This window comes from Enterococcus sp. UD-01, assembly GCF_044909655.1.
Classification (GTDB): Bacteria; Bacillota; Bacilli; order Lactobacillales; family Enterococcaceae; genus Enterococcus_L.
Window position 1 is genome coordinate 1 of sequence record NZ_JBIYEU010000001.1, and the last position, 115,343, is coordinate 115,343.

Here is a 115,343-nt window from a genome sequence, read left to right on the forward strand (position 1 = left end):
ACACCTGTTCCCATGCCGAACACAGAAGTTAAGCTTCTTAGCGCCGATTGTAGTGAAGGGTTTCCCTTTGTGAGAGTAGGACGTCGCCGCGCTAAACATTCCGGCATAGCTCAGTTGGTAGTAGCGCATGACTGTTAATCATGATGTCGTAGGTTCGAGTCCTACTGCCGGAGTTCCTATTTATAGGTTATAGAGTAATTGGTGCTTCTTTTAACTCTGGAGAGTTGTCCGAGAGGCCGAAGGAGCATGATTGGAAATCATGTAGGCGGTAAACACTGTCTCAAGGGTTCGAATCCCTTACTCTCCGTTATTTTAATAATGGCCCGTTGGTCAAGCGGTTAAGACACCGCCCTTTCACGGCGGTAACACGGGTTCGATTCCCGTACGGGTCATAGTATTTTGGAGGTTTAGCTCAGCTGGGAGAGCACCTGCCTTACAAGCAGGGGGTCAGCGGTTCGATCCCGTTAACCTCCATGTTATTTGGTTCCGTAGTTCAGTTGGTTAGAATGCCTGCCTGTCACGCAGGAGGTCGCGGGTTCGAGTCCCGTCGGGACCGCCATTTAATTTTAAATTTTAGTTTTTCGGCGTGGTAGCTCAGTTGGTAGAGCAACGGATTGAAGCTCCGTGTGTCGGCAGTTCGATTCTGTCTCACGCCATTATGGAGGAATAGCGAAGTGGCTAAACGCGACGGACTGTAAATCCGTTCCTTAGGGTTCAGTGGTTCGAATCCACTTTCCTCCATTAGGGGCATAGTTTAAAGGTAGAACAGCGGTCTCCAAAACCGTTAGTGTGGGTTCAATTCCTGCTGCCCCTGCCATTATATTTTGTTACACAAGTTAAGATTACGGCGATCGTGGTGAAGTGGTTAACACACCAGATTGTGGCTCTGGCATTCGTGGGTTCGATTCCCATCGGTCGCCCTTTGTAATTTTAATTGGGGTATCGCCAAGCGGTAAGGCAACAGACTTTGACTCTGTCATGCGTTGGTTCGAATCCAGCTACCCCAGTTCTCTTTTTAGAGTTACTAAATTGTAATATGGCGGTATAGCCAAGTGGTAAGGCAGAGGTCTGCAAAACCTTCATCACCGGTTCAAATCCGGTTACCGCCTTGCAAAATTTAAACATGCCGGCGTGGCGGAATTGGCAGACGCGCTGGACTCAAAATCCAGTGCCCGCGAGGGCGTGCCGGTTCGACCCCGGCCGCCGGTATAGAAAAGACTGTTGAATCGTTGATTTGACAGTCTTTTTTTGCATTCTGGTGCGAAAATGGTGCGAATGTTAAATCTTGAATATTTTTTTAGAACAAAACTTAGTTATTTAATAATTAGTTGAGTGAAGTGAACAGTTATTAAATATGGTCAAGGTACTGAAATTTTTTAGTACCTTTTTTATTGGAATGAATTTGTGAAAGTAACTGATGATAATGTGTACTTAATCAACTTGCTCTGATATAGAGCATGTATCACTAGATAGTTATTGAATAATTTAGTGGAAGGGATTGATTGTAAGCTAGAGTAAGTTCCATGATTAATCAGAATCATTTAATTCAAGTTAAATGTTAAAATGTATAGATTGACTTTACCATCTATGGAGCATACAATTAGAATGGTACTTGTTATAAGTATGGCACATGGGAGGTGTTTTTTTATGGCTACAGCAGACCAAATAAAAAGTTTAATAAAAGCTCATCTAGATGGAAATGATGAAAAATTTAAAACTGTTGTATTACAAATAGCTGCATATGAAGCAAAGAAAAATCATGTGAATCTTGCTCAAGATTTAAAAAAGTTAATCGATAAGCCACGTGTTTCTAGAGCTGGTATTATACCAATAACACAAAGTAATCCCATGTTACAAATGTCTTTGCCAAATCAAAGGTTACATGACTTAATTGTTTCGGATGAGATTCATGATAGAATCTTAAGAATTATATCTGAATATAAAAATAGTAATAAGTTGAAACAATATGGCATGGACAACCGCAGAAAAATATTAATTGAAGGCCCTCCTGGAACAGGAAAGACGTTCACTGCATCTGTTATTGCTTCAGAACTAAATCTTCCGTTGTACTCTGTTCAAATTGATAAACTAGTTACAAAGTTCATGGGTGAAACGAGTACAAAATTGCGTCAGATATTTGAAGAGGTTGAGAACAATGTTGGAGTTTATTTCTTTGATGAGTTCGATGCAATTGGGGCAGACAGAAGTCTTGATAATGAAGTTGGTGAAATGAGGAGAATCTTGAATTCTTTTTTACAATTTATTGAACAAGATTCTTCTGACAGCATTATTATAGCTGCAACCAATAATCATCATTTATTAGATCAAGCCTTATTTAGAAGGTTTGATGATGTTTTACATTATCAAACTCCTTCTGAAAGTGAAATTAGGAAAATATATAAGTATAAATTATCTGTTTTTCAAAAAGGATTTAAACCGTCAGATGAATTGATAAGTAAGTCCCTTTCATTAAGTCAAGCAGAATTAATTCGTGTTTGTGAAGATTCTATTAAAAGTTCTATTTTAAATGATAGCATAATAACTCAATCAGAGTTACTCAATTTAATTAAAGAACGGATGGTTATTTATTCTGACAAGGAGGCGTAGCTTTTGACTGTTGATAAAAGAAATATTTTTTTACGTAATACTGAAACAGCTTTGGATTATTCAGGGCGCTCTATTCCAATAAAATCCAATTATCCAGTAAGAAAAGATGCTAATGCACATGCTAACTTTATCCAAAGTAAATTAAATGATAGCTATGAACGATCAAAAATTCAGAAGCAAGCAGCTGCAATAAGATATAAAAATGGCGTATATTTGGAATTTTCAGGTTCTCTTGGTCATGAATTGTCCGTAAAGAGTCTTGAAGATCGAAGACAGGGTATACGTCTTTTAAACGTGAAAGAAAATTTGGAAACAAAACAGGTGAAAGCAACTGTTTATGTACCAGATGGAAAAGAAGTTCATTTTTTAAAAAAAGTAAAAGCATATGGTACTGAGATATCTAAAAAGAGTGGAAATCCCAAACATAATGATTTAGTAAGTAGTATTGAAGATATTTCTCTAGCAATGCTTGATTCATTTTGGACTGGAAAAATAGATGATATGCCTGATGATGAAGAAAAATGGTGTGAAGTATGGATTAGATACGATGTAAAAAATACGAACTCAGCTCAAAATACACTTAATAAAGATTTAGCTATTAACAGCTTGATTCAATGTTGTGAAGAGCTAGGAATTGAAGTTAATGAGCGAATTCTAATTTTTCCAGAAAGAATCGTTAAACTAATTTTTGCTAAAAAATCACAACTCGTAAATTTAATTAATATTTGCGAATATATAGCGGAATTTCGGAGAGCTCCAGAACAAACAAGTTTTTTTGATGATTTATCAGGGGCAGATCAACAAGAGTGGATTGAAGAATTATTAACACGAACATATTTTACAGATCAAAACATAACAGTTTGCTTACTAGACACAGGTCTAAATTCAGAGCATCCACTTTTATTTCCGGCAATTGTCAGTCCCGCTTCAATTCAATCAGTTAATAGTGCTTGGAACTTTGATGATCACGATGGTCATGGAACAGAAATGGCTGGAGTCGCTCTGTATTATAATCTTAAGGAAAAAATGAGTGATAATCATCAAGTTACAATTAATCATAAAATAGAATCTGTAAAAATTTTACCTCCTAGGGGAGAAAATTCTCCAGAATTATATGGTGCTATTACTGAACAAGCAGTTTTTCTTTCGGAAATCACAAATCCTAAGGCAATCAGAACATTATGTATGGCTGTAACAGCACCCAATTATAATACTGATGATGGTAGTCCTACATCTTGGTCAGCAGCGATTGATAGTATAACATCTGGAGTGAATGGAGATGGAGAGAAACGTCTATTCTTCATTAGTGGTGGAAATGTACACCCGATAGAATTAAACAGCTCTCCTTATCCAGACGTTAACATTATTCATAGCGTAGAAAATCCAGGTCAATCATGGAATGCTATCACTGTAGGTGCATTTTCTAATGATGTTAGGATATCCTCTTCTGATTATAATGGTTGTGAAGCAATTGCAGATGTGGGAGAATTATCCCCGTATAGTTCTACATCTAAATTATGGAATGATAAATGGCCGATTAAACCAGAGATATTATTAGATGGTGGAAATATGGTAACTAATGGAGCTGATTTTTCAGAGTGTGAAGATTTATCACTTTTGACGACTAATAAAGATTTTTTGACTAAACCGTTAACTACTACTTGGGGAACAAGTTCAGCTACTGCACAAGCTTCATGGATGGCAAGTCAAATTTATAATGAGTATCCTGATATTTGGCCAGAAACTGTTCGAGCATTATTAGTACATTCTGCAAATTGGACTAGTAAAATGATTAATCAATTCCGATCTGATGATAAAAAGACAGTTGGAATAAAACAGTTATTACGTACATGTGGATACGGAATTCCTAATTTAGAAAAAGCAATTGAATGCGCTAATAATTCTGTAAATCTTGTCATTCAATCTGAATTACAGCCTTTTAAGTCTGGAAAGATGAATGATATGCATATTCATAAAATCCCTTGGCCTAAAGATGTTCTTCAATCATTGGGCGAAATCGATGCTAAACTTAAAGTGACATTATCATACTTTATCGAACCTGGACCAGGTGAGATTGGCTGGAAAGATAAATATCGTTATCCATCTTGTGGATTAAGATTTGATGTTATTAATAGTGATGAAACATTAGAAGATTTCAAAAAAAGAGTGAATGTTAAAATGCGAGGAGATGATAAAAAAGACAGTGGTGATGGTACTAAGAGAAATTGGTATTTGGGGCCTGGAAATAGAGATGTAGGATCAATTCATTCCGATTTCTGTGAAGATGTGGCGATAAATTTTTGTGATACTAATTATGTGGCTGTATATCCTGTAATTGGTTGGTGGAGAGAACGCGGTTACTTAGGAAAGTCCAATGAAAAAATAAGGTATTCACTAATAGTCTCAATAGAGACACCAAAGGTAGATACTGATCTTTATACATCCATCGTAACACAAATTGAAATTGAGCAATCTATTGAAGTATCTATTGAGACTTAATCTATATAGATACAAAATTATTCTTCAAATAAAAAGTAGGTGTATCTCAGTGAACACCTATTTTTTAATAAATCAAAGGAGAAAATAATGAATAAAAAAACGACAGGCAATCTCGCTAGTGAGTGTACTCACGGTGATGATTGCTTTTTTTATTATCCCAATAATGGCTCTTGCAGCTTCGATGAATTATGAAAAATTGGAGATTATGTTTCATCTTGGCATGTTGCTTCTCTAGGGGGCTTACACTGGACAAACAAAGTGACTATATTCCTTGGAATATATGGATTTGTTTTACTTTTTAGAAATCAAAGCTTAAGAAGGATAATTCGAATAAAGAGAATTATTAAGTGGACAAGGTATTAAAAAACAATAATCAGAGATTTAATCAAAATTGGGAGGTCACGCTATGAATTCATCAATCCTTTGGAACGAACTAAAATCAAGTGATGCATTTCTAGACTTGTCAAAAAAACTAGAAATAAAATATGATGTACCGCAAATTGGCTATTGTGGTTCTTGGCTCATTCGCGATAATTACAACAAGCCTTTTATTGCTGATGGTTTTACGAGTAAAGGCTATGATTTTCGTCAACTCAAAAAATTTGACGAAGCTGAAGTAAAAAAAGACCAGCGCGCGCTTCTCCACTTATACGAAGAGCTAATGGCAGAAGGTACAGCGATTATTGCTCAACTAACCGAACAACATCAAATGTCCACTATCTGGAATAGTGAGTTGTCTCTGGAGGAAAATAATGAACGCTTGGAAAAAACTGGATTTGCTAGCTATGATCGTTCCTTTGTAAGATCCATTCGGGTTCGGAAAAACACTTATTTCAGTGTTTGTTATGGCAATCTAAAAGCCAATCAAAAACCTTATTTTTCAACCTCTGCTTTTCAATTTAACAGACTGCGTACTGATTACGAGATGGCTGGTCAAGCGCAAAATGATCTATTAATGGCAGATAGTACTGCCTTTCATTTCTTTACTAAGTGGGATAAATTCCATACTTGTTGTTTGACCATTTCGGAATATGAAGAGATGCGTCGAGAGTTAAAGGAATTAGAAAGAAGATACGAAACGCTTTCTACTAGTAATTTTGATACACTTGCTAGATTTGAACGTCAAAGACGTTGAAGAATCTTTCAGTCTCCCGCTTTTAACAACTAAAAATAAACTATGCACAGAAAACAACTGCTCTTGTGAAAGAAACAAGTGCTTTTTTTTATGCCTAAAAATAAAGAAAAGAGGAAAACAATGAAGAAGAACCCTGTGTTAACTGCCAAAGTCATTCAAGTCATCCTGTTGCTTACTCTGTTCATGCAAACGATGGTGACACCTGTCACGGTACTCGCCACAACAAGTAATGCAACAGAAAATACCATGCAAGAAACAACCGCATCAGAAGAACAAAGAACATCAGCTAGCGAAACATTGAAAGAAACTACCTCAGTTGAACCTGAACATACGACTACTGAGCATTCAGAGACCGCTAGTTCGACTGAAAATGCCAAAGCCAATGATAGCCCTAATACGGAAACTCACTCTGTAGAAGAGTTGTTAGCTCGTGAGAATCCTTATAGTGCTGCTGGGCTTTCGAATGATGAAATTATTGCCCTTGGACAAGCACTGTTTAGAGAACAAGTCAAAGCTGATCCTAAAATGACGGTCTCCATTCCGAATGACCAAGGAGAAGTGATTCAAATTCCTTTTCTCTCTGCTCGTGCTATCGCAACCTCAGAAAACAAGTATACGGATATTCAATACTCGCATGTCTATCAAGGCTGGACAGTCAATTCTTATATTGTGGAATACAAAGTAGATGGTAAAACTGCTTTTTGCGTCGATCCTACACGAACGATGTATGATGGCGAATACACCCCATCAACGAATTATCCATTTTCAAATGATGTTTTGACAAAAGCCAATTGGATTGGTTCTTTGTATTCAACTGTTGGAACAGATAAATACACCTATGCGACCGCGCAATTGATGATTTGGGAACAATTAGGCGCTCAAAATGTGCAGGTAAATTTTGGTAGCTATGCATCAATTAAAGCAAAAATTAACGCTGCGATTGCTTCGTATCAAAAAGTCCCAAGCTTTGCTGGCAACACCCTAAAATTGACAGTGGGTCAGTCCTTGAAACTAACAGATACAAATGCTGTTATGACACAATTTAGTAAGAATCAAGCCAATACTGCGAATGTACCCTACTCTGTCAATGGAGATGTTCTGACATTAACACCGACTGTATCTAGTAAAAATGGGACTTTGACCTTTGAAAAGATTCAGACTTTGTCTACACCGCTGGTCTACTACAAAGACAATGCGCAAACATTGGCTGTGTTCTCTTTAAAGGACACACTAAACTTCTCACTGAATGTGCAGGTCGAAAAGAATGGAAAAGGTCGTGTCATCAAAAAAAGTGATGAAACAGATCAACCTTTATCGGGTGCCGTTTATCAAGTAACCAATAATAAGGATAGCGCCATTGAAACGCTCACGACCAAAGCAGATGGTCGTATTGAGACAAAAAACTATGAACATGGCACCCTATTAACGATTCGTGAAATCACAGCACCAACTAACCATGTCCTTTCTAGTCAAATACAAACCATTCAAATTGAAGCTGGAAAAACCAAAGAAGTGACGTTCCATAATAAACGACAAGTTGGAAAAGTGACATTAGTAAAAAAGGATACAGAAACTGGTGATATCGCTCAAGGGCAAGCTAGTCTAGAAAATGCTGTATATGGACTCTATCAAGCAGACGGTACAAAAATGAAAGAAGTAACCTTAAAAAATGTGAATGGCACCGTTCAAGCCTCTATTGAGAACCTACAAATTGAAAAAGACTATTATTTCAAAGAAATCACTCCTCCAACTGGCTACAACCTATCAAAAGAAAAAATTCCCTTTCGGATTGCTTATGCTGGGCAAGAATTGGAAGTAGCAGCGATCACTGAAACAGCTACAGATACCGTGATTAAGGGGAATGTAGATTTACTTAAATTTGCCAATTACGATTGGAAAACACAAGCTTGGCAGACACTTTTCGGTAAAACCACCGAGGAAATCAAAAAGGGTTTAGCAAATGTAGAATTTACCATTTATGAAAATTGGGGAACGCATAAAAAAGTCGCAACCATTCAAACCGATGCTCAAGGTTATGCTTACAAACAAGGTCTCCCTTACGGAAAATACTATATGGAAGAAACCAAAACCCCTGTAGGCTATAAGACAGCAAGTCGGATTGACTTTGAAATCAAAGAAGAGAACCAAAGCTTTCATTACAGCATTGAAAATAAAGTGCAGGAAGCAAAAGTAAAAATTGTCAAAGTAGACGCGGACACAGGAAAAGAAATTGTCCGTTCAAATGCTGGTTATACCTTTACCTCTGTTACAACTGGACAAGCGTATTACGAGCTGGACGACAAAGGAAACAAGGTAACGACCTTTTATACTAATGATGAAGGCTATTTAATGATGGCTCATCAATTTGCTTTTGGTGAATACCTTGCGACAGAAGTTCAAGCTCCTACTGGTTATGTCCTAGCAAAAGAACCCATCAAATTCAGGGTAACTGGTGAAGAAAAGGATGGTACAGTTGTCATTCGACATAAGAATACAGAACAATTAGGGGAACTCGTGCTTACTAAAACCGTAGAAACTGGTACTCAAATCGTGGAAAAAGAAAGCGAGTATGGGAACTATCAAGCCATTCAATTTACACAAGAGAAAGCAGCTGGTATCAAATTTAAGGTTCGTGCAACAAAAGACAACGCGACCGCAGACAACACCATACGCATTCACAAAGGTGAATTTGTTCAATATCAAGGAAGTGATTTAGTACTGACAACAGATGAAAATGGACAGGCGAAAAGTCCCGTCATTTTGACCATTGGCGACTATGAATTAGTGGAAATTGAAGCACCAGCAGGGATTGTTTTAGCAGAAGAACCGATACCATTCTCTATTGATTATGCGGGACAATCAAAGACAATCACTTCTACAAGTGTCTTGGCTGAAAATGACCTACAAGAAATCTCCATCTATGGACACAAGCAACAAGAAGTCATTACGGATTGGCAAGATGGCACCGCTACGATTGAATTGGAAGCTGCCAATGATGGTCAAGTATTTGCTTTGAAGCTACGCAATGAATTGAAAACAAATGATGTTTCGCTTAATGGCGGTAGTACATTAGGGTACGCGGTTGTTAAAGAGGGTGTGATTGCTTTTGAACACCTCAAACTGCCAGCGGTTCAAGCAGATTATTATTTAGAAGAAATAGATGCTGGGGCAAACTATCAACTTCCTGAACAGCCAAACAATCAGTACAGTTTCACCTATACCCCAGCAACAAATGACAAGGGTCATGAGATTCATGTTTGGCGTGATAGCTTTGCGGAAAACAAACAAGCCTACACTCGCGTTGTCCGTCAGCCAATTATCAATGAACTGGCACGAGCAAATGTAAAACTACTAAAAGTCGATCAATTGACTCAAAAACCATTAGAAAATGTGGTTTTCAAGCTCATTCGACTAGATGGAGAGAAAAAAACGGTTATTCGAACCGATGCTACGAATAAAAACGGTGAAATCTCTATTTCCAACCTGCCAACAGGTGAGTATCAATTTGTAGAAACGCGTCCCCTTGCACTCTATAACGCCACTACTGAACCCCTTCCATTTAAAGTGAATGCTGAAAATAATGGAACAACAATCGAGCTGGTTGCGACAAATGAAAAACGCCTCCCTCAAATGGGCACAACATTAGCAACGATTGATGGGAAAACAGAGAACATTGATTTTACCAAAGACCAAGTCTTACGTGATGAAGTCAGCCATACAGATTATGAGAAAGGAACCTATGTCCGCGAGACTGAGATTTGGGAAGTCGTTGAGAAAGAGGGCAAAACGAACAAAGTTGGTGAACAACCTATAGCGACAGTTTCGACTACAATCAACATTGATGACAACACTGGCACTACACAAATTGAAGTACCAATTCCAGCCAATACCTTAAAAGAAAATACCACCTATGAATGTATTGAACGCGATTACCAAGCCGATGAACAAGGGAAGAAAAAAGAAGACCAACCTTATGCCTCACATGGGGAAAAACAGTTAGGAAATCACGAACAACAAGTCACAACGATGAAAGCAAACACGGTTAAAAACACCTCTCGTCTGCCTCAAACAGGAGAATACGCTAATGGTTGGCTGCTGATACTAGGCGTGCTGCTTCTTGTGATTGTCATTGTGTGGTTGATCAAAGGCAGAGAAAATCAGGAACAACCAAAGGAACAATAAATAATCCTTTATAGACTTTTATTCTTGATTAGCGGAGGTGAATCATGAGCATTCCCATTCGAAGTCCCACAAAAATCTGCGTGACGTTATCTATCTAAAAATCAAACAGGAAGAAGGCGTGCGGAATCAACTCCAGCACGCTTTTTATTAGAAAGAAGGAAACTATTCATGGCAAACCGTATTAACAGTATCACGTTAAAAGATCATCAGCTTGGAAACAAAATCAAAGCCACCGTCAAAGAAGAACGAGAAGTGTATGTTATGGGCAATCGTGTCCCTTGTCGTATTTTTATTGCGTCTTCTTCCTTGCATCCAGATTTTGAAATTATTGTGCCTAGTTTGCGCAATTCCCCACGCTTTGATGGACGTAAAGAAGTCGAATTACGCAATGTGACACTCGTTCCTAGTGCCAAACGGAATAATATTGGCACCGCTACTCGTTCGTTGGAACTACAAGTATTTGCACAACAGCTTGTTGTATTGGATTAAAGGAGGAAAAACAATATGAGTTTAAAATTTGAAGACAATTTAGTAAAAGATTTTGATGTACAGAAAACATTTGGGAAATTATTCTATTTGAGTAATCAAGCGATCTACGAGACTGATTCTGAGGGCGTACGAACCGAACTAATTCGTGAACAACGCGTGACGGTCTATTCGGAGGCAAAAGAAGACCAAATTGATATTGCTTTACCTCCACAAACAGATTTTTCCCCTTTTGACTATGATGATTTAATTGAACTAACAGGAGAAGTGACTGCCTTAGCTTGGTTGTCTTCCTACAAGGGCTATAATGACAGTGTCCAATCTGAACAAGCCTTTAAGATTCGCGCGGAAGGTATCAAGAAAGTAGCTGTTCCTACTCAACATTCAGCTTCAAAAGAAAAACAGTCACAAGCCACGCAAAAATAGGAGGGTGCTATGCAATCACTGATTCACTATCGCGGCATTCGGATTCGCCCTTATCACCGGAATGTCTATTTACGCTACCTCTTATTCTTATGGACACCCTTTTTAATGGCTGCTGGTGTGTATGGTTACTTTGTTCTCTACCCACTCCTTCAAGTTATGCAAGAAAGACAGGCTTTCGATTATCAGGCTCTTGTCTTCCCAGTTACAGGTCTGTTGCTTATTTTATTCTTTTCTTTACTAGGCTTAATCATTATTCGAAGAAGCTCTTTTCTGAAAGGGGGCTTCTTTTTTCGTGTCTATCAACGGCAAATGCTGGCGCGGATGTTAGAAAGTAATGGGCTTTACGAAAAGAAAGAGCGAAAAAACAACGAACGGACAACCGAGAAAATGTTGTTCCCCAAAGTCTATTATCGCAATACAAAGGAAATACTGTATTTAACCGTTCCTACAGATGGGATGAAATGGCATGATCGCTTTCAAAAAATTGCGAAAACTTTTGAAGAAATGTACCTTGCCGATTTTATTGATGAACAAAAAGAAATGGGATTGACCACCTATGCACTAATGGTCGATGTAAGAAGTAAACGGATTGGGATTGAGGATTGTGTGGTCACCAATGGACAAGTGAAGTTAATGGAGGGGGTTGTTTGGGATTATGCCGAAGTCCCGCATATGTTAATCGTTGGCGGCACCGGAGGCGGAAAAACGTACCTGATTCTAACCTTAATTCAAGCATTGGTAAAAGTTGGCACCGTTGATATTTGTGATCCAAAAGAGGCTGATTTAAAGGATTTAGAAAATATTCCTCTCTTTCATCGACATGTTTTTTATGGGACAAAATGGATTACTCGTTGCTTGAAAAATGCCGTCGATGAAATGAATCGCCGCTATGTCTATATGAAGCTGCTTCCTAACTACACTACAGGGAAAAACTTTGCCTTTTATGATATCCCACCTTACTTCGTGATTGTGGATGAGTGGGCAGCGTTTTTCACTACTTTAAATTACAAAGAACAGGATGAAATTCTAGGCTATGTAAAACAGCTTGTTTTAAAGGCTCGTCAAGCTGGCGTGTTCTTAATTCTTGCCACACAGCGTCCGGATGCAGAGAATTTTGGCGGTGGTGTTCGGGATAATATTCTGTTTCGTATCAGTGTTGGAAAACTTCAAGAACAAGGCTATTATATGTCCTTTGGGGATGAACACAAGGGCAAAGCTTTTATTAATAAACCCATTAAAGGACGCGGCTATGTGGATGACGGTTCCGCCGTTCCAAGAGAATTTTATGCCCCTTTCGTTCCTAAAAATTATGATTTTTTAGAAGTGTTTAAAAAGATGGATGCTATGAAGCTATTGGATACAAGAGAAGTTGATCCTACACAAGAAGAAATTGAAGGTGCACACCATTCTTTTGGCTTAGATGAATTGGAAGAATAGAAGGGAGCTCACCATGATAAAAATTATTGAACAAGTGGCTAAAAAAGCGGAGGGGATTGGATTTGAAGCAGAAATCCTTTCCCCTCACGCCATTAAAGCCTTTCCTAAAAATAAAGAGCAGAAACAAGCCTTTTATCAAGAAGTCCGAAAAATCCGTGAAGAACATCCCAAATATCCCATTGAAATCAGCTACGACTATTCTCAAATGGAGATATTGTCCAACGCGCAACGGAAAGAGGAAATCCGAAAAATTGGCGAATTAGTCAAAAAATTTGGTGGTTTTATTGAAGTTGAACAGAAGCATATTGTCCATTGTTACTTGAAGACAGAAAGTCAAGCCGAAGTCATTCGTAAGAATAAATACAAATGGTATGATATGAGTTTCTGGCTAGATGATGAAGAACGGCAACGATCGCCATTATTTATAAACGTAGCCGTACTTTACAGTGATAATAAGGCGCTCTCCGTCAAGGATCGCCAAAAATTATTTCATCAGCTAGAGAAAATCGTTCAACCTTATCATGCAGATTTGGAATTTGTTTCTCGCTCAGAAATCATCATTTACACCAATACAGACAAGCAAAAAGAAATTCTTCAAGGTATGATGAAAAAGTACAGTCAATTACGAGTTCATACCAATGAAGAACAAATTGAAACGCTGAACATCCAAGTCATTTTAAAGAATGTTGCTCATTAAATAAATGAAACTATCAAGAATCGCAGGGTCAACTCTATCCCTTTTTCGTTACCAAAACAGTTCAAAGTTGAACTATTTAAAGAAATGACTTGATAGTCTTATTCAGACAAATTAATGGTTTGTGAATATTTTGTTCCCCATTCACACAAAGCCTGCAAAACAGGAGAGAGTTTCTGTCCGACTTCTGTTAAAGAGTATTCTACTTTGGTCGGTATCTCTGGGTATATTTTTCTTTGAATAACTTTGTTATCTCCCAGTTCGTAATTACTCGTAAGCGCAAAATGGTTTCCTGAATATCAAAAATAAAGTTCAATATTTAGTCAATTTCTGTTGGCTATTTTCACTAGTTATATTAATAAATGATTGAAAACATAGTGAAAATATTGGCGCGAATGGATATAATATAGGCACGAAGTATCATTACAATAACCTCCTGTGTTCAGTACAATAAATATATCCAAACACAAAGGAGAGAGTTTACATGAAAGTTGTTTTAATCACAGGAGCAAGTAGTGGAATAGGATATTCTACGGCAGAGTTGTTAGCAAAGAATGGGTATAAGGTATACGCAGGTGCTAGACGTGTTGAAAAGATGGAACCCTTAAAAGCATTTGGTGTTATACCAGTATATCTTGATGTAACAGATGAAGGAGCAGCAAAAAGCGTGGTTGAAACAATCATTAAAACAGAAAAACGCATTGATGTACTTTTTAACAATGCTGGGTATGGATCATATGGTCCGATTGAAAATGTTACTCTTGATGAAGCACAAAAACAGTTAGATGTGAATGTACTAAGTGTTGCTAGAATGTCCCAGTTGGTTTTGCCATATATGAGAGCGCAAAATGAAGGTAGAATCATTGTTACTTCGTCCGTAGGTGGAAAAGTGACAAGTTACCTTGGTGGATGGTATCATGTCTCAAAATTTGCGGTAGAAGCTTTAAGTAATTCAATTCGTATGGATGTAGCAGATTTTGGTATTCAGGTGTCCATCATTGAACCTAGTGGCGTACTGACTGAATGGGGGGCAATCGCAGCTGATCATCTAGAAGAATCAGGAAAAGATACAGTTTATCAAAAAGTCACAAAGCAAGTGGCTGATTATTATCGTCAGATGTATAAGAAGAAATCGTCTTTAGTCAATGATCCTAAAAACATTGCGTTAATAGTCAAAAAAGCTATTGAAGCTAAAAAACCAAAAATTCGTTATCAAGATACTTTCCCAGCTAAAATGTCGGTATTGATGTCCAGACTTGCACCAGACAGATTTTTAGACAAAATCATGAAAAATACAGTCGTAAAGTAATGAGGGATTTATATGAAATTAGTCATCTCCAAACAGTTTCAAGCATTTATCCAAGGAATCGGTCTTTCCTTGGATAGTGTTTTACAGCGTGCAGAAATTCCTAATCTCCTTTGGAAAGAAGAACTTGTCCTTTCACCTACTGATTATTTAAATTTCTTATTTGAGTTAGATTGTGAATTAACAGATGAACAGATTTTAGCATTCAGTGATATTGGAAACATCAATACGTTCATGCCTCCTTTTTTTGTCGCACTTTGTGCTGGAAATGCACTTGAAGGATTCCGTAGATTCGCTAAGTACAAAAAGCTTATATGCCCCTTAGTAATTGATGTTGAGGTAGATGAAGTGAAAGAAGAAGTCAATCTTTATTTAGACTTTGATATTCCAAATTCAACTATGCCTCGCTTTACCTTACTTAATGAACAGTTGGTATTAATCAGTTTACTTCGTACTGGAACGGGAGCGCCTATTACACCAATACGTGTAGCTAGTCCGCATCCATATAGCGAAAAGCTCCAGCAATATATCGGTGTGCCAACTGAAATGTCAAAGACCAATGTCGTAACGTTTCGATTGCAGGATACACTTTTGCCTTTTGTGACTCAGAATAATATTATGTGGGATTACCTGAAACCAGAGTTAAAACGTCGTCTTGAAGATCTTTCTGCTGAAAACTCTTTTTTGAATCTTGTAGAAAAAACATTGTTTTCTGCGATTCCTAGCGATTCATTTTCTCGAGAGGAAGTAGCCATTTCACTAGGCGTTAGCGTCCGAACATTGCAACGAAAGTTAAAAAGTCAAAATGTAACTTTTATGCAGTTGGTTCAAAAAGTTCAACAATTGCTTGCTATCAGTTATCTCCAAGTTGAGGAATTATCATTAGAAGAGGTAGCAAGTTTAGTTGGATATAAGGAACAAGCTTCTTTTTCAAGAGCTTTTAAACGATGGACAGGTGAAACCATTACACAGTTCAAATCGAAATAGTCTGTAATCTTGTCTTTTGAACCTTTTAGGATGTTGACCAATGAAATACAATCCTTTGACTCTAGAAGAATGTGTAAAAGTTGAAGCACATCTTGATAAAGGACTATCACAGGCTAAGATAAGCCTGATAATTAGCCAACTATCTCTAGGGAATCCAAACGAGATGTCAAATAACACGTCAATCTCAGTTACTGGCAACGAGTGCGAAGAGTATTGCTTGAAAGCGTAAATGTATCTGTGGCTCGAAAACAGAAGCGATAATTCGCAGTATTAAATTGTCTAAACATGAGCTATCCACCTAAGTAAATTGGAAATATCTGACTTATCAAACGATATCTTTCATAAATGATGATCAAATTTAAGCACTCAATATTCAAATTGCTGCTAATTAAATAAACGCCATCAAAATTTCAGATTCGATTCTATCTCCTACTACTCAATGAAAAAGGGAATAGAAAAAAGTTTTCTATTTGCTTTTTCGTTGCCAAACCGTTCAACTTTTAGAACGGTTATCCATGCCTAGTCAGACGTAACAGTGGAAAAATCAACGAGTTAATGAAAGATGGAAGCTTCCATCCTTTTGACGCTTCGCTCATGAACAAGGTTTCCTTGTGAAAGCTGGGCGTCTGTGCGACCAGCGGTGAAGCGAAAAGAAGCAGGCAGGTATCCTGACTGCGACTGTGCGTGGTCAAAGGAGGGCTTGTCCCTCCTTTGACCGTTACCCCCGATTAATAACATGGGGGTAACTTTATCAAAATAGACACGCTTTATACGCCGAATCCCTTGGTAGATATGGGATACAGCGTTTTTTAAACGTGTGACTATTTTGAACCAATTTTGTGACTATGACTATTAAAATGAGGTGATGAAGTAAAGATGCATTCAACTGAGATTAAACAGTTACGGAAACAGTTAAAACTAACCCAACAAGTGTTTGCGAACCAATTAGGGATTCCAAGAAATTATTTATCCATGATTGAAACTGGCAAACGAACACCTCCAGCTTCCTTGATTACAAAAATCAGGGAAGTTTTTCATTTAGATGGAGGAATTCTACCTATGGAAGCCAAAATTGATTTCTTAAGAGTTCGCTTTAAGATTGATTCACCAGAACGAGTAATTGAAAAAGTGCTCAAGATGGACTTTAACTATTTCGGCTATAAAAGCTATGGCTTCAATCATTACACGGAGACCTATTTCTTTAGTGAAATTTTTGTATTCTTTAACCCTGCTAACCTTGATATGGGGGTGATGATTGAACTTCGTGGTCAAGGCTGCCGCGAATATGAGTTAATCCTAGAAGAGCAACAGGAATCTTGGTCTCAATTCTTTTGGCGATTGTATCAAGATGACCTTTTTGGACATGGGCTGCGGATAGATACAAAAATTACACGTATTGATATTGCCTTAGATGAACTTGAATCCTTACTACTGCCTAATTATGATCTCTATGCGCTAAAAGCAAAATATGAACAAGGATTAGTGGATACCACCTTTCGTAATTTCGATTACAAGGGTGGTTTTTTGTTGAAAAATAAGCAGCTGGTGAATAAAGGCCTGTCTCTTTATTTTGGCTCGAAGCAATCCCCTTTTTATATGAATTTCTATCAAAAGGATTATGAACTGGCTAAAAAAGAAGAAATCTCGGTAGAAATGGCGCGTCAAAAATATGGAATTATCAATCGTTATGAAGTCCGTCTAGCCGATGAAAAAGCCTATCTGTTTGTGGAATATCTTCTCTCTACTGGAGAAACTTTAGAATGGGCGGTTAAAGAATTGATTGATACCTCTGTTAAAGTATTTGATTGCAATGCAGAAGGGGTTCGAACGGGCTATAGTCTTGAATGGCGCTGTGTCATTGAAAGTATGCAAGAATTACGGTTAACCGTAAGAGCGGAAAAACCATCCTATGACAAAGCGCTGCGCTGGTTATCCAACTACCTTGCACCAACCTTAAAGAAAATATGGTTGATTGATCAAGCGCTAGGAAAGAACGAACTTATGGAACGGATTCAACAAGCGGAATTAAAGGAAAAAGATAAAAAGGAAATTCAAGAAATCACCACGACTATTCGCGAATTATTACTTCAAGATACGTTTGAGGAAGATGAAAAGGATGAACGTTTAACAGAACAAATCATCATCAAACAAGAAGAAATTGAACAATTGCTAGCGCATTATTTGTTTGACTAAGAAATGAGGTGAGAAAATGATTGAGCTTTACATTGAAAACCCATTGTTCCATCGAGGTCGCTGGTTTGAATTACCGGTTCGGATGGAAGAAGTCAGAGAAAAATTATCTCTTGATGAATTTGATGACTACCTCGTTACTGATTATATGGCACCATTTCAGTTAACCAACTATGAGGATTTTGATCAGATGAATGCAGTGGCGGCGTTATTAGCAGAAGAAGAACATCATCCAGCAATCCATTATTTAGGAGAACTTGTTTCCTATGGATTCTTTTCCAGCTTATTGGAAGCTGCTGAAAATATAGATGATATTGGTGTCTATTCGGACTGTCATTCCTTTGAAGATTACGCAGAAGAATATATAGAAGAATTAGGCTATTTACAGGGTGTACCTGAACTTATCGCTTGGCATATTGATTATGAAGAGATCGGCAGAGAGTTGAGCATGAATCCTAACTTATACCAAGCAGATGATGGCGTCATTCTTGATGTTCGTTATTAATAGGAGGAACATGGATAATGTCGATTCGACTCAAAGATATTCTTAAAGAATATGGCTTTTTCTGTTTAGAGGGAGCCATCCCTGAAAAACAGGCAGAACGTTTTTTATATGTGAAAAAGCAATTGCAACGTGAGGATTTAATCTTTCAACCATTACGTGAAGTCTGTTTTGAACGAATGCTTTCAGCACATACCAGCTTATATATTGAAGGATTAGAGCACTATGATGAGTCGGGAAAGTATCTCGGCTTTTTTTATGATTATTACAAAGCCACCTATATTTATACCAGTAGCCCAAGCCGTTTAAAAATTTATGGGGAACGATTAACCAGACGAGAACTTCTTCAAAAATTGAAGGGGTTCTCTTTTTTAAAAGAAGAATGAACAGGAGGATTTTCTATGAGGTTTATCAAAGAACGAAAAATAGCTAGACCCGCAAAACCAAAAGAAGAAAAAACAGGTTCTATTCGCTTGTTTCGCCTCTTATTTCTATCACTACTGACTTTTTTAATCATCAGTGGTCCCATTGGTTATCTAAAAGCCAATAAGATGCAAGCCAATATTACAAAAGAACAGGCGATGCTGACAAAGGAGATCCAAAAGACCTTAACAACGAACCAATCGCAAACGAGTACCGTCTCAGAACTGTACAAACATTTTCTAGAGCCTTTTATTTCGCTTTATATCAACATTCCTAGTGAGCAACAAGCCTTTGAAGAACGACAAGCAAATTTACAAACGTCCTATTTTTCCTTTGAAATAGAGGAAGAAACCAATAATGGCAGCGAACGAAAATTAAAGAATAACAGCTTCTACGATGTTATCACAAAAGACGGACAAGCCATTGCTCAATATCGAGTTACCTATGAGGTGGTCTCACCTGTTGTGAAAGAAAAAGAAGTTAAGAAAAAGGAAGGCGCTAAAGAAGTCACGACCAAAGAAAAATATACAGACTATGAAACCAGTGAGCATCAAACCTTGTTGAATATTCCTTTTAAAGAATATCCCGATGGTAGCTTTAAAGTGACCAGCTATCCTTATTTTTCCAATGAACCAACACTGACAACTGGAAAAGTCCTAGAAGAGGGTATGGATAAATCTAGCTATGGACTGATTAAGAACCAACAAAATAAGGACATGCAAGCCTTTGTTCAAGCCTTTCTTGAAAAATACGTATCCGTATCCACAGAAGAAATGGCTTATTTGATGAAAGAACCTGAAACGTTAAATGGTGAATATACGGTTGAAAACATTCAAACGGAAAACTATGCCAAAGAGAAGCAATTGATTTCCTTTGTCTCTTTTGAGGTGTATGACAAAGCAACCAAGACGTTTCATAAAGAAAATATGACACTGCTATTAAAGCAGAGAGACAATACCTATTTTATTGAAAAAATGACGCACTATTTAGGAGGAATCGACTAAATGAAACAAGAATTGAAACAAGTAAAAATGTACCTGCAACAATTGATCCATTCAAAGCTCAGTATTGGCGTAACTCTGTTCTATTTGACTTTTATAAGAGGAACCGTTGTCTTTGCGGATGCCAATGCCAAAGAAGCCAGCAACTATATTTTAAATGATTGGGTTGCGCCTATTTTCGGTGTAGTGGTTGTCTATCTGGTCATTAAAGAGTTTATGGATTCTAAATGGATACAGGGTTTTGCGATCCTATTTTTTGGTGGGATCATTTATGCGTTTATCAAAGATCCCGCTGGCATTTTAAATTCTCTCTCTAATCTGAAAAGTTACTTTGGGTTGTAAGCATATGAAGAATAAACAGATTTTTGATTACCGAGAACCCTTTAATGCACCTTACATGATTCGGGAGCTGGCAAAAAACGTCAAGCTCCCTTTTGTGGTTTACGCGCAAGATTTTACAATTGCGACAATTAGCTTTGCCTTGATGCTGCTTCTGTCCTTTTTAACAATTGGCTTAAACCAAATTGCCTTGATGGTGTCGATTGGTGTTTCTTATGGGATGGTTCAATTATTCAATCGAGTGGAGCCCGATGGCAAGCGCGTTGATTTGTTTTTGAAGGATTATTTCAGTTATTTATGGACGTATGTTTTACCAAGAAAGGTTCTTTATCATGAGCAATTGGAAACTTTTTATCATAAAAAAGTAGTCTATAATTTTTTGTCAGTAAAAGCAACAATAAAAGCTATCTAGCAGTTCACAATCGACTGTTAGGCAGCTTTTATTATGGTGATTTCTTATTTTTGATTAGATGAAGCTTGATTCGCATAAGCAAATAAATTTTCAGTTAAAGTAAATGAAAAAGTTTTTCTATCAATAATGCCCACTACTTTGTCGCTGTCATATAAATCCAACAAAAATTGGGCCATTTCATCACTTGTATGATAGTTATTGAATTTTTTGTCATAGTCATATTCACTGACATCATTTGCTTTTTGTCCAAATTCGGTTTTAGTTGCCGCAGGTGCTAATACTTTTGCTTGAAGTGAAGAACTGCTTTCTCGCAATTCCAAGCTTAGTGCTTCCGTAAAGGAACTAACATAGAATTTACTCGCACAATAAGTCGCTGCGTTGGGAACCATCGTATAGCCCCCAGCTGAAGAGATATTAATTAGTTGTGTACCCGGTTGGTCATGATATTTTCTAACATATAAAACAGATAAAACTGTTAAGGCTTCAACATTCAAATTAAGAAGTTGTAACGTTTTGGTTAGGCTCTGATCTTTAACTTCACTATAATAGCCTAGACCAGCATTATTTATCCATGTTTCAATGAAATACTGATCCAATTCCGAAAATAAATTCTCTAAGCTGTCTATTTTTGTTAAATCAGCAGCTTTGATTAAAACTTCAATTTCAGGTACTTCATTCTCAATCTCATTTTTCAGCTTCAACAAATTATCTTCTCTTCTAGCAATTAAAATTAAATTCTTTTGCCGTTTTGCAAATCCTTTAGCTACAGCGTACCCGATACCAGAACTGGCACCTGTGATGACAACATATTTTTTCATGGAAATTCCTCCTAAAATTTAAGTATGCACCCATCTTAAATGCTGGAGTTAAGACCATGTCAACCCTTTTAACAAAAAAATCCAATATCTTTGATTTAAATTAGTAAGAATAAAAATTAATTACTGTCTCTTTCATTTAGCATTTCCCTATAAGTATCTATTTTCTTTAATAGAAATTGGGTGTATTGATCTATTTCTTCCCGTTGTTCAACAAGGACATCGTATTGCTTATATAACAAATCCATTCGTTTCTCGATGGTTTGATCTCCTAGATACCGAAGTTTTGCATATTGCTTGATATCTTTAATTGGCATGCCCGTCTGTTTTAGCTTTTTTATAAAGTTAATCCAAGTAATATCTGATGTGTCATAAATTCTACGGTTGATTTCGTTCCTTTTGGGTAAAATGAGTTTTTCTTTTTCATAATAACGTAGTGTATCAATCGATAAACCGACTTCCGTTGAAAATGCACCAATTGTGTAATTCACTTATAATTACCTCCTATTTTAAATGGATAAAGCCATTGACATGGAGTTAACTCCATCATCTATAGTACTAGCATACTATAAAAAAGGGAGAGAGAAAAGGATGAATGAAACGATTACGATTCTTACAGAACACCGCTCTAGAAGAAAGTTTGAAGCAAGTTATCAAATCTCTAAAACGGAACTAAACCTAATTTTACAGTCTGCTAAGCAAGCACCTAGTTTTGAAAATGGACAGTTTTACAGTATGATTCGATTGGTTGATCCAACAATCAAAGAAAAACTGGTGAGATTAAATCCAGGAAATTCACAAATAAAAGAATGTTCGGAGGCTATTCTTTTTGTCGCAGATTTAAATCGTACACGAACCGTCAGTGAAAAGAACCAAACCTATTATGATGTGACCAATAATTATGATGCCTTAATTATGGCTACTACGGACGCTTCACTAGCATGTGAAAATGCTGTGATTGCTTCTGAAAGTTTGGGATATGGGACGGTGATTGTTGGAGGAATTAGAAGAAATAGTATGGAAATTATTGAACTCTGTGACCTTCCTGAATTCTGTTTGCCATTGTTTCTTCTTTGTATTGGTAAAGCAACAGATAATCCTGAGAAAAAACCTAGGCTGCCAAAAGAGATTTCAATTTTTGAAGATCGCTATTCAGCTATTGATTATTCAAAAATTTGTGAGTATGATGCTACAATGAAAAAATACAGAGATACCGGCGTTGATAGACCATGGATCCAAAAATTTGTTAATTTTTTTAAAAGCAATAAATTGGAAGTAACAGAAACTGCTTTACGTAAGCAAAAATTTATCAAATAGACATACATCCTTAATCTTTTTCAATCAATCTATATCCAAGTTCTTAAGCAACTAACTTTCTTTAAATTCATTTGCAAACAAAGTCTTATAGAATATCTATTTTTATTAGTATTTATTCGATTTTTGTGAAATGTGTTACAATGAAAAAAATGAAGGGAGAGAAAAGTATGGATCGAATGAAGAAAGTATTGTCCCATTTTGAAGAAGAGGCCGCTGAATTTGACCAAACAATTGTGAAATTGATTCCGAATTATCATAAGATGTGTGAAATTTTATTGGATTTTATCCCCTATAGTCAATTAGATAATTTCTCTGTTGTTGATTTGGGATGTGGAACAGGAACCTTAGCAAAACGAATCGCAGATAAATACCCAAACGCTCAAATTACCTGTGTGGACATTTCCGAAAATATGCTTGAACTAGCTAAACATAAAATACAGAAACCGATCACTTTAATAAAAAATGACTTTTATGAATTAGAATTTACTCAAACCTATGATGTAATGGTCAGCTCTTTAGCTTTACACCATCTTGACACAACCCAAGATAAGTTGATGTTCTATAAAAAAATTTTTCATGCTCTTTCTCAAAAAGGTATTTTTATTAATGTAGATATCATGCTTGGATGCAATTCATTCGTCCAAAAGAAATATTTAGAATATTGGAAATCATTTATGCTTGAAAGTGTATCAGAAGAAAAAGTAGAAAATCAATGGCTTCCAAATTATTACTCCGAAGATCGCCCGGCCTCGTTAGCTACTCATTTTGACCTATTGAAAAAGAGCGGTTTTTCGTTTATCGATTGTGTATATAAGAACTATAATTATGGTGTTTATTTAGCGCAAAAATCATAAAAAAGACGTTCTACTAATTGGATAAAAAGTGATTGACTGAATAGGCACTCAATGGTATTCCATCTATTGCTTCTGACCTGGTTCTAAAAAAACATCACAAAACGAGAACGCACATTCTCATTTTCCGCTAGCATAGCAATTAACAGCAATCTTCATAAAAGTTAGATGGATATTTTCCTCAGTCATTTCTATCCTATCTACAAGTGACAGTTCAACCATGATAGTTCCTGAATTTGGCTCTATTGCATAAAGATAGCTCAAGAATGTTTACTTGGGCGGTTCTCTAGAAATGCGCTTACCATAAAGAGAACAGATGTCACCCAAAATAACTTGCTTCCATTAAGCCCCATTACGAAAAATGTGATGGATAAACAAAACCAAGACCAGTCAATTTTCATTTTATTGATTATTTTCAAGAAAGATCCCTCCTAAAATGATAATAAGTTAATTTTACCAAAAAAGTTATTCATAATCACTATTAGTTTGGAGTATGCTAGCTAGAGAGATTAAAGTGGGAAACTTATTTGGAAAAATTCAGCGCTCCTATACATGAAGTTATCGCTGCAAAAAACTGAGTTGAAAACAGTAGTCTAAAGCACACCGTTTGCTTTCTTAGAAGCTAAATTCATGTTGAGTACAAAATTGATAAAGAAAAGAAAGCTGGCAATCCTAGTGACATAGCCAGAACTAAAAATTAGAAACAGTGCTGAAAGAAAATTTAGTAGCGCAATATAAAGAAAAATATTATTCAATTTTTTCATTTAGCAACAGACCTCCCTTTTTATATTGATTATACTCTTATTGCTAATTTATTTAAATATCGCATTAGTCAGCTAGAGGAAAAACAGACACAAAAAATATCCGTAGGATAAAGATTAATTAAAACGAGCAATTCTTTTTATGAAGAAATGGTTGGAATATCAATTTAACGCTTGAACAGTCACGACGGCTGTTCTTTTTTTGTTTTAATTTGAAAAGAAAGGAAGATTACATGAAACTCAAACAACCTTTTGGAAAGGTGTATAAAAATCTTCTTGTGACATCAAGCAATGAAGTCTGGGCATATTTTACTTGCCCTAGTGAATATGTCATCGGACAAAATCGCGAAACACAAGAAAAACATAAACGGAAATGGAATCAATTCTTACAGAGCTTACGCCGCTTTGAAGATTTTGAATTGTTTTTAAACCCTAACTCCTATAATTTAGAAGAACGATTAGCAGCTTTTGCTCAAGATTTTGATACAAAAGCAAAAGAAATGGGCAACAATGTTGTCAAACGAACATTTGAAACCTTGGAAAGCCAGCTCTCCATCATTACGACTGAGAAGTTCTATATTGGCGTCAAACTCTCTGGTATGTCTGCCGCCGCTTCTATGAAAGGCAAGTTTCAAGAATTACTAGATGGCTGTATTGCGAAACTATTGGCATTAAATCACTATCAATTATCTGTAGATAAAGAGTTTCTCCATCGTTTTCGTCTACTAGAAGCAGAAATTTTTCAATTAGTCGGTGCAGTTAATGCGCGTCGATTAACAGAAACAGAATTACTTCAAGCCTTTCGCTACAACTACACTAGAGGAATGAAAGCTTCTTATACAATGGATTTTGTCGAAAAAGATGGTTATTCCTTAACAGATACGATCCTTAATCCTACCAAAGAACAAGGATTGTTAGAACTACGTAGTTTTGAAGGCACCACCTTTATTGCGATGTTGCCGATTCATAAATTTGCACCAAATCTAGCCTTTAATCATGTCGTAGAATTAATGCAAAGTCTTCCTTTCCCAGTTGAATTTCGGTTAAAAGGACATTTTGAACCACTGAAAGGTGGACGTGGACTAAAAGGCAAATCTTCTCGTGCTGGCAAACGATTGAAAAATAGTGCTCGTGAAACCCTCTCAATGGGCGATACTGAAATGAAATCAAGTCAGTTTAATCGCTATTCACTAACAGATTTAAATAATAAGATTGATTTGAAAGTCCCGATCATCAAATGGTTAGGGGTTTTTTGTGTGTTTGGTCATTCTGCCGAAGAATGTCGCAGTCGTGTTCGAACGATTCTTTCGATGGCACAATCTCGGAATGTAGAAGTAGTCAAAGGATTGGCTGATCAAGTCTTTCTCTTCCATAAGTTTTTATTAGGACATAAAACGGGCAAAGAAAAAAATTGGCTGCACTACACCACTGTGGAAGGCATCAGTGAAATGATGATTGCTGTTGATAATCGGATTGGCGACAATGTAGGGATTCCAATAGGGATGGTTTCAGAACTAAAAAATACTCGAAATTTAACACCCAAGGAAATTGCCCAAACCAGTCGTAAGCCCGTCTTTTTAAATCCTTCGATTGGCAATCAAAGCGACATTGCGGATAAAAAAGCCAATAGTCCTCATATTGCGATTACTGGCCCTACAGGAAATGGAAAATCTTATTTAGCTAAGTTCATTTTCTTTATCTATGTATTGATGAAAGGCAAGGGCTTATATGTTGACCCAAAATCAGAATTTTTTGACTGGATTACGCAAGTCATCCAAGATCCTGACTATCAGAACGATTTCCCAGCAACTTGTTCATTTGTGAAAGAGCACTTCCATCAGGTTCGCCTTGATCCTGAAAAAGAGTCTAATAAGGGCGTCCTTGATCCCTTCTGCTTTATTCAAAATCGGGTGGCGGCGAAAGATATGGCACAGGATTTATTTGAGGAAGTCTATGATTTTACCCATGCCAGAGAAAAGAAATCGCGTCTAGCTATGCTAGATGGGATTGAAGAGGTGCTTAAGGAACGAGACAAAGGAAAACGTGTAGGTTTATTACATGTCGTTGACACCATGCTAAAAAATACGAATGAAGAAGTACAAGATACAGCCAATCTCATTATGAAGTCCGTGCAAGGATCGATTCTTGAGCTGGCTTTTTCTTATGGAGAAAATGATGGCTTAAACCTAGATAAGAAAGTGACGGTCTTAGAAGTATTAGGGTTAGATATGCCCCGTGCTGAAACATTAAGTAGTGATTTTAGTGCTACCCAACGGAAATCAGTGATGTTAATGATGTGTATTGGTAAGTTCTGTGAATTATTCGGATTGAGAGACCGTGTAGAAAGTACCGTTGTTTTATTCGATGAAGCTTGGCTATTTAATATCTCCAAAAATGGACGTGCGATTATCAAGGCGATGCGTCGTGTTGGACGTAGTTTTAACAATACATTGATTATTGTCACCCAATCGGTAAAAGATACGGCTGAGGAAGACGACACTGGGAACTTTGGACGAATTTTTGCTTATGACGATAAGGATGAACGAGAAGATATTTTACGCCATTTAGGACTGGAAGTTTCTGACGAAAATAGGGAGTGGCTAAAAAATTTACCGAAATATCATTGCCTCTATCTTGATCTAAGAGGACGTGTGGGCAAAATGCTAGTTTATTGTCCTTTTGAAGAGCTCCATCAAATGCTACAAACCGTGAAAGCCAATCACTCTGCCACTGTAGAAATGGCTTTCGCTACCTAGGAAGGAGGAATCTTCTATGTTAAAGGATGTATTTCATTTAGACAGTTTACAGTCTTTCTTTGAAAAAGGCGGCTGGTTAGACATTGGCGAGAACTTGCAAAGTGTACTAAATGCGTTAATCAATATTGCCTTTGGCTTAATTAAGTATCTTGTATTGGCGCTTGATTATGTGATTGACAAACTCTTTAATCTCAACCTTTTAAAAGGTGTTTTACCTTCTCTCTTTTCGACTGCAAATTCCATTTATTTAAAGCTCTTTGAGGTCTTAGGGATACTCATTTTTACGTTTGTTTTGGTTTTAATGGTCAAGGATTTTTTTGAAAAAGGCTTTGCTAAAGCACTCACACGTTTGTGTGTTTTTTTATTGATTTATTTTGGCAGCTTGGCTTTTTTTCAAGATGGTGCAACAAAGATTCAAGAAATCAATACGATTTCTCAAAATGTCCAAGGACAACTAGTCGATGTTACCAGTGGCAGCTTGAATGGCACGGCTAGAAGCAATGCCGATAAGTTGTTAGGTGACACGAGTCATTTAGACGGCACCTCAAAGATTCGAAATTTAATTTTTGATGAATTTATTCTCCAGCCTTATGCTTTGCTAAACTATGGGAAAACAAACTTGACCGTGAAAGAGTTTGACCAATATCTTGTTAGGAATAAAGAGACTTACGATGATGCCAAAATAAAAGAGGTCAAAAAGACCATTAAAGACAATGCAGATAAAAACTCTTATCTGACCTCAGACCGTATGACGGAAAAAATCGTGGTATTAATCAATGCTTTTGTGATGCTGATTGTCATTGGCATAGCAGTGCTGATTATTGGGGTTGCCAATGTTTTGATCCAACTCTTAATTTATGGGCTAATCTTTCTTTTTCCTTCTCTTTTGTTTCTTGCTTTGATTCCGAACATGCATCACCTCCTAAAAAATGGCGTGATGCTCTTAGGAACTTTATTTGCAGGGAAAGTTGGCTTGGGCTTTGGATTTGGCTTACTTTTTGCGATTATTAATCTTCTAGACTCTTTCTTTGTGGTCACGAATATTGTAACCATGCTTGTGGGTCTGTTTGTCAAGGTGTTCTTAGGACTGTTTGTTTGGAAGAATAAAGGACAAATTATCCGATCATTGACGAAAGGACAAGCAGAATTACGAGATTTTCAGTTTCATCCAAAAAAAGATTGGCACAATCACAAGCAACGTAAAGCAGATCAGCAGAACCAAGCCAATAAACAAATGGAGCAAGTGTACAAGACAAATACCGCAGAAAATGACTATCTTCGTTCAGGTATTGAATTAGAACGCACCTATCGCATGAATGAACTGGAAGACCAACTACTGGTTCAAGCTGGACAAGAAACAGTTTCACCCAATGTACCTGAATCGACTGAGAATGAAGATATGGCAGATGCCGTCCAAAATACAACGACTCAAGAAGTAGCCACTGAACAAGAGGATACAGAATCAACTACTCTAGCAAATGAAAATGACATGGATACTCTTTATACAACTGGTGCATCACTCAACGGCGAACTAGCAAATTCTATTCATCAAGATCAGCTAAATAACCTGGATGAAGTAAATCACCCAAATGATTCTTTCTCTGATCCTGAAAATTTGCGGATAGCACCTGAGGAGGTTGATGAATTTTTAATGGAACAGTCTGATGTACAAGAAATGGAACAACCAATTGAGACTTCGCAAGAGATGATGGACAATCATTTAGAGATGGCTTCTCAAGAAGAGGTGCCAGCATTATACGAAACCAAAAGAACCATACAAGATCAGTCAATAGAAAATTCAACAACTACGAATCCACTATCTTCACAGGACAATCAATTGGACGAAGCCTCCTCCGATTATCAGCTCAATGCTCTTACTCAAGCTGAAAGTCAGGAGCTTGCAGACGAGCTAAAAAATCTTCGTAATCAGAGAGATAAGGAGGACGTAAATGAAATCCTTTAAACTATTCATTGTTTTAGGCGCTTCATTCTTCTTGATTTTTTTTATTTTGATTGTTGGTGGAGATAATGACTCTTCTAATAATTTTGCGGAAAATACCTCTAGTCTTCCAGAAGCGGTTTTACGTTGGAAAGAGAAAGTCACAACAGAAGCGACTAAAAACAATATTTCAGAAGCGGTTCCCTATCTTTTAGGCATTATTATGGTTGAGACAGGTGGAAATGCAGAAAAATATCCCGACATTATGCAGTGCAGCGAAAGTCAGGGTAAAGCGCCAAACAGTATCCAAGATCCAAACGAATCTATTGAGGTCGGAGTAAAGTACTTTGCGGATATGTGGAAGAGTCACCGAGAGTACGATGTGTTAAACGTCGTTCAGAGCTATAATTTTGGTGGTGGCTTTCTTGGTTATTGCGAGAAATTTTATTCTCTAGAAACATCCATAGCTTTTTCTAAAGAAAAAGCAGGTGGAAAGACAATAACCTATACTAATCCAGTAGCTGTAAGTTTGGGCTATGATTATCGATACGCCTATGGCAATATGTTCTACAGTGCGAGGCGTTCCTAGCTGAAAAGGTTAGGCACTTAATAATGAACGTCAATTTTCTTATTAAGGAGAACTGATATCCTGAGCAGTGGAATGACGGAGTAACGTCCTGAAACGCTCCTCTAAAACTCCGATTGGCACAAATTTTATAGTAAATTTATATGTCAAAAGCTCGGTGAAGTCGGCTGAGAGCTACCGAAATTGTTTAACAAAACGAAACCTGTCCAGCGGTGGATGGCGTAGCCTATAGGCCGGGAGTCTATAAAATATTCATGGTGAGTATGTACATGAGTACTGACGAACCTGCGAAATAAAGAATCTAAAACATGACGGTATAGAAATGTATCGGGTTCTAGCTTAATATTATTGAGTGAATGAACGCATATAGTGGTTGAGTAAGATATGTAGATATGAAAAACCATTCGTTATTAAAGGTAACGATTTTATGCAGGTTTAGAGCAGGCGCCTAAAAATATATGAACAGATAAGGATATCGGAACGTCGAAAGCTGGCAACATCTAGGGAGCTATATTCCAGTGAGATGGTTGGTTCAAAGGAAATAAGACCATTTATGTCAGTGAGAGTAGTGGAATGACCGATGAAAATTTCGTAATGAAATGGGAGGAATAGCCACAAGTCAATTATTTAGATAGATTGCTTATACATTTCATAGAGTCGAGTAAGACCAAATAAACATTATCCGAAGAAGGGGTGATGCTATGAATAAAAAGCAAATGAACAAAACACTACGATATAGTGAATACTATGGAATGATACCTCAGCTAGACAAACTCTATGATTTGAGTCGGAAAAACCATGTATTATCTGAGTCCAAAAGAATTGAAAAACATCTGAAATTATTACAACTTACAACAAGCCAAATTGAGAAAATAAATGTTCTGCGACTAAAAGCAGGATATAGTGTTTTAACCATTTGATTGGATAAATGTATAACTTTCTAATCTGTGATTGATGGAACGCCGTGTGCGGTGAAAGTCGCATGCACGGTGTGGAACGGGGGAAAATCTAGAGATTACTTCAAAAGATTACCTATCGTTATGTCAGCTGGTCAAGCAATACCTTGGCACTAATTCTACTAACAGCGGAAATAGTTCGATTGTAAAAGTAGCACTATCAGAATTATCTGAGGGTATTCATGAAGGCGGTGAAGAATACTGGCGTTGGTATGGCTTTAGTGGTCGTGTTGAATGGTGCGCCATTTTTGTTTCGTACTGTGCAAGTCAAGCAAATGTTCAAATGGAAAAATTTGCCTATTGTCCAGCAGGGATTCAGACTTTTAAGACAAAGGGTCAATGGCAGGATAAAGGAGAACCGCAAAGTGGCTATATTATTTTCTTTGATTGGGATGGTGATTTTGTTAGCGATCACGTAGGAATTGTGGAGAAAGTAGAAAATGAAGTTGTTTACACAATTGAGGGAAATTCTGGAGATAGGATCGCCAGACGAATGTATAAAAAAGATAGTCCCTATATCATGGGGTATATCCCAATATAAAAATAAACAGAAGAAATTTATTTTTTTGATACTCTATATCCTTGCAATATTGTGAGGGAAATCTTGAAATATACTGTTAATGAGGTTATAATTAAGGTGTTTGACAGAAAAATAATAGATAAAATTATGATTAAGGGATAAAAACACATTATGGTTGGTAGTCCATAAACATAACTTAAGTGTCAGTAACCTTCCCTCCTCGGGTTGTCCTTTTCCTTATTAGTTTATTTAGGGGAGGAATTTTAATGAAATTAACAGTTTATTTTGATGGAACTTATTGGTGTGGTTTGGTTGAATATGAAGGTTTATGTGGTGATTATAGAGCGACTAAGTACGTTTTTGGAACAGAGCCTAAGAACAGTGAAATAGAGGAATTTGTTCATTTAAAACTTCAAGATGTTGTGGATAAGAATGACCAAAATTTGCTTCATAAAAATTCTACAGCAAACATTGAATATAAAGAAAAAAGGGTTAATCCAAAGAAAATGCAACGTAAAATAAATAAAGAGAAGAATAAACCTGTGCTATCGACGAAAGCTCAATTATCTATGCAAGAATCGCGAGAACAATCCAAAATAATTAGAAAAAAGCAAGCCAGACAAGATAAAGAACTTCAAAAAAAGAAAAAATTTGATTTGAAACAAGAAAAGAAAAAGGAAAAGAAAAAGGGTCACTAAACCTATATTATATAATAATTGTTTTAATAGTTGTATAATTTTTAGATGTGGGTGAAAATAGTTTTCAATAAATTAAAAAACGATAACTATCGGTAACTATGTTATTTATGGTTAGAAAGTTCCGGACTGTGGACAAATTATTGATTAATTTCGATAATTTGTCTTTTTGTCTTGGTAAAATAGTTTTAAAATATATAATAACTAATAGAGACAGATATCATGAATATAAAAGTACTCCTATTGACTGTGGAAGTTGCTCCTTAATTGCCAAGTGCAGTGAATCAAAAGAGAAAAAAGCTAATTCAGCGACATTTGCGGGAAGATGATAGGGAATGCTGTGATTATATACGTCATTCCCTTGGAATAAAAGCAATCAATATATAATAATCGTAAACAAACAGTTGAACAATTATTTGAAACGGCTAAAGAATTTCATGGGTGACATTACACTAATTTAAATTGGTAAAGAAAAAATGCACATAAAAATTTGGTTTACTTTTACGTTCCTTAACATTAAAAAATTAGTTGAAAAACAAATCAACTATCCTCTAAGACTTTCTAAAAGATTAGAAAGTTCTTTTGCTTTTTTATGGAATCCTAAAAAATAAAAATAATTAATAATATTGTATGATGATTTATATGATTCATTGTCATCAAAATTACTCTCCATTAGGGTAATACAATTTTTGAGAAATACAGAAAATGATTTTTCATAAAGTTGATGTGTGTCTATATGTAAAGTATTTTCCATTTTTTCGAAAAAATACTTTGCGATTTTTAAATCATTTTTGTCAATAAATAAAATAATTATATTAAAGAAAAAAGAAAATGCTGATCTTTCATATATCCTTATTTCTGAAAAATCTATAAGATGGGAAATAACTTTTTCAGAATTTACAAATATATATGGCATTGGAAAAATCCACAAACAGTTTGTAAATATAGCAAGTTCAAAATTTCCCCATCTTTCGACTATATCCAAATGATTCATGAGTTTATTAATGTTATTCTTCTCATCTTTCAAAAATTCTTGATCATCTAAATTTTGCACTTTGATTAAACTTGATTTTATTTGTAGATAGCTCGCTAAATAAAAAAAATCAGAAGTTTCGTCATATAGTCTTAATAGCCATGTTAGGTCTTTTTGTTTAATATATTGATTGCTATAAAAGTCTTTAATCATATGTTCACTTATGAAACGTTTTTGATCGTTAGTCTGTTTTAGTTGCAAGGTAAATTCTTCAATTGTTACATTCAATTTATCTATTATTTTTAAAAGTTTGGTAAAGGGGATATCTACAGTCAAATTTTCATAAGAGGCTAGCGTTTGTCGTGTACAAATTCCGGATGACAGTTTTTCTTGAGTAAGTTTTCTTTCCTTTCTAATCTTATTCACTAACTCACCTGCAAGCATAAAATCCACTCCTTTTGTTTAAATATTTAACATTTAGACAATTATTTTTCTGATTTAAGTTATCTTTTAAATAATTGAAGTAATGATTTTTTTAATATTCTGAATATTCAGGATGCGAAGCAACTTAAGTCTATGCATTATTTATAATATTACGGAAGGAGGAAAAAGCATATGGTTCTATATTTATTTTTAATTCCTTGGGAACTAATCCCTTGGGATTAGTTATTTAAAGTAAATTTTTTGAAAGCGTGATAATTATTATTAATAGTAATCTAGTTAAAAAAATACCAAAAAGATTATGCGAAGAAAATATACTGATTGCAGATTATTTTATCACTCGGATTCCCAATTCAAATATCTATATTTCAAAAATTGTTGGTAGAATATATGTACTTAATTATATCAAAGAAGGGAAATTTTATCCATCACGTACTCCACTGTGCCAAATTAATTTATTGGGAATAGTTTATATTTTAATGATGGAAGAAGACGGTATTTTATTAAAAAAATATGTAAAGCAAGGGCAAATTATAGATTATAACTATCCACTGTTTCTAATACTAAAAACAAACCAACGAGGAGAGACATAATTAAGAGAGGTTATGTAAAATGAACGAAGTCGTTATTACAGGCATTGGTGTAATTAGTCCAGGAGGAAAAGATAAAAAAGAATTCTGGAGTAATACAGAAAAAGGCATTTCTTTTGTGGAGTTTGATGAAGAAATGGAAAAAATGAAGATATCTTCAAGCGTCAATTCAAAAATTCATGAAAATGTGGATACATTAATTGAAGGCTTTAAAGAAGTAAGAAATGAATCAAGATTCACAAAATTAGCTGTTTATGCAGCTGAACAAGCATTAAAGGACTCAAAAATTAATGATGGTAATACAGAGAGGAAAGATATAGGAATTATTAGTTGTTCAGCAATAGGAGGAACCCCAACTATACAAAAAATATATGAAGTATTAACTAATAAGGGAACAGAAAATTTGTCATACAAACCTGTAGGGAAAGAATTTTATAATGCAGGTATGTTCAATTTTCCAGGGGCTTACATGGCTCATAAATATAAAATGAAGAATATTTGCTATGCACTTTCTACGGGGTGTACGGCAGGCTTAGATGTTATAGGAGAAAGTTATAATCTCATAAAATCGGGTGTAGCTAAAGTAATTTTAACAGGTGGGGCTGAAGCACCTTTAACATCATTAACATACTCCACTTTAGATGTTATAAATGCGCTTTCTAAATGGAAAAATGACCCTTCAAAAGCTTCGCGCCCATTTGATATGAAGAGAGCAGGTTTTGTCATAGGAGAAAGCAGCGTATTTTTTGTTTTAGAAGAATTAAATCATGCAGTAAATAGAGGAGCGCATATTTATTGTAAGGTAGATTCATTTGCAAGTTATAATAATGCATACCACATGACTGATTTAAAAGAGTCTCTATATTTAGAAAAAGCAATGAGTCAAGCAATTAAACAATCAAAAAAAAATATTTCAGAATTTGGTTATATAAATGCTCATGGTAGTTCCACTAAACAAAATGATAAGTGCGAAACAGATGCTATTAAGTCAGCTTTTGGCAAGTATGCAAAAACAATACCTATTAGTTCCAGTAAATCTATGGTAGGACATCCTTTGTCTGTAGCTGGATTGGTTGGCACTTTAGCGAGTATAGGTGTGTTTGAATCTGGAATTTTGCCTCCTAACATTAACTACGAATACCCTGATCCTGAATGTGATTTATTTTATTTGCAAAAATGTAGAAAAGAAAATGTAAATACCGTCTTAACATCTGCTAGTGGTTTTGGTGGAATACATTCTGCATGTGTCTTAAGTAAATATAAAGGAGATTATTATGAGTAAAAAAATAGTAGTTACAGGCTTAGGAATAATCAACCCTTTAGGTAATACGATAGAAGAGTTTGAGTTTGGTATTTTAAAAGAAAAGTCTGCAATTTCAAAAATTACAAACTTTGATACTAGTAATTTCCCTTTTGAATTTGCTGGAGAAGTGAGAAATTTTAATGCAACAAACTATATTAATCGGCGATTCATAAAAAAAACAGATAAGTTTACGCAATTTGCATTAGCTGCAACATCTTGTGCAATTGAAGATTCGCATTTAAATCTTCAATTTTTAGAAACAGATAGAATTGGTATATATTTTGGAAATAATTCTGGAGGATGGAATATTTCAGAACGAGGTTTTGAAGAATTATATAAATTTGGACCTACTTTTGTAAATCCGTGGCAAGCAACGGCTTGGTTTCCAGCTGCTGCTCAGGGGTATATTTCAATAGCTAATTCAATTCATGGCACAAGTAAAAGTTACGTGGCTGACAAAGCCACTGGCGGTGTAGCTATGTTTTCAGCAATAAATTCAATTAAGAGAGGTGATAATGATATAGTAATTTGTGGAGGCACAGAAGCTCCGCTAACTCTTCTATCAGGTATTTGTCACTACGAAGCAGGGGAACTTTTAGATAAAAATGACGAAAAAGAAGGAATTCTTCCATTCTGTAGTAAATCTGACGGAACAATATTAGGAGAAGGAAGCTCAGTCTTAATACTTGAAGAATATGAACATGCACTTGATAGGAATGCTCCAATATATGCTGAAATAAAAAATATATCTACAAACTTTGGTGATGATTCTCTTGAATTAAATATGGAAAATTGCTTAGTACAATCAAAATTGGAGTATAAAGATATAGACCTATTATTACCCGAAGCAAATGGAATTGTTAAAAATGATAATGTTGAAAATCAAGCTATTTCAAATTTGAACTTAAAATACAATCATCAACCTAATTTAAAATTCCCTAAAAAATATTATGGACATCTATATGGAGCTCAAGCATCAACAGATGTTATTGCTGCAATATTATACTTAAAGAATGCAGATAAAAATAGCATAAAGACGAGAGCTTTAATTAATAATAGATCTAAAGAGGGAATTAACGTAAGCATTGCTATTGAGAAAATAGATTAGAAAGGAAGTTAAATAATGAATAAGGAAGAAATTATTGAATTTATCACGGATGAACTTTTAGATTTTGGTATTGAACCAGAAGAATTAAAAAAGGATGCTGATTTAATTAATGACTTAGGGTTGGATTCCACTGAAACAGTAGATTTATCTTTATCAATCAAAAAAAAGTACAATGTTTTGATCGAGTTTGGAGGAAGAGATAGTTTTAATTTATATGATCTTGTTACTGAGATTTATTCTAATGTGAAATAAATCTAAAAAGGCACTATGGAATCTGAAAAATTATTTTTCAGAAAATACAAAAATTAGGAGAATAGAAAATCATGAATGAACGTATAAAAAAATATTATGATAGTGCTTACAAGGAGAAGAAACCATCTCAACACGAATGGGTATCGGGAACAGCAAATCCTGAATTGGTAAGTCTTGTTTTTAATGAAAAGATTCCTAATTCTTCAAAAATTTTAGAAATTGGATGTGGAATTGGTTCAGAATCAACTTTTTTAGCAGTGAGAGGTATGAATGTTACAGCAATGGATATTTCAGAATCAGCTATTCAAACAGCAACAAAAATAGCTGATTTATATGGAGTAAAAGTACATTGGAAAGTTGGAAATATTTTAACAGTTGACCTTTTAGAAAATCATTATGATGTTATCACTGATCAAGGATGTTTTCATCATTTATCAAATGATGAAAGAGAAATATATGTAAAACAAGTAAATAAGGCTTTAAAACCGGGAGGAATGTTGCTAATTAGGGGTTTTTCAGACAAAATGAAATATACTGCACCGCAGCCTCGATTGTTAACAAGTGACGATTTGATAAATACTTTCCATGATAAATTTGTATTAGAGAAATTAGAACGAGTTTTGTCTTTCTCTACTGAAACAAGACATAAACCTTTAGGTTGGTTTTCAATTTGGTATAAAAGAGAGTGATTGTAATGAATAATATAAAGGATTACATTTTTCAAAACGAAAAAGATAAAAATACCGATTCTAAAATAGCAATTATACAAGATCATCAAAGTATAACTTATAGTGAATTAGAGAACTTGATTGATAAATTTTCTCTAAAACTTATTTTGGATGGTGTTGAGAAAGGTAGTTTTATAGCATTATATATGACCGATTCAATTGATTTAATATCTTCTTTTTGGGGAGCAATACAGATTGGTGTGATTCCGGTACTAATAAATATTAAAACCTCGTTACCTATTTTAGAATATATATACAAAAATAGTAACTGTACTGCAATGTATCTAAATAAGACTATGAAAGATAAAGAAAGTGAGATTAACTTTACAAATAATATTTATTACTGGAGCGATTTTGAACAAAAACAAATATGTTGGCGAAAAGTAAAATTAATTGAAAATACAGAAACTCAACCCATATTTGTTCTCTATACTTCAGGAAGTACGGGTAAACCAAAAGGTGTGATCCATTCGCAAAAATCTATAAAAGCTATATGTGAAAATTACCAATACACAAATTGTAGATTTCAAAAAGAAGATACGATATTTTCAATGTCAAAAATACCGTTTGCTCTAGGGGTAGGAACAAGTTGTATTCTCTCACAGTATTGTAAAGCAACGCTCATTATATCTGAATTTGAGATTATTTCAAATATACAAAAATTGGCAAACAAAAATTCGCCTACTGTTTTAGTGGGCGTTCCGAGCATATACTCTTCCTTACTAGATTTATTTTCAAAAAATAACCTTTTGTTTGAATCACTTAGACTGTGTATTTGTTGTGGAGAACCGTTACCTCCAATAGTTTCTGAAAAATGGAAAGATAGATATGATGTACCTTTGTTTGAAGGAATGGGAACAAGCGAATTTTTATATATTTTTTTCCTTAACACCGATAAAACGGGGAAAAAGGTGGGGAGTGTGGGGATTCCTATATCAGGATATCAAACTTCTGTATTGGATGAACAGGAAAATCCTATTATTAATAGAATTGGAAATTTGTATATTGAGGGCTCATCCATAATGAAAGGATATATAGGTCAAACTCCTATTCAGGACAAAGGAATGTACACTGGAGATAAGTTTAAAATTGATTTAGATGGTTACTACTGGTATAAGGGAAGAACAAATGATTTATTTAAAATTAATGGTGAGTGGTGTAAAGCTTCTGATATTGAATTCTTGATTTTGAATTATGAAGAGATTATTGAAGCAGCTGTTGATTTGCAATCAAACAACTCTTTGAACTATTTAGTTTATTACCTAGTGGTAAGTAATCCATTATCTTTTAATGTTACAAATTTCAAGAGATTTTTGCGAAAAAAATTGAATGCTAGATTAAGACCACAAGAAATTGTTCTTGTAAATGAAATTCCTAAAGGAATAACTGGGAAGATCAATCGCTTAGAATTGAAGAAATTAGAACCAATTAAGACATTTACAAGTATATAGATTTATTAATAAAATAAGAAAGAGGAGGAGAAATCATGGAAAATAGACGTACGAAAAAAGATTATGGAGAGCTAGAGGTTCTTATTAGTCCGTCATTTCTTGAAAAATCAGAAGTTTTTGTTACTTTGTGTACAATTAATCCTAAAACTAAAGCTCCAGTGCATGTTCATGATTATAGCCAAGAACATATCTATATTATTGAAGGTGAAGGAGACTTGGTAATCGAAAATGAAATTCAAACTTTAACTAAAGGTGACATTGCAGCAGTGCCTATGGGAGTACCTCATACAATCTATAATGAGGGAGAAAAGCCTCTAAAAGCTCTTTTGGTTATGGCTCCTGTAGCACCGGAAGGACATCTAGGGCATAGAAATATTTAGAGGAGAAGGCATTAATGAAGATAATCGATTTGAGTTTGTTAGTAAACAATAATCCTTCGGAACCGTTAAAACTAAAAAAAAGTAGAGTGACACATCAAAATGGTGCGAAACGAATTGCTAGTCGCACAGGATTACCACTTGATGTTTTTCCCAATCAAGAATATTTGTCTTTAGATACATTCGAGTTGTCTACGCATACTGGAACTCATATAGATGCTCCATTTCATTACGGAAGCAGATTTGATAAACAACTACAAAAAAAAATTCATGAATTGCCTTTAGAATGGTTTTTTGGATGCGGGAAAGTGATTGATCTTTCGTTTATTTCTAAAGGAGAATTAATTGAAAAAGCTATAATTGAAAAGGCTGTTATATCTCAACAAATCGAAATAAACCCTATGGATATAGTTCTTATCTATACAGGAATGGATAAATATTGGGGAACAGAAGAATATTTTTCTAACTCTATTGGATTATCCAAAGAAGCGATACACTTTCTATTAGATTTTAATATAAAGGTAATAGGTATTGATTCCTATGGATTTGATAGATCTATTTCAAAAATGGTCAATGATTATAATGAAACAAAAAAATTAGATGTTTTATGGCCTTCTCATTTTTATGGTAGAGAAAAAGAATACATTCAAATAGAACGACTCTGCAATTTAAGAGTTTTGTTAAATTTAAATCAGAATTTTAAGATTAGTTGTTTTCCAATAAATTTAGATGATGCAGATGCTTCTTGGGTTAGAGCTGTAGCTATTGTGGGATAATAAATGACTAAAATTGAGTTTGAGAGGGGGTTAGTATCGTGAAAGGGTATGTAGAAAATCAAATTACAATTTTGGGAGATTGTGAAAAAATATTTGAATATACTAATGATGTGTTAAACTGGTCGGAGTTATTTGATGAATATGAAACAGTAAAAGTTTTATTAAAAACTGAGAATGAAGTAACTTTTACTTTACGACACAAAAATGGAAATGAGTGGACTTCTAAACGAATAACAAATAGAAGTAAGATGAAAGTTAGAGGAAAACGAATGACTAGTATGTTCCCTTTTTCCAAAATGGATATTTATTGGTTTTATGAAAAACTACCTAGTGAAATAGGATGTACAATGTGTTGGATTCAAATTTTCAATCTGGATGAGTCTTTTGCTGAACATGAAGTTTATCGAATGGAAAGCTTTTTAAACAAAAATACTAGAAAAGAAATGAAACGAATAAAGAACATCTTAGAGGACAAGTGGAAAAATGATATTATCAGAAAGTGATTTAGATGTAGTTCTAATTGATAGTGTGTCACCAGTGTACATTTTTTTACATGGGCTAAACAATAACAAAGACTCTTGGAGTAATTGGAGAAAATACTTCAAAATTAAGCGAAAAAACTTTATCATATTTAATCGACCTGGGTATCAAAATTATGAAAAAGATAATTCAATGAAGTTTGATTTATCTTTTTATGTTTCGCTAATAGATTATTTAGTGAAGACTTATATAAAAAAAGATCAAAAAATTGTTCTTATAGGCCATTCTTTAGGAGGATTTATAGCAATCAACCAAGTCTTGAACAGTAGATATACTATCAGTGGTCTAATTCTTTTAAATTCTTTTTATAGATTTAGAACAGATAAAATAAATATTGATAGTAATCATGAACATTGGAGTATTGAATCTGATCTTAAATTAGTGAAGGACAATGATTTTACATCTTATTTAGGATTGATAAATACAAAGGTAATTATTATTCAAGGTAAAAATGATACTGTAGTTTCTATTAGGGTTGGAAAAAAGATGCATGATAGTATAAATGGATCTAAATTGATAACTGTAGAAAATGCGAACCATAATTCTTTACTTGAATGCAGAAAAATGATTGTTGAACAAGCAAACTTAATTTTTAATACTATAAAATAAGTGGGGAATCTAAATATGAAGGTTAATTTTACATCAGAAGGAAATTTACCTATTTTGGGAATCTCAAAGATGAACTATTCGTATTTTGATAATAATATTGAAAGGTACTTGCGTTTTTTTTCAGTTGAAGAAAAAGAAGAAATAAACAAGATAAAAAGAAAAAAGAAACGTATACAAACAATAATTTCGCATCTAATGATTAAAAAGTATATTAGTCAAGAAGTTACAGATTTTTCTAGTTGGAATGAAGTTGTAATTTTAAAGAAAGAATCAGGCCAACCATATATTCTTGGAACTTCTTTATCAATTAGTATATCTCATTGTGACACTTATTGTTTTTGGGGAATAACAAAAAATAATATAGTGATTGGTGTTGATTGTGAAAATATAATTTCTGATAGATTTATAAATCTTACTTCTGGTTTCATATTAAGTTGGAGTGTTAAAGAAGCGTTTTTAAAAATGCTAGGAGTTGGGTTTAAATTTGGTATTGATTCTATAGAAATCGATTTTTCAAAGAAAAAGATTATATTGAATGAAAATTATAGACCATTATTTCACTATCAAAAAGTGTTTTTAGACACATTCATTGTAGACAATACTCTATTTAATATTTGCAGAGCATTAAAATAGAAAAACGAAATGGAGCTTTTATCATCCTCATTATTGTTTGAAATAGAAAAATTTTTGACCAAACACTTTCAATATCTATAAAAAAGATTTTGAGACTTATCTCAACGTTAAACTGTAGGCAAACTACTTTTCAGTGAATTTAGACTGAAAAATAGTTTGTCTTTTATTGTTTATAAAAAAAAAAGGTTGATATGGAAGGGAAAATCTACACTTTGGAGTAAGCGCTTATGTTCTAGCTATCTTTAATTCTAAATTTTTTTGTATTTCTGTGTCCTTTTTAATCCCAATTTTATTGTTAAAGAATGAAGGAGGAGAAACAATGGACCAATTTGATGAAAAGAGTGCAATCTATGAGCAGATGACCCTACTAATCGAAGAAAGGAGGAAAATCACTCAGTCCTATTTTGATCTAAAAGAGCGTTTAGAGAAATTGGATAGTCAGCCAAAGGAAATAAAATCATCGTTGATAATTCAAGACAACACCAAAAAGCTAAGTTCCGAAATAGAATATCAAAAATATATGGCTGAAAGAGGCCAAATGAAGAATGGAAGCATTTCTTATTCTGATATCAGTTTAAAAATAGCGTCTATATTAAAAGAAGCAGGACGTCCACTTTCTGGTAAAGAAATATTTACTTTGTTGAATGAAAAGCAGACATCTAATCTTTCTTATGAAAATTTGACACATAATATTTTGCGGAGAATGAATGATGATTCCAAAGTAAATGTAGAGCGAGCGTATAGAGGTTATTGGCAATATAGATTACATTCATAAAATTATCTATTGGTATCTCTTCTTAAAAATTTTGGAAGAAGTGATAATAATGAATACTACAGATGATCGGATTAATGCTCAATTGACAAAATATTTTCAAACTGTCATCACTAATGCAGCAGCACAGTATTATAAAAAGAAATTCACGTTAATCGAAAAGGAACTATCTGAAGAATCTCTTAATTTAGAAAATTCTTTGTTTGTAAACGATCTTACTATTGCTGATATCACTATCTTTGGAATCCCATTAATCATTGAAAATAATGCCCTTTTACAAGCTATGGAAACACTTTCTAAGTCAGAACAATACTTTTTGGTTGAAAAGTTTATATTTGATAAAACTGATCGAGAAATTGGCGAAGTCTTAGGAATTTCCAGACAAGGTGTTACAAATTTAAAACATCGTTTATACAAAAGGCTTTACAGCCAATTATAAATTAAAAAATGGTTGTATTCACCTAATTCGTTCCCCTCCATCCTTTCTAACTGTAGTAGATTGAGAGGTTAGAAGGGAGAAACAAAATGGAAAACCTAAAGGAAATATTTTTACTAGCCAAGTTAAATAACCAACAAGCAACCGAAACACTAATAACCCGTTTTAGCCCATTGATGCACAAAATGGCATGGAAAACAGGAAATTATGATGAAGATTGTTTTCAAGAATGTGCTGTTGCATTTCTTATTTCAATCTCTAAATTTGAAATAAGAAAATAGTGATTAAGAGAGAGAAGTTACAAAAGCTTCTCTTTTTTTATTTTTTTGAGAAAATGTGTGTCTTTTTTCACGGGTTATTTATTGTTAATAGTGTAAGCAAATAAACGCTCTTTGAAAACTGAATATCCCATTTTTGAATTACGTTCCCTGTCATTCGAGCTAAGTGTAAATACGCCATAATCTAAAAAGTAGCGATACATGTTTAACACTAAACTTGAAATAGGAATTCAAGTCGCCATGACAATGACAGTAAATAATGATACTTCCGTAAGGCTCGCCGTAAACTGGGGAGAGGTGAAATTCCTATGTGCTTTACCTAAAGCAATTCAAAAGTGGTTAGAAAATGAAATAGTTACTGAGTAAAGTAAGTATGGATAGGTTAAAAACTAGAGGTGATAAATTTGGAACAGATCATTGAGTATCAGGCACGTATCATATTGCCCGAAAATTTTGTTCTAATTCAAAAAGATGAATATAAAGCTTTAAAAGGATTAGGATTTAAAGGAAACTGTGTTTCTGTAGAGGATTTTAGAAAGAAGCACACTTGCCTTAGTAGACCCATGTTTAATGAGCTAATTCTTTTAAATCCAAAATTCAAAAAGACATTAGATATTAAAGAGAACCCTAATGGATGTGTCGCATATCCTAAAGGGGGTAGCTCAGGAAAATATTATATACTAGAAAGCAAATTATTAACTTTTATTGAAGATAATTTTCCAGAAATTTTTGCTTACTTTGAAAAAAATGAGGTATAATAATATTGACCATATATATAGCTGTTTAAACACTCATCTGGAAAGAGATGGTGTTTGAATGAGTGTTAGCAAGCGTGGTACAAAATGGCGTGCCTTTATAAGTGTAAAAAGAGAAACTGGAGGATATGAAAATAAAGCATTAGGCAGCTTTTCAACTAAGTTTGAAGCCGTGAAAGCTGTAGAGTATGCACAATCAATTGCTTCAAAAGATAGACAAATGGCTTTTGCAGTCCCCTTTTATGAATACTTTGAATGGTTTTTTCAGAAATATAAAAAGGAATCTAGCTCAAGAAAGACTCAAGGACATTATCAAGATAGCAAGAGATACATTAAAAACTATCTTGGAGAACTCTCACTGTCTGATTTAACTAATGATAGGTATGTGGACTTATTAAATAGGTTCTCAAAAGATTATGCACCAGCTACACTTGAAAAATTCCATACTCATATGAGAGCATGTGTAAAACAAGCTTTTGCCCTAGGGCATATCTCTATTGAGTTTACTTCTGGAAGCTCTTTAAGAGGATTAGGGGATAAGACAAAGGAGAAACCTGTTTATCAAAAATATATTGATGATGCTCAGTACAAAAAAGTTGTTCAGTATGTGGTTCAACACAGAGATAAAGAATCCTCTATCTACTACGCAATAATTTTTGCTTTATTAACAGGATGCCGATTTTCCGAGATCGTTGGATTGACTATCAATGATCTGAATTTTGAGCAAGGTTTTATAGATATCAACAAGACCTATGACTACATTGAGCCTCCCTCAAATTCGACTGATTGGCTTCCTTGTAAAAATGCCAATAGTTATCGAAAAGTAGAAATGTCACAGAATTTAGCTGAGCTAGTTAGAGAATTATGGCAGTATCAATCAAAAAGATGCCAAGCTAGGAATATTCTCAATCCTCGTAAACAAGTTTTCTTTGATTGGCAAGAGGGAATATGTAATAATCGAAAAGCCAATATTGAGATTAAAAAAATTCTCGTTGAGTGTGGCATAACAGATAAGCCCAAATTTTCTATGCACTGCTGCCGCCATACATTTGTTTCTTTCTTAATTTACCAAGGTTATTCTGTAGAAGAAGTGGCTTTAATTGTTGGAGATATGCCAGAAGAAATTAGGAAAACATACTATCATGTTTTTCAAGAATACGATGCAAGAACTAGATCTAAAACTCGTGGCTTGATGAACTCTCTTTTTTAAACCGTTATTTAACCATGAAAAAAGTGGGTGCGAAAATGGTGCGAGAAATTGAAATGTATTTAAAGGTATTTTATGGAAACCGCTAAATAAAAGAGATTTGAAAACTATTTAATGGTATTTTTTATCATGTGGCTCTGGCCGCCGGTATACGTAACACCAACGATTGATTAGAATCGTTGGTGTTTTTTTGTGCTACAAATTTGAATTGTGAATACCTTTTGACTATCCATTTTTCATAAAGTTGGCAAATTGATTGAGCATCTGCTTATTTTTATTTTCGGTAACATGCATATAATAAACTATAAACGTTTGTTGTAATGTTAATGCCCGAATGTCCCAATCTCTCTTGAGCATCTTTAAGCGATATCTCTGCGTTAAATAAGAGAAGGGCATCAGTAGAGAAAAAGTGGATGATGCTGAAGATCTCGATAGAAATTTTTTAACTTATCTAACGTGATTCTTGATGCGAAAATATCAATTAAAATGGTATTTGACATTGATGCTAAGCTTGCCAGGGGCGATTTGTACTAGAGAATATTTTGTTTTTTGATACTTCAAAATAGCTTTTATATTATGTACTATTTCTTTCGTATTGCTGTCAGGCTTTCTGTTTTTCTCTATATGCTGTTTCTCCAAAACTCTCAGAAGACTGGTGCTCGATACAGGCCTATATGGTTATACATGCACTGAACAACCGGAGGAACTATATGCTGTTGTTTGGAAGAGTCTTTCCGCTATTACCGAAGTCTTAACTATATAATAATCTGCTTATACTTAATAGATATATTGATAATTCTCTCTTCTCATTTGGAAAAAGACCTTAACATAAGATTGGGGTTGTTACATTTTATCCTGACATGGAGATCAAAAGTGCAAAGCAGAATAAAATTAATTACTAAACATAGGCTAAACTTCTGAATAGATAGATTATTTAGGAGTTTTTTTATTTTGTTGAAACCTATGTGTCCTTTTCAAAGAATTGACTATGGTTGATTGTCAGAAGTAGTCTTTATTGATCATGCCTATAACTGTTTTTCAAAAACTGGTAAAACATAAATTGAAACAATGTGTCTTTAAAACTTGTTATGCTAAAAATCAAAGTTAAATAATGAATGTCGCTGAAAGAGAAGAGTGGGCGAAACAAAACTAAAAAACAGTTTTGTCTCGCCCACTACTTACGAATAATCAGGTTCTTCGGCAATTTCTCCAATTGCTCGAACCTAAACGACTTTTGGCTCAACCTCTCTACCCGTGAATAAATACTTTTGTTCCAAATTTTTTTGGCAACAATAGGCAAATTCATCACTTGACTTGCGAAAGAATGAGATATTTATTCCGCCCATCAATTGGCAGGAAGGAACGGACAGCTGATTCAACAGCATTTTTAGCATTTACTTCTAATTCAATAGGTTGATCAGTAACTTCGATAGTAAGCTCATTACTTTTTTCCCAATCAATTTTACATTGAACCGTATGAGTTCCCTCTGAAACATCAAATTCCAACGTTTGATTTCTCTTTATTTTACCAACTAAATCACCATCAATAAAGATAGTATAAAATCGAAGCTTATTTGCTCCCTTAGAACCACGAGTTAATTTAACATTCCCCATAAGAGCCCTCCTTTTTTCCAATTATAACATAGGAAAGGAGCAATATATATTTGACTTTTATGGGATTTACATTGATTTTTTGCTTATGAAATATCTGGATTTTAAGAATATTTTTAATAATTTGATCCAAATTAGCAAAAATGTATAGACAATTTCTTATTTTAACTTATAATTATTATTATAAAAAAGTTATTTTTTAAATAAAATTGATAAAAAGGAGATAAAATGAAAAAAGTCAGTACGTTTTTACTTATTTTAGGAATTGTAAGTTCCATTTTCTCTTGGTCAATAGTGGGTACAGCAGAAGAGCCTGCTATCCAATCAGCAAATTCAACTTATTCGCTTAATCAAAGCAGAGCAGTCGTGCCAACAGGGAAATTAGTCTTTAATATAAAAGATTCTGTAACAGATGCTGGTATCGAAGGAGCTTATTTTACTGTTACTTCAAAAAGTAACCCCCAAGATGTAACTTTAATGAAAACAGATGAAACTGGTCAAGCTAGCTTTGATTTTCCAATAGACGAATATTTAATTAAGCAGGTTGGTACAACAGATAAGAAAGAAAACTACACATTTACCACAATTGGGTTCGGTCAGCTTATTGAGGCAGGTAAAACAGTCAATTTGGTTGGCCGTGAGCGTAAACTTCCTGGAGCCTATGCTTTTGGTAATAGCCCGGACGTGGTTCATGTTCCTTTAAACAGTACATTTGATTCTTCTGTAAAGACACAAGGAATTCAAGCCTATCGTCTAAACTCAGACGGAACATTAGGCACACCGATTTCTAGCGGACAGACTTATGCCTATTATAATAATGTAGATACGAGTAAACCAGGCGAATATGTTTCTATTTATATGGCTCGGCAAACATTGTTTAATGAGAATACCACGCATGTTTTAAAAGTCATTGTTGATCCTGCGGCGCCAGTAGCTGGCGCTGATCTGACTATTCGTTATCTTGATCAAGAAGGTAACCAGATTCATGATCCGATAACTCTTCAGGGAATAATAGGCGATGCTTACAATACAGCAGCAGATGGACGTCGCTTGGCAATAGACGGCTACACTTTAGACGAAACAAAGCTGCCGACAAATGAACAAGGAATTTTTACCGATCAGGAACAGACCATTACGTACGTTTATACAAAGGATCCCGTCTCGGTAGAAAATGTTAAGGTTCAGTATCTGGATCAGACGGGAAAAGTCCTTCATGAGCCGCAACTCTTAAAGGGAATAATTGGTGCTGCCTATGATACAGCAACAGATGAGTACCGCTTGGCAATAGACGGCTACACTTTAGATGAAACAAAGCTACCGGCAAATGAGCAAGGAATTTTTACTGATCAGGAGCAACTAATTACGTATGTTTATACGAAAAATAAAATCAACGGGCAAAATGTGATTATTTATTATGTAGATCAAACAGGAAAAAAAATCCATGAGCCACAGGTTTTACAAGGAGCGCTAGGAAGTTCTTATAATACAGCAAACGATCAGTACCGCTTAAACATAGCAGGCTATAGCTTGGATAAAGCAAAACTGCCTGCAAATGAACAAGGCGTTTTCACGGAGCAAGAGCAGATCGTGATATATGTTTATAGCCCAATTTTACCGGAAGTGGCTACAAGTGATTCATCTAATAACCTTAATGCTGTTAAGCCATTAGTCAATGGTTCTGTCATTGAAAAGAAGCTGCCTCAAACAGGAGAGAGAAGTGCAGTTTTACCATTTATCATTGGTGCTGTTTTTTTAACCGCCGGCACATTTTTCCTTTTAAGAAAAAATAAAGTAAGATAACATGAAAAAACCAAGAGCAACGACTCACAAGTCTCTCTTGGTTTTTTGTTTTAGTAGTATCAAGCTGACAAAAGTAAGTTTTTACAGCTTTATAGATAAAGTAGCAGTAAAAATTTGATTTATTCGTTCAATTGAGAAATCCACACCCGTGTAATTGTCACAAATTTTAGTAATAATATATAGACCGCGACCCGCATTTGTTTTTTTACTGGTATAGCCTTTAACTAGCAGACTATTCAAAGCGACAGTAGAATGGTCTGCATTTTTGATTATTAAAAGAATAGAATCGGTCGTTTTTTCCAGATTCATGTAAACAATCGGTTCATCTTGCTCGCTAACTGCTTCAAAGGCATTCGATAGCAGGATCGATAAGCAGCGAATGAAGTCAATCAGCTCCATTTCAAGTTCAGTGATTTTATTTTTTATAACAATTTGAAATTGTATCTCCTGTTCGATTGCTTGTTCTCCAAATGAAGCTAACACGGATTGAACGGGCGGAATTGGGACCTTATCTAATTCAGTATAATAGTCAGGAACTAATACCGAGGCAGAATAATCGACAAGAGAAGTAACATAATTTTTTGCTCCTTCGAGATCTTCAGCTTGTAAGTATCCGTTAATACTTAATAAAAGACCATTATAATCGTGACGGAAATCACTGATCTGTTCATATTTAGCTTTAATTTTTTTGAAATTTAAAACTAATAACTGATATTCATCCATTTTTTGTTGAGAAACGGTAAGGATATAGAAAAATATAATAAACAAAAGGGCGCTAATCATTAAAGTAAGAATACTAAATATGAAGAAGCTAAGACTATAAGTGCTAAAGATGAATAAGTGACTAATAAAAATAACAGAATAAAGTAAACTAATCGTAATGCCTTCTTTTTTGTGTCTTTTTTTATTGTTAGTTAACAAGGTAATGACATTGTATTTTTTGACGATGCAATCGGTAAACAAACAAATAAAGATCAAAAGAATCAATTGCAGACAAAAAAGCAATAGTACTTCTTTCAATGAAGAACCAAAGCTAACATTAAAAAATGAGCCGGGTAAAAAAAACGTGAATAACCACAAAGAGGCAATTAGCATGGTTTTCCATAAAAAAGAAATCAGTGGAATTCCCCAATTTTGAAAGCGATGTAATAATACGCAAAAACGAACAACAAGAAAAACTAAAAGCATTAGAATATTGATGTTATAGCTAAAAAAGAAACTGAGAAATAAAATGGCAAATAAATATAAACTTAGCAGTAATGTCGTTTTTTTAGGAAGCAAAAATCTGGAATCCATGCCCCAAAATAATATAAAGCTATTCATAATTAAGACGGTTTGATAGTTCATTCCATAAAGCAATTAGACAGAGCTCCTTTTCACATACGATAAAAAGGCATGACTGAATTTTTGAATCATCTTTGCTCCTAGCAGCAGTTCAGTTTGATCGGAAAAAGTCAGCGTTTGTTCTTTTTGGTTATATGATTGTATGTGGTCAAAATTGATTATTAACGAATTTAACTCTGTGTAAAAATAAGGCGCATTTAACTTGCGTTTTAGTTCCGAAATTTTCCCTTTGCAGATGATTTGCTGCTGTTGTGTTTTTATTTCAACTTTGTTTTTTTGTGATTTGACAGAAGCAATATAATAAATTTCTGAGAAATGAAACAACCGTTTGGTACTTCCAGAGTAGACGGTTAAACTGTTGGCTTCGTTTGTTGTTATATTTTGTTCTATCTTTTTTAATAAAGAATAAATTTCTTCCTGGAAAAATAAATTAGAGGTCGATTGTTTTACAATATAGCTTAAAGGATAAATTCGATTGTTAATGATTTCAATTCCTTTAGAAGCATCACCGGTAATAAAAATGATTGTAGCTTTAGTATTTAAGGCTCGTATTTTTTGAGCTACCTGAATTCCTGTAAAAGTGGAATGGAGATGTATATCTATGATAAACACATCCGTATTTAAAAAAGAAAACGTATTTAAATTTTCATAAAAATATAGATAATCTTTTATTAAATGAACATCAAATTCAATTAATAAACTATTCTTTGAAAATATAAGCATACTCTCTTTGATAATTTCCGCATGAGGTTGCTCATCTTCGATAATAAAGGCATTAATCAGATTTTTCATAAATGTCTTTCCTCCAATTTTATACTACTATATTATAAATAAAAAAAATATAAATTAAAGTGTAACGATAAAAAAATATGAAATATTGTTCTTTTTTTAACAAAAACAAAAACTACTGAAGTCTTCTTAAAAATGATTCAGTAGTTTTTGTTTTTGAACATTAAAAATTAAAGCCTTGCTTTTTAAGAAACTCCGCTGTTTCAGGACGCTTTGGCTCACTAAAATAGCTGAGAATCTTTGATTGCCAGTCAGCTGTCTGCTGATTGGTTGTTCGAGCAGTATAATAGTCAGTCATCGTTTGGTCATAACTTTTTAGTAGCTCTTTATTTGGAAGCTGGTAAGTATTTTGGGAAAGAATTTCCGCTTGCGGCAGACGAGGTTTTACTTCATTTTTAATTTTAGGATAACCGACGGATAGACCAAATAAAGGATAAGTAAGCGTAGGTAGCTGCAAAAGCTCTGTGATGGTAAAAAGATCATTCCGAATACCGCCAATATAACAAATACCTAAATCCATTGCTTCAGCACTGATGGCAAGATTTTGCGCGGCAATTGTAGTATCTACTACGGAAACAACAAAGGATTCTATTGTCGTTAAATGTTCGTCCGATTGACCGGCTTGATTCAGAAGCGTCTGATGTCGATATAAATCCGCAACGAATACGTAAAAAGCTCCAGTTTCTTCAATATACCCTTTACAATTTGAAATTTCTTCAATGCGCTTTAAGCTCTGCTGATCGGTTACTTCGATAATCGAGTAGGCTTGTAAAAAATTAGAGCTTGAACCACTTTGGGCAGCTTTAATTAATTGATTTTTTATCTCCTCAGGCAGCTTTTTGTTTTCAAAAGCTCGCACTGAGACGTGGTTTGTAATTAAATCGTTCCATTCCATCTGAAAGACTCCTTCATATAAAAACTCTAAGAATAGCATATCATAAATAAAATAGATATTTCTATAATTAGACTCAAAAAAGTACCTAGGGAATGAAACAATTGATAGAGCAATAGTTTTATTCCCTAGGTTAGTATGATACAAAAGAGTGATTTAACGTTTGATATAGCTAAAGAGCGGCTTTGGCGAAGGTTTAAAAAATGAATAGGCGGCAAGTGTTAGTGCGGAGAGGGTTGCTCCTGTAACAACGATTTTTTTCATACTGCATCATCCTTTCAGTTTTATAATAAAGTGCAAAGTTTGCACGGACGTGGACGGTAGGATTCGAACCTACACCTCATTCGATCGAGAATAAACATCCGTTAGTCCTCAAAGAGTTTTAACACCACGTTCATCCACAGGTTGTTTGTTTACTATGATTAAACTATAACTTTAATAAATTAAACCAAACATAAAAAAGCGTGAAGTTTATGTGAAAGGGTTTGAAATTGTTGTGAAGAAGCTTAAGAAAGTATCAGGGCAAAATAACTACTTAGGTAGCTGCTTCTTCAGCAGGATATGCTATAATAAACAGCAGTTATTAATAGAAAAGAGAGTGAAAAAATCATGTGGAAATCCGATCAAGAAAAAGAAGCGGCTTATCAATTGCTATTGAAACAACAAGCAGGTCTTCTAGAAATAGAACAAGATAAAATTGCAACTTTAGCGAATACCTCCGCGTTATTGGCGGATGCTTTGCCGGAAACGGTCTTTGCTGGTTTTTATTTATATGATGGCAATGAATTAATCTTAGGTCCTTTTCAAGGGAAGGTATCCTGTACGCGTATTACGATGGGAAAAGGCGTTTGTGGAGAAGCAGCCGAAAAAGCTGAAACGTTGATCGTCGCTGATGTAAAAACACATAAGAACTATATTTCCTGTGATTCAGCAGCACGTTCAGAAATTGTCGTGCCGATGCTACAAAACGGAAGCTTAGTAGGCGTGCTGGATTTAGATTGTGGCGTTGTCGAGGGTTATGATGAAATTGACCGAAAATATTTGGAAGAGCTCGTTGCTGACTTATTAGCCGTTGTTGCATTTGCGTCAGTTTAAACATTTTGAAAAAGAATAGAATAAAGCAGAAATCAAAAACATCGTGTTTCGATTTGTGCTTTTTATTTTAGAAACGTCTTACAGTGTCACTCTTTTAAAACAAGCTGGAATATGTTATACTGTTAAACGTAAGCTTATACTTTTAAATCCTAACGGGGACGTTACGGATTCGACAGGCATAGTTGAGCTTGAATTGCGCTTCGAAGGTTACGTCTACGTAAAAACGTTACAGTTAAATATAACTGCTAAAAACGAAAACAATACTTTCGCTCTAGCTGCGTAAAAACAGCGGGTGAAGATCCTCTCGGCATCGCCCATGTGCTCGAGTAAGGGTCTCAAATGAAGTGGGATACGCTAAATTTTTCCGTCTGTAAAATTTAGAAGAGATCATCAGACTAGCGAAAGTTCGGGCCTGTCATGCGGCATGAACTTGAGCGAACCTCTAAAATAGTATGACTATGAGCGTAGAAGTTTAAGTGGCAATATGTTTGGACGCGGGTTCGACTCCCGCCGTCTCCATTGTGAGATAAGGAAAGGCGTTACGAATGTTGTTTTATCAACGTTTGTGACGCCTTTTGGTTTTTCTGGTTTAGAGATTGATGTAGATTCAGTTTAGTTACTCATAAAATTGGCAAAACGCGCGGCAGTTTCGTCTTTTTTTCGTTGAGAAACATGAGCATAGATGTTCATTGTTGTTTGAATATCAGTATGGCCAAGACGATCTTGAACTTCTTTAATAGATGCGCCAGCTTCAAAAAGTAAACTGCAGTGAGTATGTCTGAAACCATGAGTAGTGATTGGTTTCAACTTATGTTTATCACAAACTTGTTTCATGTATTTTCTTGTAACAGTAGGTTGTAGAAACTCATTTTTAAGATTACTAAAAACTAACTGATTTTTATTAATCGTATTTATACCTATTAAAAAATAGCTTTTCTTTTGCGTATTATGCCACTTTTTCAATATACTTAGTGTTTCATCATCCACACTAACAACACGCTTAGAATTGCCTGTTTTTGGCGTTTGAATGATAAGTTTGGACTCTTCCCCACGAGTTAAAGTTTTATTGATTGTAATTGTCTGATCTTCAAAGTTTATGTCATTCCATGTAAGGGCTAAGGCTTCACCTTTACGCATACCAGTGTAAGCTAATACTCTAAACAACGAATAGATTTTTGGTTCATTTTCCTTTTCTAAAGCATTAAAAAATAGCTTTAATTGTTCTTTTGTATAAAAATTATCTTCTTTTTCTTCCACATTATCTTTGACCATTGGTTTTGTTACTAGTTTAGTTGGATTAGTACTTATTAATTCAATGCGTATTGCATAATCAAAAACCATCCCAGCATAATTCATGACCATCTTAAATCTCTTAAGGTTCTTAGCCCAAAAGTTTATAGCTTTTTGGCAGTGCTGAACCTTAATTTTTTTAATCCTCATTTCACCAAAATAGGGGAGAATGTGATTTTTAAATATTCGCTTTGTTTTAACAAATGTACTTTCTTTAACTGTATGCTGGTACTGTTCAATCCAATCGTCATAAACTTGTTGAAAAGTGTAATTTACTTCAGTCATTGAAATGCCTGTTTCAAATTCGAGACGTTTTTTATTTAACTTACTTTGGGCTTCTTTTTTTGTCTTAGCGTTTCTGATTGTGACATTAACTTGTTTCCCAGTTACATAATCAATTCCTAAATAAACTGTTACCATCCATAGTTTTTCTCCATTTTTCTTTTTATATTCCTTAAATGTAGCCATTATGTTCTCCTTCTACTTGGGCAAGCAATGAGATAAATGACTTTTGGCATCACTCCTTTCAAGTGTTAGATATTCAACTATTTTTGTTGGATTTGATAGAAAAATTAGAAGTTTTACCATCATTAAAACTGATCCAATCTAATACCGATGGTATTCTTGTAAAAATTAAGCGCGATGATTTTGATTTGTTCGATGATTTAGTTTATGAATGGGAGCAGCGTACTCGATTACACATGAGCTTTGATTTTTACAAAAAGATTTATCAAAAAGACGTTAACAATTACTTAATTGTTGATATGGATGGAGAACATAAATCTAAAGGTGCATACGTTAAAAAATTGGATCATTTAGATTATGATTTACCGATTGTTAACAAAGCAGTGGTTAATTACCTGGTAAAAGGTACACCAGTTGAGGAGACAATTAATCAGAGCGATAAGCTAATAGAATTCCAGAAGATCACTAAGATTAGTGGTAAATTTGATTACGCATTGTACGGTAAGAAAAAGAGACATGAACGAGTATTTCGATTATTTGCCAGTACTTCCGGAAAAGAACTCAAAAAAGTAAAAGGTGATAGTATTCAGAAAATCGGATATACACCAGATATTTGTAAAATTGTTAATACTGATGTGACGAATGAAAAAACTCCTGACTGGTTAGACAGGAGCTGGTATATAGAGTTGGCTCAGAAGAGAGTTAAAGATTTTCTTGGTTGAGATTATGGTGTTTATTTGAGTCTTTTTTTATTAATATAGTAGCTTCAATGCCTCTTAAATTACTTATCATATCATGTACTTGAGACCTAAATAATAACGCATCATTAGGAGTTAGTAATTTATATTCATTGTTAGTAATTTTTTTTATGATTAACGATAGTTGAGTATAGTGTTCATAGTATTCGTTATTAATTAAATTATCAGCTAATAATTTTTTGAAAAGTTTATCAGAATCAATCTCTCCATCTAAATTAAAATCACTTTCTGGATATACTATTTTAACTATATTTTTATAAATTCCTTCTAAATGTTCATATGAGTGCAGAATAGATTTTTTTGGATTCTCATATGATAACTTATCTAAATTAACTTTCGTTGATAATATTTCTGCCATTAAATTACCAAGATCATCTTTAAAAGAAGCTTCAATGTCCTTAATTTTTAAACTCTTGATATTACCAATGAATTTACTTATATAGGAGCGTACATTCCTTCTTTTAAATGAATAATTAACTTTATTACCACTAACGATGAGTATGAAAATAATCAATATGATAAATGGCCATGAAGTCAACAAAGTAGAAAAAAATGATAACAATTCCTTAAAAATTTCCATAATAAAACCCCGATTCTCTTTTCTATTTCTTGCTAATTGTATCACATATGAAAGGTAGGTGAATAAAAATTTATAGAGGTTATCTAAAAGGTAGTGAAAAACATGCTGCTGAATCATTTAAAAATAACCATAAAAAGTTACTGTCTTATGAAACAGTTCGGAAATTCGATTCTTTTGTTGGTATTTTAGATAATGAATTTGTCATGGTGGACATCGATACACCTGCTGAAGCAAAGCTACTTTTAAAAATTATTAAGTCTTTAAACTTGGGTTGTTCAGTTTTAAAAACATCAAAAGGTATTCATGTTTATTTCAAAGGATTTGATTTAACTAAAAATAGTATTGAATGGTATTCGGCAATCGGTGTAGAAGTAACGATTAAATTGGGAAATAAAAATACTGCTGATCCTTTAAAAATAGATGGTAAATCTCGTAAGTGGTTAATTAAAACAAATGATTATGATCCATTACCTAAATGGTTATATCCAATGGAAAAAAAGAAAAAATCTAATCCAAGGAGTCCTATTACTGAAATTGATGAAGGAAATAGGAATCAGGAACTATTCACCTATATTCTAAAACTTCAAATAGTTTCCAACCGACCTTAACCGGTCGGTATTTTTTTATGCAAAAAGCCCGCAAACGACGAGCTCTTGGTTGTGAAGGAGGGGAGGAGTTTTCCTCCTTCTTATATATATGCATTAATTACACAGAAATTTTTTAAAGAAATATTGTTCATTAAGCCATAAACTGATACTATTGTAATAAATAAATATCAAGAGGTAAGTTATGGCTATTTCAAGTAATGCCAGTATAGCAGGCAACGTGTCCACTTCTTTTAGCCGTGCAGCCAGTGCTTTGAACAATATTCAGGTTTCTCCAGCATCATCCAGAACCAATGTAGCGGGAAACGGTCCTGCTGAGCAATCGCTCCCTGCCTTTCAGAATGGGCTAAAAACATTATCTGTTGGCATCGTATCTGCTGGAGAGAATATTCATTCGGTGGCGAAAGACTTTGAACGCATCGATCAGAATTTTGCACAACTGACTAGAAATAACCTTTCGGGAGGGTTCTAAATGGCAAATGAACCTTTCACTTTTGAGCAGAAAACCCAACAATATCGCACAAAAATTGAAGAACTTCAAGAGAAACAAGTTGCATTGAAAAAGCAACGTCGCTACGTAGAAGAACAACAGGAAGCCTATTTTGAACTACAACAGCGGGAACAATCAGTGTATGGATTTGTCTTGACTAATTGTGAACCGGAAGAACGAACGTACATAGAGGATCGTGGTTCAGATAGTTTATTCCTTGCTAAAAAAGCTCAACGAGAATTTGATGAAGAACGATTGCAGCTGGAGAAAGAAGAACGGTTCTTGTTCGAACAGAAAGAGTACCAACATCAAGTGTACCGTTCGTTCATGCGGGAAAGTAAGGAGAGTGACCATGGGGCTTAAATTTTATGTGGGTGAAGCGCAAGCACGCGCTGCACAGGCGTCACAATTAAGCAGTCAAGCCAATCAAGCGATCGCAATGTTACAACAAAGTATTCATACCTTCTTATCTGCGCCATTATCTGGCAAGGCTTATGACAGTGCCAAAAGCTATTTCATGACTGTCTACACGCCGTTGTGCCAATCTGCTATAATGACAGGTGAAGCATTGGAAAGTGCACATAAGCGGTTCTTAAGTGAGTACCAGGGAATGGTCAGTGGGATTGATACAGATGAAGACCGAATTTTGGAAGAAATTAATCGCTTAGAGCAGTTGAAACAAGCATTAAATCACCAGATGAGTATGGCAAAAACACCTCGGCCGGATTTAGAACGTCGCTACATGAATGCGTGTGACGTTATCGCGAAAAGAAGAGAAAAGCTGGAGAAATTTCATGCGTATAACGCCCGTTCAGCAAGTATCTTTTCCGAATACGAAGCCTGTCAGCAAGAATTAAACCGAGGTTTGGCACAAGTGAAAGAGTGCAAAGCGTGGAGTTCAGCAACTGGCACCTTTGACATAGGAAAATTAGACATGACGTGGGCGAAAGCGATCACGACTCGCTGGGATTCAAGAGCAAAACAACTGGAAAAAGAGCGTGCCGACAAATTTAAAAAGACAATGGAAGGCCGGCAGTATGTTCGTGTCCAGCTAGCTTCAGGTGCTTATAAATGGATGTGGGTAAAAGATCCGTTAAAAGTATCCCAAACAGATTTCCAGTTCAATGAGACCTATAAAGATTACCTGACCATTTTGATGAATCCGAAAGAAAACGGCATACTGGATGATTATTTTACGACAATGGCGGAAGAATTACGAACAGGCATCAACAAAAAAACAGGCAAACCATTAACCAATTTAGAAAAAGCCCAGCGTTGGTCAACTGTCTTGAGCGCTATAGCTGTTATTACGATTGGTACCTACTATGGAACTAAAGGCTTAACTGTTCCAAATGAAGAAGCACCGATATTAAAAGGAAATAAAAGTGGGAAAAACTATACGCTAGATAAAAGAAAGAGTACAGGAGATTTTTCTTATAAGAAAGCCAGAGGTGCTGTTGATGATATTCCAAAAAATATTGAGGATAAGCTAACTCCAGCTCAGAAAAAAAGTGTGAAGAAAATAAATAATAATGTTAATGATCATTTAACTGATGGTGATTTTAGTGGAACAAGAAGAGATTTAGAAGGGAATCCAGTTCCTAAAAAAGGAGAACCTGGAAAATATTGGGATCATTTGGATGAAATGCTCAATACTCATAAATCTCTTAAGGGCTCAAAGAGAAGTATTGAAAACTCACTAAAAAATCCTAACCTACCCAAAGATGTTAGAAATTTTCTTCAGAATGAATTGCAAAAAGCCAATGATAGTCTTAAAAAGATAGATGACTTATTTAATGAATTTGGAGGTATAGATAAATGGTTGAAAAAATAAAAGATATTTATCATGTAAGTGATAATTTTCCTATTACGACTGAAAAATATGATATTTGGTTAAAAGAATTGTTAAATAAAACAGAAGATGAAATAAACGAAAATGATGTTTATACAATGTTTTCTCAACATGAATTAGAAGATCTGGCAATAAAAAAAGCTATAGAATTTATTTTGGACGATCCCTTGGCTGGTGAGATGTGGGATGGACAATTTTTAGAGCAATTAGCAAAAGAACCTATTGAGAAATTGGAAATATATAGAAAGGAATTAAAAGAGTTACCTTCTCATATAGATCAAAAGATAGATGATTCCTTGTGGGATTTTGATTTTGAGAGAGACGAGTTTATGGAAAAATATGAAGAATTTAAGAAAGCAATTTCTAAATTGTGAACTGTAAAATAATTAAACGAAACTTTATTGATTGTATATGACATAAAAACTCTTCTGAACATTTCAGAAGAGTAGACTTGTTTGTCTCAATTAATTACCCAAGATTTGATGTAGTTTTTGATGTAGTTCTGAATCCGTTGAGGGATGTCATAGAACTATAATTGTAAAAATTTCAATACTATTTACCATATGGAATATTTGTTTTTCCTAACTAGTACGTGATGACACCAGTTATTTTGTACTCCCGCCGTCTCCATGAGTTTTATGGAGAAAAACAGTAGAAACATTGATGTACAGAGATTTGTACAGTGTTTCTACTGTTTATTTTTTACACTCAATGCCAAAAGTAAGAAGGCTTGAATTAGCCAAGAAAACTCTTTTTCATGGTCATTTAAATATTTGACTCTATCTTAATTACTCAGTGCGTTATATAAATAAGAAAGCAGAGAAAAAGAACAAGATAAATCACAAGAGCGAGTATAACAACTGACCAATAGACATTATGGATTTGTTCACTAAATGTTTGTTTTTTATACTTTTTATCTCCAACTTCAACATTGAACAAAACTGAATAAGCAGCAAAGAACCAGTAATAATGGCTTAAGGTCTGACTAGAAGTAAAAAGTATATAAAAGAAAAAGATGCAGATTGTAAAGTAAGAAAATAAATGCTTCGCTAACATAAACGTGATTATTTTTTTCATTTTACTCATTCCTTTTTGCTAATTGTAGCACAGGAAATGAAAGAAATAAATATCTGTAAATGAAGAAACCGCGTTATAGCATTTTGAATCTAAAATAATTTTTTTAATCTTTAGGTTGATATTTATTACATAATGTAGTATTATAAATGTACCCTAACAGTATTTTCATTTTACTCAATCTGAGTAATACTCCTTTAGCCCATCTCATAGAGATGGGCTATCTGTTTGCAAACTTAAGTGTTAGTTCTCTTTTAGTAAGCCAATAGTATAGTTTTCCAGAGCTTGTTGCTCGTTTTTTTTATATGTAAGCAGCTTCACTTCTTTTTTGACGAGCTCTGCTTGAAGCGTGTCACCGGTATTTTCTAAAAGCTGGATAAAATTATAAACACGTTCGATATAGATCAATTCGCCATCCACTAAATAGTTTAAAAGATTGGTAAGATAATGAAGGTTCAATTTAAAATTATAATTTTCATTGCGTTTATCTTGTTTTTTTGCAAGTGAAATGTATTTAGCGGCACCTTCATAATCCTGTGCATATAAGCATAAAGAAATCAGATTTGTTAAAATCGTACAGGCAAACTTTTTTGTTGTAAAATCTCGCTGATTCTCATACTTGATTGGAAACATACGACTAAGTAGCTGATCTATCTGTTTTTGTGTGAAAAAGCGGATTAGGTTAGCAGTAATGATGTAATCATACTGTAAATAAAAAGACTTGTTCAACAAGCTATCGTAAGCGTCTGCTATCTCTTGTTCAGTAATCGGCTCTACTTCAGACCAATGAGCATAAAAGAAATTTTTTATAGCAAGATAGTTGGAGTTTTCCCGAAGCGTTCTTGTTTTTTTATTTTTTAAAGAATCATAATAAGTTAAAAGTTTGTTTTTGGTCGTTTTATTTTCTAGATGAGCGCCGCAATAGTAATAATATTCTCTAAAATACTGTTGTTCCTTATCAAAAGAAGTAAAGCCAAAAAATTCTTCCGGATTGATAGAAGTATGACTGAGAATTTCTTCCAATTCATTGACTTTTAGTGAGCGTGTACCGTTTTCAATTTTAGAATAGGTAGATGGATCAGCATATTCAGCCATCATGTCCTTCTGACGAAGCTTTAATTTTTGTCTAAAAAAACGTAAAGTATCCACGATATTCATGAGTTTGTCCTCCTTTATATGCGATTATAGCATGTGAAATAATCCGTAATGAGTATTCTTAATAAAAATATAAATAAACTTGATTACTTTTCTGCTAATTTCGCACTTTTGTTTTTATTGCTTTATTTCTTAATCAATGTTTGCTATTCTTTACTAAAGGGAAATTATTTATTTTGATCTTTGGTTTTTAAGTATAGGAGGTGATTGTATGTTTTCATTGCTATCATTTTTATCTAGTGTAATTGCTATTTGTACAGTTAGAGCAGGTGGTTAATGCCTAAGTTAGACACCGAGCTTTAAATGTTAGTGATTTTTTATGTGAATGAAAAGTGATAAAATTTATAAAAGTATGTAACAATAAAAGTGCAGATAATAGCTTCTGATTTATCTTTCCAGAAAAGACAAATCAGAAGCTATTATTGATTAGTTTTGTTCTCTGATATAGTCTTCGAGGTGGTATTCTGCTGCTAAGGCTTTTGAATAGGCTTTTTCTTGAGCCGTAGCCATGTAAGTAAAAAAGGCTATTTCATGATCACTAGCTATTTCAGTAGTTAGAATTTCTTTTTTATAAGTTAAGCCAATATCTGCTGAAAAATAATAAGTATCCTGCGGAGTAATGGATAAGCGTAAGGTATCTCCGTATAAGATATGATTCGCTTCTGAAAATGAATCATGCTTTACCTGAATAAGCCAAGTGTTTTGGAAAGTGGTGGTGATTTTTAAGATTGTTTCTTGCATTTTTTAACCTCCAATAATTAATAAATATAATTCTATTATACCTAAAAGATAGGTTTATATTACCTTTTTTAGTTTTTTTTTTGTGATTTTAGAAAAAAGAGTCGAATGTTTTTGATAGGATGGTTGAATCGTATGGACAAACCTGCTAATATTTAAGTATTTATAAAAGAAGCAATAGGGAAACAATCTAATGATGGAGGAAGTAAAAATGAAGACGCTGACGTTAGCAGAGTTCTTGGCATTAGTTGAAGCAAAAGATAAGCGTTTTGTGGCGATCATTACTCATGCATGCTATTACATAGAGCAAGGCCGAATTTATCGTTTTCAGCAGCATCAAAATAGTAAAATGATCGAAAAAGTAACGGACTATTCTGCGGCTGAACTTACATTGTCTGATTTATCGGAAGAAATGAAACAAAGTGTGCTTAATCAAATGCGTTATGATTGGTTTACTGATGTTTGCAAAGAACAGCTGAGTGAACGCTTAAAACAGATGCCATCAACAATTGAAGTATTATTTTTCTAATGCGTTATAGAACTAAAATTTTAAAAGCATATTATTTGAAAAGATAATTAGTTAATAGTATGATATATATATCCTAACAACAAACTTTTTTTCATTTACTCAAGTGAGTAAAACTCCTTTCCCATCTTTATTCCTGAAGATGGGTTCTTTGATTCTAAAAAGGAGGGTAGAAAAATGACATGAAAAATTATTGTCATTTTTAGTTGTTTTTGTTAGAATGTAGAGCATATGAATATAAATGGTTGGGCGTAAGCTTCAAGGATCGGATTCTTCAAGGGGTGAGAAGAATAGTTTTTTGAGTTTGCGCTCTTTTTGCGTGCATTTTTAACGCGAATGAAGACATATTTTAGTTTAATGGAGGTGGATAGATTGGTTTTAAAAGCATTGGATCAAATACATGCTGCAGAAGAACAGGCGGCGTTATTAAAGGAACAGGTCAAAGCAGAAATTGCTGCTTATGAGCAAGAGAAAAAGGAGCAGCTGCAGCTTTTACGAACGGCGAGTCAAGAAAAAGTGACTTCTTCTGTGGTTTCTGTCAAAGAGGAACAGGCTGAGCGCTTACAAAAAGAAAAGCAGAAATTAGTTAGTGAAGCGGAAAAACAGACACAGGATTTTATCGAAAAATACGAGCTAAATAAAGAGCGGGTAATCCATTCTATTATAGAAAGGGTGAAGAAAAACTATGGCAGTGAATAAGATGGAAAAAATGACGATTATTGCTGCAGCTGAGCAGGAGGAACGAATTCTACAAACCATCCAAGGGTTGCAGGCAATTGAGATCAAAGATTTTTTTCATTCTAATGTCGATAGCTCTTATATTAAAGAACGTTTTGCACAAACACTTCAGCCGCTTGATGAATCGAAACAACGGCATTATCAATCCATGTTAGCGGATATTCAAGAAGCTGTCATTTTTATAGAAAGATATTCTGACACGAATACGAAAAAGAAGTCAATTAAGCGCAAAATCAGTACGCTTACTTCCTTAGAAGCATCATTTAATGAAACACAAATCGAACATTATTTAACGGAGATTTGTGGGCTAAAAGAGGATTTGCAGGCGCTTGAAGCGACTAGAAAAACGTTGCAGGAGCAAGAAGCTTGGTTAGCACGCTGGCAATATTTGGATGTTGTGCCTAATGAACACGAGTTAAAAACCTGTAATATCTTGCTGGGTTCTATTAATGCAGCGAATCAAATAAGATTTCTAGAGGCATTACAATCAGTAACAACGGTTTATATTGAAGAGGTTTATCATAGTCAAAATCACGTCTACTACAGTTTAATCTATCCAAAAAATCAGCAGCAAATAGTTGCAGAATATCTGTCACAGGTTAGTTTTCACTCGTTCGAATATCCGTTTGATTGTTTACCTAAAGAGGCTTATCAGCGAAATCAAAAGGAATTAACTGCATTGGTCGCAAAGGAAAAGGCACTTAAAGCTGAATTAGCTAAATTTCGTCAGCATATCGACAGTTTTTATCTAGCTGAGGAAATGTGCTATGCCTACATTCATCGTGAAGCAGCGAAAAAACAATTATTAAACACGCGTTATTTTTTTGTGGTGCAAGGCTGGCTTCCAGTTGATGAAAAAGCAGATTTAATCAATGAATTAAAAAGGGTGCTTCCTCAAGATGAAGTTTATCTAGTTTTCGATCAACCAACGGAAGCGGAAATTGTGCAGGGTGTTCCGATTAAACTGAAGAATAATGCAGTAGTAGCGCCTTTTGAAATGCTCACGGAAATGTATAGCTTGCCAAAATATGACGAGATAGATCCGACGCCGATTATGACACCTTTTTATATGGTCTTTTTTGGCATGATGGTGGCTGACATTGGCTATGGACTATTGATGCTGATGGGGGCGTTGGCTGCAAGAAGATTGGTTTTAGCGAGGAATGTAAAGCGGTTTGCTGATTTCTTTTTGATCTTGGCCTTTCCGACGATAATTTGGGGCTTGATCTACGGCTCTTTCTTTGGCGCAGCCTTACCTAAAACATTGGCTGGAATAGCTCTGCCGTTTCCAATTCTTTCAACAACTGAAGATGTAAATACTATTTTGTTGCTTTCCGTGGCATTCGGTTTTATTCAATTAATGACTGGCTTAATGGTTAACGGAATTGAATTAACAAAGCGAAAACGTTATTTGGAGAGTATCAGTGAAAGCTTTGCTTGGCAAGGGCTGTTGGTCGGCTTGCTAATTGCTGTTTTAGGGACGACGCTCTTTAGCAATCAGGGATTCATGATTATCGGTATCAGTGTGGCAGTAGTTTCAGCAGTATTAATTGTCAGCGTTCCAGTCATTCGCTCAAGATCCAAGGTTAAGGGCTTAGCCAAAGGATTATATGGTCTATACGGCATCACCGGTTATATTGGTGATTTAGTCAGCTACACGCGCTTGATGGCGCTGGGGATTTCCGGCGGGAGTATTGCTGCGGCCTTTAATATGCTGGTGGCTTTTATGCCGCCGGTTGCGCGCTTTACTGTTGGTTTATTGTTGATTGTAGCACTGCATGCCCTGAATCTCTTTTTAAGCTTGCTTAGCGCGTATGTTCATGGTGCTCGTTTGCAGTATGTTGAGTTTTTCGGAAAATTTTATAGTGGCGGCGGACGGGCATTCAATCCGTTAAAAGCTGAAGAAAAATATGTAAATATTGAAAAAAAAGTAAAAGATAATGGAGGAATAAACGAATGATGGATTATTTAATTACTAACGGTGGCGGGATTATTTTAGCGGTGCTGGGAATGGCAACAGCGACGATTTTGGCTGGAATTGGTTCTGCTAAAGGCGTTGGTTTTACAGGAGAAGCTGCTGCGGCACTGACTACTGAACAGCCGGAAAAATTCGGGCAAGCATTGATTTTACAACTGCTTCCCGGAACTCAAGGGCTCTATGGCTTCGTTATTGCGTTTTTAATTTTTATTAATTTGAATAATGATTTAAGTATGGTGCAGGGCTTAAATTATTTTGTCGCCTCTTTACCAATTGCTTTTTCTGGTTTGTTTTCCGGTATTGCGCAAGGTCGGGTAGCGGCAGCCGGCATTCAAATTTTAGCGAAAAAACCAGAGCATGCAACGAAAGGAATTATTTATGCTGCAATGGTTGAAACCTATGCAATTTTAGGCTTTGTTATCTCATTTTTACTAGTTCTAAACGTGAAGTAAGAGGAGGTACATTATGGATGCAATTGAAAAAATTGTGGCACAAATTATAAATAAAGGACAAGAAGAAGCTGCTGCATTGAAAGAAAAGGAAATACAGCGGATTGATCAGGAAATGAAAGCTCAACAAACAGAGGTAATTGTTCAGGAAAAAGACTTGATTCAAAAAAATCGACAGCAGCTGAATAAAGAGTTTAAACAAAAGCAAAACCGTCAGCATCTGGCTATACGGCAAGCTACCTTGCAGAAAAAGCAGTTCTATTTAGAGCAGCTTTTTGCTGAAGCGGTGGAACAAATGAAGGCTTGGCCAAAAGCAGAATTTCAAGCATTTGTTAAACAGACGTTAAATCAACTCTCTTTATCAGGCGATGCTACCATAATTCTAGGCGAAGCTTCTAAAGAATTGCTGACGGCAGATTGGTTGTCCTTGCATACGCCTGAGCAGATGGAGATTCGGTTGTCCGAAGAAACAGCTGCAGGAGAGGGTGGTTTTATCCTTGTACAGGCAGGAATCGAGTATAACTTTTTGTTTTCAAGTTTAGTGGAAGAGGTAAAAATGGCGGAAAGCTTTCAGCTGGCGGAGCAATTATTCAGTGAATAGCTTAATTGAATCAGAGCAAATGAGAGGAGGTTCACGATGAAAGAAACGGCATATAATCAAATTAATCCCTTAATTCGCTTGAAAGAAACGGAGCTTTTAACGAATTCACAATATGAGCAACTGCTGCAGGCAAGAGATGCTGCTGAAGTGAAAGAGCTTTTAAAAAATACGGTGTATGGCACCTATCTGACTGGTGACTTTATCGAAAATTTTGAATATATTTATGCTGAAGAAAAGGGCAAGCTGTTTGAATGGCTGTATGAGCTGGCGCCTGAGCCCGAAGTGATTGAAATATATACGTCGCGCCTGACGTTTCATAATCTGAAAGTAATGACTAAGGCTGAATTAACAGGAACAAATCTGGATCATTTATTTATAAATGATGGACGTTATTCTTTGGAAGCGATCAAAAGCGCGGTGCATACCAGAGTTTCAACTGAGTTGCCGCAGAGTATAATGCAGGCCATTGTGGAAGTTCTGGACTATTTTCGAGAATCGTCGTTGCTGCAGGCGGTGGATATTATCTATGATCGGAATTTTTTAACCTTTCAGCGACAGCTGGCTGAAAAGCTGGGTTATCCTGAAATCATCGCCGAGGTTCAGGCCTTTATTGACCTAACAAATATTGCGACGATGGGGCGAGGGATAAAGCAAGGTCAGCAGCCCCATTTTTTATCGACAGTTTTATCAAGTTCAGGGACGATTCCCAAGGCAGCCTTTTTAGTTTATGCAGAAGAATCGTTTCAAGCGTTTACTGAATTTGTATTAAATACAACGTATGGTCATGCTTTAAAAGGGCTTGTTGTGCCGGAAACACAAGAGCTGGATTTAATTGCGTTTGAAAAGGTGAAGGATGACTATTTAACCGGTTTGTACGGAAAAGCAAAAATTGCAGCATTTGGACCATTGCCGTTATTGGCCTTTTTAAATGCGAAGGAAGTCGAGTGGAAAAATTTACGCTTGATTTTAATTAGCAAACGCAGTCGCTTTTCAGTAGAACTTGTGAAAGAAAGGATGCGGATGACGAATGCATAGAATTGGTGTCATTGGCGACAGAGACTCTGTCATGCCGTTCAAATTATTTGGCTTTGAAGTGGTTTACGCGATTGCCGGAGAACAAGTCAGAGAAACGATTGAAGCGATGGCGCAACGTGGTTTTGGCGTTATTTTCATTACAGAGGCAGCTTCTGAGCTTGCGACAGAAACGATTGAGCGCTACAAGGCGGAAATGATGCCGGCGATTATTTTAATCCCAAGTCATCAAGGAACAAAAGGAATCGGCTTAAAAGAGATTCAGGAGAATGTCGAAAGAGCCGTTGGTCAAAATATATTGTAGTGGTTGATAAAAAACAACTAAAAAAGTCACTAAGCATACTACATTTTTTAGAAAAGAGGAGGAATGAGTTTGCAAACTGGAAGAGTCATTAAAGTGTCCGGCCCATTAGTTATGGCAGAAAACATGTCTGATGCAAGTATTCAGGATATGTGCTACGTTGGCGAGCTGGGCGTGATTGGCGAAATTATTGAAATGCGGGGCGCTGTTGCATCGATCCAGGTCTATGAGGAAACCACAGGCATTGGTCCGGGAGAACCGGTAGTGACAACAGGTGAAGCACTATCGGTGGAGCTGGGGCCAGGGTTGATTGCAGAAATGTTTGACGGGATTCAGCGTCCGCTGGATACGTTTGCTCAGGTAACAGAAAGTAATTTCCTTGGCAGAGGAATCAAGGTTCCTGCATTGGACCGAGAGAAAAAGTGGTCATTTGAACCAACAGCAGAGGTGGGCGCTGCTGTTTCTGCGGGAGATATCATTGGTTTCGTTCAGGAAACTAAAATAATTAAACATAAGATCATGGTGCCAAATGGTGTTAGCGGTATTTTAAAAGAGGTTAAACAAGGTCAATTTACGATTGAAGAGCCACTTTATGTAGTTGAAACTGTGGCTGGCGAAAAGGAATTTACAATGATGCAAAAATGGCCGGTTCGCCGTGGTCGTCCGATTTTGGAAAAGCTTAATCCGGGTGTGCCGATGATTACGGGCCAACGCGTGATTGATACCTTCTTTCCGGTGACCAAAGGTGGAGCTGCTGCTGTACCTGGTCCTTTTGGTGCTGGAAAAACCGTGGTACAGCATCAAATTGCTAAATGGGCGGATGTAGATTTAGTGGTTTATGTCGGCTGCGGCGAGCGTGGAAATGAAATGACGGATGTGTTGAATGAGTTTCCTGAATTAATTGATCCAATTACTGGACAATCAATTATGGAAAGAACGGTATTAATTGCCAATACGTCTAATATGCCTGTAGCAGCGCGTGAAGCATCCATTTATACAGGCATCACTATTGCAGAGTATTTTCGGGATATGGGCTATTCGGTAGCTATTATGGCCGATTCAACGTCTCGCTGGGCGGAAGCACTTCGTGAAATGAGCGGTCGTTTAGAGGAAATGCCGGGGGATGAAGGCTATCCTGCTTATTTAGGTAGTCGTCTGGCGGAGTATTATGAGCGTGCCGGTCAAGTCATCGCTCTAGGAAAGGATCGTCGACAAGGCAGTATTACAGCGATTAGTGCGGTTTCTCCTTCAGGTGGGGATATTTCCGAACCAGTGACGCAAAATACCTTGCGGGTGGTAAAGGTCTTCTGGGGATTAGATGCAACGCTGGCACAAAAACGTCATTTTCCATCAATTAACTGGCTCCAAAGCTATTCGCTCTATGATACAGAGGTTGGCAAGTATCTGGACCAACAGCTGCAGGCGGATTGGTCAGCTATGGTGACAGAAGGAATGCGTATCTTACAGGAGGAGTCTCAGCTAGAAGAAATTGTGCGGCTGGTGGGCATCGATTCTTTATCTGATCAAGATCGCTTAACAATGGAAGCTGCGAAATCCTTGCGGGAGGATTATTTACAGCAAAATGCTTTTGATGAAGTGGATACCTTTACTTCGCGGGAAAAGCAATACAAGATGCTGCAATTGATTTTAAGCTTTTACAACGCTGGCCAAAAGGCGCTGGAGTTAGGTGCATATTTTTCTGAAATTATGACGGGAACGGTTGCATTAAGAGACCGGATTGCCAGAAGTAAATACGTGCCTGAAGAGCAATTAGCCAGTTTGGATGAATTAGCAGAAGAAATCGAGTTAACAATCAAACAAATTGTCGCACAAGGAGGGATGAGTAGTGATTAAGGAATATCGTACGATCAGTGAAGTGGTCGGACCTTTGATGATTGTTGAAAAGGTAGAGGGCGTCAAGTATGAAGAATTAATTGAGGTACGGCTACAAAATGGAGAAATCCGGCGTGGGCAGGTTTTAGAGATAGATGGAGATAAAGCACTGGTACAGATTTTTGAAGGAACTAGTGGCATAAATATTAGAGATTCTAAAGTCCGTTTTTTAGGTCATCCTTTAGAGCTTGGCGTTTCAGAGGATATGGTTGGACGTATTTTTGACGGCTTAGGTCGTCCTAAGGATAATGGAACAGACATTTTAGCTGAAAAAATGGTGGATATTAACGGCGAGGTGATTAATCCAGTTGCCAGAGATTATCCGGATGAATTTATCCAAACTGGAATTTCGGCGATTGATCATTTAAATACATTAGTAAGAGGTCAAAAACTGCCCGTCTTTTCTGGTTCTGGACTGCCTCATAAGGAATTAGCAGCACAAATTGCCCGTCAGGCAAATGTCTTGAATAGTGAGGAAGAATTTGCGGTGGTTTTCGCTGCGATTGGGATTACCTTTGAAGAGGCAGAGTTTTTTATGGAGGATTTTCGACAAACTGGAGCGATTGACCGTTCAGTCTTGTTTATGAATCTAGCCAATGATCCAGCAATTGAACGAATTGCTACACCACGCATGGCGTTGACTGCAGCGGAATATTTAGCTTATGAAAAAGGCATGCATGTTTTAGTCATTATGACAGACATGACGAACTATTGTGAAGCTTTGCGGGAGATTTCGGCAGCTCGTCGTGAAGTTCCTGGTAGAAGAGGCTATCCGGGATACTTATATACCAATCTAGCCACGCTTTATGAACGAGCTGGACGGATTAGAGGTTCGAAGGGCTCTGTCACCCAAATTCCGATTTTAACCATGCCAGAGGATGACAAAACGCATCCGATCCCTGATTTAACCGGCTATATTACGGAAGGGCAGATTATTTTATCCAGAGAATTATACAAAAGCGGGATTCAACCGCCGATTGATGTATTGCCGTCTTTGTCACGCTTAAAAGATAAAGGAACAGGAGAAGGCAAGACGCGCGGGGATCATGCACCAACTATGAATCAGCTGTTTGCAGCTTATGCACAAGGCAAGCAAGCCAAGGAACTAGCGGTGGTTTTAGGAGAATCCGCACTGTCTGACGTTGATAAAATATATGCGAAATTTGCCCAACGCTTTGAAAAAGAATATGTCAATCAAGGCTTCTATACGAATCGTTCCATTGACGAAACGCTAGATTTGGGCTGGGAGCTGTTATCTATGCTGCCAAGAACCGAATTAAAACGGATTAAAGATGACATGCTGGATCAGTACTTGACTGAAGGAGCGTGAGAAAATGGTTCGTTTAAATGTGAATCCAACGCGTATGGAGCTTACTCGCTTAAAGAAGCAGTTAAGTACAGCGACTCGCGGTCACAAGCTACTAAAAGACAAACAAGATGAGCTGATGCGCCGGTTTATTTTACTGGTTAAAAAGAATAATGAGCTTAGAGTTGCGGTTGAAAAAGAGCTAACGGATGCGTTAGCCGGCTTTGTTCTAGCAAATGCTACCTTGAATGAAGCTTTTATAGAAGAATTGGTGGCTATTCCAGCCGAAACCATGACGGTGGATGTCATTGAAAAGAACATCATGAGCGTGCCTGTTCCAATCATGAATTTTCATTATGATGAAGCGGCAGCGACTACGCCTTTAAATTATGGCTATGTCAATTCAAATGCGGAACTTGATGGGGTATTTGAAACAATCTCAACGATCCTACCTAAAATGCTGGAACTGGCGGAAGTGGAGAAAACCTGTCAGCTGCTGGCAGAAGAGATCGAAAAAACACGACGGCGAGTCAATGCGTTGGAGTACATGACAATTCCTCAATTACAGGAAACAATTTACTATATTCAAATGAAGCTAGAAGAAAATGAACGAAGCGAAATTACGCGTTTAATCAAAATCAAAAATATGGGGAAGCAAACCTAGAAAAAGGACTAAGATAAAAGTCGGAGAGCTGACTTTTGACTTAGTCCTTTTGGGTTACTTCGGATATTCATTGCTTTGAAGGTTCCATAATTGATCGGTAATTGTAGAAATATAACTGATTCCAGCATTTGTTTTGCCGTTTGTAAAAACGGTTAAGATGAAAGGATGTTCCGTTTCTAAAATACCGATATCGTGTAGGAAACCTTCGTAGGAGCCGATTTTATGAGCGACTTTTCCAGAGGTTGTAGGAGTATCCATTCGTTCATGAAAAACAGTATGTTTCATATAATCATAAATGGCCTGATATTCAGGATTAGTTGCTTTTTCCTGATAAAGTATTTTTAAGATTTTCGCCGCATCCTCAGAAGTAAATTTCGCATCGGTCCAATCGGTCTCTTTTTGTAAAAAGTGGGCATAAATGGCTTGCTTAGCCTTTATGTCACTGCCAAAGGTATCGTAAAGCATGTTCTTGGCGATGTTGTCAGAGTAAATGATGCTGTATTCTTGTAAGGTTCTTACTGAATACTTTGGTTGGATATCATTAATAATGATGCCGGTGCCGGTTTCATAGTCATTCTTTTCATTATAGGTCAGCTGATCTTCCCATTTCAACTCGCCGGCAGCGACTTTATCAGCAATCATCATGGTTAACGGTACTTTAATCGTGCTGGCACTGTAAAATTCCTGAGTTCCATTGACGGACAGCTGTTTGCCGGTGGTTAAATCAACATAGGTCATACCAACCTCGCCTTGAAAAGAGTCAGCTGCTTTTGTCATCGTTTGTTTGATTTTATCGTAATATGCTGTTAATTCAGGCTTTTCTTCCGGCTTCGCTTCGCTTGATTCTGTAGTTGAAACAGTCGTTGTTTCGTCAGTCAAGTTGGACGAGGACGGCGCTTCTGTTTCGTGAGCGTAATCGACTGTCTGTGTCGAAAAAAAGAAGGTCACGATCAAAAAGAAGCAGGTAGAAAAAATAAATCCATAAAGCAGCATGCGCTTTTTTTCCAATGATTTATACGTTCCTTTCTAAAAACAAGAATAAGAGCTCGCGTTGATGAACGAGAGTCATTTTAATCAATAGCCAATAAAACGACCAACCCCATTTAATCACTTTTTCGCTACTTTTGCAAGATTTGCCGGTTAAAATTCGACTTTAAGGTTTGTTTAAGTTAAGAAGCATAAAGTAAGGTCTGTTCACAAGAAATCGCTAGGAGGAATTATATGAATTTTATTAAACGGGCCTTACTCAGTATGAAAGCCAAAAAAGGGCGAACCTTTTTATTGTGTGCTGTTTTTACAGCAATCTTAATTTTTGTTTTAGCAGGCTTGACGATCCAAAGTGCTGCCTTAACTGCAACGGAGAATGCGAAGAAAAGTGTGGGTGCGACTGTGACACTTTCAGCCAATCGGGAAAAAGCGATGCAGAAAAGTCAGGATAGTGACGAACGACCGGATCCGGGTAGCTTTAGTTTAACACCTGTTTCGATTGAGGATGCTGAAAAGATTGCTGCCTTAGACAACGTAAAATCCTACTCTTTTTTATCTTCGTCTTCTGCCAGCGCTGGTGATGGGATTACGCCAATTTCCAGTGATACAGATGATACGTCTTCTTCTGAGTCAACCAGTGAAAAGGATTCAGGGATGTCACAGGGAAAAAGTCCGGATCAGGGCGGTGGCGGCGGGCCAATGGGCTCAATGACACAAAGTGATTTTCAAGTCAGCGGAGTACTGGATTTAAGTATGCTTTCTGATTTTTCAGAAGGAACAGCTAAAATAACCAGCGGTGAAGCGATTAGTGAAGCTGATAAAGACACAAACAATGTGGTGATTGAACAATCCTTAGCAGAAGCCAACGAATTAAAAGTCGGCGATACCTTTAAAATTACAGATTCAGAAGATGAAACCAAAACCTATGAGCTAGTGATCAAGGGGATTTATGAGACCTCTGAAAACGGCGACAGTATGGGAATGCGCTTTAATTTCTTAAATCCAGCCAATACATTGTATACTTCCTATACATTTGCCAACACCTTAAAAGGCGATGATGCCAAAGGAACGATCGATTCTGCTTCTTATACGTTGGCAGATCCCAAGGAAATGGACAGCTTTGTGAAATCTGCTGAAAAATTAATCGATACGGACAGCTTCAGCTTACAAACCAATGATCAAGCATACCAACAAATGCTACAGCCATTGAATAATGTAGCTAGCTTTGCTAAAAATATTGTGATTTTAGTTGCTGCAGCCGGTGTGATTATTTTAACCTTGATTGTCATGATGACGATTAGAGAACGTCGCTTCGAAATTGGGGTGTTACTTTCTATGGGAGAATCACGTTTCAAAGTAGTGCTGCAGTTCTTTAGTGAAATGATTGTCTGCATGCTGTTCGCTTTAGTGATTGCCGGCTTTAGCGGCAACATTGTCGGAAATGTAGTAGGGGAACAATTAATCAATCAGCAAACCAGTGCTAATAGCAATAATGCTTCTGATCAAAAAGCACCAGACGGTATGAATGCCGAAAATGGTCAAAAAGGCAGAGGCCCAGGCGGAGGTGGTATGCAAGGCGGCATGGGCTCACTAGGTGCAAGCTCTCAAGAAAATGCTCAAGCTATTAAGGAATTAAACATTTCTGTAAAACCTGCTGAAATAGCCACACTAGCTGGTTTAGGTTTATTAATCAGCTTCTTTTCAATCCTGTTGTCATCCGTTGGTATATTAAGACTACAGCCGAAAAAAATCTTAACCACATAGAAAAGAGGAGATTCGATGCTACAAACACAAGAAGTAGGCTACTGGTATCAAAATGAAGAGGAATTTCTCTATAAAAACGTAAATTTGGAATTTCAGCGCGGCAAGATGTACGCGATTTTAGGCGCGAGCGGTTCAGGAAAAACAACGTTTCTTTCTCTAATTGCCGGCTTGGATGTGCCAAAAACAGGAACCATTTTATATAACGGTGAATCTTTGGCAAAGATCGGTTTGAGAAACTATCGTAAAAATGACGTTTCTATTATTTTTCAAGCGTACAATTTATTACCCTATATGTCCGCCTTAGACAATGTCTTAACGGCAATGGCGATTTCCGGTTCAAAACAGGAAAATAAAAAAGCCTATGCACTTGAAAATCTAGCCAAGGTAGGCATTGATGAGCAGCTGGCATTAAAAAACGTTAATCAGCTTTCGGGTGGTCAGCAACAGCGTGTGGCTATCGTTCGCGCCTTATGTTGCGATCATGAATTGATTGTAGCAGATGAGCCCACAGGAAATCTGGACGAAAAAACCTCAAAAGAAATTGTTCAGCTTTTCCAGCAAGTAGCACATGAACAGCAAAAATGTATCATTATCGTGACACACGAACAGGAAGTCGCTACAGCCTGTGATGCAGTCTATGAATTAAAGCATCAGCAATTTGATTTGCTGGAAGGTTAAAAGAAAAGGAATCTGCTTGACGATGAAGCGGATTCCTTTTCTTTATATATTTGATTGATCTTGCGAATGTCTGGAGTCATGACCAGTTTTTTGCAAATGGTGCTTGATGGCTGCTGCTTCTTGCAGTAAGCTTTGGCCGATAGTAGTATCCTTTACTTTTAAGCGGTGTGTTTTACGATCAACGATTTGTCGGGTGGAAACCAGATCTGCGTTTTCTAAAAGGGCTGTTTTTTTGTTAGTGAACGGCTTATGAGCCGCCAGCTGCATGCCGAAAGAATTATACAATAACGTATAGCCGCCGATTCCTGTTACCTGTTGATAGGATCGTGAGAAACCACCGTCAATCACCAGCATTTTCCCTTCAGCCTTGATCGGTGATTCACCTTTGATCGATTTGACCGGCGTATGACCGTTGATGATATGAGCTTCCGGATTGGTTAAGCCAAAGGCCGTTAAAAGCTGTTCGCAAATTTCTTTGTGATTGCGCAACTCATAGTAAGCATTTTTTTCTTCAACATGGGTTTCTTTTTCATTAATGAAATAGCGCTCAAAGGTTTTCATCGCTTTTTTACCGAACAAGGAAGAGCTTTCACCGCACCACAGATACCAAACCAAATCCGTGGCAAAATCCTCTGTCAGCCAAGGTGCATGAAAAGCTTTTTTTAAATTTAGTTCAAAAAAGTCAAGCAGCTCTTTGCCGGAATAAGTTTGCCCGTTTAGCTGAAGCTCTTGAAAGCTGCCATCCTGATTCAGCGGAATACACCCGTGAATCAACAAATTATGGTTATAGGGTAAATACAAAGCACCTTTTTCAATCAGAAACGCCATGTGTTGATTTAATTTGACTGAATGCTGAAATTGCTGCAATAGATCATTTATGACGATCTCTTCTTCCGGCGTTAGACGATAAGGCTGTTGCCAATCGATCGTTTGAAAGCAAGTATTTACCAGTGGATAAGCAGTTCCATCAATTATAAGCTGCTGGCCCTGAATTTTTTCCAGAAGCAAGCGGTGCTGCATTTTAAATTCGGGGCGTCTTTTAATTAGCTGACCTTCAATCTTTTCTTGGATGATCGCCAGCGCCTGCTGAATTTTCATAGCATCAGTCTTTTCTGTAGTCGACAATTGCCGGTAAGGATTTTGCTTAGGTAGAAAATGCAGATTTTCGGTATACGTTTTCCGACTAAATTTTCTAAGCTGCGTAAAGTCGATATCATATGCTTCTTCTAGTAAATCAAGATTGCCGTAACGAGCGCTAATGCGCAGAACATTGGCCAGGCAGGCTTTAGAGCCACTGACGGCTCCAAGCCAGATAATGTCGTGATTGCCCCATTGAATATCGACAGAGTGATACGACATCAAGGTATCCATAATTTTATCGGGATGAGGTCCACGGTCATAGATATCCCCAATGACATGGAGATGATCGATCACAAAGCGCTGTATAAGATAGGCTAAATCTGTAATGAAACGCTGCGCCTGCTCTAATTCTATAATTTTTTTGATGATTTGTTGATAATAAGCTTTTTTATCCGTCATCTCATCATATTGATAAATCATTTCCTCTAAAATATACGCATAGGTTTTCGGTAAAGCTTTACGTACTTTGGAACGAGTATATTTGCTCGACGCGAAACGCACGATAGCCAGTAAACGTTCAATCGTATCGAAACACCATTTTTCTGATAAGCGCTCAGACTGACTGAATGCAGCCAGTTTTTCTTCCGGATAATAAATGAGAAAGCATAGTTCGTTCATTTGATTTTCCGAAAGCTCCTGATTAAACAAGGCATGAACCTTGGTACGGATGCTTCCGGAGCCGTTGCGCAAAATATGGTTAAAGGCATCAAATTCACCATGCAGATCACTGATAAAATGTTCGGTTCCTTTAGGCAAATTTAAGATCGCCTCTAGATTTATAAGCTCACCAATCAGTTCGTTTTTTTCATTATCCATGTGTGGTCCTCCTTAGCGTTCGTTGCGAGAGAGGTCTTCAATAATCGTAGCTGTTTCTTCAATTGATTTTTTATCAACATTGATGACTAGTGCGCCGTATTTTTCAAAAATGCTATCGGCATAAGCTAGCTCTTCTTCAATTCTATTGGCATTTGTATAAGCGGAGTCTTCTTTTAGGCCTAAAGAATGAAGTCGGGATTTGCGAATGGCCATCAGGCTATCAATCGTAGTGGTTAAGCCGATAATCTTTTTCGAATCAATTTGATCCAATTCACAAGGAAGAGGGACTTCCGGAATTAACGGCAAATTAGCTACTTTGTAGTTTTTATTGGCCATATACATACTTAAAGGCGTTTTTGAGGTTCTGGACACGCCCAATAGGACATAGTCAGCTTCTAAAAAGCCTTTGGCATCCTTGCCGTCATCGTAACGCACAGCAAATTCGATCGCTGAAACGCGGCTAAAGTATTGTTCATTTAGCTTATGAATCGCGCCTGGCTCTTCCAAAGGCTGAATGCCGAAAGTAGCTTCCACAATCTCACTAAGCGGACTCATATAGTCAATGTAGCGCAATCCAGTGCGGGCAGCGAAGTCTTTGACTAACGCTACAAGTTTTTTATTGACCAAAGTAGTGACCACAATTGCTTTATCGTGTAATGCATCTTTTAAAATCGGCTGCAGCAGCTCTTCATCTGTGATGAAGGGAAAACGCTGAATATCACTCATGTCAATAGTAGGATATTGTGCGGAAACCGCTGAAATAATCTTTTGGGCCGTTTCACCTACAGAATCAGAAATAAGATAGATTTTGATTTTATTATTTGTCATTAGAATACGCTCCTTAGGCTAATAAATTCTTTTAATAGTTTTCTTGTTCAATATCGTTGCCGGCATTAATAAAGTAAGCCATCATTCTGGTTTTGGTTACTTTACCAATGACTTTTTTAGGCTGATCTGCTTCTACTACGGGTAAAGTATCAATGCTGTGCTGAAGCAAAAGTCCGCCGGCTTCCAAAATCGTTCGTTCTTTTGTAATCGTAATGATGTTGGGCATTCGGCTCATAATCATTGCCACAGGTGTCCGTTCTGTGTTTGGATTACTGATTGCCGCTCGTAGTAAATCCTTGCGGGACAACACGCCGATTAATTCATCCTGATCATCCTTCACGTATAAAGAACCAACATCATACATAAATAAATTGGTTACCGCATCGTACACCGTGGTGCTTTGGTGAATTAAAATCGGCGGTAGCATAATATCCTGTACCGTTTTTTTATATAACTTTTCATAAAGCAAGGGTTCAATGGATTGGCCTGTATAAAAGTAGCCAACTTTGGGCCGGGCATCAAGTAAACCAGTCATTGTCAAAATAGCTAAATCGCTTCGCAGTGTGGCACGGCTTAAACCCAATGTTTTAGCAATGCTGTCACCACTGATCGGTTCGTTTTCTTTAACGATTTTGATAATCTCCAGCTGTCTTGAAGTGAGTTTCATGTTATCGACCTACTTTCTAAATGTGACACACTATTGATTATATATTTCTTATAAAAATAAAGCAACAATAAAAATAAGCCCTACTATTTGTTGTTGACTTATAATGTGATACACTATATAATCGTAATTAAGTTAATGTGTTACACTATTTGAAACGAAGGAGAGTTTGCCAGTGGAATATGTTGTTGATTTTTCAGAAGGAAGTAAGGAACAAGCGGATCTTTTAGGAGGTAAAGGGGCGAATTTAGCGGAAATGACAAAGCTGAATTTACCAGTCCCAACAGGATTTACCATCACAACCGCTGCTTGCTTAAATTATTTAAATGAGAATGAACAGATGGCACCAAGCGTGGTTGGACAAATTCATCAGCACGTCAAAGCAATGGAAGAACGGACAAAAAAACAATTTGGGTCTACAGAGAATCCCTTACTCGTATCTGTTCGAAGCGGCTCTAAATTTTCCATGCCGGGCATGATGGATACCATTTTAAATTTAGGACTGAACGATCAAACCGTTGTCGGTTTAATGAAAAAAACGAATGACAGCCGTTTTGCGTATGATTGTTATAGACGATTGCTACAAATGTTCGGCGATGTGGTTTGCGGGATTGATAAAAACCGTTTCGAAGAGCAATTGGCTTTTTATAAAGAAAAGAAGGGCTATGCGGGCGATACAGATATGCAGGCTCAGGACTGGCAAGAAATGGTAGCGGTTTACAAAGATATCTTTTTAGAGGTTACTCATCAGGAATTTCCACAAGATCCGTATGATCAGCTTATTTTAGCCGTAGAAGCGGTGTTTCGCTCTTGGAATAATCGCAGAGCCATTACGTATCGCCGCCTGCATGATATCTCAGATTCCTTAGGAACCGCCGTTAATATTCAAGAAATGGTTTTCGGGAATTTTGGAGCTGAAAGCGGCACTGGCGTAGCATTTACCAGAAATCCAGCGACTGGCGAAGCCGGCATTTTCGGTGAATTTCTACTAAATGCGCAAGGTGAAGATGTAGTAGCAGGAATCAGAACACCGCAGCCGATCAGTGAGCTGGCAACCTTAATGCCGGAGGTCTATCAAGAGTTCTTGAGATTAAGTAAACAGCTGGAAACACATTATAAGGATATGCAGGACATCGAATTCACTATTGAAAACCGCAAGCTTTATCTGTTGCAAACGAGAAACGGCAAACGAACAGCTAAAGCCGCTTTTAAGGTGTGTATCCAGCTGGTGGAAGAAGGCATTATTTCCAAAAAAGAAGCCTTGCAGCGCATTAATCCAACCATGATTACGCAGCTGCTTCATCCAGTTTTTGAACCGGAGGAATTGAAAAAGGCGCAAGTCTTTGCCAAAGGGCTGCCGGCCAGTCCCGGAGCAGCCAGCGGGAAATTGTATTTCACTGCCGAAAAAGCCAAACAAGCTAGCGATTTAGGTGAAAAGGTAATTTTAATTCGTCAAGAAACTTCACCGGAAGATATTGAAGGAATGGTAGTCAGTGAAGCGATTGTTACCTCACGCGGCGGAATGACTTCTCATGCGGCCGTGGTCGCTAGAGGTATGGGCGTTTGCTGTGTGGCCGGGTGTGAAGAAATCTATGTGGATGAATTTTTAGAGCAGGCCAAAGTCGGTGAGGTCATCCTTAAACAAGGGGATACTGTTTCTGTAGATGGTACAACAGGAACCATCTATCTGGACAGTATTCCTTATATAGAAGGCGATGAATGGCAGCTTTTGGATACGATTATTGCATGGGCGAAAGAAAGTGCAGCAATTAGTGTCAAAGCGAATGCGGAAACACCAAAGGATATTAAAACAGCTCTTAAGTTAGGAGCTGAAGGAATTGGTTTAGCTCGGACAGAGCATATGTTTTTCGGCGAAGAACGTATTTTCGAAATGCGTAAAATGATTTTGGCGGAAAATGAAGAAGCTTTATTGGCACCACTAAATCGTCTAAAAGAATTTCAAAAGGAAGATTTTCGGATGATGTTTACTTTACTGAAAGGAAAAGCTTGCACGGTTCGTTTACTAGATCCGCCATTACATGAATTTTTACCACAAACGGCTGAAGAAATTGAGCACTTGGCGCAAGCGACAAATCGTACGACAGCTCAAATTAATCTGCGGATTGCCGAGTTACATGAACAAAATCCGATGCTTGGTCATCGTGGCTGCCGTCTGGCGATAACGACACCGCAAATTTATGAAATGCAAGTCAGTGCTATTATTGAAAGTGCGATTGAGGTTTCGCAAACCGAAGCAGGAGCTGGCGTGGTTCCGGAAATTATGATTCCGCTCATTGGCAGCCACGAGGAAATGGCGTGGCTAAGACAACGTCTAGAACAGGTAATTCATCATATTTTTGAAGAGCAAGGATTAACCGTTCCTTATAAAATTGGTACGATGCTGGAGATTCCAAGAGCCTGCTTAACCGCTGAAAAAATTGCTCAATCTGCTGATTTCTTTAGCTTTGGCACCAATGACCTGACCCAACTGACGTACGGCTTTTCCAGAGATGATTCAGGCAAATTCATCAGTGCCTATGAAGACAAAAATTTGTTATCTTCCGATCCGTTCCAACATATTGATGAAGAAGGCGTGGGTACATTAATGAAGATAGCCGTTGATAAAGTCCGTGAATTTGATCAAACGATCAAAATCGGTGTTTGCGGAGAAGTCGGTGGCGATCCGCAGTCGATTCGCTTCTTGAAAAAAATCGGAGTGGACTACATCTCTTGTTCACCATACCGAATTCCAGCAGCAATTTTAACCATTGCTCAAGAAAACTAGCTCATCTTTTGTTCCAAATTCTCAATCAGAGTAACCCCTGATAGTAGAATTTGGAACTTTTTGCGTTTTGCTACACGTACATAAATGCTATAATTCAGAAAGAGTGAAAAAAGGAAGTGAGCTTGTTTGAAAAGGAATCAGTGGTTCTTGGTACTCTTAATTCTTCTATTTGGTGTAATAGGATTCATAGTAAAAACTGACTGCGGATTTAGTAAACAGCCGTTTGCTTCAAAACAAATGTCGGAAAAAACGGCAATGTCCAGTCAGATTAATTCGCTAATAGAAAAGGCTCATTTTAAAGGAAATATTCTAATAGTCGCTCATGGCCAACCGGTTTATGAACAAAGCTATGGCTATGCGAATGCACAAAAGAAAATAGCCAATAACGCAACAACCATGTTTCCTATTGCTTCTTTACAAAAGATCATGACAGGCGCTCTTATCGTCAAACTAATGGAGCAGGGAAAACTGTCAATGACCACTACCTTAGCTGAATTTTATCCCGAAATAACGAACAGCCAATCGATCACAATTCAAGAATTATTGAACCATACTAGCGGCATCACCATGGCAGAATTGGCACCTGCTGTGCGATTGGACGATCAGCAGAGTCAGCTGGATTATGTGCTTACTCAGTTAGCTGTTACACCGAACAAAGCCTTTTTGTATACGAATGCAAATTATTCTTTATTAGCAGGGATTATTTCTCAACTCTATAAACGTCCTTATGAACAGGTTTTACAGGAGCAGCTGATTGACAAGCTAGACTTAAAGCAGACATACTTTTGGGACCAACTGCCTAAGGACGCTGTGATACCGCATTCTTATACTTACGAAAAGCAGGATTATCAGGCAGATTCTAATCCGCCAAGTGAAGAATTATTTTCCAGCTTGATTGGCGCGGGCAATCTGTATATGTCAGTCGCGGATTTCTACGTATTTCTACAAAGCCTGACCGACGGAAGGCTATTTTCGCAAGAGGAGTACCAAAAGCTGATTCAATCACAGGAAGGAGGCTATCGTGCCGGCTTGTTTTACTGGGATCAGATGGAATTCTTTGAAGGAAATCTGGGCGGTTATGATACGGTGGTTTACGGAAGTCAGGATAATCAAACCTTGGTTTTTTTGTTTGCAAATCAGCGTGCAGCAGACATGCAAAAATTGAGTGAAAAAATAATTGGATTGTTATGAAAAGATGAAAAAGTAATAGGAAAATTTTCATTATTATGCTATTATTCTTAATAAAATGATTAAAGTAGGTGAAGTAATGCCATTATTATTCGGAACAGCTGTCTTCAATGAAGAACAACATTTAACTATTGGTGGCTGTGATACCGTTTTGTTAGCGGAAAAATACGGAACGCCTTTGTTTGTGTATGATGTCGCTCATATTCGTGAGCGTGCACGTGGCTTTAAAAGAACCTTAGATTCTTTAGGCGTTAAAAATAAAGTGATTTATGCAAGTAAAGCTTTTTGCTGCTTAGCAATGTACCAGCTTTTGGTTGAAGAAGGACTGGGCTGTGATGTGGTTTCTGCAGGTGAAATTTATACAGCACTTAAAAGCGGCATGCCGCCAGAAAATATTGAATTTCACGGTAACAATAAGACCGAAGCTGAACTGGTTTATGCAGTCGAGCAAGGCGTAGGGACAATTATTATTGATAATTTTTATGAAATTGACTTATTAAGCAAAATTCTTGCCGAAAAAAATCAAACCCAGCGAGTGATGTTTCGCATTTCCCCGGGGATCAATGCGGAAACCCATGACTACATTTTAACTGGTCAGGAAGATTCTAAATTTGGCTTTGATGTGAACAGTGGACAGGCGACTGAGGCACTAGAAAGAATTTTGGCTAATGAGCGCTTGATTTTACAAGGCGTTCATTGTCATATTGGTTCGCAAATTTTTTCAGCAGAGGGCTTTTTAGCAGCTGTTGAGAAAATGCTGCTGATTTTAAATGAATGGAAAGAGCACTACGATTATACCGCTGAGTGCTTAAATATGGGCGGTGGTTTTGGCGTTCAATATACTGAATCTGATGATCCCTTGGCACCGGATGTTTTTGTGAAGGCGATCGTTCATGCTGTTAAGGGGCAATGCGAATTATTGAATTATCCGTTTCCGGAAATTTGGATTGAGCCGGGCCGTAGCATTGTGGCTGAAGCAGGTACAACACTTTATACGGTAGGCTCTCAAAAAACGATTCCCGGCGTCCGTCATTATGTCGCTGTCGATGGCGGGATGGGAGATAATATTCGTCCTGCGTTATATGGCGCGCAATACGATGGTTTTCTAGCAAACAGAAAGAGTGACGAACCCAAAGAACTAGTTACTATCGTTGGCAAATATTGTGAATCAGGCGATGTCTTAATCAAAGATATCAGTCAGCCACCATTACAGGCAGGTGATTTATTTGCTGTGACTAGTACAGGTGCTTACGGCTATTCTATGGCGAATAATTATAACCGCAATTTAAAACCAGCCGTCGTGTTTGTTGAAAATGGGCAGGATCGTTTGGCGATTCGTAGAGAAACGTACGAGGATTTGACTTCTTTAGATATGTAATGGCTAGAAAAGGTCTTAGTAAAAAGCAAAAAGCTTTTTACTAGGACCTTTTCTTGGGCAGCTGGATTAATACTATTTTTTTACATTTAAGGTATACTTAAAGTAAGAACAATGGAGGTGGTTTAGTGAAGTGGCTGATCCTTTTTATTTTAGTGCTTCTGCTGATTCTTGCCGGTATTGCAATTTATGCGGCCAATTTCTTTTTGAATGTGGCACTTTTTAAGGACAATAGCTGGTATGACGAGGCAGGACACAAAATGATGAATCCGGATAATTTTAATAAGGGAACCTCGCAATATGATCTAACTGAGGCAGAACAGAATCGAGTAGGTGCTCGTTTTTGGGAAGCAGACTTTGCAGAGGATTGTTGGCTGGAGACCGATTCTGAAAAATTATACGGACGTTTGTTTATCCCGCATCCTGAAAGTAAAAAATGGGTGATCTGTGTTCATGGCTATCGCTCTTACGGTAAGCGAGATATGGCTTTTGTTGCTTCAAAGTTTGCGGAAAAGGGCTATAATATTCTAGTACCTGATTTGCGTGCTCACGGTAAAAGCAGCGGCAATATTATTGGAATGGGCTGGCTGGATCGTTTGGATTTGCTGCAGTGGCTACAACGAGTACTGGAGCTTGAGCCTCAGGCGGAAATTATTCTATTCGGCGGCTCCATGGGGGCTTCCACTGTGATGATGACCAGTGGTGAAAAGCTGCCGTCAAATGTGAAAGGACTGATTGCAGACTGCGGCTATTCTGCTGTTGATCGAGAATTCGCCGCCATGCTTCGTTCAGCCTTTCGCTTGCCAGCGTTCCCAATTTTAACAATTGCCAATCGCTGGGCTAAAGCCAAAGTTGGTTATTCTTTAAAGGAAGCTTCGGCTATTAAGCAGCTGCAAAAGAATCAGCTGCCGGTTTTATTCATTCACGGCACAGGAGATAAATTCGTGCCCCATCAAATGCTTTATGAAAATATGGAAGCAACAGCTGGCGTAAAGGAAAGCTTGATCGTCGAAAACGCGCCGCATTTATCTTCATTTATTTATGAACCTGAGCATTATTTCGGAACCGTCTTTGAATTTATTCATCGTTATTGTTAGAAAGGGTGGAGACTATGGATGAAAAGAAAAAGCAACAGAAAATTAGTTTGGGTATTGTTTTGATTTTGATTGCTGCTGCCTTAAGTAGTTTTGGGCAGCTTGCTTGGAAATTCGGTGCAGAAGGAACAGGTACTCAAGCAATAATTTTGTATATTGTCGGTTTTTTGGCAGCCGGTGCAGGCATGTTTTTTATGATGGCGGCGTTTCGGTATGGTGAAGTTTCTATTTTACAGCCTATGATGAGCTTGGGCTTTGCCTTGTCGATTCTTTTAGGTGCGTTGTTTTTGAATGAAATGATCACATGGTATAAACTTATAGGTACAGGGTTGATCATCGTCGGATCAATTGTGTTAGGCGTTGAAGGAAATGGGGAGGCGCTATGATTGATTATGCTGCAGTTATAACAATCCTAGTCGTAACGACACTTTCTGGCAGCGCAGGTGCCTTGGCTTTAAAAAAAGGAATGAATGATCTGCCTGAGCTTCGTTTAAAATTGGTGTTAACCAATGGCTGGATTTATTTGGGCTCGTTTCTGTATATTTTAAGTGCAGTCACGAATATCGTGTTGCTAAAATTCTTAGATTATTCCATTGCGTTTCCAATGACTTCCTTAACGTACGTTTGGACAGTGATTATTTCTTATTTTATTTTCAAGGAAAGATTGACCGCGCGTAAACTGATAGCGGTAATTCTGATTATCGCCGGTGTTTTTATTATTAGTCAGTAGAACATTCGTTCAATCAACATGAATTTTACAAATACCAATATATTGGAGGGATTCATATGAACAAGAAACTAAAAGGCTTTGATAAAATCAAATTATTGCAGGCAATGACGACACTTGTAACAGGAATTATCATGCTTAAAGCGGTAATTAAAAATCGCAAACGTTACTAAGAAAAAGTTCAGTAGACTACGTTCATTCGAAAGAATGACACGTGGTCTTTTTTTGTTGGGAGAATATTGAAAGGCCAAGGGTAGCATTCAGCTTTATACTAAAACAAAGCTGAAGAAAGGAGCGAAAATTATGCTGCGTTGGTTGAAAATAGTTAGTGTTGTATTAGGTGTACTGATATTTTTAGCAGGTTGCGTTATTGTCCGGATGTAGGAGGAAAAGATGAAACGATATTGGTGGATAATTATGCTGATAATGGTTGGTTTAAGCGGCTGTAAAATTGAATACAATAGTCCGCAAAGCGCTCGAGATGATAATTATGGCGTGCTGCCGGAAAGCACCGGTAGCACAATGAGTGAAACGACTGCAGAGAATGAAATCTTTTCGGCAGCAGGAAATGGGAATGACGTGTTTACTAACGTAACCCTTAAAAAAGGTGTGGTTGTGCTGACCTATACTTATACTGGACAAGGACACTTTCTTGTTACAGTCGTAACTACAAATGGTGAAACAATAGCAACTCCAGTTGACAAAACCGGCAAAACAGCTGGAAAAGTCCTCGTCACGATTCCAAAGGATGCAGATAACTATCTTTTGCAAATTTCTGCTGAAGACACTTGGCAGATAAAATTATCCAAAGCCGATCCATTTGAATAAAGAATGAAGCAAAAAACCGGCGACAAAAGTGAATTCACTTTTGCCGCCGGTCAGGGTAATTGCGCGAAATTAACGAATGCCTAACGCAATACGCGCATAGCGTGACATTTTATCCGTTGTCCAAGCAGGATACCAGACAAGCTTAACTTCTGGATTTTTAACCTCTGGAATTTCTTTTAAGGCTTCGTGAATCTGATCCGTTAATACATCAGCTAAAGGACAGCCCATTGTTGTTAAAGTCATTTTTATGACAGTATCGCCGTTTTGCGCAAAATCAACTTCGTAAATCAAACCTAAGTTTACAATATCAATCCCTAATTCAGGGTCAATCACTGTTTCTAAAGCAGTTAAAATCTCTTCCTTGATACGTTCGATATCTTCAGCAGACCATTCTTGATTTGTTTCAGTCATAGTATCTACTCCTTTACAGTTCGTTCTTCTCATATCATACCTTTTTTTACAGGCCTTGTAAATGAGAATCTTTAGAGGATTTGATAATGTTTTTACTAGGGAAGCTTTAATGATGCTTGTAAATTTAGAAGCAATTTACTTCAGGAAAACAATAATCAGTAGAGGTTTATCACGTTTGAAAACAGAAATTTAACAAGAGGAAAGGAGCGATTTAGTAATTAATAAATTATAACTATTATAAATAAAAGCGGTCTTTGTATAACTCTGGCTAAGTATGGTTTCAATAAAGTGCTTAATAGAATATTTAGAATAAAAATAACTTAATTATTCAAAAGGAATTTAAATAGTATAAATAGGTAAAAATGAATTTGGTTACCGAGTGTTTAATATTACGTTTTAAACATAAAAAGGAAATAGAAAAATAAAAGGAGATGAAAAAATGAAAAGGATTGGGGAAAGTTTAAGCAACGCGGAAGAAGGGAAACAACCTTCGAATACATCCATTGAGACAGCAGAAAAGTTAACGGTGGATAAGCGATTAAATGAAGTGTCAGCAACTGCTGATACGCTGTTTTATAAATTTACAGCACCAAAAGCAGCCAATTATTATTTTATCGATAATAATGATGCGATTAGCATTGTCGACGAAAAAGAACAAAATTTGGCGAGGATAGAACCAAATACAGAAGCGCCAAGAACATTGGCCAAGGGAGAGACCATTTATTTAAAGGGCAGTGCGACTGCCTTTCAAAAGTTTATGCTGGCTAGCTTCTATCAATTAAAAATCGCAATTGACAATGAAGAACCCTACATTTATGAAGGGACTTCTCAGAAATTGACGATTTATACAACCGCTGGTGAAGCGCCTGCTTTAGCGGATGTGACTCTAACCATTGATGAACAAAAGCTAAAAATTGATGAAAAAGGAAACATCAGCAGGAATAATTATTCCGGGCAAGCAGAGATAAAAGCTGCTTACAAGGAACAGGAAGCACAGCTGATAGTCTATGTTCTGCGTGAAGGAGAGCCAGTTTCCTTTGAAAAGGCGCAAGAGTTAAGCTTAAATCAGCGAATTAGTTCTCAATATGATAATGAATTTCAGAATTATTTTAAATTTACAGCGCCAAAAGCTGGGAAGTATTATCCGGTAGGCGGAGAAAATCAATTGAAGTACACCAAGAAACAAACTGACAAATTAACACTAGTCTCTGAGTTAAAGGATGGATTGACCTTAGCTGCTGGAGAGGAAATATTCTTTAGCGGACAAAGCTTTGATTTTAGCGGATTTATGCTGACGGACACACCGGAAGAAATCACCGTTTCCGGTTATGCGCTTGATACTAAAACACAGCCGCTAGCAAATCAAACCTTCACGCTTAGTTTGGCTAATCAAACGAATGAAAAAATTACTACAGATCAGTCAGGCTATTTCTTCACGCATCTAATCAAAGGAAAAACCTACGAACTGCGTGGAGAACAGCTAATGCTGACACTAACTGCGAAAAATCAAACCGATATAGAAGTAAAAGCGCAAAAAGGTCAGCTAAAGCTTGGACGAACCATTACTGAAGAAAAGGGAAAAGAACAATTAAAAAGTAGTACCATTTATCTTGCAGCAACCGATTTTGAACCAGTGACTGATACAAATGATAAGCTTACCCTACTGAAAAATCTGAATATTCAAGAGGGCGACGTTCTGGTTTTACCAGAATCTGAAGCGTACCCTAAAGGTGCAGCAGTAAAAGTTTTAGCGTTTGAAGACGTTCAAAATAAAACAATTGTACGAATCGAAACACCGAAAATTCACGAAGTCATTGATGTGATTTCCGGTGATACAGAAACACTGGATATAGCCAAAGGGACCTTTATTCCGGCCGAAGGTGTGAATCTAAAAAATACTAGACAAAAAAGAAGTTTAATTAGCTCTTCATTAAGCATTTCTACAGATCTAAAAGATGGGACTGATTTTGAAAGTAAGTTTTCAATCAAATTTACTGGTTCCATTGATATCAAAAAGCTGCACATTAATTATACTGGAATTGGCAAGCCAACAGATATTCAAATTGAAACAAAGCTGAAGGAAGAGTGTGAGGTTTCCATTGCTACTAAAAGCGAGAAATTAAAAATGGAAAAAGAATATCCCTTAGGTAAGATTGCTATTCCCACCAATGTGCCCGGTGTCACTGTTACGATTCCTTTAACGGCAGTCCTGACAGTAGAAGGTAAAGTTGAGCTATCCTTGACACAGAGCTGTTCTTTAGGCTTGGCTATTTCATTTGGAGAAGATACATCCGTCAAGCCTACGAAATCCTTCGATTTAAAACCAGCGAACTTTAACATGGAGGCCAGTGCTAGTGCCGGTATTAAGGCGGATGTCGCTATTGAAGTGCTAACCATGAGCTTGGCTGAGATAGGAGCAGAGGCCGGCAGCGGAATTACGGTTTCTACAGATTTCGGTATCGGAGAAAAGCTAAAACTAAAATTCGATACCTTTATGTATCTCAAAGGAACCTATGAACTACCCGGTATTAGAATGCTGAACAGAGACTGGAGCAGAAAACAGACCATTTTTAATTTGAAGCAGACAATTTATGAAAATGAGAAAGAGATTGATTCTGTGAGTATGTATGGGAATAAGGATTATGTGTTAGGGATGACACAATCGAAAATAAAGGGAAATAATGCAGATATTAACTTATCAGATTATGAGTTTACAAGACTACAGAATGATTTCTATGTAATTGAAAAAACTGAAGAAGGCAACTATCAAAGAAGTAGCTATCTACATTTAATAAGATCAGACAAAACACTTAAATTAGCTTGTGGTGGACGTTATATAAAATTACGTCCAGAATTTGCCAAATATTATGAGGAAGTGAATTATCATCCATGGGCAGGAAAAGACGCCAACTACATCATGCGCTGGGTCAACTACTGGTCAACCAGTGAATTTACACTTGCAAAAAGTTCAAATATTTCCGAAGATGTGTTTTTACTTTCTAGAGGAGATGCAAAAATAGAACATTCATCTGAAAAAGAAGCTGTGTATAATATAATAACAAAAGAAAAAGAAGTAGCACGATATGGAAATAAGGATTATGTGTTAGGGATGACACAATCGAAAATAAAGGGAAATAATGCAGATATTAACTTATCAGATTATGAGTTTACAAGACTACAGAATGATTTCTATGTAATTGAAAAAACTGAAGAAGGCAACTATCAAAGAAGTAGCTATCTACATTTAATAAGATCAGACAAAACACTTAAATTAGCTTGTGGTGGACGTTATATAAAATTACGTCCAGAATTTGCCAAATATTATGAGGAAGTGAATTATCATCCATGGGCAGGAAAAGACGCCAACTACATCATGCGCTGGGTCAACTACTGGTCAACCAGTGAATTTACACTTGCAAAAAGTTCAAATATTTCCGAAGATGTGTTTTTACTTTCTAGAGGAGATGCAAAAATAGAACATTCATCTGAAAAAGAAGCTGTGTATAATATAATAACAAAAGAAAAAGAAGTAGCTCGATATGGAAATAGGGATTATGTGTTAGGGATGACACAGTCGAAAATAAAGGGAAATAATGCAGATATTAACTTATCAGATTATAACTTTACAAGACTACAGAATGATTTCTATGTAATTGAAAAAACTGAAGAAGGCGACTATCAAAGAAGTAGCTATCTACAATTAATAAGAGCAGACAAAACACTCAAATTAGCTTGTGGTGGACGTTATATAAAATTACGTCCAGAATTTGCCAAATATTATGAGGAAGTGAGTTATCACCCATGGGAAGGCAAAGACGCCAACTACATCATGCGTTGGCTCAACTACTGGTCAACCAGTGAATTCTTCTTCATATACAGTACAAACATAACCAAAGATCTCAATCGTTTAAACGGCATATCATAAATTCTCCTTACAACAAGTATCAACCAAACAAAAAAAGCAGTGAAGTCTTGTTAACAAAAACAAGACTGTCCACTGCTTTTTTTCATAAACTTCCTAAAACTGCAAAGTAAAAAGCATCAGCTCATCGTCTGTATTATTAACCACGTTATGTTGCGTAAACGCTTCTAAAAAAATCGCATCGCCTTCATATAAAGTCAAAGTTTCATCCTTTAATTCCACTGTTGCCTGCCCTTTTAATACATAGTTAATTTCACAAAGATTGTGGGCAATTTTTTTACCACTGGATGAGGACTGGGCATCAATATAAATTTTTGAAATAACCATGTTATTCGTATGTACAGGGAGATTAAATAGAGTATCATAATAAGTCGAATTCGTTTGCCAAGGGTTATAGATGGACCCAGATGAATTTCTGATTACTTTATAGCCAAGTGTAGTGGTTTCCTGATCCTGAATGACTTGCGGTGCTTCACTGGCTAATAGTGCGGCAACAGTCACACCTAAGACTTCAGCGATTTTTCTTAATGCTTCTAGTGAAGGGCGATTAGCGCCGCGTTCGATTTGCGAAAGAAAGCTGGCGGAGTAGCCGGTCTTTTCTCCTAATTCAGTCAATGTAATTTTTTTCTCTTTTCGTAATTGCTTAATTTTTTTGAATTCCATGTGCAGCCGTCCTTTTTCTAAAATCCTTTTTCATTCATATTATCTCGAATTCATTACTAAATTACAAGCACTTACATTATGATGAAAAAAATCACATCATTTTCTAATTATTTTATTGACTTTTATATAGCGTATCATTAAAATTGTAACTAATAATTCAAAAAGATATTTTTATTTGAATTAAATATATAAAAAGGTAGGGTTATTCTTACTTATAATAGTTAAATATTGTTTAAGAAATTGCTGTGAAATTCGGTTAAAAATGAGGAAGTATCCATAAGTTAGGAGAATGTAAATGAAAATAACTAAGATTAATGTTGCTCCAAAAACAGTAAAACTAAAGGAACCAATTACAATTGCTTTAGGAACCATTGACTGCTCAGTCAGTGCCGTAGTGGAAATTGAAACCGATGAAGGGCTAGTCGGTTATGGTGAAGGCGCGCCCGGCATTTTAATCACTGGCGAGACGCTGCAGGGCACCACTGAATGTATTCGGTTGTTTGAAAAGCAGTTAATCGGTGTTGATCCGTTAGATTTGGAAAGAATTCACAGCATTATGGATTCCGTTGCGGCCAAAGCCCCTTCGGCTAAGACAGCGATTGATATTGCCTGCTACGATTTACTAGGGAAAAAAGCGCAGCTGCCGTTGTACAAATTACTAGGTGGCTATGATTCAGTCGTTAAAACAGATATGACTATTGGAATTGCCGAACCGACAACCATGGCCGAAAAAGCGCAGCTGGCGGTAGCTCAAGGCTTTGACACGTTAAAAATCAAAGTTGGTACCGGCTTTGCTGCAGATCTGGCCCGCGTAAAAGCGATTCGTGAAGCTGTGGGTAATCAGATTAATCTTCGCTTAGATGCCAATCAGGGCTGGAATCCCAAAGAAGCAGTACGTATGATCCAGCATTTAGAGCCTTACAATATTGAGCTTGTGGAGCAGCCGGTTCCCTATCATAATATCGAAGGCTTAGCCTATGTGACTAGTCAGGTGGCTACGCCAATTATGTCGGATGAAAGCTGCTTTAATTCAAAGGATGCACTGCGTTTAATTAAAACCCATGCAGTTGATTTTGTGAATATTAAGCTGATGAAATGCGGCGGAATTCATGAAGCGTTGAAAATCAACAGTATTTGTGAAGCGGCTGGTGTGGAGTGCATGATCGGCTGTATGGTGGAGGAAACGAATATCGGGGTTAGCGCTGCAGCTCATTTAGCCGCGGCTTGTAAAAATATTACGCGAGCGGATTTAGATGCAACGTTTGGTTTAAGTGAAGTGGCGATTCCGGGTGGAGTACCTTTAGAAGCGGTGAGTCACATCGAACTTTCCAATCAAGCCGGATTAGGATTAAGTAAATAAGAAAGGAAGATGCCGGATGTATTATGACTTAAGCTATTTGAGCGTTCCTTTGCCGGAGGATGTCATAAAATTAAAAAATTATGGAGATTTTGATGGAGCTGCACAGTTCATCAAGCATTTATTGACACAGTCAGTACCAGAGGCTTTGAAAAAGCGCTTGGAAATGGAGCTGGATATTTTACGGATGGTAGGAATTAATGAATATCCATTTAACGAAGAAGAAGCCGAAAAGATGATGCAAGAAGCATTTAAAGACTATCAAAAAGGCGAATTAACCAGCTTGAAAGAAAAAGGTCAGGTAGACTGGTTATACGTGAATGGCCGAGTGCATTTTCAGCGACGCTTTTTAATGAATCTGATAAAAACGCAGGCAGAGTATGAAGCACGTTTATTGGTGAAAGAAGACAATCAAGTAGACCAATTGAGAAAACAAGAATTAACGCACAATGTTCAGCTGATGAAAAAACAAGGCTTCAGAAAAGTTAAAATCTATTTAAAAACCAGCATTAGAGTGAAAAAAGAATATGAACGTCCGGGTGAAAAGGTTCGTGTGTATTTGCCGATTCCCAAAGAATGCAAGCAGCTTTCATCCATTGAAATTTTAAGCACTTCTCCTGAAGCGACGTTCATTGCGCCTGAAAATGCAGAGCAGCGCACGGTATATTTCGAAACAATTTTAGAAGAAGATCAGGTTTTTTCAGTGGAATACAGCTATGTTAATCAAGTAGATTATGTCGAGCTTGATCCAGATAAGGCGGCAGAGGTTCAGCCAAAATTTGATCTTGAAGAGCAGCTGCCTCACATTCGTTTTACGCCATATTTAGAACATTTACTGACCGAAATTTTGGCAGGCGAAACGAATCCAATAAAAAAAGCACGTAAGATTTATGATTTTATCACTACAAAGGTCAGTTATTCCTTTATGCGGGAATACTTCACTGTTGAAAACATTTCGGAATATGCGGCAGTAAACTTAAAAGGTGACTGTGGCGTGCAAGCCATTTTGTTTATTACCTTATGTCGCATGGCAAAAATTCCGGCAAAATGGCAATCCGGCTTGTATGTTTCCCAGTATTATACTGGCTGTCATGATTGGGCTCAATTTTATGTAGCGCCATATGGGTGGGTCTTTGCTGATTTATCCTTTGGCGGAGGGGCTAAACGAACGGGTGATGAAGCGCGGTGGAATTATTACTTCGGTAATCTGGATGTCTTCAGAATGCCGGCGAACAGTGTCATCCAAAAAGATTTTAACCCGCCGAAACAGCAGCTGCGAGCAGATCCAATTGACAATCAGCGCGGCGAATTTGAGTATGAAAACCAAGGACTTCCTTATGCTTATTTAGACGTAAATCAAGTATTTATTTCGATGGAAGAACTCGGTGAATAAATAAAAAAGAAGGAAAAGGTGTAACGTATGAAAAGAGGAGTAAAACAAAGTATCACTATACTGACAGCTGTTTTGTTACTGACAGCATGTGGTGGGGGCGCAGCAAGTAAAAAAACAGAGGATAGTTCAAAAGAACAAAAAGCTACCAGAACACTAAACTTAATGGAGGCATCTGAAATTGGCTCGATGGATTCTATTTTTACTCAAGATGAGCCCAGCATTAATGCGCAGTCCAATGTGTTTGAAGGTCTATATCAATTAGATGAAGACGACAAACTAATTCCAGCTGTTGCCAAGGAAATGCCAGAAATTTCCGAAGATGGCAAAACGTATAAAATTACGTTAAGAGAAGATGCGAAATGGTCAAACGGCGATCCAGTGACCGCACATGATTTTGTGTTTGCTTGGAAGAAAATGGCGGATCCAAAAAATCAGGCCAACTACTTTTTCCTAATGGACGGCACTATTTTAAATGGAACAGAAATCGTGAACGAAGAAAAATCAGCGGATGAGCTAGGGGTAAAAGCACTGGATGATTATACGCTAGAAATCAAAATGGCTAAACCGGTGACCTATTTCACCTCATTACTAGCCTTTTCACCTTTTTTCCCGCAAAATGAAAAATTTGTAACGGAAAAAGGCAAGCAATATGGAACATCCAGCGAAAATATCGTGTCAAACGGCCCATTTTTAATGGAAAATTGGGATCAATCTTCCATGTCATGGGATCTAGTGAAAAATCCGAATTACTATGATGCAGATAAAGTCAAATCAGACAAAATCCATTTTGAAGTATTAAAAGAAACCAATACTGTCTTTAATCTCTATGAATCTGGTGAATTGGATGTCGCTGTGCTAACCGGAGATTTCGCTAAGCAAAACAATGACAATCCTGATTATCAGGCGATTCAGCGTTCGAAAGTCTATTCACTGCGGATGAATCAACAAAGAAACGGCAAGCCGTCGATTTTTGCTAATGAAAACGTTCGTAAAGCCATTTCCTATGCTTTGGACAAAAAGAGCTTAGTCGAAAATATCTTAGCCGATGGCTCAACAGATATTTACGGGTATATTCCTAAAGATTTTGTGGCAAATCCTGAAACAGGTGAAGACTTCAGAAAAGAAGCAGGCGATCTTGTTAAAACGGATGAAAAGCTGGCAAATGAGTATTTAGAAAAAGCCAAAAAAGAATTAAACGGCGATGTGACGATTGAATTGTTGTCAAAAGATGGTGACGGTGATAAAAAAGTTGCCGAGTTCATTCAAGGACAATTAGAAAAAACCTTGCCGGGCTTGAAGATCAATGTTAAAACGGTACCTTTGAACAATTCTATTGAACTCATGAAAAAAGGGGATTATGAGCTGTCCGTCGGCATGTGGGGGCCAGATTACCAAGATCCGATGACCTTTTTAGAAAGCTCTGTCAGCTCGAAAAATAAAACTAGCTATCGTAGTGAAAAATACGATCAGCTCATTGATGATGCCTCAAATAAATACGCCAATGATCCTTTAAAACGCTGGGAAACATTAATCCAAGCTGAAAAGGTATTAGTAGAAGAAGATGCTGCGCTGATTCCGTTATACCAGCAGGCGAGAGGGCAGTTAGTCAGACCTGGCGTCGAAGGGATTCAATATCATAACTTTGGTGCGACGAGTACGTATAAGTATGCATTTATCAAAGAATAACCTTCAACCGGAAAAAGCTTTGGGCTAAAAAACTGAAAACTTCTATTAGAAAGACTTGACCTCAGATGATTTTGCTTGTATTATACTACTTGGGCACCTTTAAGAAGGTCAGAAGTATTGAAGTAAATTCCAGCTCCCTATCACTTAAGATAGGGAGCTTTTGTTTTTTTAGGAAAAACAAAGTGGAGCCGTATCAAACTTCTCTCTACAAATCTATATTCAGAAAGGGTTTTTTTATATTATGACAAAATACATCTTTGTTACAGGCGGCGTGGTTTCTTCCATCGGAAAAGGAATTGTCGCAGCATCTCTAGGACGTTTATTAAAAAATCGCGGCTTAAAGGTAACGATTCAAAAATTCGATCCGTATATCAATGTGGATCCCGGAACAATGAGTCCTTATCAGCATGGAGAAGTTTTTGTCACAGATGATGGTGCCGAAACGGACTTGGACCTAGGTCATTACGAACGTTTTATCGATATCAATTTAAACAAGTATTCCAACGTGACCACAGGTAAAATTTATTCAGAAGTATTACGAAAAGAGCGCAAAGGGGAATACTTAGGCGCAACTGTACAAGTTATTCCGCATATTACAAATGAAATTAAAGACAAAATTATGCGGGCTGCGAGCTTAACAGATGCGGATATCATTATCACAGAAGTGGGCGGTACGGTAGGCGATATCGAATCCTTGCCATTTTTAGAAGCATTACGTCAAATGAAAGCAGAAGTTGGCAATGACAATGTCATGTATATTCATACGACCTTGATTCCTTACTTAAAAGCAGCCGGTGAAATGAAAACTAAACCAACGCAGCATAGTGTCAAAGAGCTGCGCAGCTTAGGAATTCAACCAAATATTTTAGTGGTACGTACAGAGTTGCCTGTCTCTCAAAGTACGAAAAACAAGCTAGCTCAATTTTGTGATGTAGCGCCGGAAGCAGTGATTGAATCACGCGATGTTGAAACATTATATTCCATTCCTTTAGCATTACAAGCGCAAAACATGGATCAAATCGTTTGTGATCATTTGAAATTGGATGTGCCGGAAGCAGAAATGACGGAATGGCGTGCACTGGAAGAAAAAGTACTGAACTTGAAGAAAAAGACCAGAATTGCGTTAGTTGGAAAATATGTTGAGCTTCCTGATGCCTATCTATCTGTCGTTGAAGCCTTGAAACACGCTGGTTTTGCTTTTGATTCTGATATTGCCATTGATTGGATTGATTCACAGGAATTAACGGCGGAAAATGTACACGATACCTTGCAAGAAGCGGATGGTATCTTGGTACCTGGCGGTTTTGGCGATCGCGGAGTAGAAGGTAAGATTGAAGCGATTCGCTATGCTCGTGAAAATGATGTACCGTTTTTAGGTATTTGTCTAGGTATGCAAATGGCTTGTGTGGAGTTTGCCCGTAATGTGGTTGGCTTGGAAGATGCAGGCTCAGCTGAAAATAATCCGGATATTCTAAACAACATTATTGATTTAATGTCTGATCAAGAAAATGTTGAGAATCTTGGCGGTACTTTACGTTTAGGGTTATATCCATGCAAATTGAAAAAAGGCAGCGTTACAGCTGCAGCATACGACAATCAAGAGGTCGTGCAAGAACGTCATCGTCACCGTTACGAATTCAATAACAAGTATCGTCAATTATTCGAAGAAAACGGCTTAGTCTTTTCGGGTGTTTCGCCGGATAATCGCTTAGTTGAGATTGTTGAATTACCGGATAAAAAATTCTTTGTTGGCTGTCAGTTCCATCCTGAATTAATTTCAAGACCGAACAGACCGCAGCAATTAATTAAAGCTTTTGTCGGTGCAGCATTAAATAATCAATAATAAAAATAAAAGAAAGTGAAGCAGCAGTTATCCTGTCGCTTCACTTTCTTTCTTTATCCTGAGGGCTTGTTTTCTTTGTCCTGACCTTCCTGTCCTCCAGAAGGTTGGGACGTGGAAGGTGCTGTATTATTATCAGGCGATTCGTTACTATCTATTGGCGTATTATTTGATGAGTTTTTCGTTTCTTCCGTTGGTGCTGATTGTTCCTCCGCTTGACTCTGCGTTGATTCTGTAGGAACAGAATCAGGAGTAACATTTGTCGGCGCTTCACTACTTGCCGGAACTGAGTATGATGGGTAAGTGGAAGTTCCTGTATACGCTGGTGTTGAATAATCTTCATCAGCGCCTTTGACATATAATTCATTTCCAGAACGAATCACAGTATCAGGCATGGTCCAATCATCGTTTGGCATATCTTTTGACATAAACTGCATCATTTCTCGATACACATCAGATGCTGTACCCCAGTATTCATAAGGAATAGGTGTTGTTCGTTCATTATAACCAGTCCAGACAGAAACGACATAGTGAGGCGTATAGCCGACAAAGGTACTATCCGGTGCAATGCTTGAAGCTGAAGAAGCGCCCATTCGCGCAAGATCGTCATCGGTATAGTTGGCTGTACCGGTTTTACCTGCTTGAATTAAACCGGGGATACCTGCGTTAAAGGCGGTTCCGCCTGTGATAACATCTTTAAGAATATCATTCATCATATAAGCGGTCGATTCTTTCATTGCCCGTTTACTTTGCGGAACGAAGTCTTCTTCCGAGCCATCTTGATAGACGATTTTGTTCACATAGTAAGGTTCATTATAGACCCCCATATTCCCGAAAGCAGCATAAGCAGCAGCTAGCTTCAAGGATGAAACGCCATATTTATAGCCATCAATATCAGCCGTATTACTTGAAATAGCATTGGCAGCCACCATCGTTTTAAATTCGATACCTAAATTCTTAAGAAATTCGGCGGATTTATCGCTGCCAACAGCATTAAAGGTTTGTACTGCAGTCGTATTTCTGGAATCCATAATTGCTTTTCTCATCGTTAAAGCACCGTAATATTGCATATCCGCATTTGTAACAGGAATGTTGGTTCCTTCATAGGTCGTCGGTTTGTCCATCATGATTCGTCCGGTTGAATAATTAAGATATTCAATCGCAGGACCATAATCAGCGATTGGTTTCATGGTAGAACCAACATCTCGGTTTACATTTAACGCTAAATTATTTCCAAGCTGTACATCATCTGGGATATTACGACCGCCGATTTGTGCCTTTACTTGTCCGGTTTTTACATCCATGACAGTAGAAGCTACTTGGAAGTCGGCATCCGGATAATTGACATACTGGTCAGTATTCACAATATCATAAAGATGCTTTTGTGCATCCATATCTAAGTTTGTGTAGATATCCAAGCCGTCTGTATAAGCATTTTTGCCACGTTTTTCAACTTCTGCAATGACTTCACGAATATAATTGTCAACGATTTTACGGTTTTCGTTTGTTTGTTTTAATTCTTGTAAGCCATCATCAATCGGTGTTGCTTTGGCTTCTTCATATTCTTTTTCCGTAATTTTGTCGTTTTCTCTCATTGTGTATAAAACGACATCACGTCTTTCTTTGGCTTTTTCCTTTTGTGTATAGGGATCATAATCGTTTGGCGCTTGAGGCATGCCGGCCAGCAACGCTGTCTGTGGCAAGCTTAATTCGGATAAGGGTTTGCCATAGTAGGTTTCAGCCGCCGTTTCCATGCCGTATAAGCCGTTGGCCATGTAAACCTTATTAATGTAGTAAGTCAGAATCTCTTCTTTTGATTTTTGCTTTTCCAATTGAACGGCCAACCAAGCTTCTTGCGCTTTTCGTTTTAAGGTTTGGTCTTCTTCTTTTGTAGAGAAATAAGAAAGTTTAATCAACTGCTGGGTTAGGGTACTACCGCCTTGTAGACCGCCGCCAGGGTTTTTAAAGTTTGAAAAGGCAGAGCCGGCAATTCGAATCGGGTCTACACCGCTGTGCTTGTAAAAACGCTTGTCTTCAACAGAAACCACGGCATCTCTTAATAGTTGAGGCACATCTGTGGGTTTGATCGTTTCACGTTTTTCGGCACCAAGCTCTTCAAAAACGTTTCCTTTAATATCGTAAAGCTTGGAAGAAACAGTAGCATTTAATTTGTCATCATCCAGCTTAGGCGCATCTTTTGCATAAGACCAAAAAAGAACACCACCTGCAGCTACGCCAATAATCCCAAGTGCGAATAAAGCTAAAAAGATTTTGAGTAAAATCCGTTTTTTCTTAGGCTTTTTATAAATGTTATTTCCTGAAGGGGGCTTTCCATTGCCGTTAGATGCGGCTCCGTTTCCGTGTCTCGAAGCGCGAGATCCTATTTCATCAGTTGTCATTGATCACAACTCCTTTTATTTGTTTGAATATGCTGTTCGATCGCATCAATATAAGGAATCCTAGGAGCAATTCCAAGCGTAATTTCGATGCCTTCTTTTTCGATCACAGCCATCGGTAATGATTTCTTTCCAGTACTTTCTTGTTCTGACCAATAAGTAACCAACTTTTCTCCGCTAAAAAAGAAACATCTGTTCAATGAAGAAAACCATAACAAAACAAAACAAATCCCTTGTTGTTCCAAACAGTGCTGAAAGTGGTTGATTTGGTGCTGATGGAAATTTTTAAAAGGAAAAGAGGTTTTGTTTTTCGTTTCCTTTGCTTCAAAATCTACATATTTTCCATTATAAACACCATTGTAATCGGTAGTGGAAGCTTGTCTGAAATAAGCTTCTTTAATAACTGCAGCACTTCGTTTAGGATAATCAACTTTCACAATTTGGACAGGCGTCGGTTTTTTGTGTACCACCGCTATGTGATGATGAAGGTAATAAGCATTACTTTTGTTGATTTCTTCTTCAAAATCCATACCTCTTTTACCAAATTGGATGGGCTTGCTTTTTTTTACTTGTTTTTTTGTTTTTTGTGCTTCATGATTAGTAAAGGGAGTACCGTTAGGGTAATGAAATGCCATTTCGATCACACTCCTAGCCAATATTATAACAAAAAATCATTATGAAAGAAAAGGAATGTCTATGGAAAACGTAAAAACACTTTATGTGTCTGGTTACAAAAGCTTTGAAATCGGGGTTTTTCAGGATAATGACCCTAAAATATCAGTTATTAAAAATATCTTAAAAAGAGAAATTACCACTTTTTTAGAGGAAGGTTTGGAATGGGTTCTTGTTTCAGGCAACCTAGGAACGGAGCTTTGGGCGGCAGAAGCAGTGGCGGAGTTGAAAAATGATTACCCGGAATTGCAGCTGGGAGTGATCTATCCATTTAAAGATTTCGGCAGCAATTGGAATGAAAAAAATCAGGCGTCACTGGCAAAAGTCGAACGTTTAGCCGATTACGTCAATTCTGTTAGTCACCAGCCTTATCAGAGTCCGGCGCAGTTAAAGCTGCATACGCGTTTTTTATTGGAACATTCCGGCGGCTGTCTGCTGATTTATGATAAAGAATATCCTGGTAAAACGCAATATTTCTTAAAAGATGCAGAAAAGTTTTCCGAACGTTTTCCCTATGAAATCCGCTTGATAACAATGGATGATTTACAAAACTCGGTGGATGAGTGAGAATCTAATTGATTTTTTACTGATTTTCCTATACAATAATGCTGTTGAACTATGAACTTTTATCTTAATCAAATAATGAAAGAAATAATGAGGTGTAAGTATGGCAAATATAGTCTACAGTCCCAAGGACATTTTACAAAAAGAATTTAAAACAAAAAAAATAGGCGGGTATGATCCTGTCGAAGTCGATGAGTTTTTAGATAATGTCATTAAAGATTATGAAGCATATAACAAGGAGCTTTTAACGTTACAAGAAGAGAACAACCGTTTGTTGGCTAAGTTAGATCAAGCTTCTAAGGTCCAACATGCAGCACCTCGCGGTAATCAAGAAATGCCTAAGAGCGCAGCTGTTACCAACTTCGATATATTGAAACGCTTATCTAATCTTGAGCGTGAAGTCTTTGGCAAAAAATTAGATGATACACCAACATCTAGTTCTATTTCTGGAATGAGCCATACGAATCCATATGAAAGCAACATGCATAGTTCTTATGATCGTGACTATGATCATTCAGAAACACGTAAATTTTAATTAATACTTACGTTTTGTAATTTTCGGGTGATCGCGGTTTGAATTTTTCAAGCTGAGGAAAGTCCATGCTCGCACAGACTGAGATGTCTGTAGTGTTCGTGCTTAGCGAAATCATAAGCTAAGGTATTGAATCCGGCTGGTTTGTTTTGTCTTTGACAGAATGAGCGGCTGGTGCAGGTAACGGCAGGAAAAATGACTAAGGCTTAGCTATGTCAAAGTACCCTTGAAAGTGCCACAGTGACGAAGCAATTTCGGAAACGGAATTGGTGGAACGCGGTAAACCCCTCGAGCGAGCAACCCAAACTATGGTAGGGGCGCTCTTCTAAAGGAAATGAACGAGTAGGAGAGGCAGAATTTTTCTGCAGATAGATGATGACCATTGAATCACTTCCCTGAGAGTGGTTCAATACAGAACATGGCTTACAGAAAATTACAAGTAATCAGGATGACCTTCCAACTTTGTTGTGAAGGCTTTTTTTTAAAAAATAATTCATTACGATGATTTGTTAAAAATAGAATAACCGGGCAAGTTAAATTGGGCTCTATTTCGTTTAGAATCAGAACTGTTTAGCTTGGGTTTAGAGGAGAAACAATGACAAAAGAGAAAACATTTAAGCTTGTGGCAACTGCGGCGAGTGGTCTAGAAGCCTTAGTAGGCAAAGAGTTACGTGATTTAGGGATTCCCTGTAATGTTGAAAACGGGAAGGCGTTATTTGAAGGAACGATGGAGACGATCGCGACAGCAAACCTATGGCTGAGAACTGCGGATCGCGTAAAAATTATTGTTGGAGAATTTGATGCTTTTTCATTTGATGAATTGTTTGAAAAAGTAAAGGCGTTGCCTTGGGAAGATTACTTGCCGATGGACGCTGAATTTCCGGTTGCAGGTAAATCAATCAAGTCGAAGCTCTACAGCACGCCGGATTGTCAGTCCATTACTAAAAAAGCGATTGTGAATCGCTTAAGAGAAGTCTATCATCGTCCTGCTACGGTTCCGCTAACGGAATCAGGTGCTTTTTTCCAGCTTGAAGTGGCGTTATTAAAGGACCACGTGACATTGACCCTTGATACGACAGGCCCAAGCTTATTTAAGCGCGGCTATCGTATTGAAAAAGGAGGCGCTCCTTTAAAGGAAAATATGGCGGCAGCCTTAGTGACATTAACAAATTGGCGCAAGGATCGTCCGTTTTATGATCCGGTGTGCGGCTCAGGAACCATCTGTATCGAAGCGGCATTAATCGGGCATAATATCGCTCCCGGATTCAATCGTGAGTTTGTCTGTGAAACATGGGACTGGTTTGATGCGGCGATTTTTGAGAAGGTTCGTGCAGAAGCGGAAGAATGTGCGGATTATGATATTGAGCTGGATATTATGGGTTCTGATATTAACGGCAAAATGATCGAGATTGCAAAAGCAAATGCTGAAGAAATTGGCTTAGGCGATTCTATTCAGTTTAAACAGTTAGCCTTAAAGGATTTTACTACGGATAAGCAGTATGGCGTTATGGTAGCCAATCCGCCTTATGGAGAACGTTTAGGGGAGGAAGAATCTGTTCGTAAGCTTTATAAGGAAATGGGTGAGGTTTTCCGTCCGTTAAAAACCTGGAGCAAATATATTCTAACCAGCGATTTAGCTTTTGAGCAATATTATGGAGCAAAAGCAACGAAAAAAAGAAAACTTTATAACGGTGCGCTAAGAACGGATTTATTCCAATATTGGGGAGAAAGACCGCCTAGAAAGCCACGCGAAGAGTAGGAGAAACCGCTATGAAAGAACAGGAATTTCTACAAGAAGTCAAAGAAATAGAATTACTTCAATCTGCTTTAGGATTGTTGGAGTGGGATAGCCAAACGGGGATGCCGGAAGCCGGTAGTGCTTTTCGTGGGGAAACGGTTGGTTATTTGTCCGGACTGGCCTTTGAGCGCAGCATAGGACCTAAAATTAAATCCGCATTATCCTATTACGATGAGCATCATGAAGAGTTGTCAGAAGTTGGTCTTGCCGTCTATACAAAGGTTAAAGAAGAGTATGAGCTGAACCAAAGCATTCCGGCAGAGCGGATGCGCAGCTATACTACTACGTTATCCAAAGCACACACGGCTTGGCTCAACGCTAGAAAACAGCAGGATTTTGCTGTAATGAAAAACGAGCTGACTGAGATCATTACTTTTTTAAAAGAGTTTATTCCTCTTTGGAAAAAGGCAGAAGCGACGAATTACGATGTCTTATTAAATCAGTATGAATCAGGAATGACGGTGGCCAAGCTGGATCAGATTTTTGAACAGGTTAAAACAGGGATTATGGAGCTTAGAGCTATCATCGCTGAAAAAGGGCAAGCACCGCGGACGGATTTTCTATCAAGAAGAGTATCAAAAGAGCAGCAAAAAACGTTTGTCACTGGCGTAGCGAAGCAGCTGGGCTACGATTTTGCTAAAGGTCGCTTAGATGACACGGTACACCCGTTTATGCTGGATTTAAATCGTAATGATGCCCGGATTACGACACGTTGGGATGAAACGAATGTGATGATGGCCGTTTTTGGCGTGATTCATGAAGCAGGTCATGGGATCTATGAGCAAAGTATTGATCCGAAGTATGATTATACGCCGCTATCCACAGGAGCTTCTATGGGGATTCATGAGTCTCAATCTTTATTTAATGAGATTATTATTGGCAGCAATAAAGCCTTTTGGCAAAAACAGTATCCCTTCTTTCAGCAATGTACCGAAGGAACGTTTGACGACATTGATTTTGACACTTTTTATGCATCTTTAAAAGAAACCAAAGCAAGCTTGGTCCGCATTGAAGCTGACAGCTTAACGTATCCGCTGCATATTATTATTCGTTATGAAATTGAAAAGCTGATTTTTAATGATGAGGTTTCAATCGAGGATTTGCCGCAAATCTGGAATGATAAATATGAAGAATATTTAGGTATTCGCCCTGAAAATGATTTAGAGGGGATTTTGCAGGATGTTCATTGGTCCGGCGGTAGCTTTGGCTATTTTCCTTCTTATGCCCTAGGCTACATGTATGCTGCGCAATTGTACCATGCCATGAGTAAAGAGCTGGATGTGGATCAGATATTGGCAGGTGAGGATTATTCACCAATTAAAGAATGGCTGACCAAGCATATTCATCAATATGGTGCATCCCGCAAACCAAATCAGCTGATTACAGAGGCAACAGGTGAGGCGCTGAATCCGCAATATTTGATTGATTATATGAAAGCTATTTATTATGATGTATATAAGATAAATGATTCATTGGGTCATGCGTAGGAAAGAAGGAACAGTCATGGTAACAATCAATGAATATTTAAAAGCCGGCGAAACAACCGTATCCAATCTAGTGATGGAAAATTATCAAAAGCTGGGCTTGACGGATGAAGAATTTTTATTTTGGCTGCAATTGTATCGACTGCAGGCCAAGGGAGATTTTTTCCCTAATTTAACTGATATCAGCGAAATCATGGGCAAGCCGATTGATGTGATTTATCAGTTGTTGAATCAATTAGTGACAAAAAGTTTCTTGAAAATCGAAACAAAGCAAAATGAGCAGGGACAGATGATGGATACTTACGATCTTCTGCCGATCTTTGAAAGAATTGCTTTGCTTAAAGAAAAAGAGACACAAGTACAACAGCAGCTCTCATCCGAGCAAACGATCAAAGAACTGTATCAAGGTTTTGAAAAGGAATTCGGACGGCAATTATCGCCAATAGAGCTAGAAATGATTGGGCAATGGCTGGAAGTCGATCAATATCAGCCAGAGCTGATTCGTTTAGCTTTAAGAGAAGCCGTTTTAAATCAAGCATATAGCTTAAAATATATCGACCGGATCCTTCTTGCTTGGGAACGTAAAAATATTACGACGAAGGAGCAAGTGGCACAAGATCAGCAACGACGAAAGCAAGCGCTGCTCCAAAAGGAATTGGAGCAACAGGAGCTTCACGAAGAGCCTTTGCCGAAAGTAACGTTGCATAATTGGCTGAATCCGGAAGATAACGAGTAGGAGGTAAGGATGCTATCTAAAGCAAAAACCATGGAAGCCCTCAACATCATGTATGAGATGTTTCCTGAAGCAGAATGTGAGCTGACACATAAAGATCCTTTTCAACTGCTAATTGCAGTGATTTTAAGTGCACAAGCAACAGACGTATCAGTGAATAAGGCAACTCCAGCTCTTTTTGCGGCTTATCCGACACCCGAGGCTCTGGCCGCTGCTCCGATTGAAGATATTATTCAAAAAATCAGAACGATTGGCTTATACCGTAATAAGGCGAAAAATATCAAAGCCTGTGCGCAGCAATTATTAGAAAAATTCAACGGCGAGGTGCCTAGAACTAGAGAAGAATTAGTCACACTTCCCGGTGTGGGACGAAAAACGGCAAACGTTGTGATGGGTGATGCCTTTAATGAACCGGCGATTGCTGTAGACACGCATGTCGAGCGAGTCTCTAAACGCCTGCGTTTTTGCAAATTAAGTGCTTCTGTTCTTGAGGTAGAGGCAACCTTAATGAAAAAAGTGCCAAAAGAATTATGGGTAAAAACCCACCATACACTGATTTTTTTCGGTCGCTATCATTGCTTGGCTCGAAACCCTAAATGCGAGATCTGTCCGCTGCTTTATATGTGTCAGGAAGGCAAAACTCGTATGGGGTTAAATCAGTAAAAAGGTTGTAGTAAAAGTGTTAATCACTTTTGCTACAACCTTTTTGTATTCGTTAACCAATTCCGATAACAAAATGAAGCAGCTTATCTGAATAAGTAGGCTCCTGCAAATCTGTTTTAATCGTTCGGTTCAACAAGCTTAATTGATCCGTTACAATCCCATCCACACCATAAAACATCATACGTGTCATCGTGTCCTCGTCATTAACGGTCCATGCGTAAACCTTTTTGCCATCCTGATGGGCTGCATTAATAAAATTCCGGTTTAAGGTCGTAAATTCCATTGTGAAAAAATCAACGGAGGCTACAGGGGGTCCCACAATATTAAACGGTAGAATGTAGCCAACATAAAAAGCCGGCTCCTTCTTTTTCAACTCAGTGACTGTATCAAACGTTAGAGATTGAATAATGTGTTTTTCTGCTAAAATTCTTGCTCGATATTTTTGAATAAAACGATCCAGCAAATCCGGACTATCCTGCGGCGTTGTTTTAATTTCAATTAAGAGCTTTTGCTTTAATTCCTGTGCCTTATTTAGATAATCATCGAATGAGCAAACGGCTTCCGTGATCCCATTTTCATGAACAGTCAACTTCGTTAATTCTGCTAAGGTTAGCTGATTGGGACGTTTGTTAACACCAGTTAAGCTTTTCAAATTAAAATCATGCATCACGACAAATTCTTTATCCTTCGTTTCTTGAATATCCATTTCAACATAATCTGGTTTTTCCAAGCTCGTTTTCGTTAATGCAGCAAGTGTATTTTGCGCACCATTACCGTTGTCAACGCCTCTGTGAGAAAGAGTGAGTGGTTGGCTTACAGAAGGATGGCTTAAATAATTTGTATTGTAGCTCCCTACACCAATACCAAAAATAATCGCAACAAACAGAAAGGTTCCAATCTTGAAGGCAGACCATTCTTTTTTAGGCCGTTGTTTTGTATACCACTGTGGTAAATCTGGCAAGAAGCCTTGATCGTTCATATAATCAATAGTGATATAGAAAACACCGACAGTCGTAAAGACAATATTTAACAACAAGAAAAACTGTAGTAACGTCATGGCAACCACTGCGCTAAGCAACGCATAATGAGGCATTAGCTCTTCAACAAGCGCTTGAACAATTAGAATTAAGGTAGAGCTAAGAGTAAATAACAGCAAAATACTACCACCAATAACAATAAACTGCCCTAAAATGCTGAAAAAACGTTTTTTAGTGGAAACCCAGCTTTCCTTAACTGCTTGCCGAAAGGGCACATCCCGTAAAATCATTTCCGGCAAGGCGAAAATCAGGCGAATCGACAAATAGAAAAAGAGCAAATAGCCAAGAACAACCAAGGCAATAATCGTCACTCGATTAGCAAAAATAAAGTCTAAAATGAATGCCGGAATTTTAATTTTCGCCAGCAAATCGGAATTAAAACCGAGACCGCCAAACGGCAGAATCAAAAAGAAATAAAAGAGAAAGAATAAGATCGTACTTAACCGAATTTTCTTTAACTGCAGGAAGGTGCCCTTTAGCAAGAGCGGTAAGGTTATCGGTACTTTTTTCTTGATAAAAAAGATACTTAACAGTAAAAAAGTATACTCAAAAAAAACCACAACGACCATTACTACCAAAACAGTCAATAGTGCGATTAAGACCCCAGGATGCTTGGCAAGAATTATAGGCAGCGTATCATAAGACAGATAATCAATTTTTCCTTGTCTTAAAATAAAGCGGGTCGTACTTGCTAAAAATGGCAGCAAAATAAAAAGCATAAAGCCGTGCATCAGCAAGACATCGCGGAAATACGCTGTTGTTCCGCCAAAAAAATCAATCATATTTCTAAAACTATTTTTTAAATATTTCATCTAAATCCGCCTTCGTTCAATTTAACTAAGAGAAACTCGCTTGTCTCTCTCTTTTTTCTCAAAAGTAGAGCGTAAGCTACAAGTCGAATGGACTTATGTCTCACGCTCCGCTAAGAAATTATAAAAAGTGCTGCATAAATTACATACCTAATAGACCGCTTAAAAATGTTCCGCCATAAATTAACGCTAGGCTATAAAGGAAGATAGATACTGGTTTTGCTAATAAAATAATCAATGTGAATTTTTTTAAAGACATTTTTGTTAATCCGGCCATTAAGCAAAGCGCATCATCGGGGGCTACGGGTAAAAAAATCGCTAAAGCAAATAGTCGTTCAAAGCGTTTTTCATTATCCAGCCAGCCGATATATTTGTTATATGTTTTATCATTGATTAAACTCAGAATAAAAGGTTTCCCGTACTGACGACCCAGTAGAAATATAATTACTGAACCGATGGCAATGCCGACATAGTTATAGATGAAGCCGGCAAAAGGACCGAAGATCAAGACACCGGCAGCACAACTAATACCGCCTGGAATAATCGGAACGACTACTTGAATGATCTGAATTAGTACAAACAAGATAGGTCCCAAAATTACTGAGTCACCGACTAACCCTCTCAAGGCATTTATATCTTTAAAGACTCCTAAACGGATAAAATAGATGATCACCACAATTGTAGCAATAAGACCTACGATTGAAATGCAGTTGATGATTTTTCTTGAAAGAGCGATGCTCATGTGTTTCATCTCCTTTTAAAATAACTATCTTTCTTTAGTATAAAAGCGTTTTATAGAATTTACCATTGTTTTTTCTTATTTTTACGAACAAAGTTGTAAGACGAATTTATATCATAGACATTATACGAAGAATGAAAATAAAAAACATCCAACTTTAGACTGAAATAAAAAGGATGAGTGCAAACTATTTACAATAGAGTATGAGAGGAATATAATAAATTTAAGGATTATGGCTTACCTAAAAAAAATATACTACAAACCTGATAATTGATAGATGAGGGATGGCTGATGAAAAAAAACAAAGAAGCAGAAAAAATGTTGAATTATGCAAATGGACCAAGTCTAGAAGAAATTAATAACACCGTTGATGTTCCCAAAAATGCCAGCTTTTGGCGTACCTTGGCTGCTTATAGCGGGCCCGGGGCTTTAGTTGCTGTAGGTTATATGGATCCGGGAAACTGGATTACCTCTATTGCTGGCGGTGCGGAATATAAATACACCTTACTAAGTGTAATCTTGCTGTCGAGCTTAATTGCCATGCTGCTGCAGGGGATGGCAGCCAAGTTGGGAATTGTCACTGGTCATGATTTGGCGCAAGCTACTCGGGAACATACGAGTAAAGGCTTGGGTTTTGTGCTGTGGATGATTACTGAGCTGGCTATTATGGCTACGGATATTGCTGAAGTGATCGGCGGAGCAGTTGCGTTACAGCTATTATTTGGTTTTCCATTATTACTTGGCGTTTTAATTACCACTTTTGATGTGTTGTTGCTTTTGCTTTTAACCAAATTAGGCTTTCGCAAAATCGAAGCGATTGTTGCTTGCCTGATTGCCGTTATTTTCTTTGTGTTCGCTTATGAAGTTGCTTTAGCTGATCCGATGATTGGCGAAGTGTTGCGCGGCTTTATTCCCGATCCTAAGATTGCTTCAGACAAATCGATGCTGTTTTTGGCATTAGGGATTGTCGGTGCAACCGTTATGCCTCATAATCTTTACTTGCACTCTTCCATTGCACAAGCTCGAAAATTCGATCGTAATGATGATTTGGAAAAGGCTAAAGCGATTCGTTTTACTATTTGGGATTCTAATATTCAGTTAACGATCGCCTTTATTGTGAACTGTTTGCTATTAATTTTGGGCGGCGCGTTGTTTTACGGAACGAATAGTGAGCTGGGGAAATTCGTCGATTTGTTTGATGCATTGAAAAACCCCGATATTGTGGGGAATATTGCCAGTCCGGTATTAAGTATTTTATTTGCCATTGCGTTGCTTGCTTCTGGTCAGAATTCAACCATTACCGGCACGCTTTCTGGTCAAATCGTTATGGAAGGCTTTATTCATTTGAAGATGCCGCTATGGATGCGGCGGGTAGTGACTCGTTTGTTGGCCATTGTACCGGTCATCATTTGCGTGATTCTCTATGGCGGTCAGGAGTCTGCGGTAGAGGATTTACTACTGTACACGCAAGTCTTTTTAAGTATTGCGTTGCCGATTTCGATTATTCCTTTAACGCTTTATACCAGTGATAAAAAAATTATGGGTAAATTTGCTAACCCGTTTTGGGTAAAAATCCTCGCTTGGATTATTGCCATTGTTTTAACGGCCTTGAATTTATTCTTGATTTATGGAACTTTGACTGGAATCAATGCATAAAATAAGCGCGGAAAAATGTCGTTCATTACAGAATGACATTTTTTATTTGCTGTAAAATGATAGAACGTAATAGTATTGGACTAATAGAAATGTTAAAATGGATAAGACAAAAAATTGAAATGAGGGCTTTAAGTGACTGACTATTTAAATGTAGGTAAAATCGTAAACACCCAAGGCTTAAAAGGCGAGGTACGGGTGATTTCTCAAACGGATTTTCCAGAGCTGCGCTATAAAAAAGGAGCAGTCTTAACATTATTCCAAGACAAAAAAGAACCTGTCGCTTTGACAATTAAAACACATCGTAAACATAAAAACTTTGATATCGTGTCTTTTGAAGATCATCCTTCCATCAATGATGTGGAAAAATATCGGGACGGCATCTTAAAGGTTGCTAAGGAGAATTTAACTGAACTGCCGGAAGATGAATTTTATTACCATGAAATTATCGGATTGACCGTTCTTGACGAAAATGGTCAGGAGCTGGGAAAAATCAAGGAAATTTTATCTCCGGGAGCCAATGATGTTTGGGTGGTTCAGCGACCAAAGAAAAAAGATGCGCTGCTGCCTTATATTGATTCTGTGGTTAAATCGATTGATTTAGAAAAAGGGCAAGTCTTAGTAGAAATTCCTGAAGGACTGATTGACGATGAGAATTGATGTATTGACCTTATTTCCCAAAATGTTTGAAGGACCGTTGGGTGAATCAATCATCGGCAAAGCGGTTGCCAAAGGGCTGCTCGACATCAATATATCTAATTTTCGTGATTATTCAGATCATAAGCATCAGGTTGTCGATGATTATCCTTATGGTGGCGGTGCGGGAATGCTTTTAAAGGTGCAGCCTATTTATGCGAATTTAGCAGACATTGAAGCTACTTCACCGACAACGAAAAAACGCATTGTTTTATTAGATCCGGCCGGTAAACGCTTTGATCAAAAAATGGCAGAAGAATTTGCTGAAGAAGAGCATCTTGTCTTTATTTGCGGCCATTATGAAGGCTATGACGAAAGAATTCGGACCTTGGTGACGGATGAGGTTTCTTTAGGCGATTATGTCTTAACCGGAGGCGAGCTTGGCGCTATGGTAATGATTGATGCGACGGTTCGCTTATTACCTGAGGTTTTAGGCAATGAGCTATCTGCGCAAACAGATTCGCATTCTACTGGCTTATTGGAGCATCCGCAATATACTCGACCTGCTGAATTTAACGGGATGAAGGTTCCAGAAGTTTTAACGAATGGAAACCACAAGCTGATTGCTGAATGGCAGCAAAAGGAATCATTGAGACGAACGTGGGAACGCCGGCCAGATATGCTCGAAAACATCGCGCTGACAGAAGAACAGCAGCAATGGTTAAAAGAAATACAAGCAGAATACGAAGAATAACGTGTAATTAAAGCGACAAAGGGGGGAAGAAAATGGTTGTACCAGCCAAATTAATTGATCAAGCAACTTGGGCACGCAAGGAGCATTTTGACTTTTTTTCACAGGGGCAAGGCTTGCCTTTGTATGATATTACCACTCAATTGGATGTCACGCATTTTTATCGTTATTGTAAGCAGGAGCAGCTTTCATTCTATTATGGTTTGATTGCTGCGACTACGCAGATTATGAACAGTATTGAAAATTTTCGCTATAAAATTCGCGGTCAAGACGTCTTTTTGCTTGATCATTTAATTCCCAGCTTTACTGATTTAAAGAAGGGCAGTGAGTTATTTCAGATTGTTACGCTGGAATATACGGGGACGCTGAAGGAATTTTCTGATACCGCGAAGATGGTCAGTGCGACTCAGCAGGATTATTTTCCATCTACAGAATATGAAAGAGACGAGTTGCTGCAGTTTTCCTGTTTGCCTTGGTTTTCATTTACCAATTTAGGGAATGAATTGAGCATGGATCGCGATGATTCAATTCCCAAGGTTACCTGGGGAAAATTTGAGCAGTTAGGAGAACGCTTGCTTTTGCCTTATTCTATTCAGGTAAATCATCGACTGGTTGACGGGTTTCATTTAGGCTTGTTCATTCAGCAGCTGCAGCATTACTTGGATACATTGATTGTTGAGTAAAGAAACCTTTGTTGGAATCAAGAAAAATTCCTTTACAGACATTTACAGCTATGTTAAACTATTTCAGTGAGTGCAATGCACTCAACTATTACGATATTCCGCTGTGGCAGGACCATAAGAATATTTGGAATGAGGAGAAAATAGAATGAATCCATTAATTCAAGAATTAACACAAGAACAATTACGTACGGATATTCCTGCGTTTCGTCCTGGAGACACTGTTCGCGTTCATGCGAAAGTTGTCGAAGGTACGCGCGAACGTATCCAGTTATTTGAAGGAGTTGTTATCGGACGCCGCGGCGCTGGTATCAGCGAAACTTATACAGTACGTAAAATCTCTAACGGTGTTGGCGTGGAACGTACTTTCCCATTACACACACCACGTGTTGCTCAAATCGAAGTCGTTCGTTATGGTAAAGTTCGTCGTGCGAAACTTTATTACTTACGTGCATTACATGGTAAAGCAGCTCGTATTAAAGAAATCAGAAGATAAGAAAGTCTCTGACTGTTTATCAAATTTCGAATGTAAAAAACCCTTGTTTCTAAGGGTTTTTTTGTTTTAGGTTCGTTTAGTAAAATCGTGCGTAGATTAAAATAATAGAAGTTGCTTTATTATTAACTCCATCACTTTTGTGATCACAGAGAGGGGAGCTGTCGATGTCTTTGAAGAAGCAACTAATCGAATTTGTGCAAACTTTGAATGAGATCCATCTGGATAAGCCGTTCAAGAAATTTCCGGATTATGAAGTATTTCGTCATAAGAAAAGCGGAAAGTGGTTTGGTTTAGTAATGACAGTTGAAAAAAATAAATTAGGAATGCAGGCTTTTGGTACAGTAGAAATGCTGAATGTAAAAGCCGATCCGGAAATCATTTCTATTTTAACTAAAAGCAACGGGTATCTGCCAGCATACCATATGAACAAGAATCATTGGATTACGGTGTTGCTTGACGGTACTGTAAAAGAAGAACAAATAAAAAAATTATTGCAGGATAGCTATGATTTAACGAAGTGAGCAACAAATTTAGGTGATGTTTGTTTTTATTCAAACAATTGTATAAGAGTAAGTTTTTATTTCTAAAAGCTTGCTCTTTTTTAGTTTAGTTATTACTTTTATCTTCTTACTGCTGATAGGGGATCAGATTGTTGAGTGGGAAATATTTTAAAAGAAACTCTTATTTGTAAGTGGGATTATTTGACTTAGAGTGAGGTTTAAGGTGTAAGATGATTTTAAAATGATAGGAGGAATAGTATGAGAGTATTAGTGATTGGCGCTAATGGTCAAATTGGACGGATTTTAATAGAAAAATTACAGGAGTTAGCTGATTTTACACCAATCGCCATGGTGCGCAAAGCAGAACAGGTTGAAGCTTTTCAAAATCAAGGAATCGAAGCTGTTTTGGGGGATCTAGAAGGCACGATTGATGAAATGGCCAGTCTGTTTCTTGCTAAAAAAGCTGATGCCATTGTGTTTACGGCAGGATCCGGCGGTAAAACTGGTGCGGATAAAACCATGTTGATTGATTTAGATGGTGCAGTTAAATCGATAAAAGCAGCTGAAAAAGCTGGTATTAAGCGTTATATTATGGTAAGTGCCTTCGGTGTGAATCATTGGCATGACAATGAAGTACCGGCAGGAGTCAAACAATTATCCTATTATAGTGCAGCAAAATATTACGCGGATCTGTTTGTAGAGGCTTCTTCTTTGGACTATACAATTTTACGTCCAACAAGCTTAACCAATGAACCTGAAAAGAAGCACATTGCCGTTGGAGAGCAGCTGCTTGAAAAAACGATTTCGCGTGCTGATGTGGCGCAAGTCATTATTGAAGCGCTAAAAAATGATCGAACAATCGGCAAAGCTTTTACGATCAGCAGTGGTGAACTAGTTATTGATCAAGCACTTAATGAGGCCAGATAAAGGGAATCGGACGTTAAATAATTTAACCTAAAAAATGACTGGAGTGACGAAAATGATAATAGCAGAAAATTATGTACTAGCCAATGGTCTTACTATTCCTAAATTGGGCTATGGAACTTGGATGATTCAAGATGACAAGGCAGCAGAAGCAGTGAAAAGTGCGCTTGATGTGGGGTATCGCCATATTGATACCGCTCAAGCATATGGGAACGAACGCGGCGTTGGCGAAGGAATTCGTGCGTCACAAGTAGACCGAAAAGATATTTTTGTAACCACTAAATTAGCTGCGGAAATAAAATCCTACGATGAAGCGGTAGCAGCAATTAATGAATCCTTGAAAAAGCTTGATATTGGTTATATTGATTTAATGATCATTCATAGCCCTCAGCCTTGGGATAAGTTCCGCGAAGGTCACTATTTTGAAGGGAATCTTGCTGCATGGCGTGCGTTGGAAGAAGCCTACAATGATGGCAAATTAAAGGCAATTGGCGTTTCAAATTTTGAACAGGAAGATATCGATAACCTGTTAACGAATGGCTCCATTAAGCCGATGGTTAATCAAGTGCTTGCCCATGTAAGTAATACGCCGTTTGAGCTAATTGATTATTGCCAAAAGCAAAATATTTTAGTGGAAGCTTATTCCCCAGTGGCTCATGGAGAAATCTTAAAGCATCCTGAAGTCATGAAGATGGCGGAAAAATACGAAGTATCTGTGCCACAATTATGTATCCGTTACTGCTTGCAGCTGGAATTATTACCATTACCTAAATCAGAAAACATGAAACACATAAAAAGCAATACCCTGGTTGATTTTGAGATTTCGGCTGCGGATATGGAAGCCTTGAAAAAGCTTAAACCGTTGGAAGATTATGGAGATTCCAGCAAATTTCCAGTATTTAGCGGGAAATAAACTCTTAAAGATTGAGTTGTGAATAAAAGCCCAATGCTTTTATCACAGCTCTTTATTTTTATTGTTATTAAAAAATGAGGGAAGGAAAAACTTGAAAAGCTAAAGCTAGAAAGTAACCTTATATGGCAGCAAATTAGTGT

The 115,343-nt window shown here is 36.9% G+C and carries 105 protein-coding genes, 12 tRNA genes, 1 rRNA gene, 2 other RNA genes, 3 pseudogenes and 1 other annotated feature; of the genes and pseudogenes, 101 read left to right on the forward strand and 22 right to left on the reverse strand.

Annotated elements, in window-relative coordinates; translation table 11 throughout:
• The 21 genes from rrf to ABH902_RS00105 form a co-directional block, all read left to right on the forward strand.
• Positions 1-92, forward strand: a 5S ribosomal RNA gene (rrf, locus tag ABH902_RS00005); the annotation flags it as partial.
• A 7-nt stretch (positions 93-99) separates the two neighbouring features.
• Positions 100-173: transfer RNA gene (locus tag ABH902_RS00010), tRNA-Asn, on the forward strand.
• Between the two features lie 45 nt (positions 174-218).
• Positions 219-307 (forward strand) — tRNA-Ser (locus tag ABH902_RS00015).
• A 13-nt stretch (positions 308-320) separates the two neighbouring features.
• Positions 321-392: transfer RNA gene (locus ABH902_RS00020), tRNA-Glu, on the forward strand.
• 9 nt (positions 393-401) lie between these two features.
• A tRNA-Val gene (locus ABH902_RS00025) sits at positions 402-474 on the forward strand.
• 8 nt (positions 475-482) lie between these two features.
• Positions 483-559: transfer RNA gene (locus ABH902_RS00030), tRNA-Asp, on the forward strand.
• 24 nt (positions 560-583) lie between these two features.
• Positions 584-656: transfer RNA gene (locus ABH902_RS00035), tRNA-Phe, on the forward strand.
• Positions 657-660: 4 nt separating this feature from the next.
• A tRNA-Tyr gene (locus ABH902_RS00040) sits at positions 661-741 on the forward strand.
• Between the two features lie 2 nt (positions 742-743).
• Positions 744-817, forward strand: a tRNA-Trp gene (locus ABH902_RS00045).
• A 30-nt stretch (positions 818-847) separates the two neighbouring features.
• Positions 848-920: transfer RNA gene (locus ABH902_RS00050), tRNA-His, on the forward strand.
• A 15-nt stretch (positions 921-935) separates the two neighbouring features.
• Positions 936-1,007, forward strand: a tRNA-Gln gene (locus ABH902_RS00055).
• Positions 1,008-1,038: 31 nt separating this feature from the next.
• A tRNA-Cys gene (locus ABH902_RS00060) sits at positions 1,039-1,109 on the forward strand.
• Positions 1,110-1,125: 16 nt separating this feature from the next.
• Positions 1,126-1,209: transfer RNA gene (locus ABH902_RS00065), tRNA-Leu, on the forward strand.
• A gap of 438 nt (positions 1,210-1,647) precedes the next feature.
• The gene (locus ABH902_RS00070; protein ID WP_404588492.1) at positions 1,648-2,607 is read left to right on the forward strand and encodes an AAA family ATPase; all 960 of its coding nucleotides are present in this window, start codon (positions 1,648-1,650) and stop codon (positions 2,605-2,607) included.
• Positions 2,608-2,610: 3 nt separating this feature from the next.
• Positions 2,611-5,106, forward strand: coding sequence for a S8 family peptidase (locus ABH902_RS00075; RefSeq protein ID WP_404588493.1), 2,496 nt, complete (start codon positions 2,611-2,613; stop codon positions 5,104-5,106).
• 406 nt (positions 5,107-5,512) lie between these two features.
• On the forward strand, positions 5,513-6,241 hold the full coding sequence (locus ABH902_RS00080) for a hypothetical protein (protein ID WP_404588494.1): 729 nt from the start codon (positions 5,513-5,515) through the stop codon (positions 6,239-6,241).
• A 120-nt stretch (positions 6,242-6,361) separates the two neighbouring features.
• Positions 6,362-10,423, forward strand: a complete 4,062-nt coding sequence (locus tag ABH902_RS00085) for a collagen binding domain-containing protein (protein ID WP_404588495.1) — start codon at positions 6,362-6,364, stop codon at positions 10,421-10,423.
• Positions 10,424-10,591: 168 nt separating this feature from the next.
• Positions 10,592-10,912 carry a hypothetical protein gene (locus ABH902_RS00090; protein ID WP_404588496.1) on the forward strand — a complete coding sequence of 107 codons (321 nt, stop codon included), beginning with the start codon at positions 10,592-10,594 and terminating at the stop codon, positions 10,910-10,912.
• A gap of 15 nt (positions 10,913-10,927) precedes the next feature.
• Positions 10,928-11,335, forward strand: coding sequence for a DUF961 family protein (locus ABH902_RS00095; protein ID WP_404588497.1), 408 nt, complete (start codon positions 10,928-10,930; stop codon positions 11,333-11,335).
• A 9-nt stretch (positions 11,336-11,344) separates the two neighbouring features.
• On the forward strand, positions 11,345-12,772 hold the full coding sequence (locus tag ABH902_RS00100) for an FtsK/SpoIIIE domain-containing protein (protein ID WP_404588498.1): 1,428 nt from the start codon (positions 11,345-11,347) through the stop codon (positions 12,770-12,772).
• 13 nt (positions 12,773-12,785) lie between these two features.
• Positions 12,786-13,469: a hypothetical protein gene (locus ABH902_RS00105; protein WP_404588499.1), complete on the forward strand. Its 684-nt coding sequence runs from the start codon at positions 12,786-12,788 to the stop codon at positions 13,467-13,469.
• 98 nt (positions 13,470-13,567) lie between these two features.
• Here the strand turns inward: ABH902_RS00105 and ABH902_RS00110 are convergent, their stop codons facing one another.
• Positions 13,568-13,726: a winged helix-turn-helix transcriptional regulator gene (locus tag ABH902_RS00110; RefSeq protein WP_404588922.1), complete on the reverse strand. Its 159-nt coding sequence runs from the start codon at positions 13,724-13,726 to the stop codon at positions 13,568-13,570.
• A gap of 224 nt (positions 13,727-13,950) precedes the next feature.
• On the opposite strand from ABH902_RS00110, the gene ABH902_RS00115 reads away from it, so the two are divergent.
• The 8 genes from ABH902_RS00115 (at position 13,951) to ABH902_RS00150 (ending at position 20,626) form a co-directional block, all read left to right on the forward strand.
• On the forward strand, positions 13,951-14,775 hold the full coding sequence (locus ABH902_RS00115; RefSeq protein WP_404588500.1) for an oxidoreductase: 825 nt from the start codon (positions 13,951-13,953) through the stop codon (positions 14,773-14,775).
• Between the two features lie 12 nt (positions 14,776-14,787).
• Positions 14,788-15,759 (forward strand): helix-turn-helix domain-containing protein, encoded by a 972-nt coding sequence (locus ABH902_RS00120; protein WP_404588501.1) that lies wholly within the window; start codon positions 14,788-14,790, stop codon positions 15,757-15,759.
• 876 nt (positions 15,760-16,635) lie between these two features.
• Positions 16,636-17,952, forward strand: a complete 1,317-nt coding sequence (locus ABH902_RS00125; RefSeq protein WP_404588502.1) for a replication initiation factor domain-containing protein — start codon at positions 16,636-16,638, stop codon at positions 17,950-17,952.
• 16 nt (positions 17,953-17,968) lie between these two features.
• Positions 17,969-18,454 carry an antirestriction protein ArdA gene (locus ABH902_RS00130; protein ID WP_404588503.1) on the forward strand — a complete coding sequence of 162 codons (486 nt, stop codon included), beginning with the start codon at positions 17,969-17,971 and terminating at the stop codon, positions 18,452-18,454.
• A 17-nt stretch (positions 18,455-18,471) separates the two neighbouring features.
• Positions 18,472-18,837: a hypothetical protein gene (locus tag ABH902_RS00135; RefSeq protein WP_404588504.1), complete on the forward strand. Its 366-nt coding sequence runs from the start codon at positions 18,472-18,474 to the stop codon at positions 18,835-18,837.
• A 15-nt stretch (positions 18,838-18,852) separates the two neighbouring features.
• Positions 18,853-19,878 (forward strand): conjugal transfer protein, encoded by a 1,026-nt coding sequence (locus tag ABH902_RS00140; RefSeq protein WP_404588505.1) that lies wholly within the window; start codon positions 18,853-18,855, stop codon positions 19,876-19,878.
• Positions 19,879-20,217, forward strand: a complete 339-nt coding sequence (locus tag ABH902_RS00145; protein ID WP_404588506.1) for a TcpD family membrane protein — start codon at positions 19,879-19,881, stop codon at positions 20,215-20,217.
• Positions 20,218-20,221: 4 nt separating this feature from the next.
• Positions 20,222-20,626: a TcpE family conjugal transfer membrane protein gene (locus ABH902_RS00150; RefSeq protein WP_404588507.1), complete on the forward strand. Its 405-nt coding sequence runs from the start codon at positions 20,222-20,224 to the stop codon at positions 20,624-20,626.
• Positions 20,627-20,670: 44 nt separating this feature from the next.
• Here the strand turns inward: ABH902_RS00150 and ABH902_RS00155 are convergent, their stop codons facing one another.
• Together ABH902_RS00155 and ABH902_RS00160 are read right to left on the reverse strand one after the other, a co-directional pair.
• The gene (locus ABH902_RS00155) at positions 20,671-21,444 is read right to left on the reverse strand and encodes an SDR family NAD(P)-dependent oxidoreductase (protein WP_404588508.1); all 774 of its coding nucleotides are present in this window, start codon (positions 21,442-21,444) and stop codon (positions 20,671-20,673) included.
• A 116-nt stretch (positions 21,445-21,560) separates the two neighbouring features.
• Positions 21,561-21,932 (reverse strand): MerR family transcriptional regulator, encoded by a 372-nt coding sequence (locus ABH902_RS00160; protein WP_404588509.1) that lies wholly within the window; start codon positions 21,930-21,932, stop codon positions 21,561-21,563.
• 100 nt (positions 21,933-22,032) lie between these two features.
• Between ABH902_RS00160 and ABH902_RS00165 the strand changes: the two genes are divergently transcribed.
• The 9 genes and pseudogenes from ABH902_RS00165 to ABH902_RS00205 all read left to right on the forward strand — a co-directional run.
• Complete coding sequence (locus ABH902_RS00165; RefSeq protein ID WP_404588510.1) at positions 22,033-22,758, forward strand: nitroreductase family protein; 726 nt, start codon at positions 22,033-22,035, stop codon at positions 22,756-22,758.
• Between the two features lie 167 nt (positions 22,759-22,925).
• A complete protein-coding gene (locus ABH902_RS00170) occupies positions 22,926-23,612 on the forward strand; it encodes a class I SAM-dependent methyltransferase (protein WP_404588511.1) in 687 nt (228 codons plus the stop codon).
• Positions 23,613-24,603: 991 nt separating this feature from the next.
• Complete coding sequence (locus ABH902_RS00175) at positions 24,604-27,126, forward strand: ATP-binding protein (protein WP_404588512.1); 2,523 nt, start codon at positions 24,604-24,606, stop codon at positions 27,124-27,126.
• A gap of 16 nt (positions 27,127-27,142) precedes the next feature.
• Positions 27,143-29,089, forward strand: coding sequence for a CD3337/EF1877 family mobilome membrane protein (locus tag ABH902_RS00180; RefSeq protein ID WP_404588513.1), 1,947 nt, complete (start codon positions 27,143-27,145; stop codon positions 29,087-29,089).
• Positions 29,076-29,639: pseudogene (locus tag ABH902_RS00185) on the forward strand (lysozyme family protein); the annotation flags it as partial. The gene ABH902_RS00180 and the pseudogene ABH902_RS00185, both read left to right, overlap by 14 nt.
• A 713-nt stretch (positions 29,640-30,352) precedes the next feature.
• Complete coding sequence (locus ABH902_RS00190) at positions 30,353-30,571, forward strand: hypothetical protein (RefSeq protein ID WP_404588514.1); 219 nt, start codon at positions 30,353-30,355, stop codon at positions 30,569-30,571.
• Positions 30,572-30,695: 124 nt separating this feature from the next.
• Positions 30,696-31,148 (forward strand): annotated as a pseudogene (locus tag ABH902_RS00195) (CHAP domain-containing protein); the annotation flags it as partial.
• A gap of 245 nt (positions 31,149-31,393) precedes the next feature.
• The gene (locus ABH902_RS00200) at positions 31,394-31,825 is read left to right on the forward strand and encodes a YjdF family protein (protein WP_404588515.1); all 432 of its coding nucleotides are present in this window, start codon (positions 31,394-31,396) and stop codon (positions 31,823-31,825) included.
• 191 nt (positions 31,826-32,016) lie between these two features.
• Positions 32,017-32,355: pseudogene (locus ABH902_RS00205) on the forward strand (transposase); the annotation flags it as partial.
• 11 nt (positions 32,356-32,366) lie between these two features.
• Here ABH902_RS00205 and ABH902_RS00210 read toward each other — a convergent pair.
• The gene (locus ABH902_RS00210) at positions 32,367-33,239 is read right to left on the reverse strand and encodes a helix-turn-helix domain-containing protein (protein ID WP_404588516.1); all 873 of its coding nucleotides are present in this window, start codon (positions 33,237-33,239) and stop codon (positions 32,367-32,369) included.
• 609 nt (positions 33,240-33,848) lie between these two features.
• Here ABH902_RS00210 and ABH902_RS00215 point away from each other — a divergent pair.
• The 15 genes from ABH902_RS00215 (at position 33,849) to ABH902_RS00285 (ending at position 45,054) form a co-directional block, all read left to right on the forward strand.
• The gene (locus ABH902_RS00215; RefSeq protein ID WP_036071539.1) at positions 33,849-35,108 is read left to right on the forward strand and encodes a beta-ketoacyl synthase; all 1,260 of its coding nucleotides are present in this window, start codon (positions 33,849-33,851) and stop codon (positions 35,106-35,108) included.
• Positions 35,101-36,237: a beta-ketoacyl-[acyl-carrier-protein] synthase family protein gene (locus ABH902_RS00220; RefSeq protein ID WP_404588517.1), complete on the forward strand. Its 1,137-nt coding sequence runs from the start codon at positions 35,101-35,103 to the stop codon at positions 36,235-36,237. Before ABH902_RS00215 ends, ABH902_RS00220 begins: the two co-directional genes overlap by 8 nt.
• A 15-nt stretch (positions 36,238-36,252) precedes the next feature.
• Positions 36,253-36,489 carry a phosphopantetheine-binding protein gene (locus tag ABH902_RS00225; protein ID WP_036071542.1) on the forward strand — a complete coding sequence of 79 codons (237 nt, stop codon included), beginning with the start codon at positions 36,253-36,255 and terminating at the stop codon, positions 36,487-36,489.
• A gap of 71 nt (positions 36,490-36,560) precedes the next feature.
• Complete coding sequence (locus ABH902_RS00230; protein ID WP_404588518.1) at positions 36,561-37,178, forward strand: class I SAM-dependent methyltransferase; 618 nt, start codon at positions 36,561-36,563, stop codon at positions 37,176-37,178.
• 5 nt (positions 37,179-37,183) lie between these two features.
• Positions 37,184-38,668: an AMP-binding protein gene (locus ABH902_RS00235; RefSeq protein WP_404588519.1), complete on the forward strand. Its 1,485-nt coding sequence runs from the start codon at positions 37,184-37,186 to the stop codon at positions 38,666-38,668.
• 35 nt (positions 38,669-38,703) lie between these two features.
• Positions 38,704-39,048 (forward strand): cupin domain-containing protein, encoded by a 345-nt coding sequence (locus ABH902_RS00240; protein ID WP_404588520.1) that lies wholly within the window; start codon positions 38,704-38,706, stop codon positions 39,046-39,048.
• Positions 39,049-39,062: 14 nt separating this feature from the next.
• Positions 39,063-39,821, forward strand: a complete 759-nt coding sequence (locus ABH902_RS00245; RefSeq protein ID WP_404588521.1) for a cyclase family protein — start codon at positions 39,063-39,065, stop codon at positions 39,819-39,821.
• 38 nt (positions 39,822-39,859) lie between these two features.
• Entirely contained in the window at positions 39,860-40,324 is a 465-nt protein-coding gene (locus ABH902_RS00250; protein WP_052008449.1) for a hypothetical protein, read from the forward strand.
• Entirely contained in the window at positions 40,305-40,970 is a 666-nt protein-coding gene (locus ABH902_RS00255) for an alpha/beta fold hydrolase (RefSeq protein ID WP_404588522.1), read from the forward strand. Before ABH902_RS00250 ends, ABH902_RS00255 begins: the two co-directional genes overlap by 20 nt.
• Before the next feature lie 15 nt (positions 40,971-40,985).
• Positions 40,986-41,603, forward strand: a complete 618-nt coding sequence (locus tag ABH902_RS00260) for a 4'-phosphopantetheinyl transferase superfamily protein (RefSeq protein WP_404588523.1) — start codon at positions 40,986-40,988, stop codon at positions 41,601-41,603.
• A 319-nt stretch (positions 41,604-41,922) separates the two neighbouring features.
• Positions 41,923-42,378: a hypothetical protein gene (locus ABH902_RS00265; RefSeq protein ID WP_404588524.1), complete on the forward strand. Its 456-nt coding sequence runs from the start codon at positions 41,923-41,925 to the stop codon at positions 42,376-42,378.
• Between the two features lie 49 nt (positions 42,379-42,427).
• Positions 42,428-42,814: a sigma-70 family RNA polymerase sigma factor gene (locus ABH902_RS00270; RefSeq protein ID WP_404588525.1), complete on the forward strand. Its 387-nt coding sequence runs from the start codon at positions 42,428-42,430 to the stop codon at positions 42,812-42,814.
• Between the two features lie 86 nt (positions 42,815-42,900).
• Positions 42,901-43,092, forward strand: a complete 192-nt coding sequence (locus ABH902_RS00275) for a helix-turn-helix domain-containing protein (protein ID WP_404588526.1) — start codon at positions 42,901-42,903, stop codon at positions 43,090-43,092.
• A gap of 392 nt (positions 43,093-43,484) precedes the next feature.
• Positions 43,485-43,847: a DUF771 domain-containing protein gene (locus ABH902_RS00280; protein ID WP_404588527.1), complete on the forward strand. Its 363-nt coding sequence runs from the start codon at positions 43,485-43,487 to the stop codon at positions 43,845-43,847.
• A 58-nt stretch (positions 43,848-43,905) separates the two neighbouring features.
• The gene (locus ABH902_RS00285) at positions 43,906-45,054 is read left to right on the forward strand and encodes a tyrosine-type recombinase/integrase (protein ID WP_404588528.1); all 1,149 of its coding nucleotides are present in this window, start codon (positions 43,906-43,908) and stop codon (positions 45,052-45,054) included.
• 1,302 nt (positions 45,055-46,356) lie between these two features.
• Here the strand turns inward: ABH902_RS00285 and ABH902_RS00290 are convergent.
• The gene (locus ABH902_RS00290; RefSeq protein ID WP_404588529.1) at positions 46,357-46,665 is read right to left on the reverse strand and encodes a hypothetical protein; all 309 of its coding nucleotides are present in this window, start codon (positions 46,663-46,665) and stop codon (positions 46,357-46,359) included.
• A gap of 225 nt (positions 46,666-46,890) precedes the next feature.
• On the opposite strand from ABH902_RS00290, the gene ABH902_RS00295 reads away from it, so the two are divergent.
• Entirely contained in the window at positions 46,891-48,462 is a 1,572-nt protein-coding gene (locus tag ABH902_RS00295; RefSeq protein ID WP_404588530.1) for a MucBP domain-containing protein, read from the forward strand.
• 81 nt (positions 48,463-48,543) lie between these two features.
• Here ABH902_RS00295 and ABH902_RS00300 read toward each other — a convergent pair whose 3' ends face one another.
• The 3 genes from ABH902_RS00300 to nfsA form a co-directional block, all read right to left on the reverse strand.
• Entirely contained in the window at positions 48,544-49,821 is a 1,278-nt protein-coding gene (locus ABH902_RS00300) for a GHKL domain-containing protein (RefSeq protein WP_404588531.1), read from the reverse strand.
• A complete protein-coding gene (locus ABH902_RS00305; RefSeq protein WP_404588532.1) occupies positions 49,822-50,598 on the reverse strand; it encodes a LytR/AlgR family response regulator transcription factor in 777 nt (258 codons plus the stop codon).
• A gap of 160 nt (positions 50,599-50,758) precedes the next feature.
• Positions 50,759-51,490, reverse strand: coding sequence for an oxygen-insensitive NADPH nitroreductase (gene nfsA, locus ABH902_RS00310; RefSeq protein WP_404588533.1), 732 nt, complete (start codon positions 51,488-51,490; stop codon positions 50,759-50,761).
• Positions 51,491-52,096: 606 nt separating this feature from the next.
• Between nfsA and ABH902_RS00315 the strand changes: the two genes are divergently transcribed.
• The gene (locus ABH902_RS00315; RefSeq protein WP_404588534.1) at positions 52,097-52,582 is read left to right on the forward strand and encodes a GAF domain-containing protein; all 486 of its coding nucleotides are present in this window, start codon (positions 52,097-52,099) and stop codon (positions 52,580-52,582) included.
• Positions 52,583-52,736: 154 nt separating this feature from the next.
• Positions 52,737-53,104: a transfer-messenger RNA gene (gene ssrA, locus ABH902_RS00320) on the forward strand.
• Between the two features lie 90 nt (positions 53,105-53,194).
• Here the strand turns inward: ssrA and ABH902_RS00325 are convergent.
• Positions 53,195-54,340 (reverse strand): tyrosine-type recombinase/integrase, encoded by a 1,146-nt coding sequence (locus ABH902_RS00325; RefSeq protein ID WP_404588535.1) that lies wholly within the window; start codon positions 54,338-54,340, stop codon positions 53,195-53,197.
• A 62-nt stretch (positions 54,341-54,402) separates the two neighbouring features.
• Between ABH902_RS00325 and ABH902_RS00330 the strand changes: the two genes are divergently transcribed.
• The gene (locus ABH902_RS00330) at positions 54,403-55,059 is read left to right on the forward strand and encodes a hypothetical protein (protein ID WP_404588536.1); all 657 of its coding nucleotides are present in this window, start codon (positions 54,403-54,405) and stop codon (positions 55,057-55,059) included.
• On the opposite strand, the gene ABH902_RS00335 is transcribed toward ABH902_RS00330, so the two are convergent.
• Positions 55,040-55,675 carry a hypothetical protein gene (locus tag ABH902_RS00335; RefSeq protein WP_404588537.1) on the reverse strand — a complete coding sequence of 212 codons (636 nt, stop codon included), beginning with the start codon at positions 55,673-55,675 and terminating at the stop codon, positions 55,040-55,042. The genes ABH902_RS00330 and ABH902_RS00335 overlap by 20 nt on opposite strands.
• Before the next feature lie 203 nt (positions 55,676-55,878).
• On the opposite strand from ABH902_RS00335, the gene ABH902_RS00340 reads away from it, so the two are divergent.
• The 5 genes from ABH902_RS00340 (at position 55,879) to ABH902_RS00360 (ending at position 58,996) form a co-directional block, all read left to right on the forward strand.
• Positions 55,879-56,283 carry a hypothetical protein gene (locus ABH902_RS00340; RefSeq protein ID WP_404588538.1) on the forward strand — a complete coding sequence of 135 codons (405 nt, stop codon included), beginning with the start codon at positions 55,879-55,881 and terminating at the stop codon, positions 56,281-56,283.
• A gap of 181 nt (positions 56,284-56,464) precedes the next feature.
• Positions 56,465-56,752 carry a TIGR04197 family type VII secretion effector gene (locus tag ABH902_RS00345; protein WP_404588539.1) on the forward strand — a complete coding sequence of 96 codons (288 nt, stop codon included), beginning with the start codon at positions 56,465-56,467 and terminating at the stop codon, positions 56,750-56,752.
• Entirely contained in the window at positions 56,753-57,133 is a 381-nt protein-coding gene (locus ABH902_RS00350; protein ID WP_404588540.1) for a hypothetical protein, read from the forward strand.
• On the forward strand, positions 57,123-58,604 hold the full coding sequence (locus ABH902_RS00355) for a T7SS effector LXG polymorphic toxin (protein WP_404588541.1): 1,482 nt from the start codon (positions 57,123-57,125) through the stop codon (positions 58,602-58,604). The genes ABH902_RS00350 and ABH902_RS00355 overlap by 11 nt, the downstream gene beginning before the upstream one ends.
• The gene (locus ABH902_RS00360; protein WP_404588542.1) at positions 58,589-58,996 is read left to right on the forward strand and encodes a contact-dependent growth inhibition system immunity protein; all 408 of its coding nucleotides are present in this window, start codon (positions 58,589-58,591) and stop codon (positions 58,994-58,996) included. The genes ABH902_RS00355 and ABH902_RS00360 overlap by 16 nt, the downstream gene beginning before the upstream one ends.
• Positions 58,997-59,939: 943 nt before the next feature.
• Here ABH902_RS00360 and ABH902_RS00365 read toward each other — a convergent pair.
• Together ABH902_RS00365 and ABH902_RS00370 are read right to left on the reverse strand one after the other, a co-directional pair.
• On the reverse strand, positions 59,940-60,854 hold the full coding sequence (locus tag ABH902_RS00365; RefSeq protein WP_404588543.1) for a helix-turn-helix domain-containing protein: 915 nt from the start codon (positions 60,852-60,854) through the stop codon (positions 59,940-59,942).
• Positions 60,855-61,277: 423 nt separating this feature from the next.
• Positions 61,278-61,592: a hypothetical protein gene (locus ABH902_RS00370; RefSeq protein ID WP_404588544.1), complete on the reverse strand. Its 315-nt coding sequence runs from the start codon at positions 61,590-61,592 to the stop codon at positions 61,278-61,280.
• A 208-nt stretch (positions 61,593-61,800) separates the two neighbouring features.
• Here ABH902_RS00370 and ABH902_RS00375 point away from each other — a divergent pair, with 208 nt between their 5' ends.
• From ABH902_RS00375 to ABH902_RS00420, 10 genes are all read left to right on the forward strand, one after another.
• On the forward strand, positions 61,801-62,118 hold the full coding sequence (locus ABH902_RS00375) for a hypothetical protein (RefSeq protein ID WP_404588545.1): 318 nt from the start codon (positions 61,801-61,803) through the stop codon (positions 62,116-62,118).
• 240 nt (positions 62,119-62,358) lie between these two features.
• Positions 62,359-62,406, forward strand: a sequence feature (sodium ion sensor (DUF1646 type); this cis-regulatory element may regulate processes involved in with the transportation of sodium ions).
• A gap of 72 nt (positions 62,407-62,478) precedes the next feature.
• Complete coding sequence (locus ABH902_RS00380) at positions 62,479-62,814, forward strand: hypothetical protein (protein WP_404588923.1); 336 nt, start codon at positions 62,479-62,481, stop codon at positions 62,812-62,814.
• Positions 62,801-64,813 (forward strand): V-type ATP synthase subunit I, encoded by a 2,013-nt coding sequence (locus ABH902_RS00385; RefSeq protein ID WP_404588546.1) that lies wholly within the window; start codon positions 62,801-62,803, stop codon positions 64,811-64,813. The genes ABH902_RS00380 and ABH902_RS00385 overlap by 14 nt, the downstream gene beginning before the upstream one ends.
• Positions 64,810-65,283: a V-type ATP synthase subunit K gene (locus tag ABH902_RS00390; RefSeq protein WP_404588547.1), complete on the forward strand. Its 474-nt coding sequence runs from the start codon at positions 64,810-64,812 to the stop codon at positions 65,281-65,283. The genes ABH902_RS00385 and ABH902_RS00390 overlap by 4 nt, the downstream gene beginning before the upstream one ends.
• 13 nt (positions 65,284-65,296) lie before the next feature.
• Entirely contained in the window at positions 65,297-65,881 is a 585-nt protein-coding gene (locus ABH902_RS00395; RefSeq protein WP_404588548.1) for a V-type ATP synthase subunit E, read from the forward strand.
• 36 nt (positions 65,882-65,917) lie between these two features.
• Positions 65,918-66,916 carry a V-type ATPase subunit gene (locus ABH902_RS00400; protein ID WP_404588549.1) on the forward strand — a complete coding sequence of 333 codons (999 nt, stop codon included), beginning with the start codon at positions 65,918-65,920 and terminating at the stop codon, positions 66,914-66,916.
• Complete coding sequence (locus ABH902_RS00405; RefSeq protein WP_404588550.1) at positions 66,909-67,217, forward strand: V-type ATP synthase subunit F; 309 nt, start codon at positions 66,909-66,911, stop codon at positions 67,215-67,217. Before ABH902_RS00400 ends, ABH902_RS00405 begins: the two co-directional genes overlap by 8 nt.
• 69 nt (positions 67,218-67,286) lie before the next feature.
• Positions 67,287-69,068: a V-type ATP synthase subunit A gene (locus tag ABH902_RS00410; protein WP_404588551.1), complete on the forward strand. Its 1,782-nt coding sequence runs from the start codon at positions 67,287-67,289 to the stop codon at positions 69,066-69,068.
• Positions 69,061-70,437 (forward strand): V-type ATP synthase subunit B, encoded by a 1,377-nt coding sequence (locus ABH902_RS00415; protein WP_404588552.1) that lies wholly within the window; start codon positions 69,061-69,063, stop codon positions 70,435-70,437. The genes ABH902_RS00410 and ABH902_RS00415 overlap by 8 nt, the downstream gene beginning before the upstream one ends.
• A gap of 4 nt (positions 70,438-70,441) precedes the next feature.
• Positions 70,442-71,077 carry a V-type ATP synthase subunit D gene (locus tag ABH902_RS00420; protein WP_404588553.1) on the forward strand — a complete coding sequence of 212 codons (636 nt, stop codon included), beginning with the start codon at positions 70,442-70,444 and terminating at the stop codon, positions 71,075-71,077.
• A gap of 54 nt (positions 71,078-71,131) precedes the next feature.
• Here the strand turns inward: ABH902_RS00420 and ABH902_RS00425 are convergent, their stop codons facing one another.
• Positions 71,132-72,085, reverse strand: a complete 954-nt coding sequence (locus ABH902_RS00425; protein ID WP_404588554.1) for a serine hydrolase — start codon at positions 72,083-72,085, stop codon at positions 71,132-71,134.
• A gap of 213 nt (positions 72,086-72,298) precedes the next feature.
• Between ABH902_RS00425 and ABH902_RS00430 the strand changes: the two genes are divergently transcribed.
• Together ABH902_RS00430 and ABH902_RS00435 are read left to right on the forward strand one after the other, a co-directional pair.
• On the forward strand, positions 72,299-73,828 hold the full coding sequence (locus ABH902_RS00430) for an ABC transporter permease (protein ID WP_404588555.1): 1,530 nt from the start codon (positions 72,299-72,301) through the stop codon (positions 73,826-73,828).
• Between the two features lie 15 nt (positions 73,829-73,843).
• Positions 73,844-74,506, forward strand: coding sequence for an ABC transporter ATP-binding protein (locus ABH902_RS00435; protein ID WP_404588556.1), 663 nt, complete (start codon positions 73,844-73,846; stop codon positions 74,504-74,506).
• A gap of 42 nt (positions 74,507-74,548) precedes the next feature.
• On the opposite strand, the gene ABH902_RS00440 is transcribed toward ABH902_RS00435, so the two are convergent.
• From ABH902_RS00440 to ABH902_RS00450, 3 genes are read right to left on the reverse strand one after another with little or no spacing between them, the layout of a single operon-like run.
• A complete protein-coding gene (locus ABH902_RS00440) occupies positions 74,549-76,462 on the reverse strand; it encodes a fructose-1,6-bisphosphatase (protein WP_404588557.1) in 1,914 nt (637 codons plus the stop codon).
• A gap of 12 nt (positions 76,463-76,474) precedes the next feature.
• On the reverse strand, positions 76,475-77,290 hold the full coding sequence (locus tag ABH902_RS00445) for a pyruvate, water dikinase regulatory protein (RefSeq protein ID WP_404588558.1): 816 nt from the start codon (positions 77,288-77,290) through the stop codon (positions 76,475-76,477).
• Between the two features lie 31 nt (positions 77,291-77,321).
• Entirely contained in the window at positions 77,322-77,957 is a 636-nt protein-coding gene (locus ABH902_RS00450) for a helix-turn-helix transcriptional regulator (protein WP_404588559.1), read from the reverse strand.
• 172 nt (positions 77,958-78,129) lie between these two features.
• Between ABH902_RS00450 and ppdK the strand changes: the two genes are divergently transcribed.
• From ppdK to ABH902_RS00485, 7 genes are all read left to right on the forward strand, one after another.
• Positions 78,130-80,739 (forward strand): pyruvate, phosphate dikinase, encoded by a 2,610-nt coding sequence (gene ppdK, locus ABH902_RS00455; protein ID WP_404588560.1) that lies wholly within the window; start codon positions 78,130-78,132, stop codon positions 80,737-80,739.
• A gap of 126 nt (positions 80,740-80,865) precedes the next feature.
• Entirely contained in the window at positions 80,866-81,930 is a 1,065-nt protein-coding gene (locus ABH902_RS00460; protein WP_404588561.1) for a serine hydrolase domain-containing protein, read from the forward strand.
• A 76-nt stretch (positions 81,931-82,006) separates the two neighbouring features.
• Positions 82,007-83,305, forward strand: coding sequence for a diaminopimelate decarboxylase (lysA, locus tag ABH902_RS00465; protein WP_404588562.1), 1,299 nt, complete (start codon positions 82,007-82,009; stop codon positions 83,303-83,305).
• Between the two features lie 125 nt (positions 83,306-83,430).
• A complete protein-coding gene (locus ABH902_RS00470; RefSeq protein WP_404588563.1) occupies positions 83,431-84,399 on the forward strand; it encodes an alpha/beta hydrolase in 969 nt (322 codons plus the stop codon).
• A 14-nt stretch (positions 84,400-84,413) separates the two neighbouring features.
• A complete protein-coding gene (locus ABH902_RS00475; protein ID WP_404588564.1) occupies positions 84,414-84,782 on the forward strand; it encodes an EamA family transporter in 369 nt (122 codons plus the stop codon).
• Positions 84,779-85,126: an EamA family transporter gene (locus ABH902_RS00480; RefSeq protein WP_404588565.1), complete on the forward strand. Its 348-nt coding sequence runs from the start codon at positions 84,779-84,781 to the stop codon at positions 85,124-85,126. The genes ABH902_RS00475 and ABH902_RS00480 overlap by 4 nt, the downstream gene beginning before the upstream one ends.
• A 390-nt stretch (positions 85,127-85,516) precedes the next feature.
• Positions 85,517-85,951 carry a hypothetical protein gene (locus tag ABH902_RS00485; RefSeq protein WP_404588566.1) on the forward strand — a complete coding sequence of 145 codons (435 nt, stop codon included), beginning with the start codon at positions 85,517-85,519 and terminating at the stop codon, positions 85,949-85,951.
• A gap of 69 nt (positions 85,952-86,020) precedes the next feature.
• Here the strand turns inward: ABH902_RS00485 and ABH902_RS00490 are convergent, their stop codons facing one another.
• The gene (locus ABH902_RS00490; RefSeq protein WP_404588567.1) at positions 86,021-86,362 is read right to left on the reverse strand and encodes a metal-sulfur cluster assembly factor; all 342 of its coding nucleotides are present in this window, start codon (positions 86,360-86,362) and stop codon (positions 86,021-86,023) included.
• 439 nt (positions 86,363-86,801) lie between these two features.
• Between ABH902_RS00490 and ABH902_RS00495 the strand changes: the two genes are divergently transcribed.
• On the forward strand, positions 86,802-90,287 hold the full coding sequence (locus ABH902_RS00495) for a hypothetical protein (RefSeq protein WP_404588568.1): 3,486 nt from the start codon (positions 86,802-86,804) through the stop codon (positions 90,285-90,287).
• Between the two features lie 93 nt (positions 90,288-90,380).
• Here ABH902_RS00495 and ABH902_RS00500 read toward each other — a convergent pair whose 3' ends face one another.
• Positions 90,381-90,947, reverse strand: coding sequence for a helix-turn-helix domain-containing protein (locus tag ABH902_RS00500; protein ID WP_404588569.1), 567 nt, complete (start codon positions 90,945-90,947; stop codon positions 90,381-90,383).
• Between the two features lie 295 nt (positions 90,948-91,242).
• On the opposite strand from ABH902_RS00500, the gene ABH902_RS00505 reads away from it, so the two are divergent.
• The 4 genes from ABH902_RS00505 (at position 91,243) to ABH902_RS00520 (ending at position 97,226) form a co-directional block, all read left to right on the forward strand.
• The gene (locus ABH902_RS00505; RefSeq protein WP_404588570.1) at positions 91,243-92,307 is read left to right on the forward strand and encodes a dipeptide epimerase; all 1,065 of its coding nucleotides are present in this window, start codon (positions 91,243-91,245) and stop codon (positions 92,305-92,307) included.
• A 16-nt stretch (positions 92,308-92,323) separates the two neighbouring features.
• Positions 92,324-93,697 (forward strand): transglutaminase-like domain-containing protein, encoded by a 1,374-nt coding sequence (locus ABH902_RS00510; RefSeq protein WP_404588571.1) that lies wholly within the window; start codon positions 92,324-92,326, stop codon positions 93,695-93,697.
• A gap of 27 nt (positions 93,698-93,724) precedes the next feature.
• Positions 93,725-95,383: a peptide ABC transporter substrate-binding protein gene (locus tag ABH902_RS00515; RefSeq protein WP_404588572.1), complete on the forward strand. Its 1,659-nt coding sequence runs from the start codon at positions 93,725-93,727 to the stop codon at positions 95,381-95,383.
• A gap of 241 nt (positions 95,384-95,624) precedes the next feature.
• A complete protein-coding gene (locus ABH902_RS00520) occupies positions 95,625-97,226 on the forward strand; it encodes a CTP synthase (protein WP_404588573.1) in 1,602 nt (533 codons plus the stop codon).
• Between the two features lie 53 nt (positions 97,227-97,279).
• Here the strand turns inward: ABH902_RS00520 and ABH902_RS00525 are convergent, their stop codons facing one another.
• Together ABH902_RS00525 and recU are read right to left on the reverse strand one after the other, a co-directional pair.
• Positions 97,280-99,622 carry a PBP1A family penicillin-binding protein gene (locus tag ABH902_RS00525; RefSeq protein ID WP_404588574.1) on the reverse strand — a complete coding sequence of 781 codons (2,343 nt, stop codon included), beginning with the start codon at positions 99,620-99,622 and terminating at the stop codon, positions 97,280-97,282.
• Positions 99,619-100,254, reverse strand: a complete 636-nt coding sequence (gene recU / locus ABH902_RS00530) for a Holliday junction resolvase RecU (protein WP_404588575.1) — start codon at positions 100,252-100,254, stop codon at positions 99,619-99,621. Before recU ends, ABH902_RS00525 begins: the two co-directional genes overlap by 4 nt.
• 61 nt (positions 100,255-100,315) lie before the next feature.
• On the opposite strand from recU, the gene ABH902_RS00535 reads away from it, so the two are divergent.
• The 7 genes from ABH902_RS00535 to nth all read left to right on the forward strand — a co-directional run bounded on the left by ABH902_RS00535 (position 100,316) and on the right by nth (position 106,065).
• Positions 100,316-100,858 (forward strand): DUF1273 domain-containing protein, encoded by a 543-nt coding sequence (locus ABH902_RS00535; protein ID WP_404588576.1) that lies wholly within the window; start codon positions 100,316-100,318, stop codon positions 100,856-100,858.
• Positions 100,859-100,958: 100 nt separating this feature from the next.
• The gene (gpsB, locus tag ABH902_RS00540; RefSeq protein ID WP_404588577.1) at positions 100,959-101,390 is read left to right on the forward strand and encodes a cell division regulator GpsB; all 432 of its coding nucleotides are present in this window, start codon (positions 100,959-100,961) and stop codon (positions 101,388-101,390) included.
• A 19-nt stretch (positions 101,391-101,409) separates the two neighbouring features.
• Positions 101,410-101,818: RNase P RNA component class B (gene rnpB, locus ABH902_RS00545), an RNA gene on the forward strand.
• A 164-nt stretch (positions 101,819-101,982) separates the two neighbouring features.
• Positions 101,983-103,146, forward strand: coding sequence for a class I SAM-dependent RNA methyltransferase (locus ABH902_RS00550; RefSeq protein WP_404588578.1), 1,164 nt, complete (start codon positions 101,983-101,985; stop codon positions 103,144-103,146).
• 11 nt (positions 103,147-103,157) lie between these two features.
• Positions 103,158-104,672 (forward strand): carboxypeptidase M32, encoded by a 1,515-nt coding sequence (locus ABH902_RS00555; RefSeq protein ID WP_404588579.1) that lies wholly within the window; start codon positions 103,158-103,160, stop codon positions 104,670-104,672.
• Between the two features lie 16 nt (positions 104,673-104,688).
• The gene (locus ABH902_RS00560) at positions 104,689-105,405 is read left to right on the forward strand and encodes a DnaD domain-containing protein (protein ID WP_404588580.1); all 717 of its coding nucleotides are present in this window, start codon (positions 104,689-104,691) and stop codon (positions 105,403-105,405) included.
• A gap of 9 nt (positions 105,406-105,414) precedes the next feature.
• A complete protein-coding gene (gene nth / locus ABH902_RS00565) occupies positions 105,415-106,065 on the forward strand; it encodes an endonuclease III (protein ID WP_404588581.1) in 651 nt (216 codons plus the stop codon).
• A gap of 52 nt (positions 106,066-106,117) precedes the next feature.
• Here the strand turns inward: nth and ABH902_RS00570 are convergent, their stop codons facing one another.
• Positions 106,118-107,914: a glycerophosphoryl diester phosphodiesterase membrane domain-containing protein gene (locus ABH902_RS00570; RefSeq protein WP_404588582.1), complete on the reverse strand. Its 1,797-nt coding sequence runs from the start codon at positions 107,912-107,914 to the stop codon at positions 106,118-106,120.
• 139 nt (positions 107,915-108,053) lie between these two features.
• The gene (locus ABH902_RS00575; protein WP_404588583.1) at positions 108,054-108,653 is read right to left on the reverse strand and encodes a TVP38/TMEM64 family protein; all 600 of its coding nucleotides are present in this window, start codon (positions 108,651-108,653) and stop codon (positions 108,054-108,056) included.
• 288 nt (positions 108,654-108,941) lie between these two features.
• Between ABH902_RS00575 and ABH902_RS00580 the strand changes: the two genes are divergently transcribed.
• The 8 genes from ABH902_RS00580 (at position 108,942) to ABH902_RS00615 (ending at position 115,203) form a co-directional block, all read left to right on the forward strand.
• Complete coding sequence (locus ABH902_RS00580) at positions 108,942-110,306, forward strand: Nramp family divalent metal transporter (RefSeq protein WP_404588584.1); 1,365 nt, start codon at positions 108,942-108,944, stop codon at positions 110,304-110,306.
• Between the two features lie 132 nt (positions 110,307-110,438).
• Complete coding sequence (gene rimM, locus ABH902_RS00585; RefSeq protein WP_404588585.1) at positions 110,439-110,963, forward strand: ribosome maturation factor RimM; 525 nt, start codon at positions 110,439-110,441, stop codon at positions 110,961-110,963.
• Positions 110,953-111,693 carry a tRNA (guanosine(37)-N1)-methyltransferase TrmD gene (gene trmD, locus ABH902_RS00590; protein ID WP_404588586.1) on the forward strand — a complete coding sequence of 247 codons (741 nt, stop codon included), beginning with the start codon at positions 110,953-110,955 and terminating at the stop codon, positions 111,691-111,693. Before rimM ends, trmD begins: the two co-directional genes overlap by 11 nt.
• 32 nt (positions 111,694-111,725) lie before the next feature.
• On the forward strand, positions 111,726-112,373 hold the full coding sequence (locus ABH902_RS00595) for a CatA-like O-acetyltransferase (RefSeq protein WP_404588587.1): 648 nt from the start codon (positions 111,726-111,728) through the stop codon (positions 112,371-112,373).
• A gap of 145 nt (positions 112,374-112,518) precedes the next feature.
• The gene (gene rplS / locus ABH902_RS00600; protein ID WP_010761540.1) at positions 112,519-112,866 is read left to right on the forward strand and encodes a 50S ribosomal protein L19; all 348 of its coding nucleotides are present in this window, start codon (positions 112,519-112,521) and stop codon (positions 112,864-112,866) included.
• A 164-nt stretch (positions 112,867-113,030) separates the two neighbouring features.
• Entirely contained in the window at positions 113,031-113,387 is a 357-nt protein-coding gene (locus tag ABH902_RS00605; RefSeq protein WP_404588588.1) for an MmcQ/YjbR family DNA-binding protein, read from the forward strand.
• Positions 113,388-113,624: 237 nt separating this feature from the next.
• A complete protein-coding gene (locus ABH902_RS00610; RefSeq protein ID WP_404588589.1) occupies positions 113,625-114,293 on the forward strand; it encodes an SDR family oxidoreductase in 669 nt (222 codons plus the stop codon).
• A 52-nt stretch (positions 114,294-114,345) separates the two neighbouring features.
• Positions 114,346-115,203 (forward strand): aldo/keto reductase, encoded by an 858-nt coding sequence (locus ABH902_RS00615; RefSeq protein ID WP_404588590.1) that lies wholly within the window; start codon positions 114,346-114,348, stop codon positions 115,201-115,203.
• Positions 115,204-115,343 lie beyond the last annotated feature (140 nt).

Excerpts from the sequence above, each read along its gene's own strand:
- ABH902_RS00290 (WP_404588529.1), bottom strand. The coding sequence starts at position 46,665 with ATGGGGAATGTTAAATTAACTCGTGGTTCTAAGGGAGCAAATAAGCTT.
- ABH902_RS00580 (WP_404588584.1), top strand. The coding sequence starts at position 108,942 with ATGAAAAAAAACAAAGAAGCAGAAAAAATGTTGAATTATGCAAATGGA.
- ABH902_RS00100 (WP_404588498.1), top strand. The coding sequence starts at position 11,345 with ATGCAATCACTGATTCACTATCGCGGCATTCGGATTCGCCCTTATCAC.
- ABH902_RS00245 (WP_404588521.1), top strand. The coding sequence starts at position 39,063 with ATGAAGATAATCGATTTGAGTTTGTTAGTAAACAATAATCCTTCGGAA.
- ABH902_RS00360 (WP_404588542.1), top strand. The coding sequence starts at position 58,589 with ATGGTTGAAAAAATAAAAGATATTTATCATGTAAGTGATAATTTTCCT.
- ABH902_RS00285 (WP_404588528.1), top strand. The coding sequence starts at position 43,906 with ATGAGTGTTAGCAAGCGTGGTACAAAATGGCGTGCCTTTATAAGTGTA.
- ABH902_RS00575 (WP_404588583.1), bottom strand. The coding sequence starts at position 108,653 with ATGAGCATCGCTCTTTCAAGAAAAATCATCAACTGCATTTCAATCGTA.
- ABH902_RS00295 (WP_404588530.1), top strand. The coding sequence starts at position 46,891 with ATGAAAAAAGTCAGTACGTTTTTACTTATTTTAGGAATTGTAAGTTCC.
- ABH902_RS00355 (WP_404588541.1), top strand. The coding sequence starts at position 57,123 with ATGGGGCTTAAATTTTATGTGGGTGAAGCGCAAGCACGCGCTGCACAG.
- ABH902_RS00325 (WP_404588535.1), bottom strand. The coding sequence starts at position 54,340 with ATGGCTACATTTAAGGAATATAAAAAGAAAAATGGAGAAAAACTATGG.
- ABH902_RS00520 (WP_404588573.1), top strand. The coding sequence starts at position 95,625 with ATGACAAAATACATCTTTGTTACAGGCGGCGTGGTTTCTTCCATCGGA.
- ABH902_RS00140 (WP_404588505.1), top strand. The coding sequence starts at position 18,853 with ATGAGGTTTATCAAAGAACGAAAAATAGCTAGACCCGCAAAACCAAAA.
- ABH902_RS00510 (WP_404588571.1), top strand. The coding sequence starts at position 92,324 with ATGTATTATGACTTAAGCTATTTGAGCGTTCCTTTGCCGGAGGATGTC.
- ABH902_RS00505 (WP_404588570.1), top strand. The coding sequence starts at position 91,243 with ATGAAAATAACTAAGATTAATGTTGCTCCAAAAACAGTAAAACTAAAG.
- ABH902_RS00385 (WP_404588546.1), top strand. The coding sequence starts at position 62,801 with ATGGCAGTGAATAAGATGGAAAAAATGACGATTATTGCTGCAGCTGAG.
- ABH902_RS00335 (WP_404588537.1), bottom strand. The coding sequence starts at position 55,675 with ATGGAAATTTTTAAGGAATTGTTATCATTTTTTTCTACTTTGTTGACT.
- ABH902_RS00155 (WP_404588508.1), bottom strand. The coding sequence starts at position 21,444 with ATGAAAAAATATGTTGTCATCACAGGTGCCAGTTCTGGTATCGGGTAC.
- ABH902_RS00225 (WP_036071542.1), top strand. The coding sequence starts at position 36,253 with ATGAATAAGGAAGAAATTATTGAATTTATCACGGATGAACTTTTAGAT.
- ABH902_RS00365 (WP_404588543.1), bottom strand. The coding sequence starts at position 60,854 with ATGAATATCGTGGATACTTTACGTTTTTTTAGACAAAAATTAAAGCTT.
- ABH902_RS00120 (WP_404588501.1), top strand. The coding sequence starts at position 14,788 with ATGAAATTAGTCATCTCCAAACAGTTTCAAGCATTTATCCAAGGAATC.
- ABH902_RS00490 (WP_404588567.1), bottom strand. The coding sequence starts at position 86,362 with ATGACTGAAACAAATCAAGAATGGTCTGCTGAAGATATCGAACGTATC.
- ABH902_RS00200 (WP_404588515.1), top strand. The coding sequence starts at position 31,394 with ATGAAATTAACAGTTTATTTTGATGGAACTTATTGGTGTGGTTTGGTT.
- ABH902_RS00235 (WP_404588519.1), top strand. The coding sequence starts at position 37,184 with ATGAATAATATAAAGGATTACATTTTTCAAAACGAAAAAGATAAAAAT.
- ABH902_RS00615 (WP_404588590.1), top strand. The coding sequence starts at position 114,346 with ATGATAATAGCAGAAAATTATGTACTAGCCAATGGTCTTACTATTCCT.
- ABH902_RS00420 (WP_404588553.1), top strand. The coding sequence starts at position 70,442 with ATGGTTCGTTTAAATGTGAATCCAACGCGTATGGAGCTTACTCGCTTA.
- ABH902_RS00115 (WP_404588500.1), top strand. The coding sequence starts at position 13,951 with ATGAAAGTTGTTTTAATCACAGGAGCAAGTAGTGGAATAGGATATTCT.
- ABH902_RS00550 (WP_404588578.1), top strand. The coding sequence starts at position 101,983 with ATGACAAAAGAGAAAACATTTAAGCTTGTGGCAACTGCGGCGAGTGGT.
- ABH902_RS00085 (WP_404588495.1), top strand. The coding sequence starts at position 6,362 with ATGAAGAAGAACCCTGTGTTAACTGCCAAAGTCATTCAAGTCATCCTG.
- ABH902_RS00495 (WP_404588568.1), top strand. The coding sequence starts at position 86,802 with ATGAAAAGGATTGGGGAAAGTTTAAGCAACGCGGAAGAAGGGAAACAA.
- ABH902_RS00260 (WP_404588523.1), top strand. The coding sequence starts at position 40,986 with ATGAAGGTTAATTTTACATCAGAAGGAAATTTACCTATTTTGGGAATC.
- ABH902_RS00165 (WP_404588510.1), top strand. The coding sequence starts at position 22,033 with ATGAATGAAACGATTACGATTCTTACAGAACACCGCTCTAGAAGAAAG.
- ABH902_RS00210 (WP_404588516.1), bottom strand. The coding sequence starts at position 33,239 with ATGCTTGCAGGTGAGTTAGTGAATAAGATTAGAAAGGAAAGAAAACTT.
- ABH902_RS00610 (WP_404588589.1), top strand. The coding sequence starts at position 113,625 with ATGAGAGTATTAGTGATTGGCGCTAATGGTCAAATTGGACGGATTTTA.
- ABH902_RS00080 (WP_404588494.1), top strand. The coding sequence starts at position 5,513 with ATGAATTCATCAATCCTTTGGAACGAACTAAAATCAAGTGATGCATTT.
- ABH902_RS00220 (WP_404588517.1), top strand. The coding sequence starts at position 35,101 with ATGAGTAAAAAAATAGTAGTTACAGGCTTAGGAATAATCAACCCTTTA.
- ABH902_RS00265 (WP_404588524.1), top strand. The coding sequence starts at position 41,923 with ATGGACCAATTTGATGAAAAGAGTGCAATCTATGAGCAGATGACCCTA.
- gpsB (WP_404588577.1), top strand. The coding sequence starts at position 100,959 with ATGGCAAATATAGTCTACAGTCCCAAGGACATTTTACAAAAAGAATTT.
- ABH902_RS00175 (WP_404588512.1), top strand. The coding sequence starts at position 24,604 with ATGAAACTCAAACAACCTTTTGGAAAGGTGTATAAAAATCTTCTTGTG.
- trmD (WP_404588586.1), top strand. The coding sequence starts at position 110,953 with ATGAGAATTGATGTATTGACCTTATTTCCCAAAATGTTTGAAGGACCG.
- ABH902_RS00445 (WP_404588558.1), bottom strand. The coding sequence starts at position 77,290 with ATGACAAATAATAAAATCAAAATCTATCTTATTTCTGATTCTGTAGGT.
- ABH902_RS00090 (WP_404588496.1), top strand. The coding sequence starts at position 10,592 with ATGGCAAACCGTATTAACAGTATCACGTTAAAAGATCATCAGCTTGGA.
- ABH902_RS00395 (WP_404588548.1), top strand. The coding sequence starts at position 65,297 with ATGGATGCAATTGAAAAAATTGTGGCACAAATTATAAATAAAGGACAA.
- ABH902_RS00350 (WP_404588540.1), top strand. The coding sequence starts at position 56,753 with ATGGCAAATGAACCTTTCACTTTTGAGCAGAAAACCCAACAATATCGC.
- ABH902_RS00525 (WP_404588574.1), bottom strand. The coding sequence starts at position 99,622 with ATGACAACTGATGAAATAGGATCTCGCGCTTCGAGACACGGAAACGGA.
- ABH902_RS00170 (WP_404588511.1), top strand. The coding sequence starts at position 22,926 with ATGGATCGAATGAAGAAAGTATTGTCCCATTTTGAAGAAGAGGCCGCT.
- ABH902_RS00500 (WP_404588569.1), bottom strand. The coding sequence starts at position 90,947 with ATGGAATTCAAAAAAATTAAGCAATTACGAAAAGAGAAAAAAATTACA.
- ABH902_RS00125 (WP_404588502.1), top strand. The coding sequence starts at position 16,636 with ATGCATTCAACTGAGATTAAACAGTTACGGAAACAGTTAAAACTAACC.
- ABH902_RS00275 (WP_404588526.1), top strand. The coding sequence starts at position 42,901 with ATGGAAAACCTAAAGGAAATATTTTTACTAGCCAAGTTAAATAACCAA.
- ABH902_RS00180 (WP_404588513.1), top strand. The coding sequence starts at position 27,143 with ATGTTAAAGGATGTATTTCATTTAGACAGTTTACAGTCTTTCTTTGAA.
- ABH902_RS00390 (WP_404588547.1), top strand. The coding sequence starts at position 64,810 with ATGATGGATTATTTAATTACTAACGGTGGCGGGATTATTTTAGCGGTG.
- ABH902_RS00475 (WP_404588564.1), top strand. The coding sequence starts at position 84,414 with ATGGATGAAAAGAAAAAGCAACAGAAAATTAGTTTGGGTATTGTTTTG.
- ABH902_RS00190 (WP_404588514.1), top strand. The coding sequence starts at position 30,353 with ATGAATAAAAAGCAAATGAACAAAACACTACGATATAGTGAATACTAT.
- ABH902_RS00070 (WP_404588492.1), top strand. The coding sequence starts at position 1,648 with ATGGCTACAGCAGACCAAATAAAAAGTTTAATAAAAGCTCATCTAGAT.
- ABH902_RS00305 (WP_404588532.1), bottom strand. The coding sequence starts at position 50,598 with ATGAAAAATCTGATTAATGCCTTTATTATCGAAGATGAGCAACCTCAT.
- nfsA (WP_404588533.1), bottom strand. The coding sequence starts at position 51,490 with ATGGAATGGAACGATTTAATTACAAACCACGTCTCAGTGCGAGCTTTT.
- ABH902_RS00555 (WP_404588579.1), top strand. The coding sequence starts at position 103,158 with ATGAAAGAACAGGAATTTCTACAAGAAGTCAAAGAAATAGAATTACTT.
- ABH902_RS00405 (WP_404588550.1), top strand. The coding sequence starts at position 66,909 with ATGCATAGAATTGGTGTCATTGGCGACAGAGACTCTGTCATGCCGTTC.
- ABH902_RS00485 (WP_404588566.1), top strand. The coding sequence starts at position 85,517 with ATGAAACGATATTGGTGGATAATTATGCTGATAATGGTTGGTTTAAGC.
- ABH902_RS00230 (WP_404588518.1), top strand. The coding sequence starts at position 36,561 with ATGAATGAACGTATAAAAAAATATTATGATAGTGCTTACAAGGAGAAG.
- nth (WP_404588581.1), top strand. The coding sequence starts at position 105,415 with ATGCTATCTAAAGCAAAAACCATGGAAGCCCTCAACATCATGTATGAG.
- ABH902_RS00595 (WP_404588587.1), top strand. The coding sequence starts at position 111,726 with ATGGTTGTACCAGCCAAATTAATTGATCAAGCAACTTGGGCACGCAAG.
- ABH902_RS00480 (WP_404588565.1), top strand. The coding sequence starts at position 84,779 with ATGATTGATTATGCTGCAGTTATAACAATCCTAGTCGTAACGACACTT.
- ABH902_RS00315 (WP_404588534.1), top strand. The coding sequence starts at position 52,097 with ATGTGGAAATCCGATCAAGAAAAAGAAGCGGCTTATCAATTGCTATTG.
- ABH902_RS00570 (WP_404588582.1), bottom strand. The coding sequence starts at position 107,914 with ATGAAATATTTAAAAAATAGTTTTAGAAATATGATTGATTTTTTTGGC.
- ABH902_RS00215 (WP_036071539.1), top strand. The coding sequence starts at position 33,849 with ATGAACGAAGTCGTTATTACAGGCATTGGTGTAATTAGTCCAGGAGGA.
- ABH902_RS00240 (WP_404588520.1), top strand. The coding sequence starts at position 38,704 with ATGGAAAATAGACGTACGAAAAAAGATTATGGAGAGCTAGAGGTTCTT.
- rplS (WP_010761540.1), top strand. The coding sequence starts at position 112,519 with ATGAATCCATTAATTCAAGAATTAACACAAGAACAATTACGTACGGAT.
- recU (WP_404588575.1), bottom strand. The coding sequence starts at position 100,254 with ATGGCATTTCATTACCCTAACGGTACTCCCTTTACTAATCATGAAGCA.
- ABH902_RS00150 (WP_404588507.1), top strand. The coding sequence starts at position 20,222 with ATGAAGAATAAACAGATTTTTGATTACCGAGAACCCTTTAATGCACCT.
- ABH902_RS00515 (WP_404588572.1), top strand. The coding sequence starts at position 93,725 with ATGAAAAGAGGAGTAAAACAAAGTATCACTATACTGACAGCTGTTTTG.
- ABH902_RS00370 (WP_404588544.1), bottom strand. The coding sequence starts at position 61,592 with ATGCAAGAAACAATCTTAAAAATCACCACCACTTTCCAAAACACTTGG.
- ABH902_RS00270 (WP_404588525.1), top strand. The coding sequence starts at position 42,428 with ATGAATACTACAGATGATCGGATTAATGCTCAATTGACAAAATATTTT.
- ABH902_RS00400 (WP_404588549.1), top strand. The coding sequence starts at position 65,918 with ATGAAAGAAACGGCATATAATCAAATTAATCCCTTAATTCGCTTGAAA.
- ABH902_RS00340 (WP_404588538.1), top strand. The coding sequence starts at position 55,879 with ATGGTGGACATCGATACACCTGCTGAAGCAAAGCTACTTTTAAAAATT.
- ABH902_RS00095 (WP_404588497.1), top strand. The coding sequence starts at position 10,928 with ATGAGTTTAAAATTTGAAGACAATTTAGTAAAAGATTTTGATGTACAG.
- ABH902_RS00145 (WP_404588506.1), top strand. The coding sequence starts at position 19,879 with ATGAAACAAGAATTGAAACAAGTAAAAATGTACCTGCAACAATTGATC.
- ABH902_RS00135 (WP_404588504.1), top strand. The coding sequence starts at position 18,472 with ATGTCGATTCGACTCAAAGATATTCTTAAAGAATATGGCTTTTTCTGT.
- ABH902_RS00105 (WP_404588499.1), top strand. The coding sequence starts at position 12,786 with ATGATAAAAATTATTGAACAAGTGGCTAAAAAAGCGGAGGGGATTGGA.
- ABH902_RS00450 (WP_404588559.1), bottom strand. The coding sequence starts at position 77,957 with ATGAAACTCACTTCAAGACAGCTGGAGATTATCAAAATCGTTAAAGAA.
- ABH902_RS00435 (WP_404588556.1), top strand. The coding sequence starts at position 73,844 with ATGCTACAAACACAAGAAGTAGGCTACTGGTATCAAAATGAAGAGGAA.
- ABH902_RS00345 (WP_404588539.1), top strand. The coding sequence starts at position 56,465 with ATGGCTATTTCAAGTAATGCCAGTATAGCAGGCAACGTGTCCACTTCT.
- ABH902_RS00375 (WP_404588545.1), top strand. The coding sequence starts at position 61,801 with ATGAAGACGCTGACGTTAGCAGAGTTCTTGGCATTAGTTGAAGCAAAA.
- ABH902_RS00430 (WP_404588555.1), top strand. The coding sequence starts at position 72,299 with ATGAATTTTATTAAACGGGCCTTACTCAGTATGAAAGCCAAAAAAGGG.
- ABH902_RS00255 (WP_404588522.1), top strand. The coding sequence starts at position 40,305 with ATGATATTATCAGAAAGTGATTTAGATGTAGTTCTAATTGATAGTGTG.
- ABH902_RS00605 (WP_404588588.1), top strand. The coding sequence starts at position 113,031 with ATGTCTTTGAAGAAGCAACTAATCGAATTTGTGCAAACTTTGAATGAG.
- ABH902_RS00130 (WP_404588503.1), top strand. The coding sequence starts at position 17,969 with ATGATTGAGCTTTACATTGAAAACCCATTGTTCCATCGAGGTCGCTGG.
- ABH902_RS00440 (WP_404588557.1), bottom strand. The coding sequence starts at position 76,462 with ATGGATAATGAAAAAAACGAACTGATTGGTGAGCTTATAAATCTAGAG.
- ABH902_RS00535 (WP_404588576.1), top strand. The coding sequence starts at position 100,316 with ATGGAAAACGTAAAAACACTTTATGTGTCTGGTTACAAAAGCTTTGAA.
- lysA (WP_404588562.1), top strand. The coding sequence starts at position 82,007 with ATGCCATTATTATTCGGAACAGCTGTCTTCAATGAAGAACAACATTTA.
- ABH902_RS00560 (WP_404588580.1), top strand. The coding sequence starts at position 104,689 with ATGGTAACAATCAATGAATATTTAAAAGCCGGCGAAACAACCGTATCC.